This is a genomic window from Chitinophaga sp. CC14, from assembly GCF_048957795.1.
Classification (GTDB): Bacteria; Bacteroidota; Bacteroidia; order Chitinophagales; family Chitinophagaceae; genus Chitinophaga; species Chitinophaga ginsengisegetis.
The window spans coordinates 2419711-2535053 of record NZ_JARBFY010000005.1 but is presented as its reverse complement, the minus strand read 5'-3'; the positions used below and the strand labels follow the sequence as shown (position 1 = coordinate 2535053).

Annotated in this window: 105 protein-coding genes and 2 tRNA genes (2 of these 107 only partly in view); 53 read left to right on the top strand and 54 right to left on the bottom strand. The window is 44.9% G+C overall.

Features of this window, described 5'->3' with window-relative positions; genetic code table 11:
- The 4 genes from PV783_RS29905 to PV783_RS29890 form a co-directional block, all read left to right on the top strand.
- Positions 1–340 carry the 3' portion of a glycosyl hydrolase family 95 catalytic domain-containing protein gene (locus PV783_RS29905; RefSeq protein ID WP_420990594.1) on the top strand. It extends 2183 nt beyond the left edge of the window, so the window shows 340 of its 2523 coding nt (coding positions 2184–2523); the start codon falls outside the window, past its left edge; it ends in the stop codon at positions 338–340.
- Between the two features lie 69 nt (positions 341–409).
- Positions 410–2209 (top strand): alpha-galactosidase, encoded by a 1800-nt coding sequence (locus tag PV783_RS29900; RefSeq protein ID WP_420990593.1) that lies wholly within the window; start codon positions 410–412, stop codon positions 2207–2209.
- A gap of 4 nt (positions 2210–2213) precedes the next feature.
- On the top strand, positions 2214–3371 hold the full coding sequence (locus PV783_RS29895; protein WP_420990592.1) for an alginate lyase family protein: 1158 nt from the start codon (positions 2214–2216) through the stop codon (positions 3369–3371).
- Between the two features lie 101 nt (positions 3372–3472).
- On the top strand, positions 3473–3709 hold the full coding sequence (locus PV783_RS29890; RefSeq protein ID WP_079470877.1) for a hypothetical protein: 237 nt from the start codon (positions 3473–3475) through the stop codon (positions 3707–3709).
- Here PV783_RS29890 and PV783_RS29885 read toward each other — a convergent pair whose 3' ends face one another.
- Complete coding sequence (locus PV783_RS29885) at positions 3710–5008, bottom strand: RNA polymerase sigma factor (RefSeq protein ID WP_079470876.1); 1299 nt, start codon at positions 5006–5008, stop codon at positions 3710–3712.
- Between the two features lie 94 nt (positions 5009–5102).
- Here PV783_RS29885 and PV783_RS29880 point away from each other — a divergent pair, with 94 nt between their 5' ends.
- On the top strand, positions 5103–5243 hold the full coding sequence (locus tag PV783_RS29880) for a hypothetical protein (protein WP_420990591.1): 141 nt from the start codon (positions 5103–5105) through the stop codon (positions 5241–5243).
- A 120-nt stretch (positions 5244–5363) separates the two neighbouring features.
- Here PV783_RS29880 and PV783_RS29875 read toward each other — a convergent pair whose 3' ends face one another.
- The 4 genes from PV783_RS29875 to PV783_RS29860 all read right to left on the bottom strand — a co-directional run bounded on the left by PV783_RS29875 (position 5364) and on the right by PV783_RS29860 (position 9242).
- The gene (locus PV783_RS29875; RefSeq protein ID WP_159454348.1) at positions 5364–5834 is read right to left on the bottom strand and encodes a MarR family winged helix-turn-helix transcriptional regulator; all 471 of its coding nucleotides are present in this window, start codon (positions 5832–5834) and stop codon (positions 5364–5366) included.
- A 308-nt stretch (positions 5835–6142) separates the two neighbouring features.
- Positions 6143–7318 carry a mannonate dehydratase gene (gene uxuA, locus PV783_RS29870; protein WP_111577931.1) on the bottom strand — a complete coding sequence of 392 codons (1176 nt, stop codon included), beginning with the start codon at positions 7316–7318 and terminating at the stop codon, positions 6143–6145.
- An 84-nt stretch (positions 7319–7402) separates the two neighbouring features.
- The gene (locus tag PV783_RS29865; RefSeq protein WP_420990590.1) at positions 7403–8788 is read right to left on the bottom strand and encodes a glycerate kinase type-2 family protein; all 1386 of its coding nucleotides are present in this window, start codon (positions 8786–8788) and stop codon (positions 7403–7405) included.
- 10 nt (positions 8789–8798) lie between these two features.
- The gene (locus tag PV783_RS29860; RefSeq protein ID WP_079470872.1) at positions 8799–9242 is read right to left on the bottom strand and encodes a hypothetical protein; all 444 of its coding nucleotides are present in this window, start codon (positions 9240–9242) and stop codon (positions 8799–8801) included.
- 189 nt (positions 9243–9431) lie between these two features.
- Here PV783_RS29860 and PV783_RS29855 point away from each other — a divergent pair, with 189 nt between their 5' ends.
- The gene (locus PV783_RS29855) at positions 9432–12479 is read left to right on the top strand and encodes an amidohydrolase family protein (RefSeq protein WP_420990589.1); all 3048 of its coding nucleotides are present in this window, start codon (positions 9432–9434) and stop codon (positions 12477–12479) included.
- Positions 12480–12520: 41 nt separating this feature from the next.
- Positions 12521–13807 (top strand): amidohydrolase family protein, encoded by a 1287-nt coding sequence (locus tag PV783_RS29850; RefSeq protein ID WP_111577929.1) that lies wholly within the window; start codon positions 12521–12523, stop codon positions 13805–13807.
- Between the two features lie 66 nt (positions 13808–13873).
- Here the strand turns inward: PV783_RS29850 and tyrS are convergent, their stop codons facing one another.
- Positions 13874–15157, bottom strand: coding sequence for a tyrosine--tRNA ligase (tyrS, locus tag PV783_RS29845; RefSeq protein WP_079470870.1), 1284 nt, complete (start codon positions 15155–15157; stop codon positions 13874–13876).
- 178 nt (positions 15158–15335) lie between these two features.
- Between tyrS and PV783_RS29840 the strand changes: the two genes are divergently transcribed.
- Positions 15336–16031, top strand: coding sequence for a hypothetical protein (locus PV783_RS29840; protein WP_420990588.1), 696 nt, complete (start codon positions 15336–15338; stop codon positions 16029–16031).
- 577 nt (positions 16032–16608) lie between these two features.
- Here the strand turns inward: PV783_RS29840 and rfbD are convergent.
- The 6 genes from rfbD to PV783_RS29810 are packed head-to-tail and all read right to left on the bottom strand — an operon-like array spanning position 16609 to position 22580.
- Positions 16609–17475 carry a dTDP-4-dehydrorhamnose reductase gene (rfbD, locus tag PV783_RS29835; RefSeq protein WP_079470868.1) on the bottom strand — a complete coding sequence of 289 codons (867 nt, stop codon included), beginning with the start codon at positions 17473–17475 and terminating at the stop codon, positions 16609–16611.
- A 9-nt stretch (positions 17476–17484) separates the two neighbouring features.
- Positions 17485–18045, bottom strand: coding sequence for a dTDP-4-dehydrorhamnose 3,5-epimerase (gene rfbC / locus PV783_RS29830; RefSeq protein ID WP_079471007.1), 561 nt, complete (start codon positions 18043–18045; stop codon positions 17485–17487).
- Positions 18046–18097: 52 nt separating this feature from the next.
- On the bottom strand, positions 18098–19153 hold the full coding sequence (rfbB, locus tag PV783_RS29825; protein ID WP_079470867.1) for a dTDP-glucose 4,6-dehydratase: 1056 nt from the start codon (positions 19151–19153) through the stop codon (positions 18098–18100).
- Between the two features lie 14 nt (positions 19154–19167).
- Entirely contained in the window at positions 19168–20112 is a 945-nt protein-coding gene (locus tag PV783_RS29820; RefSeq protein WP_079470866.1) for a UDP-glucuronic acid decarboxylase family protein, read from the bottom strand.
- A gap of 17 nt (positions 20113–20129) precedes the next feature.
- Complete coding sequence (locus tag PV783_RS29815) at positions 20130–21443, bottom strand: UDP-glucose dehydrogenase family protein (protein ID WP_420990587.1); 1314 nt, start codon at positions 21441–21443, stop codon at positions 20130–20132.
- Positions 21444–21452: 9 nt separating this feature from the next.
- On the bottom strand, positions 21453–22580 hold the full coding sequence (locus tag PV783_RS29810) for a DegT/DnrJ/EryC1/StrS family aminotransferase (RefSeq protein WP_420990586.1): 1128 nt from the start codon (positions 22578–22580) through the stop codon (positions 21453–21455).
- 109 nt (positions 22581–22689) lie between these two features.
- On the opposite strand from PV783_RS29810, the gene PV783_RS29805 reads away from it, so the two are divergent.
- Positions 22690–23952: a 3-deoxy-D-manno-octulosonic acid transferase gene (locus PV783_RS29805; protein ID WP_420990585.1), complete on the top strand. Its 1263-nt coding sequence runs from the start codon at positions 22690–22692 to the stop codon at positions 23950–23952.
- Here PV783_RS29805 and PV783_RS29800 read toward each other — a convergent pair.
- Positions 23922–24902, bottom strand: a complete 981-nt coding sequence (locus tag PV783_RS29800; RefSeq protein WP_420990584.1) for a hypothetical protein — start codon at positions 24900–24902, stop codon at positions 23922–23924. The genes PV783_RS29805 and PV783_RS29800 overlap by 31 nt on opposite strands.
- A gap of 90 nt (positions 24903–24992) precedes the next feature.
- Here PV783_RS29800 and PV783_RS29795 point away from each other — a divergent pair, with 90 nt between their 5' ends.
- Complete coding sequence (locus tag PV783_RS29795; RefSeq protein ID WP_079470861.1) at positions 24993–25562, top strand: thymidine kinase; 570 nt, start codon at positions 24993–24995, stop codon at positions 25560–25562.
- 42 nt (positions 25563–25604) lie between these two features.
- On the opposite strand, the gene PV783_RS29790 is transcribed toward PV783_RS29795, so the two are convergent.
- Positions 25605–26087 carry a GtrA family protein gene (locus PV783_RS29790; protein ID WP_079470860.1) on the bottom strand — a complete coding sequence of 161 codons (483 nt, stop codon included), beginning with the start codon at positions 26085–26087 and terminating at the stop codon, positions 25605–25607.
- A gap of 77 nt (positions 26088–26164) precedes the next feature.
- Positions 26165–27655 carry an acetyl-CoA carboxylase biotin carboxylase subunit gene (gene accC, locus PV783_RS29785; RefSeq protein ID WP_420990583.1) on the bottom strand — a complete coding sequence of 497 codons (1491 nt, stop codon included), beginning with the start codon at positions 27653–27655 and terminating at the stop codon, positions 26165–26167.
- A gap of 125 nt (positions 27656–27780) precedes the next feature.
- Between accC and PV783_RS29780 the strand changes: the two genes are divergently transcribed.
- From PV783_RS29780 to PV783_RS29765, 4 genes are all read left to right on the top strand, one after another.
- Positions 27781–28449 carry a heme exporter protein CcmB gene (locus PV783_RS29780; RefSeq protein WP_079470858.1) on the top strand — a complete coding sequence of 223 codons (669 nt, stop codon included), beginning with the start codon at positions 27781–27783 and terminating at the stop codon, positions 28447–28449.
- Between the two features lie 145 nt (positions 28450–28594).
- Positions 28595–29257: a cytochrome c biogenesis protein CcsA gene (gene ccsA / locus PV783_RS29775; RefSeq protein ID WP_079470857.1), complete on the top strand. Its 663-nt coding sequence runs from the start codon at positions 28595–28597 to the stop codon at positions 29255–29257.
- Positions 29254–29490, top strand: coding sequence for a CcmD family protein (locus tag PV783_RS29770; RefSeq protein WP_079470856.1), 237 nt, complete (start codon positions 29254–29256; stop codon positions 29488–29490). Before ccsA ends, PV783_RS29770 begins: the two co-directional genes overlap by 4 nt.
- 47 nt (positions 29491–29537) lie before the next feature.
- Positions 29538–30956 (top strand): Glu/Leu/Phe/Val family dehydrogenase, encoded by a 1419-nt coding sequence (locus tag PV783_RS29765; RefSeq protein WP_079470855.1) that lies wholly within the window; start codon positions 29538–29540, stop codon positions 30954–30956.
- 55 nt (positions 30957–31011) lie between these two features.
- On the opposite strand, the gene PV783_RS29760 is transcribed toward PV783_RS29765, so the two are convergent.
- Complete coding sequence (locus tag PV783_RS29760) at positions 31012–31455, bottom strand: type I restriction enzyme HsdR N-terminal domain-containing protein (RefSeq protein ID WP_420990582.1); 444 nt, start codon at positions 31453–31455, stop codon at positions 31012–31014.
- Positions 31456–31549: 94 nt separating this feature from the next.
- On the opposite strand from PV783_RS29760, the gene PV783_RS29755 reads away from it, so the two are divergent.
- The 4 genes from PV783_RS29755 (at position 31550) to PV783_RS29740 (ending at position 35982) form a co-directional block, all read left to right on the top strand.
- Positions 31550–32320, top strand: coding sequence for an AMP nucleosidase (locus PV783_RS29755; protein ID WP_079470853.1), 771 nt, complete (start codon positions 31550–31552; stop codon positions 32318–32320).
- A 20-nt stretch (positions 32321–32340) separates the two neighbouring features.
- Positions 32341–34089, top strand: coding sequence for an ABC transporter ATP-binding protein (locus tag PV783_RS29750; protein ID WP_420990581.1), 1749 nt, complete (start codon positions 32341–32343; stop codon positions 34087–34089).
- Between the two features lie 98 nt (positions 34090–34187).
- Entirely contained in the window at positions 34188–35237 is a 1050-nt protein-coding gene (gene queA / locus PV783_RS29745) for a tRNA preQ1(34) S-adenosylmethionine ribosyltransferase-isomerase QueA (protein WP_079470851.1), read from the top strand.
- A 67-nt stretch (positions 35238–35304) separates the two neighbouring features.
- Entirely contained in the window at positions 35305–35982 is a 678-nt protein-coding gene (locus tag PV783_RS29740) for a 2-C-methyl-D-erythritol 4-phosphate cytidylyltransferase (protein WP_079470850.1), read from the top strand.
- Between the two features lie 99 nt (positions 35983–36081).
- Here the strand turns inward: PV783_RS29740 and PV783_RS29735 are convergent, their stop codons facing one another.
- Together PV783_RS29735 and radC are read right to left on the bottom strand one after the other, a co-directional pair.
- Positions 36082–37068 (bottom strand): Gfo/Idh/MocA family protein, encoded by a 987-nt coding sequence (locus tag PV783_RS29735; RefSeq protein ID WP_079471006.1) that lies wholly within the window; start codon positions 37066–37068, stop codon positions 36082–36084.
- Positions 37069–37114: 46 nt separating this feature from the next.
- Positions 37115–37822 carry a RadC family protein gene (gene radC / locus PV783_RS29730; RefSeq protein ID WP_079470849.1) on the bottom strand — a complete coding sequence of 236 codons (708 nt, stop codon included), beginning with the start codon at positions 37820–37822 and terminating at the stop codon, positions 37115–37117.
- 278 nt (positions 37823–38100) lie between these two features.
- Here radC and PV783_RS29725 point away from each other — a divergent pair, with 278 nt between their 5' ends.
- The 4 genes from PV783_RS29725 (at position 38101) to PV783_RS29710 (ending at position 41034) form a co-directional block, all read left to right on the top strand.
- Positions 38101–39069, top strand: a complete 969-nt coding sequence (locus tag PV783_RS29725) for a ribose-phosphate pyrophosphokinase (RefSeq protein WP_079470848.1) — start codon at positions 38101–38103, stop codon at positions 39067–39069.
- 40 nt (positions 39070–39109) lie between these two features.
- Complete coding sequence (locus tag PV783_RS29720; RefSeq protein ID WP_079470847.1) at positions 39110–39700, top strand: 50S ribosomal protein L25; 591 nt, start codon at positions 39110–39112, stop codon at positions 39698–39700.
- Positions 39701–39787: 87 nt separating this feature from the next.
- On the top strand, positions 39788–40369 hold the full coding sequence (pth, locus tag PV783_RS29715; RefSeq protein ID WP_079470846.1) for an aminoacyl-tRNA hydrolase: 582 nt from the start codon (positions 39788–39790) through the stop codon (positions 40367–40369).
- A gap of 53 nt (positions 40370–40422) precedes the next feature.
- A complete protein-coding gene (locus tag PV783_RS29710; RefSeq protein ID WP_079470845.1) occupies positions 40423–41034 on the top strand; it encodes a fumarylacetoacetate hydrolase family protein in 612 nt (203 codons plus the stop codon).
- Between the two features lie 50 nt (positions 41035–41084).
- On the opposite strand, the gene PV783_RS29705 is transcribed toward PV783_RS29710, so the two are convergent.
- Complete coding sequence (locus PV783_RS29705) at positions 41085–41519, bottom strand: MarR family winged helix-turn-helix transcriptional regulator (protein WP_079470844.1); 435 nt, start codon at positions 41517–41519, stop codon at positions 41085–41087.
- A gap of 79 nt (positions 41520–41598) precedes the next feature.
- Here PV783_RS29705 and PV783_RS29700 point away from each other — a divergent pair, with 79 nt between their 5' ends.
- Positions 41599–43728: an alpha-ketoacid dehydrogenase subunit alpha/beta gene (locus PV783_RS29700; RefSeq protein ID WP_420990580.1), complete on the top strand. Its 2130-nt coding sequence runs from the start codon at positions 41599–41601 to the stop codon at positions 43726–43728.
- A 108-nt stretch (positions 43729–43836) separates the two neighbouring features.
- Here PV783_RS29700 and PV783_RS29695 read toward each other — a convergent pair whose 3' ends face one another.
- From PV783_RS29695 to PV783_RS29655, 9 genes are all read right to left on the bottom strand, one after another.
- A complete protein-coding gene (locus PV783_RS29695; protein ID WP_079470843.1) occupies positions 43837–45468 on the bottom strand; it encodes a RagB/SusD family nutrient uptake outer membrane protein in 1632 nt (543 codons plus the stop codon).
- Positions 45469–45488: 20 nt separating this feature from the next.
- Positions 45489–48464 carry a SusC/RagA family TonB-linked outer membrane protein gene (locus tag PV783_RS29690; protein ID WP_420990579.1) on the bottom strand — a complete coding sequence of 992 codons (2976 nt, stop codon included), beginning with the start codon at positions 48462–48464 and terminating at the stop codon, positions 45489–45491.
- 560 nt (positions 48465–49024) lie between these two features.
- Entirely contained in the window at positions 49025–49891 is an 867-nt protein-coding gene (locus PV783_RS29685) for a hypothetical protein (RefSeq protein ID WP_420990578.1), read from the bottom strand.
- 272 nt (positions 49892–50163) lie between these two features.
- Positions 50164–50586: an inner membrane protein YiaA gene (gene yiaA / locus PV783_RS29680; RefSeq protein WP_079470840.1), complete on the bottom strand. Its 423-nt coding sequence runs from the start codon at positions 50584–50586 to the stop codon at positions 50164–50166.
- Between the two features lie 151 nt (positions 50587–50737).
- Positions 50738–50809, bottom strand: a tRNA-Met gene (locus PV783_RS29675).
- A gap of 261 nt (positions 50810–51070) precedes the next feature.
- Positions 51071–52720: a family 2A encapsulin nanocompartment cargo protein cysteine desulfurase gene (locus PV783_RS29670; protein WP_420990577.1), complete on the bottom strand. Its 1650-nt coding sequence runs from the start codon at positions 52718–52720 to the stop codon at positions 51071–51073.
- A complete protein-coding gene (locus PV783_RS29665) occupies positions 52707–53630 on the bottom strand; it encodes a family 2A encapsulin nanocompartment shell protein (RefSeq protein WP_420990576.1) in 924 nt (307 codons plus the stop codon). The genes PV783_RS29670 and PV783_RS29665 overlap by 14 nt, the downstream gene beginning before the upstream one ends.
- Positions 53631–53872: 242 nt before the next feature.
- Positions 53873–54667 (bottom strand): SDR family NAD(P)-dependent oxidoreductase, encoded by a 795-nt coding sequence (locus PV783_RS29660; protein ID WP_420990575.1) that lies wholly within the window; start codon positions 54665–54667, stop codon positions 53873–53875.
- A 253-nt stretch (positions 54668–54920) separates the two neighbouring features.
- Complete coding sequence (locus tag PV783_RS29655) at positions 54921–55691, bottom strand: NIPSNAP family protein (protein ID WP_420990574.1); 771 nt, start codon at positions 55689–55691, stop codon at positions 54921–54923.
- A gap of 96 nt (positions 55692–55787) precedes the next feature.
- Between PV783_RS29655 and PV783_RS29650 the strand changes: the two genes are divergently transcribed.
- From PV783_RS29650 to PV783_RS29635, 4 genes are all read left to right on the top strand, one after another.
- Positions 55788–56903 (top strand): suppressor of fused domain protein, encoded by a 1116-nt coding sequence (locus tag PV783_RS29650; protein ID WP_420990573.1) that lies wholly within the window; start codon positions 55788–55790, stop codon positions 56901–56903.
- Positions 56904–57055: 152 nt separating this feature from the next.
- Positions 57056–57931, top strand: coding sequence for a TraB/GumN family protein (locus PV783_RS29645; RefSeq protein ID WP_420990572.1), 876 nt, complete (start codon positions 57056–57058; stop codon positions 57929–57931).
- A gap of 12 nt (positions 57932–57943) precedes the next feature.
- Positions 57944–58447, top strand: coding sequence for an RNA polymerase sigma factor (locus tag PV783_RS29640; RefSeq protein WP_079470833.1), 504 nt, complete (start codon positions 57944–57946; stop codon positions 58445–58447).
- Positions 58437–59063, top strand: a complete 627-nt coding sequence (locus tag PV783_RS29635) for a hypothetical protein (RefSeq protein ID WP_420990571.1) — start codon at positions 58437–58439, stop codon at positions 59061–59063. Before PV783_RS29640 ends, PV783_RS29635 begins: the two co-directional genes overlap by 11 nt.
- 67 nt (positions 59064–59130) lie before the next feature.
- Here PV783_RS29635 and PV783_RS29630 read toward each other — a convergent pair whose 3' ends face one another.
- The gene (locus PV783_RS29630; protein WP_420990570.1) at positions 59131–60027 is read right to left on the bottom strand and encodes a glycerophosphodiester phosphodiesterase family protein; all 897 of its coding nucleotides are present in this window, start codon (positions 60025–60027) and stop codon (positions 59131–59133) included.
- A gap of 41 nt (positions 60028–60068) precedes the next feature.
- Entirely contained in the window at positions 60069–62024 is a 1956-nt protein-coding gene (locus PV783_RS29625) for a glycoside hydrolase family 97 protein (RefSeq protein ID WP_420990569.1), read from the bottom strand.
- Between the two features lie 647 nt (positions 62025–62671).
- Here PV783_RS29625 and PV783_RS29620 point away from each other — a divergent pair.
- The 13 genes from PV783_RS29620 (at position 62672) to PV783_RS29560 (ending at position 77954) form a co-directional block, all read left to right on the top strand.
- Positions 62672–64450 carry a type VI secretion system Vgr family protein gene (locus PV783_RS29620; RefSeq protein WP_420990568.1) on the top strand — a complete coding sequence of 593 codons (1779 nt, stop codon included), beginning with the start codon at positions 62672–62674 and terminating at the stop codon, positions 64448–64450.
- An 18-nt stretch (positions 64451–64468) separates the two neighbouring features.
- Entirely contained in the window at positions 64469–65968 is a 1500-nt protein-coding gene (locus PV783_RS29615; protein WP_420990567.1) for a zinc-dependent metalloprotease, read from the top strand.
- Between the two features lies 1 nt (position 65969).
- Entirely contained in the window at positions 65970–66455 is a 486-nt protein-coding gene (locus tag PV783_RS29610) for a hypothetical protein (RefSeq protein WP_420990566.1), read from the top strand.
- A gap of 10 nt (positions 66456–66465) precedes the next feature.
- The gene (locus PV783_RS29605; RefSeq protein WP_420990565.1) at positions 66466–67413 is read left to right on the top strand and encodes a hypothetical protein; all 948 of its coding nucleotides are present in this window, start codon (positions 66466–66468) and stop codon (positions 67411–67413) included.
- A 6-nt stretch (positions 67414–67419) separates the two neighbouring features.
- Positions 67420–67902: a DUF4280 domain-containing protein gene (locus PV783_RS29600; RefSeq protein ID WP_336389134.1), complete on the top strand. Its 483-nt coding sequence runs from the start codon at positions 67420–67422 to the stop codon at positions 67900–67902.
- An 11-nt stretch (positions 67903–67913) separates the two neighbouring features.
- Entirely contained in the window at positions 67914–70883 is a 2970-nt protein-coding gene (locus PV783_RS29595) for a hypothetical protein (protein ID WP_363440824.1), read from the top strand.
- Positions 70880–71833: a hypothetical protein gene (locus PV783_RS29590; RefSeq protein WP_420990564.1), complete on the top strand. Its 954-nt coding sequence runs from the start codon at positions 70880–70882 to the stop codon at positions 71831–71833. The genes PV783_RS29595 and PV783_RS29590 overlap by 4 nt, the downstream gene beginning before the upstream one ends.
- Before the next feature lie 153 nt (positions 71834–71986).
- Complete coding sequence (locus PV783_RS29585) at positions 71987–72454, top strand: hypothetical protein (RefSeq protein ID WP_420990563.1); 468 nt, start codon at positions 71987–71989, stop codon at positions 72452–72454.
- Between the two features lie 10 nt (positions 72455–72464).
- Positions 72465–72815, top strand: a complete 351-nt coding sequence (locus tag PV783_RS29580) for a DHCW motif cupin fold protein (protein ID WP_420990562.1) — start codon at positions 72465–72467, stop codon at positions 72813–72815.
- A 377-nt stretch (positions 72816–73192) separates the two neighbouring features.
- Positions 73193–73753 (top strand): sigma-70 family RNA polymerase sigma factor, encoded by a 561-nt coding sequence (locus PV783_RS29575; RefSeq protein ID WP_159454347.1) that lies wholly within the window; start codon positions 73193–73195, stop codon positions 73751–73753.
- A 304-nt stretch (positions 73754–74057) separates the two neighbouring features.
- Positions 74058–76412 (top strand): TonB-dependent receptor, encoded by a 2355-nt coding sequence (locus PV783_RS29570; protein WP_079470819.1) that lies wholly within the window; start codon positions 74058–74060, stop codon positions 76410–76412.
- A gap of 228 nt (positions 76413–76640) precedes the next feature.
- Positions 76641–76799, top strand: coding sequence for a hypothetical protein (locus tag PV783_RS29565; protein ID WP_168771335.1), 159 nt, complete (start codon positions 76641–76643; stop codon positions 76797–76799).
- A gap of 33 nt (positions 76800–76832) precedes the next feature.
- Positions 76833–77954 carry a DUF692 family multinuclear iron-containing protein gene (locus PV783_RS29560; protein WP_420990561.1) on the top strand — a complete coding sequence of 374 codons (1122 nt, stop codon included), beginning with the start codon at positions 76833–76835 and terminating at the stop codon, positions 77952–77954.
- Between the two features lie 72 nt (positions 77955–78026).
- On the opposite strand, the gene PV783_RS29555 is transcribed toward PV783_RS29560, so the two are convergent.
- The 5 genes from PV783_RS29555 to PV783_RS29535 form a co-directional block, all read right to left on the bottom strand.
- Positions 78027–79343: a sensor histidine kinase gene (locus PV783_RS29555; RefSeq protein WP_420990560.1), complete on the bottom strand. Its 1317-nt coding sequence runs from the start codon at positions 79341–79343 to the stop codon at positions 78027–78029.
- Between the two features lie 2 nt (positions 79344–79345).
- Positions 79346–80017 carry a response regulator transcription factor gene (locus PV783_RS29550; RefSeq protein ID WP_111577897.1) on the bottom strand — a complete coding sequence of 224 codons (672 nt, stop codon included), beginning with the start codon at positions 80015–80017 and terminating at the stop codon, positions 79346–79348.
- A gap of 4 nt (positions 80018–80021) precedes the next feature.
- Complete coding sequence (locus tag PV783_RS29545) at positions 80022–80882, bottom strand: hypothetical protein (RefSeq protein WP_420990559.1); 861 nt, start codon at positions 80880–80882, stop codon at positions 80022–80024.
- Positions 80883–80901: 19 nt separating this feature from the next.
- Positions 80902–81189: a hypothetical protein gene (locus tag PV783_RS29540; protein ID WP_111577895.1), complete on the bottom strand. Its 288-nt coding sequence runs from the start codon at positions 81187–81189 to the stop codon at positions 80902–80904.
- A 62-nt stretch (positions 81190–81251) separates the two neighbouring features.
- Complete coding sequence (locus PV783_RS29535; protein WP_420990558.1) at positions 81252–81701, bottom strand: hypothetical protein; 450 nt, start codon at positions 81699–81701, stop codon at positions 81252–81254.
- A 202-nt stretch (positions 81702–81903) separates the two neighbouring features.
- Between PV783_RS29535 and PV783_RS29530 the strand changes: the two genes are divergently transcribed.
- Both PV783_RS29530 and PV783_RS29525 read left to right on the top strand, forming a co-directional pair.
- Complete coding sequence (locus PV783_RS29530) at positions 81904–82668, top strand: SDR family NAD(P)-dependent oxidoreductase (protein ID WP_336389128.1); 765 nt, start codon at positions 81904–81906, stop codon at positions 82666–82668.
- A 64-nt stretch (positions 82669–82732) separates the two neighbouring features.
- Complete coding sequence (locus PV783_RS29525) at positions 82733–83641, top strand: helix-turn-helix domain-containing protein (RefSeq protein ID WP_420990557.1); 909 nt, start codon at positions 82733–82735, stop codon at positions 83639–83641.
- A gap of 11 nt (positions 83642–83652) precedes the next feature.
- On the opposite strand, the gene PV783_RS29520 is transcribed toward PV783_RS29525, so the two are convergent.
- Positions 83653–84360, bottom strand: coding sequence for a hypothetical protein (locus PV783_RS29520; RefSeq protein WP_420990556.1), 708 nt, complete (start codon positions 84358–84360; stop codon positions 83653–83655).
- 435 nt (positions 84361–84795) lie between these two features.
- On the opposite strand from PV783_RS29520, the gene PV783_RS29515 reads away from it, so the two are divergent.
- Positions 84796–85377 (top strand): hypothetical protein, encoded by a 582-nt coding sequence (locus PV783_RS29515; RefSeq protein WP_420990555.1) that lies wholly within the window; start codon positions 84796–84798, stop codon positions 85375–85377.
- Positions 85378–85474: 97 nt separating this feature from the next.
- On the opposite strand, the gene PV783_RS29510 is transcribed toward PV783_RS29515, so the two are convergent.
- The gene (locus PV783_RS29510) at positions 85475–86596 is read right to left on the bottom strand and encodes a glycoside hydrolase family 43 protein (RefSeq protein WP_420990554.1); all 1122 of its coding nucleotides are present in this window, start codon (positions 86594–86596) and stop codon (positions 85475–85477) included.
- Positions 86597–86961: 365 nt separating this feature from the next.
- On the opposite strand from PV783_RS29510, the gene PV783_RS29505 reads away from it, so the two are divergent.
- From PV783_RS29505 to PV783_RS29475, 7 genes are all read left to right on the top strand, one after another.
- Entirely contained in the window at positions 86962–87561 is a 600-nt protein-coding gene (locus PV783_RS29505) for an RNA polymerase sigma factor (RefSeq protein WP_079470807.1), read from the top strand.
- 89 nt (positions 87562–87650) lie between these two features.
- Positions 87651–88856, top strand: a complete 1206-nt coding sequence (locus PV783_RS29500) for a FecR family protein (protein ID WP_420990553.1) — start codon at positions 87651–87653, stop codon at positions 88854–88856.
- A 263-nt stretch (positions 88857–89119) separates the two neighbouring features.
- Positions 89120–92677, top strand: a complete 3558-nt coding sequence (locus tag PV783_RS29495; RefSeq protein WP_420990552.1) for a SusC/RagA family TonB-linked outer membrane protein — start codon at positions 89120–89122, stop codon at positions 92675–92677.
- Between the two features lie 15 nt (positions 92678–92692).
- Positions 92693–94150, top strand: coding sequence for a RagB/SusD family nutrient uptake outer membrane protein (locus PV783_RS29490; protein ID WP_420990551.1), 1458 nt, complete (start codon positions 92693–92695; stop codon positions 94148–94150).
- Between the two features lie 108 nt (positions 94151–94258).
- On the top strand, positions 94259–95545 hold the full coding sequence (locus PV783_RS29485; protein ID WP_420990550.1) for a TlpA family protein disulfide reductase: 1287 nt from the start codon (positions 94259–94261) through the stop codon (positions 95543–95545).
- 72 nt (positions 95546–95617) lie between these two features.
- Positions 95618–96535: a TlpA family protein disulfide reductase gene (locus PV783_RS29480; RefSeq protein WP_420990549.1), complete on the top strand. Its 918-nt coding sequence runs from the start codon at positions 95618–95620 to the stop codon at positions 96533–96535.
- 93 nt (positions 96536–96628) lie between these two features.
- Entirely contained in the window at positions 96629–97777 is a 1149-nt protein-coding gene (locus PV783_RS29475; RefSeq protein WP_420990548.1) for a redoxin domain-containing protein, read from the top strand.
- A 368-nt stretch (positions 97778–98145) separates the two neighbouring features.
- Here the strand turns inward: PV783_RS29475 and PV783_RS29470 are convergent, their stop codons facing one another.
- The 4 genes from PV783_RS29470 to PV783_RS29455 all read right to left on the bottom strand — a co-directional run bounded on the left by PV783_RS29470 (position 98146) and on the right by PV783_RS29455 (position 100663).
- On the bottom strand, positions 98146–98424 hold the full coding sequence (locus PV783_RS29470) for a hypothetical protein (RefSeq protein WP_420990547.1): 279 nt from the start codon (positions 98422–98424) through the stop codon (positions 98146–98148).
- A gap of 40 nt (positions 98425–98464) precedes the next feature.
- Positions 98465–98989, bottom strand: a complete 525-nt coding sequence (locus tag PV783_RS29465) for a hypothetical protein (RefSeq protein WP_420990546.1) — start codon at positions 98987–98989, stop codon at positions 98465–98467.
- A 189-nt stretch (positions 98990–99178) separates the two neighbouring features.
- Complete coding sequence (locus tag PV783_RS29460; protein WP_420990545.1) at positions 99179–100162, bottom strand: DUF3871 family protein; 984 nt, start codon at positions 100160–100162, stop codon at positions 99179–99181.
- 105 nt (positions 100163–100267) lie between these two features.
- The gene (locus PV783_RS29455) at positions 100268–100663 is read right to left on the bottom strand and encodes a hypothetical protein (RefSeq protein WP_420990544.1); all 396 of its coding nucleotides are present in this window, start codon (positions 100661–100663) and stop codon (positions 100268–100270) included.
- A gap of 183 nt (positions 100664–100846) precedes the next feature.
- Here PV783_RS29455 and PV783_RS29450 point away from each other — a divergent pair, with 183 nt between their 5' ends.
- Positions 100847–101326 (top strand): hypothetical protein, encoded by a 480-nt coding sequence (locus PV783_RS29450; protein WP_420990543.1) that lies wholly within the window; start codon positions 100847–100849, stop codon positions 101324–101326.
- 311 nt (positions 101327–101637) lie between these two features.
- Positions 101638–102057 carry a hypothetical protein gene (locus PV783_RS29445; RefSeq protein ID WP_420990542.1) on the top strand — a complete coding sequence of 140 codons (420 nt, stop codon included), beginning with the start codon at positions 101638–101640 and terminating at the stop codon, positions 102055–102057.
- Positions 102058–102180: 123 nt separating this feature from the next.
- Here the strand turns inward: PV783_RS29445 and PV783_RS29440 are convergent, their stop codons facing one another.
- From PV783_RS29440 to PV783_RS29395, 10 genes are all read right to left on the bottom strand, one after another.
- Positions 102181–102579, bottom strand: coding sequence for a protein-export chaperone SecB (locus PV783_RS29440; RefSeq protein WP_420990541.1), 399 nt, complete (start codon positions 102577–102579; stop codon positions 102181–102183).
- 9 nt (positions 102580–102588) lie between these two features.
- Entirely contained in the window at positions 102589–103161 is a 573-nt protein-coding gene (locus PV783_RS29435) for a hypothetical protein (RefSeq protein WP_420990540.1), read from the bottom strand.
- Between the two features lie 4 nt (positions 103162–103165).
- Positions 103166–103570 (bottom strand): hypothetical protein, encoded by a 405-nt coding sequence (locus tag PV783_RS29430; RefSeq protein WP_420990539.1) that lies wholly within the window; start codon positions 103568–103570, stop codon positions 103166–103168.
- A 500-nt stretch (positions 103571–104070) separates the two neighbouring features.
- Positions 104071–104865, bottom strand: coding sequence for a hypothetical protein (locus tag PV783_RS29425; RefSeq protein WP_420990538.1), 795 nt, complete (start codon positions 104863–104865; stop codon positions 104071–104073).
- A 184-nt stretch (positions 104866–105049) separates the two neighbouring features.
- Positions 105050–106090, bottom strand: coding sequence for an AAA family ATPase (locus PV783_RS29420; RefSeq protein ID WP_420990537.1), 1041 nt, complete (start codon positions 106088–106090; stop codon positions 105050–105052).
- 66 nt (positions 106091–106156) lie between these two features.
- On the bottom strand, positions 106157–106669 hold the full coding sequence (locus tag PV783_RS29415) for a hypothetical protein (RefSeq protein WP_420990536.1): 513 nt from the start codon (positions 106667–106669) through the stop codon (positions 106157–106159).
- A gap of 193 nt (positions 106670–106862) precedes the next feature.
- A complete protein-coding gene (locus PV783_RS29410) occupies positions 106863–107615 on the bottom strand; it encodes a hypothetical protein (protein WP_420990535.1) in 753 nt (250 codons plus the stop codon).
- A 213-nt stretch (positions 107616–107828) separates the two neighbouring features.
- On the bottom strand, positions 107829–109067 hold the full coding sequence (locus tag PV783_RS29405; protein WP_420990534.1) for a site-specific integrase: 1239 nt from the start codon (positions 109065–109067) through the stop codon (positions 107829–107831).
- A gap of 242 nt (positions 109068–109309) precedes the next feature.
- Positions 109310–109383 (bottom strand) — tRNA-Met (locus tag PV783_RS29400).
- A 124-nt stretch (positions 109384–109507) separates the two neighbouring features.
- Positions 109508–112042, bottom strand: coding sequence for a mechanosensitive ion channel family protein (locus tag PV783_RS29395; RefSeq protein ID WP_420990533.1), 2535 nt, complete (start codon positions 112040–112042; stop codon positions 109508–109510).
- 180 nt (positions 112043–112222) lie between these two features.
- On the opposite strand from PV783_RS29395, the gene PV783_RS29390 reads away from it, so the two are divergent.
- Complete coding sequence (locus tag PV783_RS29390) at positions 112223–113791, top strand: glycerol-3-phosphate dehydrogenase/oxidase (RefSeq protein ID WP_420990532.1); 1569 nt, start codon at positions 112223–112225, stop codon at positions 113789–113791.
- 45 nt (positions 113792–113836) lie between these two features.
- Here the strand turns inward: PV783_RS29390 and PV783_RS29385 are convergent, their stop codons facing one another.
- The 3 genes in view from PV783_RS29385 to rdgB are tightly spaced (at most 20 nt apart) and all read right to left on the bottom strand, a layout consistent with a single transcriptional unit that may run on beyond the window.
- On the bottom strand, positions 113837–114427 hold the full coding sequence (locus tag PV783_RS29385; RefSeq protein ID WP_420990531.1) for a nitroreductase family protein: 591 nt from the start codon (positions 114425–114427) through the stop codon (positions 113837–113839).
- A 12-nt stretch (positions 114428–114439) separates the two neighbouring features.
- Positions 114440–114880 carry an acyl-CoA thioesterase gene (locus tag PV783_RS29380; RefSeq protein ID WP_420990530.1) on the bottom strand — a complete coding sequence of 147 codons (441 nt, stop codon included), beginning with the start codon at positions 114878–114880 and terminating at the stop codon, positions 114440–114442.
- Positions 114881–114900: 20 nt separating this feature from the next.
- On the bottom strand, positions 114901–115343 hold the 3' portion of the coding sequence (gene rdgB, locus PV783_RS29375; protein WP_420990529.1) for an RdgB/HAM1 family non-canonical purine NTP pyrophosphatase. 142 nt of this gene lie beyond the right edge of the window; 443 of the gene's 585 nt are visible here — the last part of the coding sequence; its start codon lies beyond the right edge, outside the window; it ends in the stop codon at positions 114901–114903.

The following is a 115343-nucleotide window of genomic DNA, read 5'->3' as shown; positions in this document are numbered from 1 at the left end:
GCCCGCATTGCCGGATGCCTGGCCTTCCGGCAGTGTGAAGGGATTAAAAGCAAGAGGTGGTTTTGAAGTAGATATGGAATGGAAGAACGGGCAGCTCACGCATGCCGTGATCCGTTCTGCACTTGGAGGCAATTGCCGTATTCGTACGCGCGTGGCCGTTAATATAAACGGGAAAGCCGCAAAAGCAGCGGTTGGTAATAACGCAAATCCGTTTTACCAGTTACAGATCCCCGGAAATACCATTGTAAAAGATCCAACGAAATTACCGGTGTTGCAGTTGGAAAAAGTTTTTGAGTATGATTTTTCAACTGCACCTGGTAAAACTTATGATATCTTATAACAAGTAGGGAGTTGATGAAATTATTTAAACTCACCATGTATTGAACCCGCAACCAAAATAATATCCACGATGAAAAAAATGAGTTGGCTTTTAACTACCGGTTTATTATGGCATGCCTTCACCACGTTGGCCGGAACGCCTGCACAGTTTGTACAGGCGCTGAAAAGCAGTGCCGCTGTGGTGTATACCTCCAATGGCAGCATAGCGCCGGATGATATTAAAGTAATCCGCAACTGGAAAAATGACCGCTGCGAAATACGTATAGTCAATACCGGTAGTACCACGGTACGATTGAAAGAAGTAGTAACTGGCGTAGCAGGTAAGATATTGTTACCCACCACACCCTTTTATGCAGAAGGTTTCCAGATGCTGACACAAACAGCCGGAACCCTTTCCCATCCTGAAACATTGGGTAACTATACGGATGCCGGGCACTATAAAATTCCGCAGCCGGATGGATACCTGGCAGTATACAACCTGCTGCGTTTATATCCTGCAAATGAAGAACAGGTATTATTAGGCTACACTTCCAGCAGGCGTTTTGTGGGTAAGTTTTATATTTCTGCAGATACCATCAAAACGGTAACTGATCTGGAGAACCTGGAACTCGCTCCCGGAGCCGATTTTAAGCTGGAAGAATTAATGGTGATCACTGGTAAGGATGGCAACGCATTGCTGGATCGCTTCGCCGCCAGGATCCAGGAACAACATCCGCGACTTGAATTTAAGCAGCCACCTACCGGCTGGTGCTCCTGGTATTGTTTTGGTCCGAAGGTAACGGCACAGAATATTTATGATAATCTTGATTATATAAAAAGTAATATCCCGGCGCTAAAGTATATACAGGTAGATGATGGCTATCAACCGCATATGGGCGATTGGCTGGAATCAGGCAATTCTTTTGGCGGCAATGTACAGCAGGTGCTGAAAACCATCCGGGAAAAGGGTTTTGAGCCAGCTATTTGGGTGGCGCCGTTTATTTGCGACAGCAATTCCACTATTTATAAAAATCATAAGGACTGGCTGGTGAAAGATGCTTCCGGCGCGCCTTTGCGCAGCGACCTGGTTACATTTGGCGGGTGGCGGCTAAAGCCCTGGTATGTGCTGGATGGTACGCATCCCGCCGTGCAGCAACACCTGGAGCAACTATTCCGTACTATGCGCAACGACTGGGGCGTTACTTATTTTAAACTCGATGCTAATTTCTGGGGCGCTATTCACGGCGGCAATTTTTATGACGCCAGAGCTACGAGGGTAGAAGCATACCGGCGGGGTATGGAAGCCATTCTAAAAGGCAGCAGGGATGCTTTTATACTTGGTTGTAATCATCCGCTGTGGCCATCATTAGGACTGGTGCATGGCAGCCGCAGCTCTATGGACATCAAGCGCAGCTGGCCGGTATTTGAGCGTTCGGGCCGTGAAAACCTTTACCGCGCCTGGCAAAACGGCCGCTTATGGTGGAATGATCCGGATTGTTTGGTACTCACCGGCAACATGCCCGGTAACGAATTTAATTTTCACGCAGCCCTGTTATATGCTACCGGCGGTATGTTATTAAGTGGAGATGACCTTACTAAGATATCACGGGAACGGCTCAACGTTTTGAAGAAGGCTTTGCCTCCCACCGCAAAGGCAGCTGCTTTTGAAGGTGCTGATTTTGAAATAGGAAGGGTTACTACAGACGCGGGTAAACAGGTAATTCTTCTCAACTGGCAATCATCTTCCAAAAAAATAACCGTAAAACTTGATCGGTCATACAAGGTATCAGACTATTGGACAGGCGCAGATCTTGGCACACACAACGGTTCCTTTGTGATGGAGTTGGCAGGACATGATGGCCGGGTATTATTGTTAACACCAAAAAAATAATTCTATGCGTACGTTCCTGGCAGCCTTATTCATTGGTATCTCCTGTATTCTACAGGCGCAATCGCCCTATCAGCAAACGGTGCTCAAAGATACCCGGCCGGCAGTGATTAAACGGGCCGCATGGGCAACGCAACAGGCGCCTCAAACGATTACTGCCTTCCAATGTGATCGCAGCGCCGGCGGCATACACGATTTCTATTCGGAAGGGGATTACTGGTGGCCCGATCCGGCAAACCCCAACGGGCCTTACATTCAGCGCGATGGCCAAACCAATCCTGAAAATTTTGTGGCGCACCGGCAAGCCATGATCCGCTTCAGCCGGGTGATGGGCGCACTGGCAGCAGGATATATTGCTACCAGGGATAACACCTACCTGCAGCGGGCGTTGCAGCATGCAAAGGCATGGTTTGAAACACCTGCTACGCGCATGAATCCTTCGTTGCTGTATGCACAGGCTATCAAAGGAAAAGTAACCGGCCGGGGTATCGGTATTATTGATACCATTCACCTGATGGAAGTGGTACAGGCATTGAGTATTATGGAGAAAGCCGGCGCCATTCCGCCGGAAGATCTTGCAGCTTTTAAAAGCTGGTTCAGTGAGTACGTGCAATGGCTGACCACACATCCTTACGGGAAAGATGAAATGAATGCCGCCAATAATCATGGTACCTGTTGGGTGATGCAGGTAGCGGCTTTTGCACGTTTTGTGAATAATAAGGAACTACTGGCGTTTTGCAGCAACCGTTATAAAACCGTACTGCTCCCCCGCCAGATGGCCGCTGACGGCAGCTTTCCGCTGGAGTTGAAACGGACTAAACCTTACGGCTACTCGTTGTTTAACCTCGATGCCATGAGTACCATCTGCCAGTTGCTGAGCACGCCGGATAATGATTTGTGGCGGTTTACAGCAGACAGTAGTAAAAGTATCGCCAAAGGGATTGCCTATCTCTATCCATATGTAAACAATAAAAACAGCTGGCCTTTTGCGCATGATGTGATGTATTGGAACAGCTGGCCGGTGGCGCAACCCTTCCTTATTTTCGGTGCGGCTGCTTTTCAGCGCCCGGAATATTACCGCTTATGGCTGTTGCTCAATAAGGATCCGGAGGAAGAAGAGGTGCTGAGAAACCTCCCGGTGAGGAATCCTCTGATCTGGTTATGAATGCTTTAAAATTTACAATTATTTAAGATTCAGATGTTTTATTTTCTTAATATAAATCCTTAACTTTAGGAGACTATACACTATGTTTAAACTTTAGAGAAATGAGTTGGATGGACGACTTGTATGTTATTTACCAGAAACTGGATGCCACCGGTTGTGAAGAGGTAAAACATGACATTTTAAAAGCCCAGATTGATGGCTGTAACCGCGGAGAAATCTATTTCCTGGTATTACAACAACTGGTACAGATCAAAACAGGGAAGGCGCCTGTTTATGAGTTAATTAAGGGAGAAGTAGAAAATATTATCCACTACAGTAAAGGACAATACCTGAGTTAATTATTTTAATTCTTCTATCAGTTTCTGCACTTTGAGATAATTAGGCGCGCCGGATGGAATTTTTAATAACCATTCGAGGCATTCCTGCTTACGTCCTTCTCTCAGGTAGCTCAACGCCATATAAAACGCTGCTTCATACCGGAGTTCGCTGCTGTTGTTAAAAACAGTCAGCAGATCCTGTCGCGCGCTCTCCATCTGGTTTTGGTCGATCAGCGCCACGCCGCGGTAGTAACGGGCGTATAAGTTGCCGGGGTTGGCCGTCAGCGCTTTATTCAGCAATAAAACTGCTTCGTTGAAGTGTCCGTGATTGAACTGTACAATGGCTTCTTCCGGAAGCCGCAGGCTGTCTATATCCGGGATCTGCATTTCTGTGGAGGCGAACTGCCGGTAGATATTCTTTCTCCAGGGACTTACATACAGCAATATGGCCATTCCTGCCGCTATCAGCGCAGTAAGGATCACATAGTTACGGATGGGAATGGGCGAGTTATCTTTTAACGTGTACCAGGCATTGCGATGGGTAAACAGCAAATGTTGCAACTCATCCCGGTTGGTATCGTTACAGATCTTCTGAGCCAGTAGTTGGCGGACTGCATCAAAGCGTTTTACCTGTTGCGTAAGGAGAGCGTCGCCCTGGAGTCTTTCAGAGAATGCCTTGCGTTCTGTTTCGCTCATTTGTCCGCTGAGGAAACGGTCTGTTTCCAGCAGGTCTTTTTCAGAAAGGCTATTGGCTTTTAGTTTTATATCGATGTCCCTGAACAGGCTGCGGAAACAATCGGCTCTTCTGCCGGGTAGTTCGTTAACGGGGATATTGGTTTCTGCGGCAATGTCTTCCTGCAGGCAGCCATCTGTGAGCGACCAGCGGAGCAGCTCTTTACATTCGTCGGAGAGGGTCAGGTAGTAGTGATAGGCGAGTCTCCTTTTTTCCCCTTCTTTCAGCACATCTTCCACATCCTGGATATCGTCTCTGCTCATGGTGGAGAGTTCTTCTGCCTCCAGGCCGGGAATACGCTGTCCTCTTCTTTCCAGTTGCTGTTCCCAGATACGCTTGCATAACAGTTGAAGAAAGGGCTCAAAGTCGGTGACTTTCAGCGGGTGACGGCGGGCGAAGTAATAAATGTCCATCAGGGCTTCTTCGAAAATATGGGCCGCATCTTTTACGTGACCGCTTTTTTGCAGAATGAACCGCTTTTCTTTGGAAGCAAACCGCTGATAAATATTTTCAATTACTGCTGGTGTATGGTGAAGCAATCCCTCAATATATTCCTGGTCGTTATTTATTAATTGTTCAGGTGACATACATATCGTTTTTGCCGGTTCCTCTGTACTAAAAATATTAAACCTTGCCGAAGTGACCTAATTATTTATTCTGGTCTGTACAAATGCGATGCCTGTGCGGTGGAAGGCATTCCCCTCCGGTATCCTGTTGCTGCACCCGGGCTGTACCGTGGCGTTTCGTTCACGCTATGCTGCCTTTGGAAGAAATCATGGTGGTGAACAGCCGGGCGCCACCTTCTGCAGCCAGCCTGCATAAATGCAGCCTGATTGTTGACTTTGAAAATAAGTTTGCAGAAGAAACGCCGGAATTACTGCAAAAGATGCTAAAGGTACCTTTGGTGAAAGAGGTATTACATAACGTTGAACTAAAGAATGGTCAGCTCAGGTTTAAGCCTGCTGTTAATTGTTTAAGGATCGTTTTCAGCTGTGTAAATGCTTCTTCTCCTATGATACCGGCGTACAGGTCCTGTACTTCATCTACCGCTTCATAGGCGTTGATCATAAACTCTTTCCCTTTCTCTGTCAGGAAAATAATGCTGGCGCGGTTGTCGGTATCGTGTTTGCGGGTGCCGATATAGTTGTCTGCTTCCAGGTTCTTTACCACCTTGCTCATGGCTTGTTTGCTGATACGCGCTTTCCTGGCGAGGTCGTTGTTAATGGTGCCCTGCGCATCGATGTGTACCAGGAGTACCATATCTCCCAGTTTAAAATTTTTGTATCCGCGCTCCAGTAGTTTTTGTGTAATACGCAGGTCTATATCTTTTTTGAACAAATTGATCAGGCGGGCGAGGCTATCCGGTCTTTTGGCCAGGCATGCCTCATATCTCGCATCTATAGTTGCGCTCATCATATTGTAGGTTTGGTAAAAGTGTACAGTTGATAAAATCTTGTCCTGATGCAATGCTACAAAAAAGCAGTGATTTTTTGCGCGCTGCTTTTTAAAATTTGTGCCTGCACGGTACTAAAAACAGGAAGACCCGCCGGTAAGGCGGGTCTTTAATATATTTTCAGGGTAGTGTTATTTGTACACGTAATCAGCCATTACGGTATATGTTCAAATACGCTTTCTGCCCTGGTGTAGCATCTCAGTCCGACGATGGTATTGCTTATCCCCACCTTTACTCTTTGTGCAGACCTGATACTGGTAGACGTCAGTCAATCAGAGCCTAAAGCCCCCGCGATACCCATTTCCAGTCCACGCAGTTCTGCCAGTCCGCGTAAACGGCCGATAGCGCTGTATCCCGGGTTGGTTTTCTTATGCAGGTCATCCAGCATCTGGTGGCCATGATCCGGGCGCATAGGAATGGAAACATTGCGGCGTTTCATGGTGAGCAGGATGTTTTTCACCACGGCAAACATATCTACGTCGCCTTCCAGGTGGTTGGCTTCGTGGAAGTTGCCCAGCGCATCCCGTTGTGTGCTGCGCAGGTGGATGAAGTGGATATGATCGCCCAGGCGCTCTATCATGCCGGGAAGGTCATTGTCGGCCCGTACGCCATAAGAGCCGGTGCAAAAGCACAAGCCATTGGAGGTATATGGTGCAGCAATGAGGAGTTCGCGGGCGTCCTGTTCGGTGCTTACCACACGTGGCAGTCCGAAAATAGGGAATGGAGGATCATCCGGATGGATGGCCAGTTTAACGCCGGCTTCTTCTGCAACGGGCGCTATTTGCTGAAGGAAATAGAACAGGTGCAGTTTCAGCTGGGTGGCATCAATGCCTTTATATTTATCCAATGCGGTCTGGAACTGTTGCAACGTAAAGCTTTCTTCAGATCCGGGTAATCCGGCAATGATATTTTTTTGTAAGAGTTCTTTGTCGGCCGCAGTCATGCTGTCGAAATGTTCCTTCGCGCGGGCCATTTCTTCTTCACTGTAATCTTTCTCTGCATCTGGTCTTTGCAACATAAACAGGTCGAATGCCATGAACGCTGCTTTTTCAAAGCGCAGCGCTTTGGAGCCATCTTCCACGGTATAGGACAGGTCGGTGCGGGTCCAGTCGAGTACCGGCATAAAGTTGTACGTAACCGTACGTATACCGCATGCTGCCAGGTTCCGCAAGGTTTGCTGGTAGTTGTGGATATAATCCCTGAAACGGCCGCTTTGCGTTTTAATATCTTCATGTACCGGCACGCTCTCCACAACAGACCAGGTAAGTCCTGCTGCTTCTATGATGGCTTTCCGCTTTTGTATCTCCTCCTTCGTCCATACCACTCCATTAGGCACATGGTGCAATGCGGTTACAATTCCGGTAGCTCCTGCCTGTTTAATATCAGACAAGCTAACCGGATCATTGGGCCCGTACCACCGCCATGTCTGTTCCATTCTCAGCATAATGCAAATACGTTTAGTAAATCCAGAATTTCTAGTTCCAAACCCCAAAAATATAATCTATCCACACATATACAAACTTTGATTTCAAATTTTAAGGCCGTCTGCAGTGATCAGGGTGATCATGAGGTCCATCACATTTGTTTGGGTTGGCCCCGTAATCATTAACCCGCCTGCTTTTGAGAAGAAATGCCAGGCATCGTTCTGTTGTAAAAAACTATTTGGATCGAGCTGCATTTTTGCAGCATTTTTCATCGTTGATGCATCTACGATAGCTCCTGCAGCATTGGTAGGACCGTCGCTGCCATCGGTACCACCGCTCAGGAAAGTAAGCGCAGGATGATGGGCAAGGGCGATGCCTGCTGCCAGCGCCAATTGCTGATTCCGGCCACCACGGCCATTCCCGGTTACTTCCACCGTAGTTTCTCCACCTGCCAGCAAACAAGCCGGCAAAGGACCGTTATACCGGAGCGCTGTTTGTACCAGGTCATCAGCTACGGCATGTACTTCTCCCGTAATAGTATCAGACAACAATACCGGGTGATACCCCAGCTGCCGGGCTTTTGCAGCCGCGGCTTCCAATGCCACGCGGTTGGTACCGGTAAGATAGTTGTGGGTATGCTGCAGGGAAGGATCACCAGGTTTAGGCGTTTCAGGTACCCTGCCTGCAACACCGTTTTCAATATGTTGGAGGAGGGAAGCGGGTATTTTTTCCGGGAGATGATATTTGCGGAGTACATTCATAGTATCCGCAAAGGTAGACGGGTCGGCCACTGTGGGTCCTGATCCTATCACGCTGAGGTCATCGCCCACTACATCGCTGAGTACAAGGGTACATAACGTAGCCGGATATATGCTTTTTGCCAGCTGCCCGCCTTTGATACCGGAAAGATGTTTTCGTACCGTATTCATTTCCCGGATATCGGCGCCGCTTTTCAGTAAGGCATCAAACAGCTGTTGTACTTCGGGTAAACTGCTGTGTGCCGGTACATCCGCCAGCAGTGCGGAGGCGCCGCCGGAAAGTAAAAAGATCACGAGGTCGTGCGGCTGCACTTTAGCGGCCATGTCCAGCAGTTTAACGGAAGCGGCTACACTCTGTTCGTCGGGTACGGGGTGACCGGCTTCCACCAGTGCTACCTGCTGTAACGGTAACGCATGTCCGTACTTTGTAACTACCATTCCCTGCACCGGGAAATGCGCTATCAGTATGTTTTCCAGCTCCTGTGCCATTGCGGCGGCAGCTTTGCCCGCCCCCAGTATCCAAACAGCCGCCTGCTCCGGGATGGCGTAGCTATCTTCCGAAATATTTATAACACGGGTAGCAGGTATTACCTGCACATTTTTCCTGATCAACTGCTGCGGATGCACTGCTGCTACGCCCTGCAGGAAAATATCTTTTATGTCGGCAGTGGTATTGTTCATTTTTCCAGGCATAAAAAAAGCAGTGAGACAACTCACTGCCAATATCTTCAAGTTAAGAAATTTATTGCGGTTGGGTGGAGTCTTTAGCTTCCTTCTTTTGCCGCTTTTTTTCCATTTTTTGTTCGAGGTGTTCCTTTTTTGTCATTTCCCAGTCGTTCCACTTCTTATACTGTGCAGGCGTAAACACGGTTTTAAAGCGCTGGCTGCGTTCTGTATCCAGGGCTTTAAACTGTGTCATGCGCTCCTTTTTGGAGAGGGAAGGATTGTTTTTCACGGCATCCATCCTGCGCACAATATCCTGGTTGATCACCAGGATCTTTTTTTCCTGGTCTTTGCTCAGATTTACCTTGTGGGAAATCTTATCCGTTATTTTATCAGCTCTTCCTTCCGCAGTCCAGCGGCCTTTTGTATTGGTAGTATCTTTTACCTGGGCACTGGTAGTAAAGGTAGTTGCTGCAAAGAAAACGGTCAGCAGCATCCATGTATAAACAGAAATAAACTTCATAGTCAGCAAGTATTATACGAATTTAAACAAACTTAAGCTGTAAACCCTTTTCAAATTATCCCTTTTTCGTGTGAATCCAAAATACACTTACCACTCATAAAAAATATGCCGTTTTATTTAGTCCCGCCTTAATGATTTATTACATTTAGCCGATCAACTGAATCTGAACCGAAAAAATAAAAGATTTACATGAAAAGAGCTTTTGAGAAACCCGGGACAGCCCTGCTGTTGCGGTGTATTACCTATGCTATGAAGCGGCACCGCGGTAAACTGTTGTTACTGGCCCTGCTGGCAACCGGCCAGGCAGCCAGCGCACAGGAAACCTATCCGCTCAACGGGATTGCCGATCCCCGCGAAGGGTGCTTTGCTTTTACACATGCAACCATTGTAAAAGACCCGCAAACCACCCTGAACAATGCCACACTGGTGATCCGCGACGGGAAAATAGTGTCTGCCGGTACATCGGCCGCCATTCCGAAAGACGCCGTGATAGTGGATTGTAAAGGCAAATACATCTATCCTTCTTTTGTGGATATCTTCAGCAACTATGGCTTGTCGGAGCCGAAACGGGGTGCTTCCGCATGGAATGCACCACCCCAGTTCCTGTCTAACACTAAAGGCGCCTATGGCTGGAACCAGGCCATCAGAAGCGAAGTGAATGCCGTGGATCTTTTTTCGGCAGATGATGGAAAGGCTGCGCCCCTGCGTGAAGCGGGATTTGGCACCGTGCTTACCCAACAGCCCGATGGCATCGCCCGCGGTACCGCTGCACTGGTAACCCTGGCCACCGCAAAAGAAAACAAAGTCATTATCCGGGAGAAAGCCGCTGCGGCCTATTCTTTTGATAAAGGCACCTCCACGCAAAACTACCCTAACTCGCTGATGGGCTGCATCGCCCTGCTGCGACAAACTTTCCTGGATGCGCAGTGGTACAAAACCCAGCCCGCAAAGGAAGGCGTGAACCTCAGCCTGGAAGCATGGAATGCCAGCCAGCAGCTGCCTCAGCTGTTTGAAGTTACCGATAAATGGGATGCGCTCCGCGCAGATAAAATAGGAGACGAATTTGGTGTGCAATATATCATCCGGGCCAGTGGCAATGAATACCAGCGCATCAGCGAAATGGCTGCCACAAAAGCCACTTTCGCGTTGCCGCTTAACTTCCCCGGCGCTATTGATATGGAAGATCCCGCAGACGCCCGCTACGTTTCACTGGCAGAGATGAAACACTGGGAAATGGCGCCTACGGAGCCCGCCGCATTTGAAAAAGCAGGTATTCCCTTCTGTTTAACCGCTGCTGATCTGAAAGATGTAAAACAATTCCTGGCCAATGTGCGGAAAGCCATCAGCTATGGCCTCAGCGAACAGAAAGCACTGGAAGCATTAACAAAAACTCCGGCCACACTCATCAAGGCTTATGATAAAGTAGGTAGCCTGGAACCGGGTAAACTGGCCAATTTCCTCATTACTTCCGGTCCCGTTTTCAGCGAAAAAACTATCCTGTACCAGAACTGGGTACAAGGAAACCGCTACACCATTAAGGCCGACGGCTGGAATGATATCCGCGGTATCTATACCGTAAATCTCACTCCCGGCGGCAGCTACTCCGTAGAAGTGAGAGGCACCGCCGCTGCTCCTTTGCTGTCTGTTTTACAGAAAGATACCCTTCCGGGCCGCATCGATGTAAACGGAAAACTGGTATCGCTGTCGCTCGCGCTGGCAAAGAACAGCAAAAGCAATGTTCGTCTCAGCGGTATCATCGGCGATAACAGCTGGAACGGTACCGGCGCCGATACCAGCGGCAACCTCGTAAAATGGACCGCCGTATTTGTAAAGGCAGTCCCCGAGAAAGCTGATTCTGTAAAGAAAGAAACACCATTGGCCATAGGCCCGCTATATTATCCGTTTAATGGCTACGGCTGGGAAAAACTCCCCTCACAGCAGGACCTGCTTATCAAAAATACCACCGTGTGGACCGGCGAAAAAGAAGGGAAACTGGAAAATACAGACGTTTTAATCCGCAATGGTAAAATTGCACAGGTAGGTAAGAGCCTCGCTGCCGGCAACGCCCGCGTGATCGACGGTACCGGCAAACACCTGAGCGCCGGCATTATCGACGAACACTCGCACATTGCACTGAGCAGGGGAGTGAACGAATCATCGCAGTCGGTTACTTCCGAAGTAAGGATCGCAGATGTACTCAATCCCGACGATGTCAATATTTACCGCCAGCTGAGCGGTGGCGTAACAGCGTCTCATTTATTGCATGGCAGCGCCAACGCCATCGGCGGGCAGTCGCAGCTGATCAAACTCCGCTGGGGACAAAATGCAGAAGACCTGAAAGTGACCAACTGGGACCCTTTCATCAAATTTGCATTGGGTGAAAACGTAAAACAATCCAACTGGGGTGATCGTAATACCGTGCGTTTTCCGCAAACAAGAATGGGCGTGGAACAAATCTATACAGATGCGTTTACCCGTGCGCTTGACTATGAAAAGCAGGGCCCCGGCAAGCGCCGCGACCTGGAACTGGACGCCCTCGTGGAAATATTACACCAGAAACGTTTTATTACCTGCCACTCTTATGTGCAGAGTGAAATCAATATGCTCATGCATGTAGCAGACAGCTTTCACTTCAAAGTAAATACGTTCACACACATCCTTGAAGGATACAAAGTAGCCGATAAAATGAAAGCGCATGGCGCAGGCGCCGGTACCTTTGCCGACTGGTGGGCCTATAAAATGGAAGTACAGGACGCTATTCCTTACAACGCCGCCATCATGCAGGGAGCAGGTGTGCTCACCGCCATCAACTCCGATGATGCGGAAATGGCCCGCCGCCTGAACCAGGAAGCCGCCAAGAGCATCAAATACGGCGGCATGACCGAAGAGGAAGCCATTAAGCTGGTCACCATCAACCCCGCTAAGCTGCTGCATGTAGACAACCGCATGGGAAGCATCAAAGTGGGTAAAGATGCGGATGTGGTACTGTGGAGCGATAACCCGCTGAGTATTTACGCCAAAGCAGAAAAGACTATTGTGGATGGTATCGTGGAATTTGACCGCGACAACGATCTGCAACTGCGCAAGCGTATTGCAACGGAGCGTAATCGTCTTACCCAGCTATTACTGGCAGAAAAGAAAAAAGGCACGCCTACCCGCAAAGCATCGCTGACGCCGGAAGAAATTTATCATTGTGAAGATCTGCAGGGCGGACATCAGCAAGCTATTGGTTATTGATCTGTTAGAAATTTTTTAAGCACCGCTAAATGCTACAAGCGATGAAAAGACAATTAATTTTATTAAGCCTTACCCTGGGAATGTATACCGCCCGGGCACAGGAAACGATATCTCCGGCAGGTCCGCAAAACAAACCCGTATACCTTACCAATGCCACTATTCATGTAGGCAACGGGCAGGTAATTGAAAACGGCACCATTGCATTCAGCAATGGGAAAATTACTGCAGTAGGCAGTAACATCGCCGCTGCCGGTGGCGACGCCACGGTACTGGATATGAAAGGCCAGCACATATATCCCGGTATTATTGCGCCCGAATCCAACCTGGGCCTGGTGGAGTTTGAGAGCGTGCGCGCTACCATCGATGCGCGCGAGGTGGGAGAAATAAATCCTTCCGTACGTTCCATCATTGCGTATAATGCCGATTCCAAAGTAATCAACACCCTGCGTTCCAACGGAATCCTGCTGGCACAGGTAACACCGGAAGGTGGTATTATCAGCGGCGCTTCTTCTGTAGTACAGCTGGATGCCTGGAACTGGGAAGATGCTGCCTATAAAACAGATAATGCGCTGCACTTTTTTATGCCGCCACTGGCCCCGCTGGGTGGTGGTCGTGGCGCCGTTCCCAACGACCGGCTGAAAGCGGCACTCGAACAAATAGAAACGGTGAGAACATTTTTCCGCGAGGCGAAGGCTTATCAGCAGGAAGGCAAACATACTGCTACCAACCTGAAGTTTGAATCGATGCGGAAGCTGTTTAACAGGGAGCAGAAACTGTTTATCCACTGCGACCTGGTAAAAGAAATGCTCGTAGCGATAGACTTTGCCAAAGAGTTTCAGCTTGATGTAGTGATTGTTGGCGGAGCTGATTCCTGGCTTATTGCAGACATCCTGAAGCAAAATAATATCCCGGTAGTACTGGCACAGCCACATGCTTTGCCGGTAATGCAGGACGATGATGTGGATCAGCCTTATAAAACTGCCGCGCAGCTGCAGAAAGCCGGTGTGCTGTTTTGCCTGAGCAACGAAGGCTTCTGGCAGCAACGTAACCTGGGCTTTGAAGCAGGTACTGCCAGCGCTTATGGTTTAACAAAAGAAGAGGCCCTGTCGGCGGTTACGCTTAACGCTGCTAAAATCCTGGGGATCGATAAAACTACCGGCTCACTGGAAACCGGCAAGGACGCGAATATTGCCGTGAGTACCGGTGATATCCTGGATATGAAGTCGAGCGTAATTACGCGGGCATTTATCCAGGGCAGGGAAATAAACCTGGATAATAAGCAGAAGCAATTGTATGAGAAGTATGAGAAGAAGTATGGATTGAAATAGCAGGAATGGCTTATAAAAAAGAAGGGCTGGTATCAATACCAGCCCTTCTTTTTTATAAGCCTAATTTTATACTGCTTTTACGAGATAATAGTTCTTCTTTCCTTTCTGAAAGAGAATATACTTATCACGCAGTAAAGCATTGGTATTGATTACGGTTTCTATACCTTCTATTTTATTTTTATTCATACTCACGCCGCCGCCCTGCACCGTTTTGCGGGCTTCTCCCTTACTGGGGAAAATACCGGTTTCCGCCAGCAGGCTTACTACATCTTTCCCGGTTTCGAGGTCGGCTTTAGCTACCTCAAATTGTGGTACACCGTCCATTACATCGAGGAGTTGCTCTTCTGTGAGAGACACCAGCAGTTCAGCAGTATCGTTGCTGAAAAGCAGGGAAGAAGCTTTTACTGCAAATTCATAGCTTTCTTCTCCGTGTATAAAAATAGTGACTTCTTTTGCAAGCCTTTGTTGTAACTGGCGTAAGTGTGGCGCCTCGCGGTGTTTGGCAATCAGTTCATCTACTTCCGGTTGTTCCATGAAAGTAAATATCTTAATATAGCTTTCTGCATCTACGTCTGTAGTATTCAGCCAGAACTGGTAGAACATATAAGGAGAAGTCCGCCTGGAATCCAGCCATACCGTTCCCTGTTCTGTTTTACCGAATTTAGTGCCATCTGCTTTTTTTATGAGCGGGCAGGTAAATGCGAATGCCTCTCCACCGGCTTTACGGCGGATCAGTTCTGTACCGGTAACAATATTACCCCACTGATCTGAGCCACCCATCTGCAGTTTACAGTTTTTAACAGTATACAAATGATAGAAATCGTAACCCTGTATCAGTTGGTAGGTAAATTCAGTGAATGACATCCCGTTGTCGCCTTCGATCCTTTTCTTAACGGAATCTTTGGCCATCATATAGTTAACGGTGATGTGTTTACCGGTATCACGAATAAAATCGAGGAAGGAAATATGTTGGAACCAGTCGAAGTTATTCACCATCTCAGCTGCGTTTGGCTTGGCAGGATCAAAATCTAGGAAGCGTTCCAGCTGGGCTCTGATACCGGCTACATTCTTCTGCAGGGTATCCAGGTCCAGCATTTTCCGTTCTTCCGCTTTAAAGGAGGGGTCGCCTACCATGCCGGTAGCGCCGCCCACCAACGCCAGGGGCTTATGTCCTGCCTTTTGCAGGTGCACCAGTAACAGGATGGGTACCAGGCTACCGATGTGTAACGACTCTGCGGTGGGATCAAAACCAATATAAGCAGTGGTCATTTCCTTTTTCAGTTGCTCTTCCGTGCCAGGCATCATATCCTGTAGCATACCCCGCCAGCGCAGTTCTTCTATCAGATTCATGATTTTAATAACAATTTTTGCAAACCTACATAAAATTCGCAGGATTCGCCCATTTTAAGGATTCCGGCTGGTATTACAAATATCTATGTAAATTTATAAAGAAGACCGGCCGTTTGCACCTGCTGCCGGTTAGAGATACAGATGTGATCATATTCTTTCTTACCCCAAACAAAATATTATGAAAAAAGCACTCGTTTTTTTAGTGGCACTATGTTTTGCGATACCGGTACTGGCGCAGGATTGCAAAGGGTACTATTACCTGCTTAACAACGCGGAAATTGAAATGACCATCCTGGATGCGAAAGGCGTGGCCAGCGGGAAAACCATTTACAAGGTCACAAATGTGCGTAAAGATGGGGCTGGCACCGTGTCTGACTTCACCAATACTTTTTACGATAAAAGCAATAAGCAGGTAACCTCTGGCACCGGGCAATTTAAATGCACTGGAAACGGCGTGGCCATAGACATGAAGATGAGCGTTCCCTCGATGCCTCAGATGAAAGACATGAAAATGGAAGGCAAAACCAACGCCTCTTTTCTTGATTATCCCTCCGGAATGCACGCCGGACAAGAACTACCAGGTGGTACCTTTGAAATGAACGGTAATGTGAAAGGAATGGAGATGGGGATCAGTTATGTGATCAGCAATAGAAAAGTGCTCGGAAAGGAAAAGGTAACCACACCCGCAGGCAGCTGGGATTGCTTCAAAATTGCCTATGATATTAATTTCGAGATGAAAATGATGGGGCAGGGGATTCCGATGAAACTCAGTGCCATAGAATGGTTTGCCCCTGATTTCGGACCGGTGAAAACCTCCTCCAGTAAAGATGGAAAAAACATGGGAGGAACAATGATCACTGCGCTGAAGAAATAAAAAGAACCCCTGGTTACTTTTTGTGATTTTCGCGGAGGTTGTCTTTCTCAGGATTCCCCTGATTTTACTGATTAACTTTTGTGATTATGGAGGGATTTGAGAAGATTAGTGCATTGGTGAGATTTTAATCCGGGTATTGATATTTTCTCTGGAGAATTGGTTTATTTTCGTTTTTTGTATGATTTCCGGAAAATTCAGTGAAGTTAAAAGGCTTTTATCATCGCTATCCCTAAAATAATTAAAAAAGGTGAGCGGCATTTAACGGCAATGATTTATTGAATACCGCTCACTTATTTTTGCCAGGATGTCAGTTTTATATGGCAGTGCCCGCATAAACCCCCTGTATCTTTTCGCCTGTAATGCTCTGTAGTAAAGGGTTCCATGATCAAGTCCACGTCCCCTCCACGTCCCCTCCGGGGAATCTCCATGTATTAAGTATCTGCTAAGTATCTGCAAAGCATCTGCTAAGTATAAATGAAGCATCCCCCAGTCAATCTTCAAATATCCACTCCAATCTCCCAAATCACAAAAAGCTAATCCGTAAAATCAGGGTAATCCTGAGAAAGACAACCTCCGCTTAGATGTTCTTGAGGCATTTGGCCAGACTGTCTCTCCAGTAGGGGATAGTAATGCCAAAAGTGCTTTTGATTTTTTCCTTGTTTAATACGCTGTATGCCGGGCGTTTAGCGGCCGTTTTATACTTATCGGAAGTAACGGGGTATATAGCAGTAGTGGCGTTGGTCATTTCTTTAATGGTCACTGCAAAGTCGAACCAGCTGGTCACACCCTCGTTGCTGTAATGATATACGCCACCGATGGCTGCATCCGGATTGGCTGATTTATACTGCAATACATCCAGGATCGTTTTTGCCAGGTCGCCTGCATAAGTAGGAGTGCCGGTTTGATCAAAAACAACATTCAGTTCCTGTTTTTCCTGCATCAGCTGCTGCATTCTTTTAACAAAGTTAACTGCGAATTCGGAGTAGAGCCAGGAGGTGCGGAGTATAATAGTGTCCGGGTTATAACCGGCAGCAGCGGCTTCACCACGCACTTTGGAAGCGCCGTAGATGCTTTCCGGATCAGTTTCGTCGGTTTCTTTATAAGGTACATTTTGTTTTCCGCTGAATACGTAATCCGTGGAAATATGCAGCAGCTGGGCATTATGCTGGGCGCATATTTCCGCCAGGCTTAATACTGCCTGGAAATTCAGCAGGAACGCTTTGTCTTCATCTTCTTCTGCTTTATCTACTGCAGTATAGGCGGCACAGTTGATACAGGCATCGATCTGCTGAGCGGAAAAATAAGCTGCCAGGGCATCCGCGTCAGTGATATCCAGGTCCTGGTAATCGGTATATAACAGGTTGAATTGCGGATAATCGCCTGCCACTTTTTGCAGGGCTTGTCCTAATTGGCCGTTTCCGCCGGTAACAAGAATATTCTTCATAGCAAATGATCAGCTGTTAAAAATAAAATTATGTTGAATCTCTGCAAGTGTGGGCAGGATCAGGTCTTTGTCTGAAACTACCGCATCATCGAGGTTGATGCCCCAGTCGATGCCCAGGGCGGGATCGTTATAGATAATCCCCCCTTCGCTGCCTTTATGGTAGAAGTTATCACATTTGTACATTACTTCTGCTGTTTCACTGATCACTGCATAGCCATGCGCAAATCCTTTAGGCACCAGTAGCTGCAATTTATTGCTGGCGCTTAACTCAATTGCAAAAGATTTCCCGTAAGTAGGAGATCCTTTGCGGATGTCTACTACGGCATCAATAATGCTTCCTTCCAGTACCCTTACCAGTTTCGTTTGGGCATAAGGCTCCAGTTGGTAATGCAGTCCGCGTAGCACACCATAGGTGGAACGTGCCTGGTTGTCCTGTACAAATTTGTACTCAATACCTTCCGCGCTGAAGGTGCTGGCGTTATAGCTTTCGAAAAAATAACCACGATGATCGCCAAAAACTTTTGGCTCGTAAATTAACAGATCGGGTATTCCGGTTTGTTGAAAAGGCATGTGCGATAACTATAAGCTGTGAGCGGTCGGCTTAAAAGCCAACCGTTCATCGCTATCTTTTTTGATATTGTTCGTTATAATATTGTTGATAGTTTCCACTGGTAACGTTGTTGAGCCAGGTTTCATTTGCCAGGTACCAGTCAACCGTTTTTTCCAGCCCTTCTTCAAACTGGAGAGAGGGTTCCCAACCCAGTTCTTTATTGAGCTTGGTAGCATCAATAGCGTAGCGGAGATCGTGTCCGGCCCTGTCTTTTACAAAAGTGATCAGCTGGGCAGAAGTACCTTCGGGACGGCCCAGTTTCTTATCCATGATTTTACACAGTAACTGAATCAGGTCAATATTTTTCCACTCATTGAATCCGCCTACATTGTAGGTTTCACCTACTTTTCCATGATGGAAAATGGTGTCAATTGCGCGTGCGTGGTCGTTTACATATAACCAGTCGCGTATATTTTCACCTTTTCCGTAAACAGGTACCGGCTTACTATTTTTGATATTGTGAATAGCCAGTGGTATCAGCTTTTCAGGGAAATGATGAGAGCCGTAGTTATTGGAACAATTGGATATAACAGCAGGTAAGTGATAGGTATGATAATAAGCCATTACAAAATGATCCGAACTGGCTTTTGAAGCGGAGTAGGGCGAACGTGGATCATAGGCGGTGGTTTCAAGGAAAAATCCTTCATCTCCCAGTGATCCGTACACTTCATCGGTAGATACATGATAGAAAAGCTTCCCGTTCATGTCATCTTTCCAGTGTTTCCGTGCATTGTTCAGCAATACTGCCGTACCTAATACATTTGTTTTGATAAATGCCAGCGGGTCCATAATGGAGCGGTCTACATGGCTTTCTGCAGCCAGGTGAATAACGCCGTCGAACTGATATTTAGCAAAAAGCGCATCAACAAAGGATTCTTCCGTGATATCACCTTTCTCAAAAATGTAATTCGGTTTATCTTTTACATCTGTCAGATTTTCCAGGTTACCGGCATACGTCAGGGCATCGAGATTTACAATCTGGTAATCGGGATACTTATTGACAAATAACCGTACCACATGTGAACCAATAAAGCCGGCGCCGCCTGTAATTAATAGTTTTCGCTTCATTCCTGAGAAAAGTTTTATTTTAATAAGGCTTCTTTAAAATATTCATAAGTGATCTTTAACCCTTCCTGTCTGCCTACTTTCGGCTCCCAACCCAACAGGGTCCGGGCTTTGGTAATATCAGGCTGACGTTGTTTCGGATCATCTTTTGGTAACGGATGATAAACAATTTTTTGTTTTGAACCCGTTAACGCGATAATTTCTTCCGCAAACTGGTTCAGTGTGATTTCCTGCGGATTACCGATGTTAACAGGCAGATGGTAATCGCTTAACAATAAACGATAGATGCCTTCTACCAGGTCATCTACATAACAAAATGAGCGGGTCTGGCTGCCATCACCAAATACCGTGAGGTCCTGGCCATTCAGCGCCTGGCTCATGAATGCGGGCAGTGCACGGCCGTCATTGAGTCGCATACGTGGACCGTAAGTATTGAAGATGCGGATGATACGTGTTTCTACGCCGTGGAAATTATGATAAGCCATCGTAATAGATTCGAGGAACCTTTTGGCTTCGTCATATACTCCCCTGGGGCCTACTGGATTTACATTTCCCCAGTATTCTTCCGGTTGCGGATGCACGTTTGGATCGCCATACACTTCAGATGTGGAAGCCACGAGGATACGCGCCTTTTTTTCTTTTGCCAGTCCCAGCAGGTTATGCGTTCCCAGTGATCCTACTTTCAGTGTCTGGATAGGCATCTTCAGGTAATCGATCGGACTGGCCGGAGAGGCAAAGTTCAATATGTAGTCCAGCTTTCCCGGAATATGTACAAACTTGGTAACATCGTGGTGATAGTATTCAAATTCCGGCAAAGGAAAAAGATGTTCGATATTTTTGATATTGCCGGTAAGGAGGTTGTCCATGCCAATCACATGAAAGCCTTCTTTTATAAAGCGATCGCAAAGGTGGGAGCCAAGAAATCCGGCGGCACCGGCAATAAGTATTTTTTTCTTTTCCATGTTGTTGTTATAAATAGTTACAATATTGCTGGTATACGCCCTACACTTTCATAATGATAGCCAAGTTCTTTCATGCGGGACACTTCAAAAAGATTTCTGCCGTCAAAAATAGCCTGATTTTTAAGACTGGCTGAAATTTTATGAAAGTCAGGAGTCCTGAATACGCTCCATTCAGTAGCAATGATCAGGGCATCAGCGTTTTCCAGGCAGGTATATTGATGCTCGGCGTAAATAATTTTATCTCCCACTACCTGCTTTACATTTGCCATAGCTTCCGGATCAAAAACGCTTACAGTAGCGCCTTCGGCCAGCAGTGCTTCAATGATGTATAATGCCGGCGCTTCCCGGATATCATCTGTATTAGGTTTGAAGGCAAGGCCCCACAGTGCAAAGTGTTTGCCCTTCAGATCGTTTTTAAAGAAACTTTTTATTTTCGGGAGAAGGAACAGTTTCTGATTCTCATTTACATCCATTACGGCATTCAGTATCTTAAATTCATACTGTGCATCCTGGGATGATTTTACCAATGCCTGTACGTCTTTCGGGAAACAGCTGCCGCCGTAACCGATGCCGGGGAAAAGAAAACGCTTGCCGATACGGTCATCGCTACCAATACCCCTGCGTACCATATCCACATCTGCACCGAGCTTTTCACACAGCACCGCAATTTCATTCATGAAGGAAATTTTTGTGGCCAGGAAAGAATTGGCAGCGTACTTGGTAAGCTCCGCTGATTTTTCATCCATGAACAGGATAGGATTTCCTTGTCTTACAAAAGGAGCATATAGTTCTCCCATTACTTTGCGCGCTCTTTCAGACATGGTACCAATTACAACTCTGTCTGGTTTCATGAAGTCATCTACAGCCACGCCTTCACGCAAAAATTCAGGGTTGGAAACCACATCAAACGGGGTTTTGCAATTTTGCGCGATGGCGGCGGTTACTTTTTCCGCAGTACCCACCGGTACGGTGCTTTTGTCTACAATTACCTTGTAGTCTGTCATAATTTTACCCAGGTGGGCTGCTACGTTCAGCACAAAGGAAAGGTCTGCAGCTCCGTCTGCTCCCGGCGGAGTAGGCAATGCCAGGAAGATTACTTCGGCATCTTTAATACCTTCTTCCAGGCTGGTTGTAAAGAACAAACGTTCCTCTTTGAGATTGCGTTCAAATAGTTTTTCCAGCCCAGGCTCATAAATAGTAATCTGACCTGAAGAAAGCTTTTTTACTTTGTTGGCGTCAATGTCTACACAAGTGACGTCATTTCCTGTTTCGGCAAAACATGTCCCGGTTACAAGACCTACATAACCAGTTCCTACTACTGTAATTTTCATGCGGGGTAATTATTTTAAAAATGATTTAACTGACTGGATAATATGCTCCAGCTGATCGGGATCCATTTCAGTGTGTATTGGCAAGGAAATCACCTTTGTGGTGAGACTATCGGTTACGGGGAGATTAAAGGCTGCGCCACCGAAATGCTCGAACATTTTCTGGCGGTGGGCAGGAACAGGATAATAGATCATGGCAGGTACTTCTTTTTCTGCCAGGTATTTCTGCAGCTCGTTTCTATCAGCGCTGTTTAATTGCAGCGTATACTGATGAAATACATGATAGCTGTAAGGAGCGCGATAAGGTGTTGTTATCTGTGGCATATCTGCAAATGCAGCATCATAAGCATCTGCCACCGCACGGCGTGCCGTAATATATTCATCCAGTAATGGAAGTTTAATGCGTAATACAGCTGCCTGTACGGAATCAAGACGGGAGTTGCAACCTACCACATCATGATAATAACGTGCCGACTGCCCATGATTGGCTACCATGCGGATTTTTGCCGCCAGCTCGTCGTCGTTGGTGAAAATTGCGCCGCCATCTCCATAGCAACCCAGGTTTTTGGATGGGAAGAAAGAGGTACAGCCAATATGACCAATAGCGCCGGCCTTTTTCTTTGTGCCGTCACTAAAAGTATAATCAGCGCCAATAGCCTGGGCATTATCTTCAATTACATACAGCTTATGTTTTGCGGCTAATGCCATCAATGGTTCCATATCCGTTACATGACCGTACAAATGCACTGGCACTATGGCTTTGGTTTTAGGAGTAATTGCTTTTTCTATGGCAGCTACATCCACGCAGTATGTCCGGGGATCTACATCCACAAAAACGGGTTTCAGTTGCAGCAAGGCAATTACTTCTGCGGTCGCTATAAAGGTAAATGAGGGGGTTATTACTTCATCGCCTGGTTCCAGTCCGAGCGCCATCATGGCAATTTGAAGCGCATCCGTACCATTTGCACAGGGAATCACATGCTTTACGTTCAGGTACGACTGCAATTCACTGCTAAACTTCTGAACCGCGCCACCATTAATAAAAGCGGAACTATCCAGCACTTCGCCGATGGCTGCATCTACCTGTGATTTAATCTTCGTATACTGGCGTTTCAAGTCTACCATCTGAATAGGAACCATATGATCGTATATTTTTATTTTGTTTAAAGTGTGCAAATTTACAAATTTTGGGATTGGCTGGGGATTATCTTTGCATTCAACTGAAAATTAAGTAAAAGTACGCAGGCGAATGATAGCAACAGGAATTTATAATGCAGGGCTTCAGTTATATAAAGCGGGAGTGTACCTGGCCGCACTGGCAGGTAAAACCAAAGCCAGGCGCTGGCTGGAAGGCCGGCAGCATTGGCAGTCGCGTATGCGGAAGAACGGAATCGGCTCGCAGCCGGTAGTATGGATCCATGCTGCCTCCCTGGGCGAATTTGAGCAGGGAAGGCCGGTCCTGGAAGCTATCCGTGCTGCCTGGCCCTCGTATAAAATTTTGTTAACTTTTTTTTCGCCTTCGGGGTACGAGGTCCGGAAAGACTATAAAGGCGCCGATTATGTTTGTTACCTGCCCCTGGATACCCGCGGCAACGCCCGGGATTTCCTGGATATTGTACAGCCCGCCCTGGCTATCTTCATAAAATACGAATTCTGGTATCACTACCTGACTACCCTGCACCAACGGAATATTCCTACACTGCTGGTATCAGGCATCTTCCGCCCCGACCAGGTGTTCTTTAAGGGCTATGGCGGTATGTTCCGTGGTCTCCTGCAGCAGTTGACACATATATTTGTACAAAATGAAGCGTCGCTCCAATTACTTCGCGGCATCGGGCTGCAAAATAGCAGTATCAGCGGTGATACGCGGTTCGACCGGGTAGCCGCATTGCTCAATGAACACCGGGAATTGCCTGAAATTTCCATTTTTTCCGGCGAAAAGCGATTGGTCGTTGCCGGTAGTACCTGGCCAGCCGATGAAAAGATATTGAGCGACTGGTGGAAAGAAAAGGAAGAAACAGACATAAAGCTGATCCTCGCACCACATGAAATTGACGACAGCCATATTCAATCGGTGCTGGCATTGTTTCCCGGCGCGCAGCGCTTTTCAGAACTGAAGAACGGGAATAGCAGGCCGGGCGACGTACTGATCATAGATAATATTGGGATGCTCACCACCCTCTACCGCTATGCGGTTATCACCTATGTGGGAGGTGGCTTTGGGAAAGACGGCATACATAACATACTGGAGCCGGCGGCTTACAGCAAACCGGTGATCATAGGGCCGGAGTTTGGAAAATACTTCGAAGCCGTAGAACTGGTGGCAGCGGGTGGTGCGTTGGTGGTTCATAATTACAGAAATCTCCACACCCAGATGGAACGGCTCCTGGCCGACAGGGAGGCTTACGCCAAAACTGCCGCCATCGCCGGAAATTATGTAGCTGCCAATACGGGTGCTACTCAAAAGGTATTAAATTATATTCAGGAGAAACGCTTTCTGAGCAACGAATAGAAGTGCTGCACCAGGTGATGGTCATCTTCCCATCCCTGTATAATTTTTATTTCACGCTGGATCCAGTAATCTGCTTCCTGGAGGTTACCACATTCATTGATGGTTTTAATGGAACGTTCGTACAGGTCCCGGTCGCCCCGGAACAGCTCCTGTATAAACTGGTATTTTTCGTTGATGCCAATGGCCTGCCGCAGGTCATTAATGGGCATCTCCCCGAGTTTCTGCGCTACTTCTACCTGTTGTTGCCGCAAACGGTCGTTCAGTGAAGTGCCGTTGCTGCCAACAAGTTCATTGAGATCTTTTCTAAGCTCGCCGTTGTTGGTAACGGGCGCTGTATTTTTTACCGGTGGTATATCATCAAACAGGGTGGCTGCCTGTCCGGGTTTGGGTTTTTCCACAGGAGGCTGGTTAACCGCCAGTGTAGGGATAGGTTGCGCTGTAACAACCGGTTCCGGTTTGGGAGGTACCAGGTCGGCCGCCGGAGGTACTGCTGCCATAGGCGTTTCCAACGGTGTTGTTGGTGTTTCTACAGGTTTGGGCGCTTCAGCCGGTTTAGCAGCCGGAAGTTCCTCCGCTCTGGACGCCCGGCCATTAATATCTTCCGTAAGGATTACCGTGTTACGGGTAGGCGTATCGTTTAGCCTGGCTGCGCGGGTATTGATATCTTCAGGTTCCGCGGCGGCAACTGGTGCTTCCGCCGGTTTATTTGAAGGTAATGTTGTAGTTTGCGGCGCAGTTGCTGCCGGTGCAGGTACGGTTACCGGTTGTTGTGCCGGCATGATCACCGCAATATTTCCCTGCGTGGATTGCACCTGTTGCTGATGTAGCTTGTTACGTGCATGCAGCACCTCTGCCTGGAGCAATTGCGCGTAATACGAAATTGCAGAAAGCTCAGCCCCGGAATTTTTTAATTCCTGTAGTTTTTCAATTAATGCATTAATTTTTTCCATGCCTTAATTGTTAACGGGTTAGTGATAGAAATTATTTTATTTTCATAAAATTAGAATATTTTAATTAATTAGTAATCAAATTAGTATAATATGTTTATTGAACCTTCTCTTGCAGGAGGGCGGAGGGGCTGGATTGAAGTAATTTGCGGCTCTATGTTTTCGGGAAAAACCGAGGAACTGATCCGCCGGCTCAAACGGGTACGTATCGCCAATTTAAAAGTGGAAATATTCAAGCCTGCGGTAGATACCCGGTATGATGAAGGCAATATTACTTCCCACGATGAAAATAAGATCATTTCCACGCCGATAGAAAATTCCCAGCAAATACTGCTGCTGGCCCAGGAAGTAGATGTGGTGGGTATTGATGAGGCCCAGTTTTTTGATGATGAGTTGCCAAATGTATGTGATCAGCTGGCGCTTCGCGGGGTACGTGTTATCATTGCCGGGCTGGATATGGATTTTACAGGGAAACCGTTTGGGCAAATGCCCTTCCTGCTGGCAAAGGCAGATTATATTACGAAGTTACACGCCATCTGTGTAAAGTGCGGTCATATTGCCAATTACTCTTACCGTAAATCGGCGTCGAAAGAAACGTTGTTGCTGGGGGAGAAAGATCTGTATGAGCCGAGATGCAGGCACTGTTATTACGAGAACGTATAATTATAATAAAGAAAAAGGAAGGTCAGCGACCTTCCTTTTTCTTTATGCCTGTTGTTTTACTTTAAAGGTAAATTTCTTCTGGGTAAGATAGCTGAAAGTTACCACCAGCGCGGTAGTACATATCTTACCTACGGTGGCATAAAAGTGTAGCTGATCTACAAATATCTTCATTAATAAATAGTTCAGTACAATACAGATCCCTACCAGCATGAAGTAACGGAACAATTGCACGCGTCCGCGTAAATTGGATTCGGAGAACACTACATATTTGCTGAGCAGGAAACCGGTGGGAAAGGTAACGGCCATTGACATGAAGAGGGCGGCGATATGCGCGCTCATACTAACCGGTCCGAGATGCACCATCTGCTGGTGCAATACAAAATTATAACACACATAATACAGGCATATATCCAATACAGTATTGCCCCCGCCACATGCGAGGTAGCGAAAGGTTTGCCAGGGCATCACCTTCGAAAAGGGCTGGTAAAAGAACTGAAGGATCTGTAATATGATGTTACGTAACATAATTAAAATTGGCGCAAAGTTATGCGTTTTCGGGTTTTTTCGGAAACACTTTAACGAAAGTTAACAACTGTTTTGGCTTATCTTAACATATTCCTTTTTTTCCAGGCAGATTCACGTGGATTGCTGCTGACAGCCGCTTCCTGTAAATTTATGTTGTTTTGCTGCCATACGTACGCAGCCAGGATAGCCGCCAGTTTATTGACATCTGTTTCGTTTGTAAGCAGCGACTGTGGCGTAAAGTATTTATTGATAAAATTGGTATCGAAATTACCTTCAATGAACGCCGGCTGCTGCAATGCCCATTTACCGAAAGGCAGCGTAGTTTTAATCCCTTTTACCTGGTATTCCTCAATAGCGCGGATCAGGCGAAGCCGGGCTTCTTCCCGGTTGCTGCCCCAGGCGATGAGCTTGGCAATCATAGGATCGTAGTAAATGGGAATATCCATTCCCTGCTCGTACCCGTCATCCACTCTTACGCCGTAACCCTGCGGACGGATATAGGTTTCCAGTTTACCGGTATCCGGCAGAAAGTTATTGGCCGGATCTTCCGCGCAGATGCGCAGTTCGATGGCATGACCGTTTATTTTCAGGCTTTCCTGGGTAAAAGACAGTTTTTCTCCCCGGGCTATTTTAATCTGCTCTTTTACGAGGTCGAGGCCGGTGATCAGCTCTGTAACCGGATGCTCTACCTGCAGGCGGGTATTCATTTCCAGGAAGTAGAAGTTCAGTTGTTCATCTACCAGGAACTCCACGGTGCCGGCGCCATAATAGTTACAGGCTTTGGCTACATCTACGGCACACTGTCCCATAGCGGCGCGGATAGCCGGTGTAAGACAGGACGACGGCGCCTCTTCAATCAGCTTCTGATGGCGTCTTTGAATAGAACACTCCCTTTCAAACAAATATACACAGTTACCGTGGCGGTCGCCCAGTACCTGTATTTCTATATGGCGGGGCGAACCCACATACTTCTCTATAAATACAGCATCGTCGCCAAAAGCGCTAAGGGCTTCACTTTTAGCCATTCTGATCTGCTCATCCAGTTCTTCAGGTGTATTTACCACCCTCATCCCTTTACCGCCACCTCCGGCGGATGCTTTGATCAGGATAGGGAACCCTGTTTTCTTTACTACCTCCCTTGCCTCTTCCACACTGCGTAAAGGCGTTTCTGTGCCGGGCACCATGGGTACGCCAAATTTCTGTGCGGCCTGTTTGGCAGCCAGCTTGCTACCCATTACCTCAATGGAAGCCGCAGACGGCCCAATGAAGGTAATGCCGGCATCAGTTACCTGTTGCGCAAAGCGGGCGTTTTCACTCAAAAATCCATACCCCGGGTGAATGCCATCCGCTCCTGTTTCTTTTGCCACGGCAATTATTTTTTCGCCCAGCAGGTAAGATTGATTGGAAGGTGCAGGACCAATGCAAACGGCTTCATCTGCATATTGTACAAAAGGCATGGTACGATCAGCTTCGGAATATACCGCCACTGTTTTTATACCCATTTCCCGCGCAGAACGCATGATACGTAATGCAATCTCTCCCCGATTGGCAACCAGAATTTTCTTCATCAGCAGTTTGCTTTTAACAAGGCCCCTTTGCTATGGGGATGTCATTTTTTAATGAGGGGCTAAATATACTTAAAAATGACTAACGGCTGAAAGCTAATTGTGAATAACTATCTTTGCGCCTGATCATGAAAAAAAGCAATCCTATACATCAGACATTCACCCTCGTAAAAAAGGATCTTACGCTGGAATTACGCCAGCAGTATGCTTTTTATGGGGTACTGCTCTATATCGTGTCTACTGTTTTTGTTATCAACCTGATGATGGGAAGACCGGACGACAAAGTATGGAACGCCCTGTTCTGGGTGATACAGCTGTTTGTAGCGGTGAATGCGGTCGCTAAAAGTTTTATGCAGGAAAGCCGGGGCCGGCTCCTGTACTTCTATTCCCTGGTGAATCCCCGTTGTTTTATTGCGGCCAAACTGATCTATAATGTGATATTGATGACCCTTATGAGCATTATTGCATTGGTTTGCAGTATTGCTTTCCTGGGGAATCCCATCATCAACCCCGTTTATTTTGTGGGCATGGTGCTGTTGGGCGGTACCAGTATCTCCCTGCTGTTTACCATGCTGGCGGCTATTGCCGCCCAGGCCAATCATAATGCCGCCCTGATGGCGGTAATGGGTTTCCCGCTGATCATGCCGGTGCTGATGCTGCTGGCCAACATCTCTTTATCTGCCTTTGTAACGGTATATCAGCCGGAGCTGCCTAAAATGTTCCTCTTACTCGGGGGAATGGATATACTGGTTATTGCCCTGACAATGATCCTTTTCCCTTTTTTGTGGAAAGACTGATATTAGAAATATCAAACAAAAAGCTCACTTCTGTAAAGGATATTTAACGGGGAATTACTGCCGTTGGATAAACTTAAAATCCCCGAAAATCTTTGTGATTAGGTTTAAAACGTGTAGGTTTGCCCCCGAATATAGCTATTAAAAAATGGCCAGACATTGGTGGAAAGCATTAGCGATACTGCTTCTTTTATATGTAATTATCGCCGGGTTCACTGTTAAAATACCTATAATAGGAACCAACGGACAATCATCCCGCGGATTGTTCTTTCACGTACCGATGTGGATATGTATGTATACCATGTACACCATATCTATTGTCAACTCCCTGCTTTATCTGTCGAAATATGATTTAAAGAGAGATGTACTTGCCTCCAGCGCTGCCGGAATAGGTACTTTCTTTGGCGTATTGGGATTTGCAACGGGTACGCTCTGGGCTACCTATACCTGGGGAGGCACGCTGACAGACGATCCCAAACAGATGTGCACGGCCATCGCCATTCTTATCTACATGGCTTACCTGGTGCTGCGCATGTCGATACATGACCTCGACAAACGGGCACGGATATCCGCAGTTTTTAACATTTTTGCCTTTGCATTGCTGATACCATTAACCTACATCATTCCCCGCATGGTGGATTCCCTGCATCCGGGAAGCGCTACCACACCAGGCTTTGCATCAAAAGATACTGATGGCTCCATGAAACTGGTGTTGTACCCGGCCTTTATCGGCTGGACCCTGCTGAGTGTGTGGATATTCACACTGGTAGTACGTTATAGGAAATTACAGCTTAAAAATATTTTTAAATGATCAATAGAGCGTTTTCATTTTGCCTGACCCTGGCCTTGCTATTCATTTCGGTACTGGCAAATGCACAACAGCAGAATACAGAGAAAGGACCGGTCAACGAATTCTTCCGCAGCAACGATAAAATTTATGTGATCGTTGGTGTTTTAGTGATCATTTTCCTGGGAATCGTGTTATTCCTTATCAATCTGGACAGAAAGATCGGTAAACTGGAAGAAAAAGATAAAAATCAGTAACCCAAAAACGTTTAAAATCTAATCGTTATACCAAAACAATAATTTTTATGTCGCAAGATCAGCATTATAGCTTCTTCCAGAGTGTGGAGAAAAGCTTCGACAAAGCAGCTGCATTCACCAAATGGGACAAAGGTATCCTGGAGCAGATCAAGGCCTGCAACGCCGTTTACCAGATTAAATTCCCGGTGAGAATAGGCGATTCTGTACAGGTAATTGAAGCTTACCGCGTACAACATTCACATCATAAACTTCCCTGTAAAGGTGGTATCCGCTTCAGCGATGAAGTAAACCAGGACGAAGTAATGGCACTGGCATCCCTGATGACCTACAAATGCGCCATTGTAAACGTACCGTTTGGTGGTGCCAAAGGTGGTTTGAAAATTAACCCCCGCAACTATACGCCCTTCCAGCTGGAAGCGATTACCCGTCGCTATACCGCGGAACTGGTAAAGAAAAACTTTATCGGACCCGGTACAGACGTTCCCGCTCCCGATTACGGTACCGGCGAAAGAGAAATGAGCTGGATCCTGGATACTTACATGAGCTTACGCCCGGGTGAAATAGATGGTTATGGTTGTGTTACCGGTAAACCTGTATCACAGGGCGGTGTGCGCGGTCGTACCGAAGCAACCGGTTTGGGAGTATTCTACGGCTTGCGCGAACTGTGTAACATCAAGGAAGATATGGACCGTCTCGGTCTTACTACCGGTATCGAAGGAAAAAGAGTGATTGTGCAGGGTATGGGTAACGTAGGTTATCACGCTGCCAAATACTTCCACGAAGCTGGTGCTAAAGTAATTTGCCTGATCGAGTGGGATGGTGCTATCTATAACGAACAGGGTATGAATCCTGATGAAGTACTGATGCACAAAAAAGCTACCGGTTCTATCGTAAACTTCGCCGGCGCTACCAACCTGAATAAAAATACAGATGGTCTGGAACTGGATTGCGAAATCCTGATCCCTGCTGCCCTGGAAAATGTAATTGATAAACACAACGCTCCCAACGTTAAAGCAAAGATCATCGGTGAAGCTGCCAATGGTCCTTTAACACCGGAAGCCGACGAAATTCTGAATAAGAAAGGCGTGATCGTTGTTCCGGATATGTTCCTGAACGCCGGCGGTGTAACCGTTTCTTATTTCGAATGGTTGAAAAACCTCAGCCACGTGCGTTATGGCCGTTTGGGCAAACGCTTCGATGAGAATATGAACATTCATATCCTGCAAACCATCGAAGAGCTGACCGGCAAAACCGTTTCTGATAAAGAAAGGAAATTCATTGCGCACGGTGCGGATGAAGTGGACCTGGTATATTCCGGCCTGGAAGAAACCATGCACGCTGCACTCCATGAAGTACGCGACGTGATGATGGCTAACCCGCAGATCCATGATATGCGTACAGCCGCTTACGTAGTAGCCATTAATAAAGTAGGTGCTGCTTACGAGCAACTGGGTATTTTCCCTTGATGCACAGCGATAGATAATTTTTGTAGAAGGGCCTCCGTGTATGCGGGGGCTTTTTTTATATAAATACCGGCAGCTGGTTCAGGAACCGCCATTTATTTTCGGCCGTCACATAGTTGCCGCAAAAAGTGTTCACACCGTTGGTGATCACGAGGTAAGTAGCCGGGATCACCATGTTATAGCGGATCACCTGCTGCATGGTATGCTCGGTGAGGGGCACATTCATTTCTTTGCATTCCACCAGCATCCAGGGTTGTGTGGCACGGTTGTAGATCACGATGTCGTACCGCTTTTTCATTTCTCCCAAAAAAATTTCCTTTTCAATACCTATCAGGGAAGCAGGATACTCCAGCACTTTTACCAGGTAGTTCAGAAAGTTTTGTCTTACCCACTCTTCCGGCGTGAGTACCACATATTTTTTACGGAAGCGGTCAAAGATGAGTTCTTTGCTGCCTTCTTTCATAATTTTAAAATCGGGTGGGGGGAAGCTGATAGCGATCAAGATATAACTGATTTTAATACTGCTGCGAAGATAGTTACATTAGGATAATATTGAGGTTAGCGAACAAAACCTTATATTTGCTTGTCAAAAAGCTATGAAGACAAAAGACGAAATTGTAGCTAACTGGCTGCCCCGCTACACGGGTGAGAAACTGGATCAATTTGGCTCCCACATCCTCCTCACCAACTTCAGTAATTACGTAACAATGTTTGCCGAATGGAACAACGTGGAAATCGTTGGTGCAGGCCGGCCTATGCAGTGCGCTACTGCGGGCGACATTACCATTATCAACTTTGGTATGGGAAGTCCGGGCGCTGCTACCGTGATGGACCTGTTGTCTGCCATCTCCCCGAAAGCCGTATTATTTCTCGGTAAATGCGGCGGATTAAAAAAGAAGAATAACATCGGCGACCTCATACTGCCTATCGCCGCTATCCGCGGGGAAGGTACCAGCAATGATTATTTCCCGCCGGAAGTACCCGCACTGCCTGCATTTGCTTTGCAGAAGGCCATTTCCACCACTATCCGTGATTCCGGTTACGATTACTGGACCGGCACCTGCTACACCACCAACAGACGCGTATGGGAGCATGATGCCGCGTTTAAACAATACCTGGAAAAAATACGGGCAATGGCCGTGGATATGGAAACAGCCACTATCTTTTCTGTTGGTTTCTTTAATAAGATCCCTACCGGCGCTTTATTGCTGGTATCTGATCAGCCAATGGTGCCTGAAGGCGTAAAAACGGAAGAAAGCGACAAAAAGGTAACCACTAAATTTGTGGAACGCCATCTTAAAGTGGGTATCGACTCCTTACAGAAGCTGATTGAAAGTCACCAGACCGTGAAGCATCTGCGTTTTTAGAATTGTTGTATCTTCCGGGTATGCTTTCCACGCGGGTAGAGATACAGGACCTGGAGGTAACTTTCAGGTCCGGACAAACAACAACAACAGCTGTTAATCAGATTTCCCTTTCTATAGGCAAGGGCGAAATTGTAGGCGTAGTAGGAGAATCCGGGTCCGGAAAATCCGTTACCGCCCTTTCGCTCATGCGACTCATTGATATGCCTGGCATCATTTCCGGTGGGCAGATCCTTTACCAGGCAGCGGATGAAACAGCAGTTAACCTGCTGCAGTTGCCCGATGCTACCATGCGTAGCTACCGGGGCAACGAAATTGCCATGATTTTTCAGGAACCCATGACGGCGCTGAATCCCCTGCATACCTGCGGAGAGCAGGTGGCGGAGGCTATCCGTTTGCATACCGGTGTAAGCCGCAAAGCAGCACGGAACGAGGTAATCGCGCTTTTCGAAAAGGTAAAACTGCCTGATCCTGCCGGGATCATGGATCGTTATCCCCACGAAATTTCTGGTGGACAGAAACAGCGGGTGATGATAGCAATGGCTATCTCCTGTCATCCCCGCCTGCTGATCGCCGACGAACCCACTACAGCGCTGGATGTTACCGTGCAGAAGGCAATACTGGAGCTACTCCGCGAACTGCAGCAGCAAATGGAGATGAGCGTTATTTTTATTACCCACGACTTAGGCGTGGTAGCGGAAATAGCGGAAAGGGTAGTGGTGATGTATAAAGGGAATATTGTGGAAGAAGGCACGGTAAGAAACGTGTTCCTGCATCCGCAACATCCGTACACAAAGGGATTGCTGGCTTGCCGGCCCCCGTTGGATAAACGTTTGGTAAGATTGCCTGTGATCCGTGATTTTATGGAGACGGACTCACGGGGACAGATACACGAAAAAGCCGGCGCCATCCGGGATGTGATGCAGTCGCTGGTAATCCCGGAGGCAGCCCTCCGTCAGCGCGAGCTACAGCTGGCTGCAGCAGCGCCTTTACTGGAGGTGCATCAGCTGAAAACCTGGTTTCCTGTGAAAAGGAGCATCACCGGCAAAGTACTGCAATGGGCCAAAGCGGTAGATGATGTGAGCTTCCGGGTGATTACCGGTGAAACACTCGGCCTGGTGGGAGAATCGGGTTGTGGTAAAACTACGCTGGGCCGGTCGCTGTTAAGACTTGCAGAGCCAACGGCAGGAAGCATTATTTATAAGGGGCAGGATATACGAAGTTTGTCGGCGGCCGGAATGCGTGCGCTACGGAAAGATATGCAGCTGATTTTCCAGGACCCTTATGCTTCGCTGAATCCGCGGAAAACCATTGGCGCCGCTATCCTGGAGCCGATGAAGGTGCACGGGCTGTATGGCACGGAGCGGCAGCAAAAAGCAAAGGTGCTGGAATTGCTGGAGAAGGTAAACCTGTTGCCCGAACACTTTAACCGTTATCCGCACGAGTTTTCCGGCGGACAGCGCCAGCGGATTGTAATAGCGCGTGCGCTGGCGGTGGAGCCATCTTTTATTATCTGTGATGAGTCGGTGGCGGCGCTGGATGTAAGCGTGCAGGCGCAGGTGCTGAACCTGCTGATCCGTTTAAGGGAAGAACTGGGCTTTACCTGTATTTTTATTTCGCACGATCTTTCCGTGGTGAGGTTTATCAGCGACCGGATGATGGTGATGCAGAAGGGAAAAATTGTAGAACAGGGCGCAGCCGACAGGGTGTATAATCACCCGGAAAATCCGTATACCCAACAGCTGATAGCAGCTATTCCTAAAGGGATATAATATATAATTACCTGATTGTTATGCATTATATATCATTTTTTGATGATGTAGATAATAATCGGTAGCTTTGCACCTCTAAAATTTATTCATACCGTAATATGAAACTATCACAGTTCAAATTCGATCTTCCTTTAAATCTGATCGCCCAGCACCCTACCAAGACAAGAGATGAATCACGTTTAATGGTGGTACATCGCAATACCGGAAAAATTGAGCACAAAGTATTCAAAGACATCCTCGGTTATTTCAACGATAAGGATGTAATGATTGTGAACAATACAAAGGTGTTTCCTGCAAGGTTATATGGCCGTAAAGAAAAAACAGGAGCAAAAATTGAAGTATTCCTGCTGCGTGAGCTGAACAAGCAAAACCGTTTATGGGATGTAATTGTTGACCCGGCACGTAAAATCCGTGTAGGCAACAAATTGTATTTTGGCGACGACGAGACGCTGGTAGCAGAGGTAATTGATAACACTACTTCAAGAGGCCGTACCATCCGTTTCTTATTCGAAGGTAATGACGAAGAGTTCAAACAGGTGCTTGATCAGCTGGGAGAAACGCCGTTGCCTAAGTATATCAAACGTAAACCGGAAGATGAAGACAAAGAGCGTTATCAGACCGTGTATGCCAAATACGAGGGCGCTGTAGCTGCACCTACTGCAGGTTTGCACTTCAGCCGTGAGTTGATCAAACGTTTGGAAATTAAAGGTGTTAAGTTTGCAGAAGTAACGCTGCACACAGGTTTAGGTACTTTCCGCCCTATTGAAGTGGAAGACCTGAGCAAACACAAAATGGATGCGGAGTATTTTCACATTGAAGAACACGCCGTGAAAGTGGTAAACAAAGCAAAAGAAGAGAACCGCAAGATCTGCGCTATTGGTACTACCTCTGTACGTGCCGTAGAATCTTCCGTAACTGCGCAAAACCACCTGAAAGCAGCTGAAGGATGGACTAACACGTTCATTCATCCGCCGTATGATTTTGCTATTCCAAATGCGTTGGTAACAAACTTCCACCTGCCAAAAACCAGCCTGCTCATCATGACCTGCGCTTTTGCAGGATATGATCTGATCATGGAGGCTTATCAGCAGGCGATTAAAGAGAAATACCGTTTCTTCAGCTATGGCGATGCCATGCTGATCGTTTAATTACAAAGCATTTTTCGGGGATTTTCTTATTCAGCCAGCTGGATAAGAAAATCCCCGATCTTTTTATATGGAATATAAAAAAGTTGCTATCATAGTTGCCGGCGGGTCCGGTACCCGGATGCAGAGCGCTGTTCCCAAACAGTTCCTGGAGCTATCCGGTAAGCCTGTATTGTACCACACCATCGCCGCTTTCGCGGCAGCCTTTCCTGACATGGAAATTGTGCTGGTGCTTCCTGAAGCCCATTTTACTTTCGCCAACCACATTCTGCAGGCTTTTGACAAACTGCCGGACATCACCATCATAAAAGGGGGGAATACCCGCTTTCATTCTGTACAGAATGGCTTGCAGCAGGTAAAACACCCGGCTGTAGTATTTGTACACGACGGGGTGCGTCCGCTGGTATCTACTACGTTGATCCGTGCCTGTTATGAAGCCGCCATTATTCACGGGAGTGCTATCCCGGTGATTGATATGAAAGATAGTATCCGGGAGATATCAGGCGGTAACAATGCCGCTGTGGACCGTGATCGTTTCCGGATTATCCAGACGCCGCAAACTTTTCTTTCAGAATTGATCCTGCCTGCCTTTGAACTGCCCTATGATCCGCTGTTTACGGATGAAGCCACTGTTGTGGAACGGCTGGGGCATCCTGTGCATCTGCTGCCGGGAGAAGAATCCAATATTAAAATTACCAAACCACTGGACCTTGTTATTGCGGAGGTGTTGCTGCGGGAGCGGGGATAACCATTTACCGGAGGCCGCTGTCGGTACAGAAAGGATTCGTTTCATAAATGGTTTGTAATATGAAAACGGACCGACAGCGGCTTTCGTTATACGTAATAATTATTTAGCAGAGGCTGTTTCAGACAGACCCTTATTTATTTTTGCCAGGATCTGATGGGCTACATCCATTGCCTGCAGACCATCGATAGCGTTTACGGCTACCGGTTTGTTTTGCAGGATGCTGTCGCGGAACATTTCCAGTTCCATGCGGATTGCATTGGATTGCTTTATTTCCGGGTTATCGATGGCGATGGTTTTTCTGCCGCTGTTGGTTTCAATATCCAGGGTGAATAAGCCTTCGTCTTCCGGTGTTTTGAGTTTAATGATCTCTGTTTTTTTATCGAGGAAATCGATACCGATATAAGCATCTTTCTGGAAGAGGCGCATTTTGCGCATCTTTTTCAGGGAAATCCGGCTGGAAGTAAGATTGGCAACACAGCCATTATGGAATTCGATGCGTACGTTGGCAATATCCGGTGTGTCGCTCATCACAGCTACTCCGCTGGCGGAGATGCGGCTCACGGTAGATTTTACGATGCTCAGCACGATATCGATATCATGGATCATAAGATCGAGGATCACGCTTACGTCTGTACCGCGGGGATTGAATTCTGCCAGGCGGTGTACTTCAATGAACATGGGTTTGAGATCATATCCCCTGAGTGCGAGATAAGCAGGATTGAATCTTTCCACATGGCCTACCTGAAATTTAATATTTGCTTCTTCCACCAGTTTAACCAGTGTTTTGGCTTCATCCATTGTATTGGTCATGGGTTTTTCCACGAATATGTGTTTGCCGTTGCGGATGGCCAGTTCACATAATTTGAAGTGGAGGGTGGTGGGCGCCACAATATCAATGGCGTCTACCGACAGTATCAGTTCTTCCGCGGTGGTATACCGTTGAATATTATATTGCTCGGAGATGCTGGCTGCATTTGCATTGTTTGGATCATAGAAGCCTACCACTTCTACGTCTTTCATAGTGGCCAGTTGAGAGAGGTGTATCTTACCTAAATGTCCTACGCCGAAGAGTCCTATTTTGAGCATATGGAAAATGAATAAATATGTGCGAAAGTAAAACACATTTCGGGATTTATATCATCCCTTCTTCCGCAAGGCTGTAATAGCCGGTTTCGGACACAATGATATGGTCCATCACCTGGATATCGAAGAGCATTCCCATATCTTTTATCCTGGTGGTAATCCGGAGATCGGCCTGGCTGGGGCGGAGGCTGCCGGAGGGATGGTTATGGCAGAGTAATAACTTGGTGGCGCCTGTATCCAGTGCTTCCCGGAAAATAATGCGGGGATCTACCACGGTGCTGGTGATGCCGCCGGTGCTGAGATGGCGGTAATGCAGCACTTTGTTGGCATGGCTGAGAAACAGGACATGGAATGTTTCAAAGGGCTGGTCTGCAAGCATGGGCTTGAAAAACATGGCTGCATCCGATCCGTTGTTGATCACTGTTTTTTTATGAATGGTACCGGCTTGCCGCCTGCGGGCCAGCTCCATAGCGGCCAGTATGGTAACAGCCTTGGCATAACCTACGCCACGGAGTTTTTGCAGCTTTTTTACGTTTATTTTTCCCAGTTCGGAAAGATTATTATTGGCCAGGCGCAGGATTTCTTTTGCCAGTTCGAGGGCAGATTTGCTTTTATGCCCTGTATGCAGCAGGATTGCCAGCAGCTCAGCATCGCTTAAGGCTGTAGCGCCGATATTGATCAGTTTTTCTCTGGGCTTTTCATTATCAGGCCACTTATGAATAGCCAGGTGGGGAGCCGGGTTAACATCAACAAACATGACTTATTGCATTTATTCAAATATACGAACCTATCATGACACCCTTCTTCTTCCTTCACATTTTTCTTTTCCTTTTTCCAGCGGATCATTATAAAATCGTTATATTCGATACCAATCGTTATGGGAATTTTTCGGGACCTATTATCTTTTAAAACGTTATGATAATGTGATAATTATAGTTGCTTTTTAACAGCTATGTAATATGTATTTGAAAAAAAATCAGGCGGGTACTCCCAAAAAATCCTAGTTTTGCAACCTCTTTTCCACTAGTATCTAGTATGCAACCTTCAGTAAAAATTTTCACAGGCAACAGTAATCCGGCATTGGCCGAGAAAATTGCCAAGAAATATGGCAAGGGTCTTAATGGCGGTCTTGGCAAAGTAAAGATTCAGAAATTCAGCGATGGGGAAATCCAGCCTGTATTCCTGGAGAGTATCCGGGGTGATTATGTTTTCCTGATCCAGGGAACCAGCGCACCTTCAGATAACCTGCTGGAGTTGCTGTTGATGATTGATGCCGCCAAGCGTGCTTCCGCCGGCTATATTACCGCCGTAATTCCTTATTTCGGATATGCCCGCCAGGACAGAAAAGACAAGCCCCGTGTGGCTATTGGCTCAAAACTGGTGGCCAATCTGCTGACTTCTGCAGGGGCTAACAGGGTGATAACCATGGACTTGCATGCACCGCAAATCCAGGGATTCTTTGATATCCCGGTAGACCACCTGGATAGTTCAGCTATTTTTATTCCGTATATAGAGAATTTAAAGCTGGAAAATCTTACCTTTGCGTCCCCTGACGTAGGTAGTACCAATAGGGTACGTGAAGTAGCGTCCTACTTTAATGCTGAGATGGTTATTTGCGACAAACATCGTAAACGTGCCAATGAAATAGCATCCATGGTAGTGATAGGAGATGTGACCAACAGGGATATCGTGCTCATTGATGATATCTGCGATACCGCAGGAACACTTTCCAAAGCCGCTAACCTGTTAATGGAGAAAGGCGCCAGAAGTGTACGTGCATTTTGTACCCATCCCGTTTTCAGCGGAAATGCGTACGAAAATATCGAGAAATCAGTACTGCAGGAGATAGTGGTATGCGATACCATTCCTATCAAACCACAGGGAGCCGGTTCCAAGATCAAGGTGATATCAGTTGCAGAGCTTTTTGCGGTAGCCATCCGTAACATGCACGAAAACAAATCTATCACCAGCCTGTTTATTCACAGCCACCGCCGGGGAGATTGATAACAACGTATTTTAATCATCAATATAAATTGTCTAAACAATGAACACAATAACCATCGAAGGACAACTCAGGAGCGAATTCGGCAAAAAAGCCACCCGCCAGATCCGTTCTGAGGAACAAGTGCCTTGCGTTATTTACGGGGGTGCAGAAACTGTTAATTTTTCAGCTCCTGCCAAAGCATTCAAAACACTGGTTTACACTGCAGCTTTCCAGATTGCAGAAATTAAACTGGGTGCTAAAACTTACAGATGCGTATTGAAAGATATGCAGTTTGATGTAGTTACTGATGCACTTGCTCACATCGATTTCATGGAACTGGTAGAAGACAAACAGGTTGCTGTTACCATTCCAATTAAACTGGTTGGTTCTTCTGTTGGTGTTAAAGCCGGTGGTAAACTGGTTAGCAAACTGAAAGCGCTGAAAGTGAAAGCTTTACCTAAGCACCTGGTAGAAAATATCGAAGTTAACATCGATAACCTGGAACTGAACGCAAACATCCGTGTAGAAGACGTGAAAATTGAAGGTGTTGAAATCACCAACTCTCCGCGTATTCCTATCGCTTCTGTGGTAATGACCCGTCAGCTGCGTCAGGAAGAAGCAACTGCTGAAAAAGATGCTAAAAAGAAATAATCTTTTAGATATATTTTTCCAAAAAGCCTCTCTACTTTTAGAGGGGCTTTTTAATTTTGGAAATCTCCAGGTACGAAAACGACCCGTATGAAATACTTAATAGCTGGATTAGGCAATATCGGCGAGGAATACCGGCATACCCGTCATAATATAGGGTTTGATGTGGTAGATGATTTTGTTGCCAGGCATAAAGCCACTTTCAGGAACGACCGCCTCGCTGATGTGGCGGAATGTAAATGGAAAGGGAAAACATTTATTGTTATTAAGCCTACTACTTACATGAACCTGAGCGGTAAGGCTATCAAATACTGGCTGGATAAGGAAAAGATTCCCGTGGAAAACCTGCTTGTGATCCTCGACGACCTGGCCCTTCCGCTGGATGTGCTCCGCTTACGCCCCGGAGGCAGTGATGCAGGGCATAACGGGCTGAAAAGTATCCAGGAATCACTGGGTACCAATCAGTATCCGCGCTTGCGCTTCGGGGTAGGCAATAATTATCCCAAAGGCCGACAGGTGGAGTTTGTACTCAGTAAATGGAAAAATACAGAAGAACGGACCGTAGAGGAGAAAATATGGAAATGTTCGGATATCATTGAAAGTTTTGCCAGTATAGGTATTGCCCGTACTATGAACGACAGTAATAAACTGACCTTCCCGTCTGTGAAATAAATTTGTTCATCTGATTCCTATCTGCTTTTTTTATACCTTAAAACAAACGCATTATGAAAATTATTTGCGTAGGCAGGAATTATGCCGACCATGCCAAAGAGCTGAAGAATGAGGTGCCTACAGAACCGGTGTTATTTATGAAACCAAAGAATGCGTTGCTGCAGAATGGCCACCCGTTCTATTACCCGGAATTTACCACCAACCTGCACTACGAATGCGAGCTGGTACTCAGAGTAAGCAAAAACGGTAAACATATCCAGGAAAAATTTGCAGATAAATACTACGATCATATCTCCGTAGGGATCGATTTTACTGCCCGGGATCTGCAGGATAAGCAAAAGGCGAAAGGGTTACCCTGGGAAATAGCCAAAGCTTTCGATAACTCCGCAGTAGTGGGTAATTTTATACCTATTACCCCTGAAATGGATAAAAAAGATATCAATTTCTGCCTGTATAAAAACAAGGCGCTGGCGCAATCGGGTAATACACAGGATCTTTTGTTTTCCTTTGATTTCCTGGTGGCTTATATTTCCCGCTTCTTTACCCTGAACATCGGGGATCTCATTTTTACCGGTACCCCGGCCGGCGTAGGACCTACAGAAATAGGAGACGACTTCGAGGCATTTATTGAAAATGACAGCCTGTTGGAGTTTTCTGTTAAATAAGAAGAAATTACAGAACGGTGGTTTTGCCGGGATAAGACAAAACCACCGTTTTATGGAATATTTGCATAAATCGTGTCCAGGATCCGCGTTAATTCGGCATAATCCGTTTCTGTCAACGTTTTCCAGCCAATTTTACGCATATCATATACCAGCGACTTCACATCTTTATATTTTTCCACACCTTCAGGGGTCAGCTGTAAATACACCTTCCTCCGGTCGTACACATCGGCCTCCCTTTTTACCAGCCCCTTTTTTACCAACAGTTCAATAATGCGGGAAATGGTGGTAATATCCTTCGAGGTATTACGGGCCAGTTCGTTATGGGTGGTTTTTTTGTGTTTGTACAGGTTCTCAATCAGAAGCCACTGGTCCACTGTAATGTCCTTCTGTTGGGCATCGAACGTTTTTTGCCAATAGTTGCGCAATTTTTTGAGCGTAGCATCCAACTTAAAAAAAGAGGGATTACTGACGAAAGTATCAGCCATATTAATTAATTTGCATTAGCAACTGTTGCTATGGCAACTATTGTTTTTAAATTACCATCATCACCAAAACAGTCTTATTGTGTTTAAAGATAGCACAAGCGTTTCAACTTTAAAAACGCCTGCCTCCAATACGGGTGGTAACGCCGGCGAACTGGCTGAATTATTAACAGCCTGGCGATTGATGTGTGAAGCCGGCAGTATGGCCGCCACCTATGAGGCTAACAGACCAATCTGTAAATATGTTCACTCTACTTCCCGTGGACATGAAGCCATACAAATAGCCACCGGACTGCAATTGCGGCCGTGGGACTTTGTAAGTCCCTATTACCGTGATGAGAGCATGCTGCTCGCCATCGGCTTTACGCCTTATGAATTAATGCTTCAACTGCTGGCGAAAGCTGCCGACCCTTTTTCTGCCGGAAGATCTTATTACAGTCACCCTAACAGCAATACGGCCGATAAGCCGCAGATTCCCCACCAGAGCAGTGCCACCGGTATGCAGGTAATCCCCACCACGGGCGTGGCGCAGGGACTGCAATACCTGGAACAAATCCATTCTCCCCTGCTCAAAACCGGCCCGGATGGAGAACTGCCGGTAGTGATCTGTTCCCTCGGAGATGGCAGCGTTACAGAAGGAGAGGTGAGCGAGGCCCTGCAATTTGCCGTGCTGAAACAGTTGCCGGTAATTTACCTGGTGCAGGATAATGACTGGGGCATTTCAGCCACGGCAGCAGAAGTAAGAACAATGGATGCGTATGAATATGCCGCCGGTTTCAAAGGACTGGAACGCATGCGGGTAGACGGCAGCGACTTTACCGCCAGCTACGCTGCTATGGAAACCGCTATCAGCTATGTAAGGCATGAACGCCGGCCCATACTTGTACAGGCTAATGTACCCCTGCTGGGACATCATACCTCCGGTGTGCGGAAAGAATGGTACCGCTCTGCGGAAGACCTGGAAAAGCACGCTGCCAATGATCCTGTTCCAAAAATGAGAGCGTTGTTATTGAAACACGGCGTAACTCCGGAACGACTCGATGAAATTGAAAAGACCGCTGCCAGCGATATACAGGCAGCTTTTGATAAAGCGGTACAGTCACCGGAACCATCACCGGAAACTGTGCAGGAACACGTATTTGCGCCTGCCGCAGTAACAGCAGAAAGCGGCACCCGCACACCAGCCGGGAAGGCCAAAGTAGTAATGGTAGATGCCGCCCTCCACGCCGTGGAAGAAATTATGCAGCAGTATCCCGAAGCTATTTTATTCGGACAGGATGTGGGCGTAAGACTGGGAGGCGTTTTCCGCGAAGCGGCCACCCTGGGCGAAAAATTCGGACTACACCGCGTATATAACACCGCGATACAGGAAGCGTATATTATAGGCGCCACAGCAGGGCTATCTGCCGTAGGCGTAAAACCCATTGTGGAAGTACAGTTTGCCGATTATATCTACCCGGGATTCAACCAGCTGGTAACAGAAATATCAAAATCATGTTACCTGAGCAATGGCAAGTTCCCCGTACAAACGCTCATCCGCGTGCCTGTGGGCGCCTATGGTGGCGGCGGGCCTTATCATTCCGGCAGCGTGGAATCCACGCTGTTAAGCATTAAAGGGATCAAAGTAGTGTACCCCTCCAATGCCGCCGATATGAAAGGACTGATGAAAGCCGCTTTCCTGGACCCTAACCCGGTTGTAATGCTGGAGCATAAAGGATTGTACTGGAGCAAAGTGCCCGGCACGCTGGACGCCATGACCATTGAGCCCGCAGCGGATTATGTGCTACCGCTGGGAAAAGGAAATATCATACAACGCGCACATCCAAAAGATACTGCCCAGGGAAATGCGCTTTGCCTTATTACTTACGGAATGGGTGTATACTGGGCCAAAGCGGCTGCCAAAGCTCATCCGGGGCAGGTAACCATTGTGGATCTGCGTACCCTTTTCCCAATGGATGAAGAACTGGTATTTGACATGGTGAAGCAACACGGGAAATGCCTGATCCTGACAGAAGAACAACTCAATAACTCTTTTGCACAGGCACTGGCCGGACGCATTCAGCAAACCTGTTTCCGGTTCCTCGATGCACCGGTATTTACCGTGGGTGCGCTGGACCTGCCGGCCGTACCGCTTAATACCGGCCTGGAAGCAGCGATGTTGCCAACGCCTGCAAAAGTAGCTGCAGCTATCAGCGAATTACTGGCTTACTGACTATCATTCTACAAAATTGAAAACGGCCATCTCAGTTAAGAGACGGCCGTTTTAGGTTTTCCGCATCCGGGTTAAAGCCGTTTACTACTTCGCACCCAAATCAGTTTATCAGTAACCAGGATTTTGAACCAGGTTAGGATTAATACTTGTTTGTTTGAAAGGAATCGGGAACAGCTTGTACTTATCAGCAGATGGCTGATGATCCCACCAGGTGCTTGTGGTAAATTTGCCAAAGCGGATCAGATCCGAACGGCGTTTGCCCTCAAAGATGAACTCACGGCCTCTTTCAGCGAGGAGTTCATTCATGGTGAGGCTGGTGGTTGTATAAGCTTCAGCAGCCCAGTCTGCCGCCTTAAATGCGCGTTTCTTACAGGTGTTGATAAGATCAACAGCATCCTGTGTAGCGATGCCGTTATTTTTTCTCATCAATGCTTCTGCTTTGTTGAAATAAATTTCTGTCAAACGGTATAACACAAAGTCGTTGCCCCAGTAATTAGGATCGGCCTGTGTGCCGGGTACATATTTTGCAAAACGTGCCCCGCTGTTCTCTTCACCTTCCGTCATACTACCGGCGCCGCTTTCACCTTCAGAATTCCTGCGGATCTCTTTCACAAATACAAGTGGTTTGCCGTTGTATTCTTCTGTGCCGAGTACCAAACTATCTCCAACGCTGGTGCGTAGCGCCGGATCTTTTTTCTGTGGTCCGATCAGCATCCAGTTTTGTTTGCGGAGGTCATTGTCTTTATACGCATCATAAGCAGTAGGAATAACAACGATACTGTTGTTTCCATCTACATCAGCGTTGTAGATCTGGCGTTGACGATAGTGCCAGAAATCACCTTGCCATCCAAAGCGGGAGTTACCGGCTCTCAGGTCATAGGCGAGCTGGAACAGGTCTTCCGGAGAAGTGTTATTATTGTTGGCAAAGGCGCGGAAAATATCCGGTTCCAGTGCAGGCACTGCGCCGCTCAGGGAACCGCCGTTACCGGCAATGATCTTATTGCAATAGTTGATACAGTCATCCCAGCGTGGGGTGCCAGTCCATTCCTGTGCGTTGAGATACAGTTCTACCAGCATAGCGTAGCCAGCTGCTTTAGTAGCGCGGCCCACCATATCAGCAGATAATGGTTTCAGCAGTTCCACATTTTCTTTGAGTTCTTTTTCAACGAACTCAAATACTTCCTTGCGGCTTTTGGTAGCCGGGGACGCCGGCGCACCTACTTCCGTTACGATGGGAATGTTACCATACAGGTCCATCAGTTTCAGGTAATGCCAGGCACGCACCACCTTTGTTTCTGCAAGAAATGAGGCTTTGTCTTCATTGGTCATACCAATTTTGGTGAAGTCCATAGCCGCCAGATCTTTCAGCGTATTGTTACAGAAGCCCATTCCCCAGTACATCAGTCGCCACGGGTTCCAGGCATTGTCTTCATTAGCAATCCAGGTGTGGTTATGCAGGCGGATCCAGTTACCGCCATCGTAGCCGTGCTTGCCTTTCTGTGGCCATGCCAGCTGATCGGCGGAGAGTTCCTGCAGGCGCCAGTAGCCGGTTTGACCGGTAGGTGCCGCCCATGCACCGGCATGGGTAAATGGCCGCAGTACGGCAGACAGGACTTCTTCTTTATTATGATAAAAATTATCAGAAATAATTTCGCTGTATGGTTTTTCATCGAGCTTGGTGCAGGCGCTCAATCCGAGAGCCAGCAGGGCTGCGCTGATATATGCTTTACTTTTTTTCATACGTTACAATTTTGCTGCTTTTAAAATCCAAGGTTCAATCCGATAGTATAGGAGCGGGTGCGTGGGTAAAATCCTCTTCCATCTATACCGGAATCCAGCGCGGTATCCTGCAGTTCAGGATCAAGGCCGCTGTATTTGGTGATGGTGGCGATGTTACGGCCGCTGGCATATACACGCAGGCTGCGGATATATTTGGTTTTCAGTTGGAAATTATAACCGAGGGTGATGTTATCCAGTTTCACGAAATCACCTTTTTCCAGGTAGTAATCAGAGAACTGCGGATCGTCGTTCAGCTTATCATTTTTACCGATAGCAGATGATAACATGTTATTCGGTTTCCATTTTTTGTTACCGAAATACATATCCTGCAGGTTGAGGATATCGAAACCGAATTTGCCGCGGAAGAAGATACTCAGGTCAAAGTTTTTATAACGGAAAGTATTGTTCCAGGAAGCCATGTACTTGGGAATACCATTTCCGATCACTGTTTTATCGTCCGGATTGATTTCAGAGGTAGTGGCTTTGCTGCCATCTTTTTTATAGAACAGCCATTTGCCATCGTCGGTAAGACCGGCATAGCGGTAACCATAGAAGGTACCCAGCGGACCACCTTCTACTACGCGGATGGCCTGGCCAAGATTACCCGGAGAAGGAAGATCTCCATAAAACTGTTCCGTGGCTTTATAAATATCGTTGGAGAATGACACCATTTTATTCCGCTGGGAATTGAAGGCGACGTCACTGTGCCAGGAGAAATCTTTGGTTTTTACAGGTACGGTGTTGATCACTACTTCCACCCCGTTGTTGGAGATTTCGCCTACGTTGGTAAAGATATTATCCAGGATGTTGGAAGGCAGCTGTGCGGTGTAATTGAACAACAGGTCTTTTGTTCTGCGGCTGTATACATCAACGGAACCGCCGATCCTGTTTTGCAGCAGGGAGAAGTCAACACCTACGTTGAATTCTTTCTTCTTTTCCCATCTCAAATCCGGATTCGGATTTTTGTTAGGTCCGTAAGTCTGGATCCATTTACCATACTGGAGATAAGCGCCACCTGTTCCTAATGTAATCAGCGACTGGTAGTTAGGAATGCCCTGGTTACCGGTAACGCCATAGCCGGCGCGGAGTTTCAGGTTATTGATTGCGGTGATGTCCTGCATGAAGGCTTCTTTTGAAATTACCCATCCTGCAGATACAGCGGGGAAGTTACCCCATTTGTAGTTGGCACCGAAGCGGGAAGAACCTTCATGACGCAGGATAGCCTGCAGCATGTATTTCTGTTTGTAGTTATAATTCAACCTGCCGAAAAATGCAATGAGGGTGTTGTCTACCTTGTTGCTGCTTTGTGAAGGGCGGGGCAGTTTTGGATCATTTAATGCGTTGCCGGCAGAAATGTTCCAGTCTTCAAACGCATCGGTGAGGAAGCCGTTGTTATCCATTGCATACTTTTCCAGGGTGCTGTACTGATAGCTGTAGCCACCGAGTACATTGAAAGTATGGTCTGAATTGACTGTTCTTGTATAGTCGACGGTAGCTTCAAAAGTCTTATCCATAGCGGCGTAATTGGCTTTATACGCATAACCGCCACCCTGGAAGTCCTGGATGGAAGAGCGGGAAGCCTTGCTTTTATACTGGCGGTCGGTATATTCATCGCGGACAATAGCACCGAAGGCCGAGAATTTCAAATCACGTATAGGCTCCAGCGTTATACGTGCATCTCCTGAATAGGTTTTCTGATCCCTTTCATATAATTCCTGTTGTAAGCGGGCCAGTGGATTATAGTTATTGAAACCGTTTGTTTCAACATATTTACCATCGGGTCCAAAGATAGGAGCTGTAGGATTCCGTTGTACTGCCTGCTCGAAATCGGCGCCTGCGCTACCGGCTTTGTCATCGCCGCCACCGCTGTTTCCACCGTTTAAGTTGGCTTTGTTGAAATTACCTGCCAGGTTGAACTGCATGGTGAGCATACCCTGTAAACCGGTCTGGTTTACATTCACTCTTCCTCCATATTGTTTACGGCCGTTTTCAATGGCAATACCGTTGGCATCGTTGTAATAGAGGGATGCACGGTAGTTGCTGTTCGCAGTACCGCCAGAGGCCGCGAAGTTGTGGTAATGACTAAGATTGTTTTTGTCGAGCAGGAGATCGTACATGTCTACATCAGCCCCCTGGTTGTTAGTGGCGCCGGCTACTTTTACATATTCTGCTGCGCTCAGTATGCTGGGTCTTTTGGCTACTGCTTCGCGTTGCAGGTAGGTAGAGTAGGTGTATTGCGGATCGCCTGCTTTACCTTTTTTGGTGGTGATGAGGATCACCCCGTTGTTACCACGGGTACCATAAATAGCCGCTGCGGAACCGTCTTTCAATACATCGAAAGTGGCGATATCGTCCTGTTGCAGGAGGTCGAGGTTACCTCCGGGAATACCATCCACAACGATCAGCGGGTTCATATCGCCGGATATGGAACTGATTCCCCTGATTTGTATAGAGGCGCCGCTGTTAGGGTTATTACCCTGGGTTCTGGTAACAGATAAGCCGGCTACTTTACCCTGGATCAGATCCATAGGAGAGCGGGAGCCGCCCTGGTTAAAGTTCTCCGCTTTTACGGTAGCTACTGAAGTGGTTACCTCATTTCTTTTTTGTGTACCGTAGCCCACTACCACAACGTCTTGCAGCGATTTTACAGAGGCTGCCAGTTTTATGTTCATGGCGGTAGCTGATGCTGGTACTTCCTGTGGCAGGTAGCCAACAAAAGTAAATATCAGCACGGCGTTTTCCGGCGCCTGCAGGGTAAAGGTTCCATCGGCCTTGGTGATAGTTCCGGTGCTGGTTCCTTTTATCTGAACAGATACGCCGGGAACAGCGGTGTTGTCATTGGCATCCGTTACTTTTCCGGATACGGTTTTGCCCTGTGAAAAGGCAAACAGCGAGAAGAGCATCAGTACCATACTGGCAAAGCAGGTCCGTGCCCAAAACGTGGATCGTTTGTGCATATACGTTAATTGAAGTTGGTTAATAAAGAAAAGCCGGACTGGCTTATTGAAAAAACGATTTAGCAATAAGCCTACGGGCTATTTTTTAAAATTTTTCAGATACTGGTTTAATCATTTAAATAGTGAAAAAAATCTCCTGAATGAAGATGCTGCCTGGTTTCCGGTCAGGCAGGCAATGGTTCCCATTATATTCGCATAAGCAAAATGTACGATTCCTTACAGTACTGTTTTAGTCAGTAGTATATCGATTTAGCAAACAATAAAAAATAACAAGTTAGTTTAGCTTTTTACCTGGAATATATTTTTAATTACAATACTTTTTTCTTCATACACGGGTAGGTAATACATGGATTTCCCGGTGTTCATCATGGTTCCCATTAAAAAATCGATTTAGCAATAGGTTCCAAAAAAAAGATTCGTGGGAATCTTTATTGAATAACAAGTCAAAATAACGCAGCACTTTTTCTCTTGCCCGGAATAAAAGTAATATTTATTTGTATTAAATGAAATCATTTTTAACATTTTTTTTAAGATCCGGATAAACAGGGGGATACGCCAGATTAATCACCGCTATACATATCCCTGATTTCTTTCAGGATGTCATAAACGGCCTGCTGATTACCTTCATTATAACGTCTGGCCCAGAAAGAAACCAGCCAAACGTTCATCCGGCGGGCATTCAGGTCATTGTTGTTGAGAGATGGATCTATGCGGTCCATGTTATTCAGCACCTGTCTTACATCATCAATGAAATCTTCGGATGCAGTGTAATCAGTAGTGACAGCCATCTTTGTGTAGAGTTTTCCCAGCTGTACAGTTACATCTTTCCGTGCCTGCAAGGCACTATAAGTGAGCAATAATTTTTCCACATAATAACGTGCAAAAGAACGTTGGTAAGTATTATACGGCAGCATTTCATGCAACAGGTTTTTATACCCGGCGAAGGACTCACGCAGGCGGGCTTCATCGCGGCCAGCCCAGGCAAATTGCCGGATGGCGGACTCCAGCCCGTGATTTTTCGTATAGGCGGGCGTGTCGTACGGATCTTCTGCTTCTCCTTCATAGTATAGGGGGTGTACATACGAATGCCACATCAGTGCGAGGTCCGAAGTTTGCCTTTTTTTCACTGCGGTACTGTCCAGTTCAAGCTGTTCATGCAGCAGATAGGCGGCTGCTTCCCGGAGTTGCGAAGCGCTGAGCGGAAACTCCTCTGCTGTTTTTATTTCATAGGTAACGCTGTCTGTCGCCAGAGCGGCGGTAGACGGCTCAGTCGCTGCAGTTGTTTCCGCTCCGTCAAAAGGTGAATATTCCGGACGATCGCTTTTACGCACGGTTTGCACGGCAATAAAGATAACCACCAATGCAGTAATCCCTGCAGTGCTGGCGATAATGATACTGAACAGCCGGTTATTGATCTTGTTTCCCATATGGATAAAAAGGTTAACTATCAACAAATATATTATAATATGGTACAAAAAAAAGTGATTAGCAGGAATACTGTTAATCACTCTGGAGATGTATTAGAAGGGTGTTGGAGGATAGATATAATATTTGATACCCGCTTAAAGGGTGGTAATACAAATGTACCGGCACAGCAATTGCCAGGGAAGACGATTCAGGAAAAGTATTTATAGATTCCGGAAAAACGGGGAAGGGGAATAACAGGGAGACTGCTTAAGTCTCCCTGTAAAAGAAAGTATTAAATATCGCCGGAAGCAGGGGCATTGGTTGCTTTCGCAGCCTGGCTGTCGCGGGTATTTTTTTGCACGGTAATAGCGCCGAAAACGCTTAACAGAAATGCAAAAGCGTAAAAGCCTTTTTCACTCGGAGCAAGGGTGGCATTCCACAATCCGATGGTGAGCAACAGGATGGTGAGCAACATGGATACCCAGCTGAGACCATAGTAAATGTCGGTTACAGGAACGCCTTCGATCCTGTCCCGCACACACTTCTGGACAGATACCGCGGAGAACAGTCCGTACATTAATACTGTGAAATAATATCCTTTTTCATTCAGTTGCATAGTGGATGCATTCCAAAGGCCGATGATGAAGCCGAGGATACCTGCAAATACTGCTACCCAGGAGGCCGCAATAAATGCCATTGAAGGTTTTTGTTTCATTGATTAAATAAAATTTATTTAGGGATTGGGTTGATGGCTAACAAAAACTGCTTTCAGATATTGATGGCCTGCTGTAATAATACTATTTATTTTTGATCTGAAGCAGGATAAAAAAAGTCCTGCACTTTCCGTACAGGACTTTTACTTTTTGTAGCGAGGAGCGGATTCGAACCACTGACCTTCGGGTTATGAGCCCGACGAGCTACCTCTGCTCTACCTCGCATTGTGGAGTGCAAATGTAGGTAAATAATTTAAACCACAAAATTTAAATGCTCTTTTTTATGAGCACAGCCGCATGTTTCAGGGGAATTGGATTTTTTAAGGGAAAACGTATACTGGTGTAATGTAGTGCTGTAGCGTGTTTGATGGGGTTGGTCTGTTGCAATTTTTCTTTTCAGGAAGATGGAAAAATATTTTTTAAAGAAGAGATGACCAATAGTTTTGATACGAATAAACTGCCGGCCATCTCTTCTCTCTAAAAAAATTATATCCTGCTTCTGCGTAATCTCAATAGTGTATTTACGAGAATATCTATATCGGCGCAGCTGTTGTAAAATGCCAGTGAGGGCCTCACTGTGCTTTCCACGCCAAACCTGCGAAGGATAGGCTGCGCGCAATGATGACCGGATCTTACGGCAATTCCTTCCTGGTTCAGCGCTGCACCAACCTGTTCGGTTGTGAAATCTTTAAATACAAAAGACAACACGCTTGTTTTATCAGGAGCTGTGCCTATCAGGCGCAAACCAGGTACGTCTTTCAATAACTGTGTAGCATATACGAGCAGGTAGTGTTCATACTGGTGTATAACATCAATGCCTATATGATTTACATAATCGATGGCAGCGCCTAATCCTACGGCGTCGGCTATATTACCGGTGCCGGCTTCAAAGCGCCCGGGGGCTGCGTGGTACTGGGTATGCTCAAAGGTTACGTCTTTGATCATATTACCACCGCCCTGCCAGGGTTGTGTTTCATTCAGCAATGCCTCTTTGCCATACAACACCCCGATACCGGTGGGGCCAAAAACTTTATGCCCGGAAAATACGTACCAGTCGCAGTTAAGCCGCTGCACATCTGCACGCATATGCGATACAGCCTGGGCGCCGTCTACCAGCACTTTGGCTCCGGCCTGGTGGGCGAGTTCCACTATTTGTTGCGCCGGCGTAACGGTGCCGAGTGCATTAGATACCTGTGTAAAAGACACCAGCTTTGTTTTAGCACCGAGCAGTTTCTGGTATTCAGAAAGTATGATCTGGCCATCATCATCAACAGGAATTACTTTTATCAGCAATCCCTTTTTGGCGGCCAGCTGTTGCCACGGTACAATATTAGCATGATGCTCCAGGTGGCTCAGAATAATTTCATCGCCGGCCTGCAGGAATTGTTCGCCCCAGCTTTTAGCTACCAGGTTAATCGCTTCTGTAGCGCCGCGAACAAATACAATTTCATTTACAGATGCGGCATTGAGGAAAGCCCTTACTTTTTCGCGGGCGCCTTCATACGCATCCGTGGCGCGTGCTGCCAGTTCATGAGCGGCGCGGTGGATATTTGAATTTTCGTGTTCATAAAAATAGCTGATGCGGTCAATTACGCTCCGCGGCTTCTGCGTGGTGGCGGCATTATCCAGCCATATGAGCCGGTGGCCGTTCACCTGTTCCTGCAATACCGGGAAATCGGCCCTCACCCGGTTAATATCCAGCGGGGGCTGGGTGGCGCCGGTGATACCTGCTGCTTTTTCCGGTAGGAAATAGTAGGAGGTACTTGCGGAAGGCAGCTGCGATGTATAGGTTGATGATGGTATACTTTTCAGCGCCCGTTGCAGTTCCTGTTCAAAAGAAGGATCATAGGCCGTTGTTGGATGCGTGAGCGCAGCCGGTGAAATACCGCTGCCTGCTACGGAAGCAGGAATGCCGCCGTTACCGGAAAAGTGAGGATCCGGTAAACTGGTAGGCGCCTGCGTAACATCGGTTACGCTTCCCTGTTGCAGCAGCGGGTCCTGGATGGGGGCAGCTGATGTGTAACCTGTGTAGGGCACATCATTACCGGATTGCAGGGAGGAAAACAACTGGTTGGCCAGTTTTTCCAATGCGGCAATATCCGGTAATCCATCGGGTTGGAAATTATTTGTATTCATGGTACTTACCTATTTCTACATCATCCAATACGGCAATGGCGTCATCTACCAATACCGCCAGTGAGCAGTAAAGGGATACGAGATAGGAAGCAATGGCCTGATGGTTAATACCCATAAAGCGCACAGATAATCCGGGCGATTGCTCTCCCGGTAAGTTAGGCTGGTACAAGCCCACTACTCCCTGCCTGCTTTCGCCGGTGCGTAAAAGAATGATTTTTGATTTGCCGTTTTCGATAGGCACTTTATCGGATGGTACCAGCGGAATGCCGCGCCAGGTAATGAATTGGGAGCCAAAGAGGGAAACGGTGGGGGGAGGTACACCCCGCCTGGTGCATTCGCGGCCAAAGGCGGCAATGGTAAGTGGATGCAGTAAAAAGAAACCGGGTTCTTTCCATACTTTGGTGATGAGCTCATCCAGGTCGTCCGGAGTAGGCGCACCGGTACGTGTTTTGATACGCTGGGAAGCTACTACGCTGTTTAGCAACCCATATTCCTTATTATTAATTAGTTCGCTTTCCTGCCGTTCCTTAATAGTTTCAATGATCAGCCGCAACTGTTCACTGATCTGGTTATAAGGCTTGCTGTAGAGGTCTGATACGCGGGTGTGTACATCCAGTACGGTATTCACTGCACTGAGGTTGTACTCACGGGGATTATCGATGTAATCCACAAAAGTTTGAGGTAGTTCGCGTTCATCTCTTCCGGAACAATCTACGGTTACATTGCTCTCGTCTTTTACTTTGTTAAGCCTGTACACGCCCGATTCTACCGGGATCCAGCTCATTAATCGCGTGAGCCAGCGGGGGGTAATGGTAGACATCTGCGGCACCGTACGGGTGGCAATGGCGAGTTGTCTTGCGGCGACGTCGCCGAGTGCAGTCTGGACTTTCTGTTGAGTTTCATCAGCCATGAGGGGATCAGTTTTTGAATTTTAAAAAAATGTAGTCTGTTGTCAGATTGAAAATGTGTGGTGGCTCATTTTCAACCTGCTGGTGGGTGTAAGTAATAGGAGTTAAATTAAGTCTTTTTGTTTAATTATCGACGTACATTTTTAATCTGCGGGCATCCGGCAGGCAGGCGCCTGAAATTCCTCCCTGATACACCATCACAGTGGAGGTGCTTTCCGGGAACCGGGTATATTCAATGGTACGTTTAGAAAATAGTTCTCAACAAACCGCCATCAGCGCGGAGCGCTGCACCATTTGTTGCCGCAGAGAGCGGACTGGATATATAAGTAACGAGATTGGCGATTTCTGATACTTTCGCAAACCGTTGAATGAGAGAACTTGGGCGCATGTTTTTGAAGAAGTCTTCTTCTGCTTTTTCTGGGGAGACCATATCCGATTCAGCTAACTTTTTAATAAAATCATCCACACCTTCAGATTTGGTAGGGCCGGGCATTACGGTGTTAACGGTTACGCCGGTGCCTTTGGTAAGCTCCGCCAAACCGCGGCTCACCGCCAGCTGCGCTGTTTTGGTAGTACCATAGTGGATCATTTCTTCCGGGATCATCACCGCCGATTCGCTGGCGATAAAAATAATCCGGCCCCAGTTTTTTGCCAACATCTTCGGGAAAAAGTAACGGGAAAGACGTACGCCGCTCATTACATTTACTTCAAAGAAATGGAACCACTCGGCATCCGTGATTTCTTCAAACGGTTTGGGTTCAAATATCCCGGCATTGTTCACCAGGATATCTACTTCCTGCACTTTTTCCAGCAGCTGGTTCACTTCCTCTACTTTGGAGAAATCGGCTGCCACGCCGGTTACCTGTGCATCCGGCACCTGCTGTTTCAGTTTTGCAATGGCTTCGTCTATCCGGGCGGCGGTTCTTCCGTTGATGATCACCACGGCGCCTTCCTTTAGCAGTTGTAACGCAATGGCCAGGCCGATACCCTGGGTGGAGCCGCTGATCAGCGCCGTTTTGCCCTTTAATTGTAAGTCCATAGTATAATGATGTTTAATCGTTTACCGCAAGTAAAAAAATAATATACTTTATTGATAAGTATAAAGTTCTTTATACTTTTATGACATGATCAGTTTTGAATGGTATCGTACATTTAAAGCGATCTGACAGTCAGGTACATTAACAGGCGCCGCATAGGAATTGTTGATTTCACAGGGGTAAACTGTTTTATACGCAGATCAGAAACCGGTATGATAAACGGAGCGGCGGGTAAAGCCCCGCCACTCTGTAGTATTACAAGTCTGAATAGTCTGTTGGTCTGAGGAACAGGATCTCTGATTTAGATACATTGTGACTGTATTCTTCCATCGCCGACAGCGCTTTCCATTTCGGATCTGCACTAAATGCTTTCCAGTGTTCATCACGATCTTCCTTATTGTTGAAAGTGGTCATGTACATCAGGTTGGGCATGCGTGGTCCTGAAATAACGGAAGCATAAAATACCGCATTAAAGTTGAGGTTCCGGAAGATACCGATTTCATCGCCGGTATTGAACATCTTCACTTTGTTAACATGGTATTTCTCGGAGGGACTTTCATAACTGCGCAGCTCATACACCCGCTCATTTTTGGGCGCTTTCAGAGCCGGCGCTTCCAGTACGGGCATTCCGGGAAACGCCTGTAGCAGGATAGATTCTATCCTGGTGTAAGGAATATTATTCCAGGCCGCATCCGTATAGTCTTTCCCGTTAGCCTGAAAAGATTTATCGGCCTGCAGGGTTTTATCCAGGTTGACGAACTGTTCGAGCGACTGGAACGGGATCAGTACATAGATCCGGATCTCAGCAGTGTCGGCGGTAACCGGTTTGAAAACGCCGGCCTGTTTGATGCCTGCATGGTGTAAAGCCGGGAGGAATGTTTTCTCCAGGTAATTATCTACCAGTGTTTCCTGTGCTTTCGTTTTCAGGTGGTAGATTTTGATCTGGTAAAATTGCCGTTCTTTGGCGGTGAGTGTAGCTGAACCAAACATCATAAGTGCCATTAGCAAAGTGGAATATATCTTCATAGAAATTAATTGTATACCTGACAAAATACAGCAATTGAGGCAGGAATTATAGTGTTGCCCGAAAGCCTTATTTTGCGGATCTTAAAAAGAATAATTATGTCTGAGCCGGTAATGTTGATAGACCAGCCTAATAACAGAGGAACTTTATACGCCGTAGTGGAGCAGGATGATAGAGTGGCTTATTTTTACCTGTATCCTTCGGAATTACTGACCACAAAGTATTCCCCGCGGCCGTGCTGGTTACGGAACCTGCAGCCGGCGCCGGCAAAAAAGGATGTTGCGGCCATGAAAGAAGGGATGGCGCCCATGCTCGAAGCAGCCTATTGCAATCACCCACAGGGACTCGAACCGCTGGAAAAAGAGCGGTTGACAATTGTATGGACGGAAGAGGGAGATGGAGCAGCGGTATTGTATGATAATGAAATACTGGGGGTAATACCCGGCTGGAGCCTGTACAATGATGAACATGCAGTGGCCTATGCAGCAGATTGTACCGGCGCCGGCGAAAATGACCGGCTGATGCCGCTGGGCAAGCGTGGCACCAACGCCATGTACGAACGCATAGATCAGGCCATTGCCTTCTGGAAAGACTGGGAAGGGGAAGCCAGCCAGGCATGGAGCATTTTGCAGGACCAGTATTTAAAAGCATACGAAGCGGAGTTTGGCCCTATTCAGCAATACTATGCCATCGACGGTGGGCAATGGCCCCCGATGGCACTGGGTAAATTTGAGAAAGACGACGTAGTATACCTGCTCACCCTGGGAATCAGCATCCGCCCGATGCCGTGGGTAGAACTCCTGTACAGCGACCGCGCCCCCGGATTCCGCCGTATGGAACTGGCGATGGCAGTGAGCAAAAAAGATTTTACAGATAAAGAGATCATGGCAATGGCCGGCCTGATGTCCGGTATGGCCGACCGGCCCTGGAAACAGATCACCTGGCTGGGAGAAGGTCATACGGTAAGCTCGGAAGAGCTTCCGGCCCCCTTTGAAAGCGTAGTGGTGTCCTCGGCCTTATATAATGGCCCGGTTATCGGGCTGCCGGAGGTATATGGCGATAAGGTGAACTTATACTGGTTAGCCCCCATTACCAAACTGGAAAGGGAATATGCCCATTCTCGGCCCAACGCAGGCTATGATCTCCTGGAAAAAATGATTCATCATAACCTGAATCACATAGTTACCCGCCGGTCTGAACTGCCCTCTGATTAATGAGGATACCTCTTTTATATGAAAGGTCTGCCGCAAAGCAGACCTTTCTCTTTACTAGCAGCGGGTTTAAGAGATTTCTTAAAAAAAGTTGAAATAATCTGTAACGAAGTGATTCCATCGCCTACTAATTCTGAAAAGAAAATCAAAAGCACATGAAAAAGATCTTCAGAAATATAACAGCAGCTACACTGGTAATCACAGGCTTATTTGCAGGTAAAACATCCGCACAGCAACCTACCACCCAGGATAAATCATTATTATGGGAAATCAGTGGTAACGGATTAGCGAAGCCCTCTTATTTGTATGGTACCATCCACATGATTTGTGAGAATGATTTTAAAGTAACAGAAAAAACAAAGCAGGCGTTAAGTAAATCGGCACAACTGGTTATTGAAGCCAATATCCTCGACCCTAATATCAATACCATTATGGCTAAAGCAATGGCGTCTGATGTGCCGTTGAGCAAAAAATTATCTCCTGCTGATTACCATGATGTAGATTCTATTCTGAAAAAGAAATGTGGTGTGCCTTTGGCGCCGTTTGAAAACTACCAGCTCGCAGCTACCATCTCGTTGCTGGCTATGAAATCATTTCCCTGCCAGGAACTAAAATCTTATGAAACTACTTTTATACAAACAATGCAGGCAGATAAGAAACATATCGGCTACCTGGAAGGGCTGGAAGAACAGGTGGGATACCTGCTGAAATCATACACCGACAAACAAATTGTTGAACAGGTAAAGGCTTTCGACAGTACCAGCATGAACATAAACCAACTGGTGGCAGCCTATAAAGCCGAAGATCTGGCCGGTATGTACAACCTCATGACTACCCCCGACCAAATGGATGAAAATACCATTCACTGGATGCTGGAAGTACGCAACAAAAACTGGATAGATAAAATGCCCGTAATGATGCAGCAGGAAAGCACTTTCTTTGCTGTTGGCGGCGCACACATTGCAGGCCCTGTTGGATTGATTAAATTATTAAGAGAGAAAGGATATACTGTTACACCTATTCTGAACTAAAGCTATCACCGATTGGAAAACAAGGAAAAAGAGTTTCTTGAACTGGTTGAAGCACACAAAGGAATTATCCATAAGATTTCCAGGATGTATATGGATGCTGAAGATGATCAGCAGGATCTGACACAGGAAATTATCTACCAGCTATGGAAATCTTACGACTCCTTTCAGCATCAGAGCCGCTTCTCTACCTGGATGTACAGGGTTGCACTGAATACCGCACTGGTATTCTTCAAAAAAGAGAAAAGAAAAATGGCGGTTACAGACACCATGCCGGAACACATCGCAATGGAAGAAAATGTAACAGCCACCAAAGAACTGCAACTGGCGCACTTTTACAGGGCGGTACAAAAACTGGAAAGACTGGAAAAGGCATTGGTTTTTCTTCACCTGGAAAATTATTCCCATAAAGAAATCGGGGAAAACCTGGGTATCTCTGAAGGGAATGCAAGAATTAAACTCAGCAGGGCAAAAGACAAATTAAAAGAACTGATTAAAAAACAAGGTTATGAATTTTGATGATATAAAATCCGCCTGGAATAACGATAATGAAGGCAGTAACATAGTTGTTCCTTCCAGCGTTGACCAGTTAAAAACTTTGCAGCTGCCGGTGGAAAAACTCCGTAAGGCAATGCAGATGGAATTTTTTGTACAACTTTTCAGCCTGATACTGATTGCATTCATGCCTAAAATTTTTTCACTCAACCCGGTGATGGTGATACCTTTCTATGCCGTGTACCTGGTGATAATAGCCATCTCTGTTCAATATTATTACAAGTTCAGAACTTTTTATAAGAGTCTTGGTACAAATATCCTCAGCTCAAAAGATAATCTATATGCCCTGTATTACGAGGCTAAGCTGAATATTGAAATGTATAAAGCATACACCTATACGCTGCTTCCTTTTGCATTGATTATTGGCGTGATGTACACAGTAGGTCATAAAAGCGGTGAAATTGCCCGCTTGCTGGCAAAGGCTGCTGATCATCAGGGAATCGCGCTGGGATTGGCTGCATCCTTTGTATTGCTGGTGTTAGCGATCACCGCCTTAACAGAAGAATGGATTAGCCAGGTTTATGGGAAATACCTGAAGCAGATAGGACAGGTACTGGAACAGTTTAAGGAAAATGCGTAGGTAAGATTTAAAATAAGAGGGGGGCTGATAATCATTTATCAGTCCCCTTCTTATTTTGAATTGAGTATTATTTTTGGTAGCTGCCCACCAGTTTTACCAGTTTATCAGGGGCATTTGAAATAATACCATCTACTCCCCAGGAGATGAGTTTTTTGAAATCGCCTTCGTCATCTACGGTCCACGGAATCACGGCAACTTTTTTATCGTGAGCTTCTTTTACCAGTGCCGGCGTTACCAGCAGATGATATGGGCTATAGATGGTGGGCGTGAATCCCAGTTTCTCAAGATTGACGTTGAAGCTGTCTTTATTGCCTATCAGCAAAGCCGTTTTCTGAGCGGGATAGGTTTTGTGTAATTCCTGGAGCGTCCGGATGTCGAACGACTGGATAGTAACCCGCTCCATTATTTTTTTCCTGTTGATGACTTCCATTACCCGGGCTACAAATTCCGCTGGGCCCGGATTGTAGATGCCGTCACCATCGGGAGCGCTTTTTGTTTCCATGTTGTAAAACACCGGTTTGAGGTGATGTGTTTTTACATAGGCTTCCACGCTGTCTACCAGGTCTGTTAACAGTGGCCGGTGAACCATCATTTTTTCCTGTTGAGGAAAACGGGGATGTGGTTTTGTGCCAGCATCATATTTGCGGATACTGTCGTAAGACATTTTGTATAATGCCAGGCCTTTTTCCTCGGCTTTGGAGATGTCTGAGCCATCAGGCTTACGCATAAATTCTGCCGACATATACGCATCATGCGATACTACCACCTGTTGATCTGCTGTAATGATACAGTCGAGTTCCAGTGTTCTGGCGCCTAACTTCACAGCATTGATCATGGCGGGTATGGTGTTCTCCGGCATCAGGGCCATTCCCCCGCGATGTGCCTGTACATCTATTGGTTGTTGTGCTATTGCGCTGCCGGTAAACAGGCTACCCAGGACAGCTAAAAATAAAGTACGGTTCATAATTGCAAAGAGAATATAAATGGTTTATCCGCAATGTTATTTTATTGTTGCTTCACGATCCTTGCGGCCCATCCGCCGCCAATGTTCATCACTACGGGTATTTTCGAGTTTTTATCTACCGTTATCTGTTCCATTTTATAGTCCTGTGCATTCCTGTCGGCGTTGATCCCGTCTTTCCAGACATGCATGGTATAGGTACCTTCCGGCAGGAAAGAGCAATCCAGTGTTAAGGTACGTGGAGTGAAATTAGTCATGCCACCTACAAACCAATCGCCGGTTGCGGCTTTGCGTGCAGTGAGAATATAGTTGCCAACGCTTGCCTGCAGGGCAATGGTGGTGTCCCATACGCTGGGAACTGCCTGCAGGAATTGCATGCATTCCGGTTCTTTGTAGTAGTGGGTGGGATTATCTGCCAGCATTTGAAGGGGGCTTTCATAAACCACGTACATTGCCAGCTGGTGGCAACGGGTGCCAATGCTCATCGGGTTGCTGAAATGAGGTGTCCAATCATTTTTTTGTGCATTCAGCATAGCGCCGGGAGTATAGTCTGCCGGACCTGCTGCCATGCGGATAAAGGGAAAGGTAACGTTGTGGTCCGGTCCAATGGATTTGCTTTGATCACCTTTGCTTTGTTCCATTCCGTATACGCCTTCAAAGGAAATTACGTTGGGGTATGTACGTTGGAGTCCCGCCGGTTTGTGGGCGCCGTGAAAGTCGACCAGCATTTTATGTGCAGCGGCAGCTTTGGCTACCCTTTCGTAATAATTTACCATCTGTTGGTCGTCGCGCTGCATGAAGTCAACTTTAATCCCTTTGATATTCCATTTGGCAAAAAGTTCCATTGCGGCATCCAGCTGCTGATCCAGTGCCAGCCAGGTTGTCCACAGGATGATGCCAACATTTTTGGAAGCTGCGTAGCGCGATAATTCTTCCATATTTATGTCCGGTACTGTTTTCAGGAGATTACGGGTGTCGCTCCAGCCTTCGTCCAGCACTACATATTCCAGTTTGTATTTAGCGGCAAAGTCGATATAATATTTGTAAGTGTCGGTGTTCACACCCGCCCGGAAATCCACCTGGTAAATATTATTATCGTTCCACCAGTCCCAGATGGCCTTGCCCGGCTTCACCCAGCTATAGTCGCCGGTGGAGGGCTCTGCCAGCTGATAGGGGAGTTCATTAACCAGCAGGTCTTTATCTTCCGGCGCTATCATCACAATGCGCCAGGGTAGTTGGGAGGGGCCTTCTTTTTTGGCGATAAAGTTCTCCCGGGTTTCTACTTCTTCATCCCGGTCCGAGGTTACTTTTTTCTTTATGGGGTAGTGAGGAAATACGGCTTCCAGTGTGTTGCCGCCATTTCCCTGTAACCACATACCGGCGTGGTTAAGGAGTGCGGTTTCCGTGATCAGTATTTTGGTGCCGTTTACGCTGAACAGTGCGGGCAGGCTGGCGAGGCTTTTGGGGCCACTGATATTATCTATAGTGAGCTTTTGATAAAGACGTTCGTTATGGGAGAAGAACCCGCTTTCCACCGGGTACCAGGCGCTGTCTTTTGCCTGGAGGGCAAAGCCGGCCTGCTCGTTCACCACCTGCCAGGCGCCTTTGTTGTTGATGAGCCAGCGCCATGCAATACCGTTATTGTACGCGCGCCATTGCAGGGAAGTACGGTTTTTAAAATTGATCTGCAACTGATCGTAATGATCTTCAATGAAGGTACTTTTCTGTTTTACTACCGGGCGAAGCGTTTGTGTTACGGACGATGTTTTAGTACCGGCAACTTTCCAGTTGCCACCAGGACTAACAGATGTAGCCACACCGATAGTGGCCGGTTGCAGCAGTACTTTGCCATCGTAGGACAGGGAATACTGTATACTATCCCTTACGGATATACGTATAGTTGTTTTGCCATCGGGCGAGTGTAGCGTATATTCCTGTGCCACCGCTGCTATGCTCCCGGTGGTGGCTATCCATGCAAGTATCCATCCTTTCAGATTCATTATTTCCGTTTTAAGTTGTATAAAATATTGTTCCCCGATCCGGAGAAGAGGGGTTAATTTAATCGTTATTTTATAAACTTTACATGATAAATTACTGCCGGTAATTTCTTTCCGGAAGATGCTGTTGTTACTGGTGTTTTACCGGGTACGGACTGCGTTACAAAAGTTGCGCTCAAACGCCGCTACATCAAATCCCGGTTGTTCATGCCGGTATTTTATAAGTCTTGTTTTTTGCTAGATAAGTTTATCCTTCACCGTTAGTCTGTTGTTCCTGCACTACAAACTGAAATCATTTTTGCAGCGATATAATGACAGTTATGAGTAATACGAAAAGTGCCACAGTACGGCTTTATATAACATGTCTTAAAGATTGTAAACATTAGGGATCCTTCTCATATTATTGAATGGCAGAGCTCTTTTGTTGCATCCTTTTAGTGTGGTTATTTTTTTGTTTTTGAGTGATTGAAATTGTGACACTTGTTGTATATTAGTTGCTGATTATAAACCATGTCAATCTACTGTTGCATGTTTTAACCCGTTAATAGCAACAGCAGGTATTAATTCCAATTTTTTTGAAGTAATGACCCGATATCATTTCTGTGATGATAAAAGGTACTAACCATATTTAAAACCGTAAAAGCTGCGAAATGTCATTGTATACGCACACCTCATTTACTATTGGTGATCATCAGTTTACTTCTTTTCATTCCCTTGCCCTGCATCAGGCTATCCGCGGCCATCATAGCTTTGAAATCATGATCGGGTACGACTGGCTTACCAAACTTGGAAAAGGATTGTTCAATGCCGGCAAGGAATTCCTGGGAAAAGAAATTTCTATCTCCATAAAACCCGTTGAATCAAATGCCGTATACAAACCTTTGAATTTTAATGGTATCGTTAGCGGTATCAGCATGGGAAAGGAAACAGATGGCACGCATGGATTTTGCGTGATCAAAGGGCATAGCGTTACCATCCTGCTGGAAGACGATGAGCACATCGCGTGTTATGAGCAGAAAACATTGTCGGCAATTGTGAATGAAGCCCTGAAGGGATGCGGGCCTTATGCCAAATCACCCGCGGTAGATCCGGCACACACCGATGCACTGAAGTATATTGTACAGTATAAAGAAACCACTTATCAGTTCATAGACAGGCTTGCCGCCCGTTTCGGGGAATGGTTTTTTTATGATGGAGAGAAAGTAGTATTTGGAAATTACCGGCCGCAGAAAACAACGCTTACACACCAGGTAGACCTGATCGGGTTTAACCTCGATCTTACGGTGAAGTCCAACAACAGCCGCTTCTATGGCTATGACTACCGCCAGAACCAGGCGGTAAGCAATGATACCTTATCCGTGCCTGCGGGTAACACCGACGTATATACGAGCCACCTGAAAGAAGTAAGTGAAAGGCTGTATAAAAAAACATCGCAGTATAAACTGAACCAGTCGTTTGGCACTGCTGCGAAATCGCAACTGGATAAATATACGCAGGTACAGAAGAAAGGAAGGCTTTCCCAGATGGCCATACTGAAAGGTACCAGCCAGCAGAGTGCATTGCGCATTGGAGATATTATCACCGTTAATGAATCGGTACTTTCCAATGAGCACCATGGCGAATTTGTAGTAACCCAACTCGCGCATTACTGCACAGAAAACGGGTTGTATAAAAATACATTTGAAGCCATCCCCGCAGCTGCGGCCATGCCGGAGGTAGACCTGTACCGCACACCGGTATGTGAAGCGCAAAGCGCCGTGGTAACGGATAATAATGATCCCAAAGGACTAGGCCGCGTGCGTGTGAAATTTCAGTGGCAGCAACAGGGAGCTACTCCCTGGCTACGATTGGTATCCCCGCATGGAGGTACTGAGAAAGGGTTTTATTTTATACCTGAAAACGGGGAGGAAGTATGGGTAGATTTTGAAGGCGGTAATCCTGAAGTACCCATAGTACTTGGCACCGTGTATAACGGAAACGCCAAAACGGGCTTCGGCGATGCACAGAATAACCTGAAGGTCATTAAAACCCGCAGTGGTCACCTCATCCGCCTGGATGATACCGATGGCGCAGAAAGCATCACCATCACGGATAAATCAGGCAACATCGTTACGATGGATACCAATGCACAAAGCATTAACATCGCCGCGATGGAAAACATCACCATCAATGCTAAAAACATCAGCTTTACGGCAAAAGAAAACATACAGGTGAGCGCAGGTAAAAACCTGTCGCAAACCGCGGTGAAAGACTTTAGCCTGCTTGCCGCCAATATCAAAGAGGTGGCGGATGATACGCTGCAGCGCACCGCTAAGAATATTGAAAAAACTGCCGAGAAAGTGAGCATGAACAGTACCAAAGAGAATATTGAAATGCACAGCGCCAAACAGATCGTGAATAAAAGCGGCGACAAGGCAAAAATGTTTTAACCCCACAACCAGGCACAGATGGGAAATATGATCTCAATAGCAAAAACAATTGTTGAAAGCTCCGAGCTGTCAACTACCTATGCCACTAATGGTGATATCAGTTTAAATGCCGCCAGCCAGGTAAAACTGCGCAGCACGGAGAAAATTATTTATGATCAGTATAAGGCGCCGGCAATAAAAGAAAAGGAACTGAAGAAATTCCTGGTGCACTTCAGGCGGCCGGCAGACTATAAAGGAGAATATGGGTTCGACTGGCTCCGGGATGAATACATCTATGCTATTAATTACATTGAACGAGATAATAATAACCAGCCCTGTAACAGCACAATGCCGTTGGTGAGCGATGTAGCCGCTGCTAAAAAAGAATACCTGAAAGATGTAAAAAGCCCGGTGAAGCCATACGGCGTGGATTATTACCCCGCCTGGCTGTCACTTTTTCCTTACACCAGCTCACAACAGTTTAAATATGGTTCTTCCATGAACAAAGACGGCGCCCGGCTGGATCTTGAACTGGAGGAAATAGAAGAAGTGATCAGCGATGGTACTGAAATTATCTTCGAATCAAAAAATCCTAACCTGAAAATAACCCCGCAGAAAGTAAACATTGCCGCATTAATGGGAAGCGGCCAGCAAACACGTTTCCGGCCAGGCGGAGTGAAGGTTAAGTACTATACGCTGAAAGGTGCTGTAACTGTGGTGAATGCCAATGCCCCGCTACAACAGCATGAGGAAATAAAAGTGTTTGCAAAGCTGGGCAATAAAAAAGAGGAAGTGGGAAAGCTGATGGTATATAATAATCACGTCATCCCCAAAATGGAACTGATACTGGTAAAGGTAGGCACGCAGGCGAACAGTCTTCCTGCTATTGATCAGCAACTGGTAAAGGACATAGAATACCAGTTTAAAAGAGGTTCCTATAACCAGGCGCTCATCCGGGCGGAGATTAAAACGGATACCATTTTTGAAACGGGTGTACTTCCTTTAACAGACCACGACGTTACCAGCTACTGGAATAATGTGTTAGGCGGAGCTGCATCTTTCAATGAGCAACAGTTCCTGGAGGAGGTGATCAAACTGTATGAAAAATATGGGCAACATAAACCCAATGGTGGCCGTATTAACGCGGATGCCAACAAACGTACCTATATATTCCTCACCGATTTGCCCGCCGGTTTTAACGGCATCGCTGCTGCCGCTAATGGTGATGTGATAAAGGAATTTGTATGGGGAAATGCGTTCGTTGTATTCCTCAAAGGACTGAATCAACGGCGTACCCTGTTGCATGAAGCCGGGCATTCCCTGGGGCTGCAGCATACTTTCAGCGCCGGGCAGCCTACCGCCGGATTAAAGCCGCCGCCCTATACTTTTTACCAGGGCCACACCGATAACATCATGGATTACACCTGGCAAACAAACGGTAACCTGAACCCGTATAATGCCAAAGATAATATGCGATCCTTTTTTAAGTTCCAGTGGGACATAATGAGACAGGACCGGAGTTTAATTTTAAATTATTAGTATGCGCGGTAGTTTGCTTGCCCTTTTATTGATGCTAACGGTAATGGATATACTACCGGCACAAACAAAGCCCACAACCAGTTCCGTGGCCTGGGTACACTTCGGTATTTTCTCAACCGGTATCCGGGTGAAGTACCGCGTTACGCCCAATGTACTGGAGCGCTACTGGCTGGATACCACCGGTGTGAAAATAGATTCCTCCGTACAAACATTATCCGCCGGCCAATGGCAGCGGAGTCGCTTTGTACTGGATTCTATCCCTTCGCTGTTGTTAACCGCCGGCACTACTACCTATAGCTGGGGCTGCCTGTATTGCGGAGAGCAGCCGGTGATAATAGTGGAAGTAGGATTTACAGATAAAAGACCTCCTATGTCGTACCAGATAGATGCCGACACCAGCCGGATTCCGGCTGCTATCAAGAGTTACGTGGGAAACGTAAAAAAAGAGGTGTCTCAACTGATTACCGAAGGGAATAAAAAAAAGTAGCTATACCGATATGAGTAACCGTTCATTCCGGTTTAACCCGGTACATCTCAGCAGGACTTATGGCGTAACCTATATTATTCAATCAGCCGGTACCGAACAGGCAATCAGTTATGAAATAACAGTAAGCTGTTCTAAAAGATTACCCGGTAATATGTTCCTGTTTGAAATCAATAAGGGACAGGTATACATTAATGACCAGGCGCCTGAAAAGATGATTGATAAGCTCGCGGAGCAATGTGGAAAAGTATTGTATCCATTACAGGTAAAGGTGAATGAAGCCGGACAATTTACCGGCATCGCCAACCAGTTAGAGATTGCTGCTGCCTGGGCGGCGGCTAAACCCACTATTCAGCAATATTATACCGGCGATATTACAGACGAAATAATAGCGTATATGGATCTGGCGGTAAGTAGTGAACCACATATTTATCAGTCGCTGTGCCGCGATTGGTTTATGGCTCTTTATTTTGCCGATCTGTATCAGCCAGGCAGCGATATCATGAAACGCGAGCTCACTGCGGCATTGCCCGTAATGCCTTATACAACACCGGTGTTGTTTAACGTTACCCAGCAACCCATTCAGCACAATACCGCCAGCGGTAGCCTGGTGCTTCAGCAGAAGGGCAACTGCAGCGATCCGCGTAGCGTGGAAGACATCTCAGCAGAAAAGGAAATCCCTTTGTCGCGGCAGTTACACGGTATTCACACCCTCATAAAAGGACAGGTGGATATCTCCTATAAATTATATCATACCGATTATTCTATCAACGCCATAACAGGAGAATGCAGTTTGCAGCTTGCGCCTGGCCAGGATAAAAAAGTAACATTCACCATCTATCATTTACGGGAGAAAGATAAAACGCAGGCGCCGGCAATGTCGGTGTTGCTGCCGGAAAAGGAGCCGTCCGGGAAAAAGAAAAGTCTCTTTTCCTACTTTTTCAACCGTGGAGAAAATTAAAAAGATATGAGCGAAAAACATCTGGTTTGTCAGGGTGCCGTTTGCAAGTGCCAGTTTGGTACAGCTCCTGATAAGCTGAAAGTGAAGAGTCAGCAGGTGCATTATATCAACGACAAAGACGGTGCAGAGAAACCGTTGGGGAATACCAAAGATATTGGTCAGCCTTTTGAAGCCAATACCTTTGGCAGTTGCAGTAAAAAGAATAATAACCCCTGTACTCCGTCGGTGACTGCCTGGAGCGGGTTTTATGATAAAGTAGTATTGCCGGGAGATGCTTATATTTTGCTGGAAGACAGTAAAGCTACCTGTGCTACCGGCGGAAAAGATTGTATCTCTATCACCTTTCACGGGCAAACTGCCGACATGACAAAAAAAGATGCCGAGAAAGCCGATAAAGAAGTGCAAACGCACCTGAATCCAATGATGGATGTACAGAAAGTAGAAGAAGATTTATTTCTGATCCGGTTTCCACAGGGACAACCGTTTTAAAAATAGTTGCCATGTCTGATAATAAAAAGCTGGTAGTCACGATCCCGGCAGCAAAAGGATCGGTAGATGTAAAAACTTCCACCGCGGTATTAAATGAAGCGGGAACCGTGCGGGCAGAAATGAAACGCATTACCACGATGGTGGAGAAATTGCCGGCGCCTACGAAGCTCACCGTTCCCATGAAACTGCCGGAAGGCGATAAAACACCGTACCGCTGGATCTGGTCGATGTTGCGGACGCTTACATTTAAGAAAACGGATGTAAACGAAGCGCTGAACGGCCCCGTGGTGCATCCCAACTTCCCGAAGATAGTAGAAGGCGGCGGACTCGGCTGGCTGGAGCCTTTCCTCGATGGACATGAGCCTACCAATTCAGCGGCGCATGGTTACTTTATTGCTGCGCGCGGAAAGCCGGCGATCCTGTCGGCCGAGTGGCGGGAGTTTGCAGCCAATAATGACGGCAAAATTATTACCGGAGGCAGTAAAAAATTCAGGGAAAGCGTACAACTGCATATTTACACCCGTGCCATGTACGGCCAGGAATTACGGATCTTCCTGATGGACAATGACACCGCCACTGCCGATGATGATCTGCCGCCATGGGAGCGGGTTGCGGGAGAAGCCCAGAAGGAAAAAGGAAAAGAAACCCCCGATGATGCCATCAAATATTTCACGCGGCAGGTGAAAATAATGCCCATCCTGCCAGACGAAACCACCCGCGGAGAAGCTTTGCAGGTAAGTGATTACGTGGTAAAGGATAAATCAGGGAAAGATATGAAGGTGGCCGCCGGCTCCATCACCTACCAGAACTTTGTACAGAAAATAGTGGTAGACGTTTTCCTGGATGACCTCTGGAAGCCAGGTGCAGGCGAAGTCCTGGAAATATATCCTATCGTAAAAACACGCGATGGCAAGATCACTAAAACGTTGTCGAAGTGCTTTCTCAACGTAAAGGAAGATCCCCAGGTGAAGGAATCTCCCCTGATGTATGGTGGTAATAAACCCGTGCTGGCCGGTGATATTCCTACCAACACACGCAAGTTCCAGCCCTGTAAGTATGGCATGATCACCGTGGAAGATAAGGACGGGGTACAAACCATCTTTGATGAAAATGTACTGGACTTTAAAGCCCCGGAAAATCTTACTTATAACATAGTAGCAGGAAGTGAAACCGCAAAGAAAACCATCAAGCTCAGTGTACAAAGCCTGGTGACCCATGAAGATGAATGTACCGCGTCACCAAAGCATAAAGATCATGTAATAGACCTGAGCAGCTTTGGCGCCAAAGGATATAAGAAAGAAGATGTGAAGGCCGGCGTAAAACGGGAAAAGGAGAAAGAGAGCGCAGCCAAAGGGAAGTTTGAAATAAAAGCCAATAACTATAAATTTAAAAGAGATACCAATGCTTCTTTTTCCGGCGTAATAAAAGTATCGGATGAAGAACTTGAATTTGATGCACAGTATAAGTATAATTTCTTTGACGAAAACAATCATGTGCTTTTCGAGCGGATCCTGGGCTACCTTTGGATTCCCGCCGCACAGGCCGATCATTTCCCGGTAACCATTCAAACCTGCCGCTGGAAACATGTCATCGACTTTGCCGTGTACCCCGATATAAAATGGACCGCCGCCCTGGCGTTCAACATGGACAAAGCCGACTTTGACGCGCTGAAAACCAAATTCGCGGAAGCCAATAACGGTAAGGGAATAAAGAACGCGCTGCAACGGTTTACCATGAACCGGCTGGAAGGCGTGGAGAAGATCGGCGAAGCTGCAAAAGGCCGCTGGAGCAAACCCACGCCTACGCTGGATCGTCACAATGAGGAGTTGGGCACCGAACTCGGTGAAATGTTCGCGCTGCCAAAAGATAAAAAGGCGGCGCCAAAACCTGTAAAATCGAAAGGTAACTTTGCAGAGCTGATTGAACTGCTGAAGGAATTCGATTTTTCCATCAAGGTGGAATGGAATAATGATACCGAGAGCGTGGATCCCATCGAGGATATGATCGCCAAGTACTACAACATATTAAAAGCCGGATGGAACCTGGTAAAAGAGTTCAGGAACATTATTCATGGCAACCATACCACCAAAGCAGATACCTCCGGTGATGATGGAAAGGATCCCGACGAGTTTATCAATAAAAACAAAGGAAATCCCGATAAAAATATCCAGGGGCTTATCCAGCGGATGCAGCGGAAGCCGTTTGATTATGAACTGCAGTTTCCAAAGCTGGGTCTGGCCGCTTCGTGGTACTACGAAACCATGCCACCCCAGAAAGGCGACAGCAAGTTATGGGGCGCCGGCAAAACCGTGCTGGTAAAGCTGGACGCCAAACCGCTGGTAGGCATCGATCTGAAGTGGGACTTCCTGGAACTGCTTTGCCGCCGGCATCCCATTGCCTACGCCATCTTAAAGGCCGTGGATGCGCTGTTGTACATCTGCGCGGACGACGACAGTAAAGTGGACATCAGTGTAACCTTATCCGGTAAAATAGACCTGGAGGCCACCTTTAAACACAACACGGTAGGAGGGAATGTATTCACCCGGACCGCCGGCGCTTCAGAAAAGAAAGAGGACCTGATAAAGGGCGGCGCTGCGGTATCGGTGAAGCTGGAATGTAAGCTGTACCTCAGTAAAACAGCCACCGCATTTAAGGTAAAAGTAGTGGTAGCATTGGGGATAGGGCTCGAAGGAAGCTCTGGTTTGGGATTGCAGGCAAAGATTGGTTCTGACGACGCCGGGTTGTTTGTGGGATTTGACCTGATTTTTGAAGGCATAAAAATTGAAGGGTATGTAGAGGCTAAGGTGAATGTAGGGGAGAAAACAAAGGAAGTAAAAAAGAAGAAAGGAGAACCGGAGAAGCCGGCCGAATATAATAAACTGGTGGAAGCCAATCCCAAAGCGTCTTTTGAAATCGGTATCGATGAGAAAAAGATCTCTTTGAAAAAAATATACTTAACAAAAAAAGAATCGGACGGATGAGTAAACCAGCAGTTATCATCTCATTAATTTTAATGATCGGCCTGCATAGCTGCGGGCAGGGAACAAATGCAAAAAAAGAAAGCATGAATCAGGGCATTAAGGAAAAATATCTGAACAGTTATAAACTGGTAAAGAAATATGACTATAATCCACGTTTTATCCTGGATTTTAACAGCTACAATTGTACTTATGAAATACTGGTTAATGATATGCCCGCCTATACGGACTTTGGCAGCGGGAACCAGGGTGGCGCAGTATGGCCCGTATCTCCCAATATCCTGAAAAGCGGTAAGCAAACCATTACTATCAGGGTATTTCCAAAAGTAAACGACGATGACAAGATGGATCCGTTTTTACTGGCGAAAAACTGTGGCCTGGAAGTAAAGGTGCTGTATGGCGATGAAGAAAAAGAAAAGCCGAAAGAATACAAACAACTCTTTTATTATAAAATGCCTGAAATAAAGCTGGATAACGTGCCGTATCTCGAATTTAAAGGCACCTTTGAGGCATCCACACCTTACCAGCTGAAAGGATGGAGCCAGAGCCAGGATCTGCGGAAAGAAGATAAAGCGCAGCTTACCAAAGAAGTGCTGGCCTTCTACAACCAGTACCGCAAGCTGATGGCAGACGGCAATATGAACGCCATAGCGGAGCAGATCTACAACCGGGAACTGGAAACAGAACAGGCTTATTTTCAGAACAAACCCGCCGATGCAGCAGAAACCTGGAGCCGGTTTGACCAGATCAAGGCTTATCACCTGGAAATGCTGCCACTGGAGCATTATGAACTGCGTTTTTTTGGTGATGGCCGGGTAGTGGGATTAATCCGGACAGATGATGAACTGAGGGGTGAATCAGCCCTGGCAGGCATTACAGACAATAAGTATAAGATCTATAACCTGTTGCTGCATAAACCGGCAGGCAGCGATCAGCTGCAGGTAATCCGGTAATACAACCGATTTATGAAAGAAAGGGAACAACATATCCGTATGTTGTTCCCTTTTATTTTGCCGTATATTTTAAAATCAGCATCTTTTTATTAACCTTGTGTTCCGGCCGGAACGGGCCGTTATAAAAACTTTTCACTCAAACATCTAAACGTTATGAACCTACGAATCCTCGCCGCTATTGGTATTATTGGATGGACTGTTGTTTCCTGCGCGGAAACCAAAAAGCCTGAACCCGCTGCTGCACTGTCTTTAACAGGTACCTGGAAATTAACTTACAGTAAGATGATCGAGAACGGAGATACCACTGATACTTACCCGGTAAAAGGGCAGGAGATGATCAAAATATTTAATGGTAGCCATTTTGCGTTTTTTAAGCATGATGTTTCAAAGGGAAGCGACAGCAGCACCGCCGTGTTTGGCTCCGGCGCCGGCACTTATGTATTAACAGGTGATAAATACGAAGAACATCTGCAGTATTGCAATGCCCGCAGCTGGGAAGATATGCATTTCACTTTTACACTCAGTTTACAGCATGATACGCTGATCCAGCGGGGCATTGAAAAGATTGACAGTTTGAATGTAAATCACGAAATTATAGAGGCGTATATCCGTGTACGTTAAATCATCTATCATGAATAACAATATTCCCTTTCAGACTATTGACTGGGCGGTAATTCCGAAGACCGTGCATCCGGGAGAAAGTGGCACGGCGTGGTGGCAAACCATACAGTTTCCCGGGCTCCGGATAAGGATCGTGGAGTATTCCCCCGGTTACCTGGCTGATCACTGGTGTAAGAAAGGGCATATTGTACATTGCCTGCGGGGCGCCTTTGTAAGCGTGTTGCAGAGCGGTGAAAACTTTGAATTATCTGAAGGCATGAGTTATGTGGTAACAGATGATCTGAGTACGCACCGTTCTGTTTCTGCCACCGGCGTAAAACTCCTGATCATAGACGGCGACTTTCTGAAGTCATCCGTATAATTTCCCCTCTTGTTTTTCTTCTTCTTTCCGGCCGGCATTACCTGGTGATCCGTCCTCTTTTTGTGTGCTGTTTTCAGGTCTGTTAATCCCAACCGCCGGCATTTATATTACATTTTTAATTAATGATTTTATTTCCCCCGCTAATCAGCCGTGGTATTGGATCTTACCACTTCTAAAACATTCGTGCTTAACAATGGATTAACCACTCACGATGCTTTATAACGTTACTTTTATTCCAGATTTAGAAAAACGGAATGCAAAATAAACCACTTTCAGTCACTGTGTTAAACCATTAGAGAACTTGCTTTTTCTAACACTGTATTGTCAATAGAAGTCGAAATTTTTTTCCTAAACCAGTCTCTCAAAAGGAAATGAGAATGCAACATAACAACCAAGATGCCGTCCTGCTGGAACTGCTTAAAGATGGTAGTGTCGAAGCATTTACAAGTGTGTACAAAAAATATAGCCGCATCCTCCTGTTGCTGGCTGTAGACATGCTAAAGGACGAAGACAAAGCCCAGGATGTTCTTCAGGAATTTTTTCTGGATTTCTGGCAGAAGAAATTATTCCTGAAAATTGATGCTAACTACCAAAACCGGGACAGTAGCTGCATTATGAAGAGTTACCTCTATGCGAGTGTACGTAACCGCTGCCTCAACAAAATCACACGTGAAAGGAAATTTTCCTGTGTTATTCCGGATGAGGCTTTTGTACCAAGCGATCCGCTGGAAAGTAAAGAAATTTATTTCCAGGTGAATATCGCGCTGAATAAGAAAGTACCGCCTAAATCATCTACGGCCTTCCGCTTAAGGCATTATGATCAGAAAAGCCATAAAGAAATAGCGGAAGAAATGAACACCAGCATTCAAACGGTAAAAAACCAGATTGGTACTGCCGTGAAGATTTTACGCGGTTATTTTGCGCCTGCCCACCTGTAATCCGGGAAACCTTACTTTAAACAATTTGATGCTTGTTGCCTACCGCCCTTCCATGGGTAATGGCCGGAGTTGGCTTTATATGGTCATCCTGGTGGACCTTTTGGGGTTCACCAGGGGAGCTATCGTTTTGAGGGGGTGAAAAGGGTGGTATCCTTTGTGGTGGCTTGTTTTGCGCAAATATGGGCCCAAATGCTGCCTTTATGGATAATTAATTATTTCCCGATTGCGTAAATAGTTTTCCCGATACAGTAGATAATTTGGTGCTTTCTCAATGCACCTTTGCATTGCAAACGATAAGACCAACATGACGAGGGCATACCTGTTTCTAACATTTTTTCTACTTCCATTTACCTTGATATATGCCGGCGTGCCGGACGAAGGAGCCAACAATACCATTCAGGGCATTATTACCACATCAGACGGACACCCGGCTACTAATGTAACCGTTATCCTGAAAGGTATTGCAAAAGGAATGATCACCAACCAGAGCGGCGAATTTCTCTTTAAAAATATTCCGGACGGCAACTATCAGCTGGAAGTATCTATGGTGGGATTTGAAACCATCAGGAGAGCCGTATCTGTAGTAAACGGCAAAAGTGTATTGCTGCAGATAGAACTGAAAACATCTTCCCAAAACCTCGAAGAAGTAGTGGTAGCCACCGGGGGAAACCGCTTTGCCAAAAAAGAAAGTGAAGATGTATCCAAACTGCCGCTAAGAAATCTCGAAAATCCGCAGGTATACAGCGTGGTAGGAAAGGAGCTGATGAAAGAGCAACTGGTAACAGATTATAACAGCGCCTTCAAAAATATTCCGGGCGCAGGTATCCCCATTGTATACAACCAGGGGAGAAGCTCCGCTACTTCAAGAGGCTTCACCACCGCCAACCTGGTACGCAACGGCGTTGGCAGTTTTGTATATACCAATGTAGACCCGGCTAACCTGGAACGCATAGAAGTGATCAAAGGCCCCTCTGCTACACTGTTTGGCAGTACCCTTTCTTCTTTTGGCGGGTTGTTTAACCGGGTTACCAAAAAGCCATTCGACAGCTTTAAAGGAGAAGTATCCTACTCCGGTGGCAGCTGGGACCTGAACCGTCTCACACTGGATATCAATACCCCGGTAAACGAACAGAAAACAGCCCTGTTCCGCTTCAACGGTGCTATTCACAGCGAACGTAGCTTCCAGGATGCCGGCTTCAGCAAAAATTATCTGATGGCGCCCAGCTTCTCCTATAAGGTAAACGACCGCCTCACCATTTTACTGGATGTGGAAATGAGCGGCTACAAGGCTACTTCCCCAATGAGGGTAGCCCCTTATACCAAAGGAAAGGCGCATAGCGTAGAAGAACTGGGCATGCCCTATAAGCTCTCCTATGCCAACAATACCATGAGCTATAACAGCCAGCAGCTGAACGTTTTTGGACAGATAAAATATAAATTGTCAGATAAGTGGACGTCGCAAACGGTGTTTTCCCGCACCCGCTCCAGCTCCGACGGATTCACTACCCAGCTGAATATATTAAGCGACAGCACCCTGCGACAGGCAGTGACCTCGCAAACCTACCCTTACTACGGTACCGATATCCAGCAAAACTTTATCGGCGATTTCCGTATCGGTAAAATGCGTAACCGGTTAGTGGTAGGCGTGGATTTTTATAGCCTGCGCGCCTCCCGGAATGATACCATCGTGAATATGCCGGCCATTAACTACAGAACGCCGGGCGATGCCTACTACAATTTCAACAAGGATAATGTAACCCCGTTGTTCGCAAAACTGAAATTCCTGGCCTTCGACAGTAACCGCGAAAATACTTACAGCGCTTATTTCTCAGACGTTATCAATATCACTGAACAGTTGCTGGTGATGGCAAGCCTGAGACTGGATAATTACCACAATCTCGGTGCTTATTATCCCAGTAAAGATCTCACCGTAGGTAATTACACGCAAACAGCGTTATCACCCAAATTCGGGATCGTATACCAGGTAATTAAGGACCGCTTTTCCCTGTTCGCCAACTACATGAATGGCTTCCAGAATCAATCGGGAACCGACTATAACGGCAACACTTTTAAACCGCAACAGGCCAACCAGATAGAGGGAGGTATTAAAGCGGATCTTTTTAATGAGAAATTAAACGCCACGCTTAGCTACTACGATATTTCTGTTACCAACTCCGTATACGATGATCCCGCTCACAGCGGATTTTCCCTCCAGGATGGAACCCAGCTCAGCAAAGGCTTTGAAGCCGAAGTAATTGCCAACCCGGTTCCGGGATTAAACATCATTGCCGGCTATGCGTATAACGAAAGTAAAATGGATAAGGCGGATGCCAAATTCCAGGGATTGCGCCCATCTTCAGCCGGCCCAGCTACCACGGCTAACCTGTGGGTGAGCTACCGCCTGGTACGCGGCACTGCCAAAGGATTGGGCTTTGCTTTTGGCGGCAACTATGGCAGCCAGTCGTTTCAAACCAACACCAACACTTTCGCATTTACCATACCTTCCTATACTGTGCTGGATGCGTCCCTGTTTTACGACAAACCCGTTTACCGGATAGGCGTGAAAGTGGATAATATTACCAACGAAAAGTACTGGTCGAACCGGTTGGCAGCACAAAACCCAACAAGGGTAACGGCTAACCTTACCATTAAGTTTTAAGCAACAACTGCAGGAGAAGTGATGGCTCCTGCAGTTGCCATCTTTCTATAAACTATATAAGTTTAGATGATCAAATCCGGAATGGAAACCCACCGGTATCATGATAATTACAGCCCGCTCCCCAATGTTAAGAATATATTTCCTGTAACTTTTCCATATTCCTCCCGTTTAACAGGTAACCTTGTTTTGAAAAACACTGTAGAATTTCATCCCTTAAATAAATATCAAATGAAACTGCCAAAATCATTGCTCGGCGCCATCCTGATCGGCATCACCGTTCAAACAACCACTTCCTGTAACAAGGATAAATCAGTTAAGCCAAAAGAAAAGAAAGAAGAAGTGAAAAAGCCATATGAAAATGGTTGTCCTGCCTGCGGAATGGGCTGATTCTCCCGTTTTTATTAAACTTAATTCCAAAAGGTGCCGGAAATTTTATCAGCAGCAGCCTGCAACCTGGATGCCAGCATACTGGCAGCATGTCTTCCGCTAATGGAAGAATCCCGGCTTGAAGCCATTGAATGGTCGTTTGATGCACTGTTTAAAGTACAGCAGATCCCATCCTGGTTTCTTGAATTGCTGACAGCCTACAGCAATGAACAGCGTCTCATTGGTCATGGCGTATTCTTTTCCCTCTTTTCCGGCAAGTGGCGCCAGGAGCAGGCCGACTGGCTGAAACAATTGAAAAAGGTCAGGGAGGAATTCCGGTTTGATCATGTGACAGAACATTTTGGCTTCATGACAGGCAGAGACTTTCATCACGGCGCTCCGCTGAATATTCCCTATACGAAAACCACACTCGACATTGGGAGAGACAGATTGAAGCGAATCTATGAAGCATGTGAATGCCCGGTAGGACTGGAGAACCTGGCCTTTTCCTATTCCCTTGACGAAGTAAAACGTCACGGCGCCTTTTTGGAACAACTCCTGGAACCTGTAAATGGTTTTATCATCCTTGATCTGCACAACCTCTATTGCCAGATCCACAATTTTAATATTCCGTTCGAAGAAATAATTAGACACTACCCGTTAGATAAAGTAAGGGAAATACATATTTCAGGTGGCAGCTGGGAAAATGCGCCCAATAGCCCGTTGAAGAAGATCCGGAGAGATACACATGACGATGCCGTTCCGGCAGAAGTTTTTCACTTACTGGAAAAGACCATAGCCCGTTGTCCCCATCTTAAATATGTTGTGCTCGAACAACTTGGAAATGCCCTTACCACGGAAGAAAGCCGGACTATTTTTTACAATGATTTTGGGAAGATGGAAAATATTGTGAAGAAGAAAAACACACCCGGTATATCATCTTACCAATCCTTTTTACCATCATCCCCGGTAATAACAGGTAAGATTATTGAAGATGAAATTTTATATCATCAGCAGTTGGAACTGTCTGCTATACTGGAATCGGCCACTTCCTGCGAGGAGGCCATCCAATCGCTCACCCGCTCTTCCCTTGCACATACTGCCTGGCAAATTGAAAACTGGGAACCTTATATGATTGATACCGCTATACAGATTGCACAGAAGTGGAAGAAATAGCCCGTTTGTGGGCCCGTTCACAATTGAACAGCAAAAAGGAATTGTAACTACCGGGATCTTACGAAAAAATTCTTAAACGAGCGGGAAGCTAACAGTAAAAGTACTCCCTCTATTAACTACCGAAGAAACCGTAATGCTTATTCCGTGATAGCGGGCAATAGTGCTGGCAATTGAAAGTCCCAGTCCATAGCCTTCCAGCTCCGTTCTGGCCACTTTTTTAAAGCGGTTAAAGATGGTGCTGATTTCCTGTTCGCCGATGCCAATGCCGGTATCGCTGATAATAAGCTGGTACATTTCACCGGGAAGCAGCTGGTCGCTCACCGTTATTTGCCCCTGGGGTATATTATATTTTATGGCATTATTGAGCAGGTTGTACACCAGCTGGAATATCAGGTCATGGTTGAGATGATGAAGCATCATTTCACGGGAAACATTCATGTTAAACTGCAGCTGTTTGTCTTCCAAACGGTGTTCCAGTTCTTCCATTACTTCTGTCAGCAGCAGGTGTGGAGATACGTTATCTGTTTTCGGAAACTGGTCGTTTTCAATACGTGAAATGAGTAGTAATGAATGGACAATTTTCTTCAGCCGGTTCAATGTCTTCATCATGCCTATGATTTTCCTTTGCAGTTCTTCATCCGGTGAATCTTCCGCTATCAGGTTTTCCATTTTATTCTGAAGAATGGTGATAGGCGTCATCAGCTCGTGAGACGCATTGGAGGTGAACTCGCGTTCTTTCTCAAAGGCTTCGTTGATTTTACTCATTAGCTCAATGAGGGAGTCGTCCAGGTACCGGAAGTCGGTGGTAGATGTTTTGATGGCAGGAACATGATCTTTAAAAGGAAACTTCCGGTTAACCAGCCTGGTACTGATAATAACGCCGAGCGGACGTAACAAAAGCCGGGTGAATATAAGATCCGCCAGGGTAGTGAGCACTATCAGGCCAAACAATACATACAGGGCTACTTTTTGCAAAGGGCGGTTATACTGGCTGATGGTGGCCGTTTTCTTTCCCACTTCCAGCATATACCGGTTGTGTTGATAAGTGAAAATATGGCTTAACACGCGGTAAGTGAGTGTATCGCCTTCCACTACACGTTGCAGGGTAGCGATGGTGTCGGGCAGGTTGGAGTTACCCGCGGGTTCCATCGAAATATATTCTTCCTTCAGCATGGTGTAGCTGCCATAGTTTTCTTCGCCCTGGAGGTAAGCATCGATACCGTTTTTCCATATTACGCTCAGCACCTTTTTCTTTTGCTCCTTCAGGTAGTTGTCGTTGTACCTGAAAGCAATATCCTCTACCAGGAAAGGCAGCAGCAGTACGAACAGGATGGCGATCGCCATTTTCGACAAGGTGATGAAAAGAGTAAGTTTGGTAAACAGTTTCACGCTCAGAGCTTTATTTTATAACCCACATGCCGGAGGGTTTGCAGCCATTCCACAGAGGCAAAGGCCGATAATTTTTTCCGGATATTTTTAATATGTACATCAATATAATTGGAATCGTAATCATCATCCGAAAAATTCCCCCATATATGTTCACTCAGCTGCATCCTGGTGAGCGGCCTGTTCTTATGCAGCAGCATGTAGCTGAGCAGGTCAAATTCCCTTCTCGACAAAGAGATTTCCTGGTTTTCAAAAAACACGCTTCTCTGATGCAGGTCTATGTCAAAATCCCCCAATGCTATCTTACTGTCTGTTAGTCCAAATTTTCTCCGGGAAATTGCCTGCATTCTGGCCTGCAATTCCGGCAGGGAAAAGGGTTTGGGGAGATAGTCATCAGCCCCCATCTGTAGACCCCTGATGCGGTCTTCCAGCTGTCCGCGTGCGGTGAGAATAATGTAAGAAGCTTCCGGGCAGTTTTTCCTTGCCTCCTGCAATAGTAGGAGGCCGTCTTTATCCGGCAGACCCAGGTCCAATAGAATAAAATCATATTGATTTTCGTCCATTTTTTCCAGTCCCTGCCTGGCTGTATAAGCCAGGTCGCAGCAATATGCTTTTTCAAGATAGGCAAGCATTTCCGCAGCCATCGCCTTTTCATCTTCTATGATCAGTACTTTCATCCTGTTAAAACTGGTAATAGAAACTGCAGTTAAAAAATGAGTTGGCATCTCCGGCGCCGCTCAGCGCTTTATCGCTTAATACAGACAACTGGTAAGCCAGTTCTATCATGTAGTGCGCCCTGTTATAAGCCAGCGGCACTTTAAAACTGTAAGACAGCAGATCGAACTGTGTGGCTTCTTTTGTAACTGTTTCCGATGTGCCAGGAATACCTGATAAAATAGGTAATGGCAGGCCCAGTAGCTTTTTCTCCTGTACGTAAGTCTGGTAAAAATGCTGGGTGCCGCCTACTGCTTCTACTGAAGGCGTTAAAGTGATCAGGTCTTTTCCTTTGAAAATGCTGCCCAGTTGAATTGCTTTTTCGGTGCTCAGCGTTACAAATACATCCTGTTGTTTTCCAAAGGCATAATCTACGTTTACGCCGGTGGTCATCCAGTAGTGGTACTTCAGGCTGGCGGCGGCATTATCTGTGTTGGCAGCCTGCAGGAAGGGGGAGTTGGAAGGAAAAAAAGTATGGCTGTAGCTAAGGTCCGCGGCCAGTTTTTTCCCTATTTTGAATGCAATGCCTGCTCCGGCGCTGGTGGCCGAAACGGCTGCTCCCGAATCGTTTAGTAAGCGGTATCCCACTCCCGAAAAATAGATCCCCGAACGGAACTGTAATGTGGCGCTGGCTGCCAGGTAAGGCATAGGCGCTGCGGCAGTCTGACCATAGTAATTGGCATTATTGGAATATAATGCGCCCAGTGTCAGTGTAACTTTTTTGTTGTCGGTTTGTGTGCTGTCTGCCTGTGTGCGGGCCGTATCTGTTTGCGCCTGCGCACTGCTATAGCATAGCCAGAAAACTGGCAAAATCAATGCATATCTCATGTCATCATCTTTAACCCGGTCATAATATTTTTCCCGGAACGATCTTAGGCTTAATGATCCTGATGGGCTTTATGGGCAATGGAGAAGGAACAGCCATCGGTTTGATCAGGCGCCTCGATTTTGGTACTTCCTTTATCTCTGGTAAACGCTCCTGCAATGTTGCCACAGGTTTTTCAACCGGTTTGCCGGGTGCAGTCTGTACAGGCTGCAATGTATCGGCAACAGGCGTGTATCCGTAACAGGTGCGCGGTTTTAACAGCAACAGTGCCGGAACAATAACGAGCGTAGATAAAAGGAATTTGATCATTGCTATAAAAATAACAGATTTTTGCCGCTATTCTCCGGCAAAAATCTGTTTTTCTGTTGAAATTACAGGATACCAGATAGCACTCCCCCCGCAATATGTGTATTAATACGGATTGGTGCGGCCTGTATTTTCATGGCCTGATTCAAAGTAGCGTTAATTTGCGTGGCTGCTTTGACGTTGCTGGTAGCCGTGTTTTTCAGCTCACTTCCCGTGGTGGCAGCGGTTTGTAACGTACTGATTACCGTATTTTGGGCGCTTGCACTGGTACTGGCGGCGGTGGCCGCAACCGTGTTTAATTGGCTGCCGGCCGTTTGGGTGGCTTGTTCTGCGCCGTTGGATTGTACATGAACGGTAGCCGTGTTACTGGTACTTACACCGGTGTTTCCCGTAGCTGCATTGGCATTGGTTTGACTGCCCGCGCTTACTTTTCCTTCGGTTTTTACAGATGTTTGCTGGGCAAAGGCGGCGCCTGAGAATAAAAGTGCGATAGCCATTAATCCTTTTGCTTTCATGATCCTGGTTTTTAGGTTGTTCAATATTGTATGTCGGAACAAAACTAATACCGCAAGATGAAGCGAAAATGAAGAACACATGAATAGGATGAGTTTGACTAAAAAAGAGCATATTATTTGAATTTCGCAAATAACGGATTGATATCTCCAAACAACGGACCTTACATCCAGACTAACTTTGCTTCATCAAAAATTGTAAAAGATGGAGAACAAAAATAAAATAGCCCTGGTAACCGGTGGCAGCCGCGGTTTGGGCAGGGATATGGCACTCAGGCTTGCTGAAAAAGGGATTCATGTAATACTTACCTATCATAGCCGGGAAAAAGAGGCGCTTGAGGTGGTAGCGCAGATTGAACAGGCCGGCCAAAAAGCTGCTGCCCTGCAATTAGATGCAGGTAATGTTAAAAGTTTTGATGCTTTTTTTAATCAGCTGAAAGAAGTGTTGAAAAACACGTTCAACACCAACCGCTTCGACTTCCTGATCAACAACGCAGGCATCGGACGCAATGCGCCAATCGGAGAAGTGAGTGAGGAAATGTTTGATGAACTTATGAATGTACATTTCAAAGGAGTTTACTTTTTAACGCAAAAGTCACTGGATTTGCTGAATGACGGAGGCGGTATCATCAATGTATCTTCCGGTCTTGCCCGCATGAGCATCCCCCGGTATTCGGCCTATGGTGCTATGAAGGGCGCAGTGGAGGTATTTACCAGGTACCTGGCCGCAGAGTTGGGTCCGAGAGGGATAAAAGCCAATGCCATCGCTCCTGGAGCCATTGCCACGGACTTCTCCGGCGGACACGTCAGGGACAATGAGCAGGTGAATAAACAAATAAGTGGTATGACGGCACTGGGACGAGCAGGTTTACCGGAAGATATAGGCGGCGTTGTTGCCTTCTTATGTACGGAAGATGCCAGGTGGATTACCGCTCAACGTATTGAGATATCGGGAGGAATGAATCTTTAATATCATAAATAAAAGCAGGCCTATCAGCCTGCTTTTTCGTTAAATTTGAGTCTTATAAAACGATATGGTCAACAAACAAACCATAGAAGATTTTTATCAGAAAGCTACCGCAACACTGCCGGAAGGCATCACCCGGGAGATCGGCCATTTCAATATTTTTGAAACGGAGAAATTGTTTGATAAAAAGAACGGCACGCGCTTTATGCCCTACAGCAGGCGTGCGTATTACAAAATCAGTTTGATAAAAGGACATAACCGGGCTGAATATGCTGATAAAGTAATTGAGATTAAAGAAAGCGCCCTGCTTTTTGCCACCCCTAAAATTCCTTATCACTGGCTGCCACAGGATGATAACCAGTCGGGCATGTTTTGTATTTTTACAGAAGATTTCCTGTCTAAAAACAAAGTCGGAATTACATTGGATGACTTACCCATATTCCAACCAGGAGTATTACCCATATTCCAGCTTTCAAAAGAGGAAACAAATGAATTGGAATACATTTTCCGCAAGATGTACAAAGAAATGGGAACGGATTATATTTATAAGTACGACCTGCTCCGCAATCTTGTACTGGAAGTAATCCACTACGGACAAAAGTTGCAGCCGCTATCGGCGCTTAATGCCACTAAAAATGCAGCAGACAGGATATCTTCTTTATTTATAGAATTGCTGGAAAGGCAATTCCCTATTGAGTCTACGCAACAAAGACTGGGACTCCGCACTGCTAAAGACTATGCAGACAGGTTAGCAGTACATGTTAATCATCTCAATAAAGTATTAAAGGAAATTACTGGTCGCACTACCACCGACATTATCAGTAAAAGGATCATACAGGAAGCAAAGATTTTACTAAAGCAAACAGATTGGAATATTTCTGAAATATCCTACACATTAGGCTTTGATGACCTGGCACATTTCTCCAATTTTTTTAAGAAGCAGACTTCTTTGGCGCCGATGGCGTTTCGTGAATAAAACTACGTATATCAGGAAACATCTACTGAATGCTTTCGCCTTAAAGCGTTCAGCTCTTCTTTTGAAAGAGATAATGTCTCCAGCTGCGATCTGCACGCCGCTGCACGATCCGGCTCATTCAGTGATTCCGCCAGTTCAATGCGGATCATCAGTGCTTCCGCAATATCAGTATTTGACTCATTACCAGGCCGGGCTAAGGCAACATCCAATGTTTTCGCAGCAGCCATATCATCATTTTTGTAATCCCGGAACCGGGCGGCAACCGCTATAGATTTTTGCAATGGACTTTGGTTTTTGTTATCCGCATGCTGCCACACTTCTTCATCCTTCTCCCCAAAACTAACAAAGATGATGGAGTTACCGGAAACATCAGTTAACGTAAACCGCGTTGCATCCGGTTTCATTCTCGAAATTCTCGGAATGCCGGTATTAGGCACTCTTCCCAGTGATGCTTTTAGTTTTCCGGTAAACTCTAAGTATACAGTCCTGGCATCGGTTACCGTTACAAGACATCCACTGTAAGCGGATCCCGTGCCTTTAACACGGGCGAAATGTAATTCATATCCACCCCGTTCAAGGATGCCATATTGGTAAGGGCGGGTTAGTTTATAGGTAATGCGGTAGCCCAGTATTTCCCAAAATGCCAGGGTTTCTTCAATGGAAGTGCAGGGGAGTATAGGCGTTGTGATCCACTCTTTTTTAGTTTGTTGATTGTCCATAAGGGCTGTTATTTTTTCCGGTAAATCTAAATGCTTTCTTAAAGCATCTTTCTTTATATACTTTTTTGTATATAACCAGCCCGTCTTTTTTGTTACCGGATTCTGCACAAAAACGGTAAATTGTATTACGAAAGGAAACGTATTATCAGAGACATGAGTAAAGGGAAAAATAAAGAGTTTGTTAACCCAACCGGCGCAGGCCCGGTCAGCAGTATAGTTCTTGCAATTGTGAGAATAGTATTGGGCATTAATTTACTGTATACAGATCCTTTGTCATCCAGGTTCAGATATCTCCTTATCATTCTATTCCTTATTTCAGTTGCAAGACACCTGCTTTATTACTTCAGTAAACCGAAGCCGGATAATATATATAATTTCCTGCTCGACCTGGTTACGCCATGCCTCTATGGATTCATATTGTTTCATGTTTTATCCGTGTATCAGTCAGAATTTTTGTCGCTTTCTGTCAGTATTTTTCTACCTGCTATCATTTATTGTTTTTTATTTGGAGGAGCTCCCGTTCCGGTAATGAGTAAAGGAATTTTTTGGGGTGGGTTGCTTTCTTATGTATTGACTTTCCTTCTCGTGATAAATTATGCGTTCGACACTTCCAATCCTTCAGTTGAGAAATATTTTTTAGCAAACAAGTACTATACAACCGCACCATACGATCATGGAACGGCCGGAGGGAATGTTTATTATTTTGATCTTATCCACGCAGACAGCATTTCCAACCCCGCCCAATGGGTAGAAGTAAACCAGAAAACTTACGGTCAATACCGGAGTAGCCAGAAGTATAAAAGAATGAAAATTGAGGATGCAGAATTTATGATATTGGATAAGAAGGAAACGCCTTTCGCTAAACGACAGTATTATTTTTTATTGCAGGAAGTCAATGGTCCTTTTGAAGCTAAACATATGGAGGAGCCGGAATACGCAAGGTTTGAAGAAGGAGATACTTTTCACATTGAAAAGCATAAAGGGCTTTTGGGGGTGAGATGGGTGACTTATTGGTGAGGGCTTTTCCAGTATAACTTTCAGTTAGATTAAAAGCCGCAGGCACTTTAAAGTATCTGCGGCTTTTAATGTGTAGGGAGTGGAGGAAAGAACCATGCTACTTAACTCCACTTGGATACGCCTGTGGAGCTGTTGTTGGACCTTGCACCACTAATTTCCCATTTGATAATATATTCATCCGGTCTATGAAAACAACGCGCTTATCACCTGTTTCTGATGTGCGGCCGTGGTATACACAGAACATTTCTTTACCATCTGGTGAATACGTGATGCTATTATGACCAGTGCCTGTTACTACGCCGCCCTGCTCAGCGTTCTGTTGCAGCACGGGGTTGTTGGCTGCTTTTTTAAAAGGCCCCAATGGACTTTTAGAGGTAGCATACCCCACTGCATAATTTTTGCCGCCAAAGTAATTAGCAGAATACATCATGTAATAGGTATTTCCTTTTTTGAAGATGGAAGAGCCTTCTGTCCAGCGGCGATTCACTTCTTTCGATGTAACCGAGCGGCTTTCCCATTCAGCCTGTTTATCTTTCATGCTAACCGGCGGGCGCAATAGCAGTACTGGTTCACCGATTACGCCACTGAGATCTGGTTTTAATTCTACTCCATACACCCAGCTTTCTTCGATCTCATTGAACCAGCCTTTGTTTTTTGCCCAGGTAGCTATTTGACTCTGTACCGGATGTTTGTAGCAACAACGGGAATAATAGAGGTATACTTTCCCATTTGTTTCGAATAGCACATTTGCATCGATGATAGGGTAACCTGGGTCAAAAATGGGTTTGTTGTTTACATCGATAAATGGCCCGGTTGGTTTATCGGCTACTGCAACGCCAATCCGAAAGTTTTCAAGTTCCCTGGTTGGATTGTCCTTCCATTGAGCACTGTAAAACATGTAATATTTACCATTTATAGCATATACTTCCGGCGCCCAATAAGCACCCTCCCAGGCGGCTTTGGGATCGCTCCAGCCATTTTTGTTATCATGAAAATATACCTGGCCTTCGTTTTTCCAATTAACCAGGTCGGTAGAAGAGTAGGCCGCGAAGCCATTCCTGGCGCCACCGGTTCCATACATATAATATTTGTCGCCTTTCACATGTAATACATAAGGATCACCCAAATCAACAGCCAGGGGATTGTTATACGTCAATTGCTGTGCGTTTAGGGATATAGCCGCTACTATTAGAAAGGAGATCAGCATGATTTTTTTCATGCTTCAAGATATTAATTTTCTGTGATTGGACATAGGTAGTTTTGTTGATGTATTATGGAAGCTTTTTTCGTAGCGAGATCGGGAGTTTGTTAGAACACCTTTATGATCTTGTCGTGCTTTACGAAGAAAGAAACAAACATATAAAAATAGATTAATTCGTTGCATTGTTGCCCGTTGATACCATCTTGGATCCGGCAACCCAATTGGTAGCTGAATGAGAAGAGGCCCGGAAAGTCACTATCTTGTTTTAAGATCACGGATCTGATCTGCCGAAGAAAGATATTATGTTATGAGCCAAAGGCTAATACGAACTGTGTGAAATTTTTAATAACATTGTGGCTAATTCGGATCAATCAATTTATTAATTGTCAGGCATTAAACATAACAGTGACCGTCAACTGCTGCTGCAGATCTCTGAAGGGGATGAGCAGGCGTTTGCTATGCTTGTGAAAGCGTATTCCGGCCTTCTTTTTACATACCTGGTCAAAATTACCAAAGATCAGGATATAGCTTCCGACGTGGTACAGGAAATTTTCACCCAGCTATGGCTAACAAGGGAATCTCTGGGAGAAGTGGAAAGCTTTCGTTCCTGGTTATTCGTAATCTCGAGGCATCATGCAGTCAGGATGCTGAAGAACATCGACAGAGAGTACAAAAAACGGGAGGAGTGGCATCAGATTACACAAACTGCGGCCGACGGCCTGGAGGCACAGGACGAGGCCTCTTTAAAGGAAGCGTACGATATATTGGTGAAAAATGCGGTAGATCGGCTACCGCCGCAGCAAAAGAAGGTTTGGATGCTTGCCCGGTTAGAAGGGAAAAAATATGCCGAAATAGCTGAGGAAATGCAGATTAGCCGGGAAACTGTAAAAAAATACCTCCAGATTGCCTCTTCATCTATCGTTGACTACATCAGGAATAATGGCCTGCCAATCATAATTTCCTTCCTGATTATAAAATTGTAATTTTTTTTTCATTGGAATACCCCCTTTTTTATAAAAGCTTTCTCCTAAGATAAAGATGGATCATATCCGTTGAAATAAATTGATTGACTGTGAATAGCAGACTACAGCATCTATTGGAACGATGGTCAGATGACCGGTTTACCGAAGCAGAAAGACGGGAGCTTATTGATATGTTGCAATCGGCTTCTACTGAACAGGAAATTATTCCTGTACTGGAAGACATGTGGGAAAAAATACAGGATGAAGGTCTCTTTAGTGAAGCTCAGCAGCAAACGATGATCAAAAATATCCTGGATCGTTATCCCGGCAGGGAGTTCCCTGTTGATAAGGAAACAGGGAAGGGTATGCATGTTGCTCACAGGAATTCGTTCATACGGAAATGGAGTTGGGCTGTAGCATCTTCTGTGGCATTGATAATTGGTGTTGGTACTTACTATTTATATCACAAAAAACAAGCGGAAACGCCAACTGGTGTTGTGCAGTCGATAACAAATGGACAACAGGGGGAAAGCAGCGTTTTACTTACCTTATCAGACGGATCACAGGTACTTTTGGATACTGTTAAAAATGGCCGGATAACATTACAGGGAGGAACAGTTGCCAAAGTTACCAATGGGGTATTTGAGTACGAAAGAACAGGTTCAGAAGTTCAGCATAATACAGTATCTACCCCGAAGGGAAAGCAGTTTCAGCTTAGGTTATCAGATGGAACCAGCGTGTGGTTGAACGCGGAAAGTTCCATTAAATACCCGGTAGTATTTACGGGCAAGGAAAGACTTATTAGTGTTACAGGAGAAGTGTACATGGAAGTAGCTCAAAACCCTTCCATTCCTTTCAGGGTAGCGGTTAGCGGCGGGACTTCTGTTGAAGTACTCGGAACAAGTTTTAACGTGAATGCATATAAAAATGAGCAATCTGTTCGAACCACGCTGCTGGATGGAGCGATACGGGTTGCAATGAAAGGGGCAGCCTACAAGCTGCTTAAGCCCGGACAACAGGCGCTCACAACCACCGTAAACAGGCCTGTCCAGGTTTTTGACGATGTAAATGCAGTGTCGGTTGTTGCCTGGAAAAATGGTGTCTTTGACTTTGATGATGTTCCGCTGGAGGAGGCTATGCGGCAACTTGCAAGGTGGTATGATATTGAAGTAATTTATCAGCAAACAATTCCGAAGATACAGCTGGGTGGTACTATTAAGAGAAGCCTTCCCTTTACCGATGTTCTGTATTTTCTGAGCAATGTGGGACTTCACTACAAACTGGAAGGAAACAGGACATTAATTATACTTCCCTGATGGCTGTTGACTAACCATTCAGCAAGTGTCATTGATAACAAAATAATGCGCTGAGCAGGCTGCTTACTAAAAAAATAAAGATGCCGGGAATCTCTCCGGTAATGACTTGGTATGCCAATAAAGCATCTTGTTCAGGATCAATAGAAACCAACCAAAATTATTCAGAAAGTATGCGTTTTTATGCTTTAAACCAGCCGTGGAGGCTAGGATTAGCCTGGCGTGGCTTCTCCTGCCGTCTGGTATCAACCAAAATACAGTTCGCGATGAAACTAACATTTGTGTTATTAACTGTCGTCTTAGTTCAGGCACAGGCCATAGGATTGGCGCAATCTATCACTACCAAACTACACAAAGAGCCTTTGCGTAATGTGTTTAAAATTATTGAGAAACAGACGGGAGTAACTGTTCTCTATAATGATGAACATATTAAGAATGCACATCCTGTGACTATTGAGGCACAGCAGATGCCATTGAATGATTTCCTTACCGCCATTTTGAAGCCGGAGAAACTTGCTTTCGAGATAAGGCAGGGCAATGTGGTAGTGATGCGCAGAGATAGTGGCGCATCAGGGAAAAATGGAAGTTTATCTGCTGCTGCGGAGCCTAAAACAAAAGTCACGGGATCAATCACCGACTCTGATAAAAATCCTCTGCCCGGGGCTACTATCCGTATTAAAGGTAGCCAGGTAGTAGCTGTGAGCGATGAAAGGGGGATGTTTCATATAGAAGCGGAAAAAGGCGCAGTGCTGATAATAAGCTTCATAGGATTCAATGAAAAAGAGGTGAAGGTGAACGATTCAGAAATGATTTCGGTTATTCTGGTGCCTTCGGAACAAAAGCTGGGATCTATTGAAATTGTTTCTACGGGTTATCAGAATATTACCAGGGAACGAAATACGGGGGCAGTAGCAAAAGTGGACATGGGCACTGTTGCCAGCAGATCCAGCAGCACCAATATTCTCCAAAGACTGGATGGGCTTGTACCCGGCCTGGTGGTAAACAATGCACCGGGTGGAGAGCCGTTACTGGTTCGGGGTTTGACTTCCCTAAACTCTACCAGGTCGCCATTGATCGTGGTAGACGGCGTGGAATTACCAGGTGATAATACCAATGATGCATCCCGTAATAATATTATGAGCACCTCTAACCCCATCGCCAACATCAATCCGCAGGATATTGAGGATATAACTGTTCTGAAAGATGCCTCCGCAGCTTCTATCTGGGGCGCAAAAGCGGCGAACGGGGTAATTGTTATTACTACCAAAAAGGGTAAAACAGGACAAAAATTACGGGTCGATTACGACGGTTATTATAATTTCCAGGGTAAACCGGATCTGTCCTATATCCCGAAAATGAACAGCAGGGATTTTATTGCTACCGCAAAAGAACTCTTTCCTCAATTTGCGCCTTATTATAGCTGGAATACAGCACAGGTCTTTGCTCCGGTTCCACCGCACCTGCAAATTCAATATGATGAGTATCGGGGGCTAATCACCGGTGCGCAGGCAAATAAGGCGCTGGATAGTTTGGCTGCCATCGATAACAGGAGTGAAATTTCCAGTATTTTTTACAGAAATGCCGCCTCAACTAATCATACAGTCTCGCTTTCAGGGGGCGGCGACATTTACAGTTTTTATGGATCGCTGAGCTATACCGGTATTCAAAGCAGCACGCCAGGTGAACGGAACAATTCGTATAAGTTGAATGTCAGACAGGATTTCAATTTCAATAAAAAATTGCAGTTATCGGTAATCACTGATCTTACCAATACAGTAGCAAGTACTTCAAATCTGGGTATAGGAGTGCTGGCCCCGGATGTTTCCATCGTACCTTATCAGCGGTTCCGCGATAATGCAGGAAATCCGCTGGCAGTGAATTTCCTGGGAAATTACACCGATTCTCTCAGGCTTGATTATGCTGCCAGGAGCCGGGTTAACCTGGATTACGTTCCGCTTGATGAGTTTAACAGGGGATATTCGAAAAGTAGCAGTATATCCGGAAGAGTGGTGGGAAGCGCAAAATTACAATTGCTGAAAGGACTTCGCATTGAGGGTACTTATGGCTACCAGACATTTGCAAGAAACAACCGGACAGTTCAGTACCAGGAAAGTTACGCGGTAAGGGACCAGCTGGTAGGTTTTACACAGGCGCCAACTGCAAACAGCATGCCCAGGTATTGGTTGCCAAAGGATGGAGGGATGCTCAATGTAAATAATGCGTCTCAGAAAAACTGGACGGTAAGAAATCAGCTGATATTTGATCGGAACTGGGATCCGCACCAGCTGACTGTTATGGCAGGACAGGAAGCTACAAGTTCCACACCATTGACGTCATCCGCTACCTACTATGGCTGGGATGATCAGTTGCAGGTTTCCCGTCCGGTAAATATTGATACACTCATGAAAGGGATTACAGGAACGGTATCCGGCCAGCTGGGACGAGTGTTGCCATCAAACAATGTGGGTGGAGGAGAAGGGGCTATTGCAAGAACCACCTCTTACTATTCCACATTGGGATACATGTATCAATGGAAGTATGCGCTGAATGCGAGCTGGAGGATTGATGAGAGCAATTTATTTGGGCTTGCCAAATCTGCTCAAAACAGGCCCGTTTATAGCATAGGCGGTAAATGGTTGCTGAACAGGGAAGACTTCATGAAATCATTTACATGGCTGGACCGGCTCCACCTGAGATTCACCTATGGCATAACAGGTAATGCACCCAAGCCTGCCCAGGCAGCATCATTCGATATCCTGCAGTCCTCATCGAACGTAAACTATGTAACAGGAGTTGGTTTGGTTATCGGAACTCCCGGCAACGACAAGCTTACCTGGGAGGGAACCACTGTCTATAACGCAGGACTGGATTTTACAGTGCTGGGTGGCAGATTGGGCGGTTCTATAGACGGATATATAAAAAAGACCAGTAACCTGATCGGCTCATTGATGACGGCGCCGTTGACCGGATATGCAACTGTTATCGGTAATTACGGAGACCTTGAAAATAAAGGATTTGAGTTTAGTTTGACTTCACTTAATGTCATTTCCCGGGATTTTAACTGGAATACTGTCTTAAACCTAGCGTACAACAAAAATAAGATAACAAGGATGGCAACGGCAACCGCCATCACAACCGGTACTGGAATGATCGGAACATCCTTTGCGGAAGGCAAACCCGCATATGCTGTATTCGAATTCATCAACGGCGGGCTTAACGCCGTGGGAGATCCACAGATCATCCAGGCCGACGGAAAAATACTGTCTGATAAAAATGGCTCCAAGCCTGAAGACGTTCATTTGGCGGGAACTTCTCAACCTATCGCAACAGGTGGATTATTCAATACATTTTATTACAGGCGGTTTCAACTGGGAATTAATATCAGCTTTAACTTAGGACATGTATTGTTCCGGGATTTTAATAATTTTTGGCAGGAGCCCCTTTATCAGAACACGCTTCAACCCGAATTTGCTAATCGCTGGAAGACGCCGGGAGATGAAAATAAAACCAATATCCCCAGGTATGCCTATAACACTACCATCGACAACGGCAGAAATATCTATTACTACACCTACTCCAACCTGAATTCATTTGATGCGTCTTATGCAAAGATCAGGGAGATCACGCTTTCCTATGATGTAGGTAAAACATTGGTTCGGAGACTACATGCTGAAGGATTGACTTTTAGGGCACAGGTATCTAATCTCATGCTCTGGAAGAAGAACAACCTCGGGATCGATCCGGAGTTTCAATCGCCTGCAGGTGTCAGAAATATCCGTATAGGGCAAGGTACATTCACAGTTGGCGCACACATTACTCTTTAATTAAACCTGCTTAAGATGATGAAATCCATTCATAGGGTATTATTACCCATTCTGTTTATATCGTTGATGTTTCAGACTTCATGCTCCAAAGACTTTTTGGAAATTGAGCCTAAAGGTTCCCGTGTGGCAAAAACGACGCTGGACTACGAGCAATTAATGAATGCAGTGAGCCTGCAGGTTTCCTATCCTCCCTCTTTGTATATGGGTGATGAAATGGCAGCCCAGGCAACCTATATGGATGCGGCCCAGATCAGAACACAAAGGCTGTTCAGGTTTGAAGCAAGGATATACGATGAAGATCAGCTTCCCAATGAAACATGGCCACTAACCAACATTTATACCTTTAATAAGGTCATAAACGAAGTAATGCAATCAGAGGGAGGAACCGATCAGCAAAAACGAGCCATCCTCGCGGAGGCCAAAGTCGGACGGGCGCTTTGCCATCTTTATTTTTTGAATGATTTTTCGTTGCCCTATAATGCTGCTACTGCTGCTACGGATTTGGGAGTGCCGCTGCTTACAAAGGCAGATGTAACGCAAACAACATTTGTACGGGCCTCTGTACAGGAATGTTATGATTTTATCATAAAGGATTTAACAGACGCCTTGCCAGACCTTGGTCCATTAACACACAGGCGCAAATTTTCCAGGCTGGCGGCAGAATTTATATTGGGCCGTGTTTATCTGTATATGGCAAAGTTCAATGAGGCCAGCACACATGTGGATGCTGCATTCGCGGAGCTTGGCAAAGCTGCAGTGCCTCTCGCGTTATACGATTATAACATAGTGCTTGATCCTGATAGCGATAATTCATGGTTTCCTGACTTCGGTTTCGGACTTTCAAATTACCCGTTGGCTGCCAACAATGTGCAGGTGATATACAATCTCAGTATGGTTAATTTTCAGCTGCAACAAGCCAATACCTATGTGTTTTCCCCGGAAACGGCTGCCTTATATGATCCGGCAGATAAACGCCTGGAACTGTTCTCAGGAATTGAAATGTTCAATCCCGACAAAACCTTTCCGGGAGGAATGAGGCGCTACTCCGCATCACTTTTTTCCGGGTTGGAAATCGGCCCCTCATTGCCTGACCTCTACCTGATGCGCTCAGAGCTCAAAGCAAGGGCAGGTGACCTTGCAGGGGCAAAGAGCGATCTCGAAATGCTGCGGTCCAAAAGAATGCCCGCCAATATCGCAACTGTACCTGCAAATATAGCTGAAAGCAAAGAGGCATTGGTTCGCTATATCCTTGATGAACGTATTCGTGAATTCGCCACCTCCGGCATGCGCTGGTGGGATATGCGCCGGCTTTCAGTTGACCCGGTGTATAGCAATACGGTTAAGTACACACATAAACTCTATGATGACGCCGGCAACGTAGTGGCAACCTACACGCTCAGCCCCGCGAGATTTGCCCTGAAGTTCGGTGAAAGGATGCTGGCCGCGAACAAGGGATTAGTGGAAAATGAATAGAACTGGTAAGTTAATGGCAGCATGCAGTTGTACCACATTTACCTGGCAGGAAATTTCAATCCTAATAATTCAAATTTTTTAATACCGTTTAATCTGAATCTGATGAAAATGAAAATGTTAATCTTGCTGTTGCTGATTTCGGGGTCCGTCTTCGCGCAGCAATCGCCATCCGCGAAGTATAACTTTAAGGATTTTACTTCATTAGTAAACGTGGAAGACCAGGAGAAGCAATACAATGAAATGTTGAAAGCAAATCCAATAGACCCTGCCAAACCATCCATGTATGAGGAATACCGCGCGCAGCTGGCTATGGGATGGCTTACCAAAGGAAACTTTGAACGTTATTGGTATTATAAAAACACCGGGCCGAAATTCAACGTACTTCAATTCCTGTATCTGACTTATGCACTGGACAACCTCTTTGATGCAAATGCCAATCCGGGCGAAGTGGAAAAGGTGTCAGCCGGGATATTGGAAGATCTGGGCACAGGAGCGCTGAAAGATGGAATTGGCAGAACTCAGACCGTTTTGGAGATAAATGCTGCAACTAATGCCCAACTGGGAAATACAGATACGGCATTACAGTTATTGGCGAAATCTTCGGAAGTAAAAGACGGTATGCGCGAAATGCGCTATTTCAAAGATGCAAAATCCAATTACCTGAACCGGTATGGAGTAGTGATGTTTGCTGCCGGTAAGTATCAGGCGGCATTCGATACCTTAAGTAAAGCATTCAGGGAGGCGGAGTCAAACCCGGTTATGGTTAATACATTCAGGTTGGTATATAAAAAGGTAAAGGGTACCGAAAATGGATTTGAGGCATATCTTAAATCCCTGAAGGATGAAGCATACCATCACTGTTATAAGGAAGTGGAAAAGTTGTACATAGCATCACCGAAAACAACGCTCGACGGTGCAGTACCAAGCGCGGGAGGGGATGGTAAAATGTTTACGCTTTTTCACGCTACGAAACCTGTAAAAGAAGTATCGCTGCCGGACCTGGAAGGAAATATCGTTCATCTCAGGGATTATAAGAACAAGGTGCTGGCCCTGGATTTCTGGTCCACAGGGTGTACTCCGTGTGTAGCTGCTTTCAGCGGATTTGAGCGCGTGGTGGCAGACTATAAAAAAGATGTATTTCAAATGTTTGTGGTAAGCCTGTTTGAAGACAGGGCTACCGTGAAATCTTTCGTGAAGAAAAAAGGGATTACCCTCGATGTTTTACAGGATGAAGAAAACAAGTTCTTTGATGTCCAGGGAACACCCACTAAAATCATATTTGACCCATTGGGTAATATAAGATTCTTTAGTTCTGGTTACGCTGGTTCCACAGACAGGGAGTATTATAAATTGAAGTCTATGGTAGAGATCACAAAATCCAGGTATAAAGGTTAATGCAATTTGCGCCTGTCAGATGATAATAATTGAATTTAAACGAATATGGCTTTTGCCCTGCAAAAAGTATTTATGAAAAGAGTGATTTTTTTGATATTGACCAGTCTGGCAGCTTTGTCCGGCATTGCGCAGGATAACCACCCCGTTTCATGGAAATTCAGCAGTGACTCAATAGCGCCACTCACTTTTAAGATTGCCTTCGTGGCGTCTATCAACGAACCGTTTCATATTTATCCACAGTCTTATGATGGTGGAATGGGAATGCCTACTACTATTACATGGGGAGAAAATTCGAATGTTCAGTTGATAGGAGAGATGGAGGAAAAAGGGGCAGCATCTTCTGCCGGGGAAACTGTGGCTTATTACGCGAAGGGTGTTACGTTTTCACAAACTATCAAACTCAGGGCAGATGAGAAGACAGTATTGCATTTCCGGATCAGGTACATGGCATGCAATAATCAAATGTGTCTTCCTCCTTCATCAAAGGAGTATACGCTGATTGTAAATGATGCTAACGGTATTACTGTTGCTGCTGAAAATGAAAAAAATGTACAGGTGCCGGGTATGCAGGAAGCAGTACAGTATGAGGACTTTGCGCTGCCGGATGTAAAAGGAAAAAAAATCTCCACCAAAACAATCATCTCCGGGAACAAATATACATTTATTGATTTCTGGGCCAGTTGGTGTTCGCCATGCAGAATGCAGGCAAAAGCGCTTGTTCCGCTTTATGCCAGGTACAGGACCAAAGGGCTGGGTGTAATTGGCGTTTCTCTCGATACGGATGCTGCTGCCTGGAAAAAGGCAATAGAGAAGGATGGTTATACCTGGACAAACCTGGCAGACCTGAAAGGATTTGATTCTCCTGTTACTAAAAAATATCAGATTAAAGCTATTCCCAGGAATTTTCTGATCGATAACAAAGGTGTAATTGTTGCCAGGGATCTCCATGGGAAAGAGTTGGAAGCAAAGCTGATGGAACTGTTTAACTAAATGAAAGGCGTTCCCCCTTATGGCAACGTAGTAATTACCGGTGGCAATTCATACCGGAATTCGATTTCTGAATCCAAATTAATCCTATTTAAATTGAGAAAGTTAATTATAGCCGGTTTGTCAATAATACCGTTGACAGCTTTCGCCCAGAGTAATAATAAATTTACTATCAATGGCAAATATGGTACAGGCAACGCTCCTAAAAAGGCATACCTGGAGTATACGATGAAAGGTAAGTCCATCATTGATTCCGTGGGGTTAAAGGATGGCGTTTTCAAATTTGCCGGTGCGGTGTCGACTTCACCCGTATCCGCTACATTAACCTTTGATACGAAAGGTGTTGGGAGAACTAACAGCCTTGAACAGATAACCGTTTATCTTGAACCGGGTAACATCCATATTAAAACGAATGGAGCTACAGTAGAAGGAGTGCAGGTAACCGGAACGCCTAGGAATAATGATTATAATGATCTTAATAACCTGGTTGATGCCGGCTTTTCACAAATGACCGATGAAGACAGGCAATTCATGGAAGGGAAGTTGTCGCCACAGGCCACGCCGGATTACGAGGCCAAAGTTGAAGGCTTTCGAAAGCGGTTTAGTGACATGACCAAAGATGCCTATATTAAGTTCATCAGGTCCCATCCTGCATCAATGCTTAGCTTGGAATTGTTTCCCAAAATCGCTTACGAGCAACGCTATGACGTAGTGAAGCCCTTGTTCGACGGTTTATCCTTCAAAATTAAAAATAGTAAGGAAGGTAAAAAAGTGGCCGCTAACCTGGATAAAATGAGAGTAACTGCAATAGGGCAACCGGCGCCGGACTTTGAAATACCCGATGCAGAAGGGAAGCTGGTTAAACTTTCGTCATTTCGTGGTAAGTATGTATTGGTCGACTTTTGGGCTTCCTGGTGCGGGCCATGCAGGGCAGAGAACCCAAACCTGGTTAAAGTCTACAATAAATTCAAGGACCAGAACTTCACAATTGTTGGTATTTCTCTCGATAAGTCTGACAGCAAAGCGTTGTGGTTGGCGGCAGTTAAAAAAGACGGACTTCTGTGGCTTCAGCTTTCTGATCTGAAATTTTGGGATAGTACGGCTGCGAAATCATATGGTGTCCAGGCAATTCCTCAGAATTTTTTGATCGATCCTGATGGAATTATAGTTGGAAAAACATTGTCAGGAAAAGCGTTGGATGAAACATTAAGCGAAATATTTTATCCTACGCACAAGGCTAACTGACGCCGGGGTGTAGTGTATTGCTGAGTAAGCTGCTTCGCCTTAGATTATCAGATGCCGCATACGATGTCCGGCTTCAGTAATGGCCGTAATAAATACTATTATTAAGGATAAGGATAAGGCGCTGACAAAGGTGAATAAAAAGATCAATGATCTGGAGGAAAAGTTAATCAACGGTGTTGTAGAGAACTCCACTTGAGTATAAAAGAAAAAAGGCTGCTCTTTGTTGAGCAGCCTTCAAGCAATTTGGGAAAATCTTCCTTTCGTAGCGAGATCGGGAGTTGAAAATTTTTAGTATTCATATTGATTATTAATTAGTTATACTCTTTCTTTTTAAGCTGTTGACCTAAATCTTGACCCTTTACCATGATTTATGGTTCTTTCTGGTCCAGTTTTGCCATAAAATCTGAAATTTCCTGAACTGCTATTTTAGCTTGTTTTATTATAGCAACTTTTTCAGCTTTACTCAAAGCAACTAGGATTTTACCTTTGTTATTAGGATCAGGTTTATCCCTACCCCTCATTTTTCTATAAAATGTAGGTGTACTCCAATCACAATTTTCAGATACCAATTCCCTGAATGTAACAGGGAGTTTAGAAAAAGTGGTGTGAATGTCAAGAAGCAAGTTTATTGCAGAGATATTATTCATTTATTTAATTTTTAGTTGAAGAATTTTTGAATTGAAATCTTTAAAGTATATCTGCAATGTCTATTTCCTCTACAAGATCAAGCAATACCTGCTCTTTAGTGAAATAGTCATCTAAGATGGAAGAAACACCCCACCAGCTACAGCCAAAGGCTCTAAATACTACTTCTCCCATAGTGATTAATTCACTACTTAGCCAGTGAGGAACAAGCAACCATTGATAAATACTTCTTTTCCTCCCCTTCATTTCATTTACTTTTCTCAGGTCGGAAGTGAGTTGTTCCAGGTCTTTAGCCAATTGTTTGTGATCCAGAATAGTATCCTGCTCCCTTGAAATTTTCAACTTGTCAATTTCCTTCAGAATTTCTTCTTTTTTTATCCAGATCATATCTTCTGTACCCCAAAAAGAGCCAGCAGATAAAAAGCCAGTGTATTCAAGCTGGTTGTATACATAACAGGACTGGTCATGTACTTTTTTATCCAGCAAGACAGCAATTAAATGTGTTTGATCTATCAGGATTGATTTACTTAAAAATTCCTGATATTTTTGAATTGGTTTTGTTTCCATATTTTAAGTTTAATGAACTGATTTGATGAAAATGCTTACCTTATTACCCTTTGTGGTACTGTGGGTAAGATCAATTTGTGAAATAAAAAAAGGCCAACCCAAATAGGTCAGCCTTATTGTGATACTTGTAACTAAAAAGCCAGATATGAAAATATCTAGCTGTCATTTTTGCCCTTTGTTCCTCGAAAGTTAGTTTAAGAACCAGCTATGGCGTTGATTATCCAATGCTGATTTAATTTGTTCTGTGAATTGAAAAGCATTTACTGATCTGTCTAAAAAAGTGTCGATGTAACTGCTTTTATTCGCACCAGTGAAAAGGTTGTACAGCCTCCATAAATTAATGCTTCCATCATCCAGTCTACAGAAGGATTCATCTTTATAATAATCTCTGCATACAGTGCTAATCATGGTATCACCAAAAAGAAGTGAAGGAATTTCAGCTTTAACTTGTGCTGGTAAAAAGGTATACAGCTTACATCTCCCAATTAGTTGAACAAATTGCCTTTCAGTCAAATTGTAATTAGAAAATGTCCTCATTTGTGCTAAATGATTAGCTGCATTGTATTGTTGGAACAGACAGTATATAGCATTTTGCAATTCCTGAATATTTTTTACTTTGAGGTCTGCTTTAATTCCATCTGTCCAGATACACATATTACAGCATACTTTATTCTGGAAGCCAATGAAAACCTTGAAATGCTGATCTACCCCACTTTTACTGTTCAAATTATCCAAGTTGTATCCCTTCACACCACCAATGGTGAGATTTAACCTGTTACCTCCTATATCTGCTGAAATAGTAGGGATTTCTATAACAAAAGCCATCCTTTCATAGTAGATGGTCTTTTCATGCTCCAAGAGGTCTTTTGCTGCCTTATCTTTTGCATTTGGTATTCTGCCTTTAATAGGATGGCTTAATCTTACATTGGGGCTTAAAATGGCTTCTCCTTTGAAAATATCAGCTACAGCATAACTAGCAGCATCAATAAAATCACAATGGGAGATTAGAGGCTCATTATCGCGCGAAAATGCTGGGATATTATGATTTCTTCTTATTTCAGATAATAGAAATTCTTCTGTATTTGCCTGTATGAAAGGCTTTGATGTAGACACTTCTTCAAAATCAATGTATGATCTGCTGGATGGTAGTGTGATAAATGCAGTTTGTTCCATAATGATTAATTAAAACTTTTGCTGAAAACAAAAAGGCAATCCCTTTGTAGGACTGCCTTTCATTTGAATGAATGAGGTGATTAATGGAAATTAGTGGGTGTGAAACTACTGTTCATATTCATATCTGTGGCTCATTGTAACTACTTCACCAGTAGATGGAATGGTATATTCCCAAGCAGCACACTCTTTCTTTACAATAGAGCCAAGTATTTCCTTACCAACTATAAGTTTGGCAGTAGTTTCATCAATTCTGGTAGGGATTTTACATTTTTTTACATCTGCATAGAATTTTCCTGATTTCTCAGAAAGTAGGATTTCAATTTCTCCAATTAATTCAAGACAGACATAAATTTTGCCATCAGCAGATTGATTTAAAAAATAACTTTTTACTGTTACCATTGGGAATAGATTTAATGAATTAAGAATTTGATTTAAAGGAACGCAGGGAGTATCCCTGATCGTATCATTTGGTAGGTGGCGAAGCAGAGGGGTACTGGTCATGTTTATGCCTTTATGCCATCTATTTTAGTAGCAATGAAAATTTGGGGAGTTTGGAAATTTTAGAAAATATGGGGAATATGGGCAGATAGCTATTTATATCAACACCAAGTATTGATTAAATTATTGTGTGATTTTTCTGATTTGAATGCTTTGTTATATATTAGTATTCAAATACTTATACTAATGAATAAAATATCAATCATTTTGATTTTAGTATTATCATTATGCTCCTGTAAAAAGAATAATGATTCCCCCTCCAAATCAAAAAACACTTTTACCTACACCACCAACGGGAATACCTATACTGTAAATGAGGGAAAAAGAATTACTATGCAGGAATCCACCTTTATTGATTCGTATATAGATAAAAGGTCAAATTCCACTCACTTTATTCTTGATGTGGAGGGTGAAAATGTACCTGTTGAAATGCTGCTGGATGTATCTGGCCCCTTATCAGGTATTGGAACTTATACTACTATCTACAATGGCTGGCTGAAAGAGAAATATTCTGGTGGTATGGGATATGAAATTAAAGAAGCCAGTGTAAACATTACAGAGGCTTCTTCTGTTAAGATTATTGGTACATATCAATTATCACTTAAAAACACTTCTGGAAATAAAGCTGTTACTGGAACTTTTACCATCAATGAACCTGCACAATAACTAAAACTAACAAATCATCCAATGTCCACCATAAAACAATTAATATCAAAGTATAAATTAGTTTCTGTCCTTTATATAATTTGGCTATTTATCAACATTGCTCTATTACTTATGGCCTCACCATACTATGACCCAAAGGATTACTTTGTTCCCTTTCAATCCAGATATAAATCTGAAATATCTTGGAGAGATTATGATATAAGTGAATTTTTTGTATATACTATTGCTCCTGTAGTAGTTTTTGTTATCTACTTGTTGTTTAAAACTGAAAAGGTAAATTCGAGTTCAGAAAATAAAATGTAATTAATATAATGATTGCAGATAAATTATTCAAATCCTTAGCTCATAGCTGTGAGGGGTACGAAAAATTTCTAAATGGCAATACCATTGAGCCAGGATATAAGCCAGATTATGTTCTTAGGAAAGGGACTGATTTTATCATTCTTGAAAGTGAAAATTCATCAAGTAGAAAAACTTTTGTAGGTGGCCTAATTAAAGCTGCTCATTTTCTACAAGGAGAAAGAACTGGAATTCTAGTATTCATAATTGTTCCCAAAGTGAATGCTAAAGCCTCTACAATAGCTAGTCATTTGGGAACATACTTTTCATGGGTTAAAGAGAAAACCAATTTAAGAAGTGTTCTTGTTATTGAGGCTGGACATTATTATAATGAGAGTATAGTTTTAAAAATAGGGGATGATGAATTTAATAGGTGTGCAATTAAGGCGTAACTCGCTGCAAATAGGTATTTGCAACTTCTACCCCTTACCCAAATATCAGATATGTTTTAAGAGAGGCAAAAGTTTTGGAATTTATTTTTATTCCTATTAGGGTTTGGCAGACAAAAAATCAGTTTAAATCTTAAAGTTCACAGAAGGTAAAATAACAGTTCCAATACCAGCCTTTAGGGTTATTGAAGATACATGCTCTCTTATAAAGGGATATATAATTGCAGGGCCATTAATATTCTTAAATGTCTCTTCTGATAGTGTTGCCTCTCCTGTTTTTTCGAACAGTCCTACCATTTTAACTTTTATTTGAAAAGCAATCTCATCATTCCGAACAGCCTTGAAGTCTAATATAAGTCCAACATTAAATTTACATGTGTCTTCATCTTCAACCACTTCCTTTTCAATTGCTATTTGGTTATCAAAACCTCCATTTTCAAAAGAAATATGAGGTTGACGAGTGAATATAGATTCAATAAGTAATATATTGTCAATTTTGTAACCTGAACCTTTTTGTTGTTCCATATACGAGGATTATGCTGCCATTGCGAAATTACTATCTCCACTTGCTTCTTCACTATACTTCTTCGACTCTTGTTCATTAAATACACTAATAAACTGGTAGTCTAAATCTAAATTTGAGTTAATGAAACTGGTCTTAACTGAAGTATCAATTGAATTTATAAAGGCAGAGAAATCAGGTAGTGTGATTAGTTCAACACTGCTTGGGAAATAAATATCTGTCGCATTATGCTTATCAAGATAATGAGAAATTTTTTCTGAAAATTGGAAGTCTAGTAATTCAACAACAGATTCATTCTTTTGGTTCCATTCAGATATTGGTTTGGTTACCCTTAAAGAAGAATCTGAAGATATAAATGAAATATCCTCATCTTCAAATAATGTTTTAAAATTTGAAGAAATTGGTATCCAAGCCTTATCTAACTCTTCATTATGGTAATACTCATACTCAGGGGTTAATTCTACAATATGAGTACTAATAGACTCATTGTATTCATATTTGATACTGATACCTTTAAAGGAAGATGCTAAAAGCTGCAAGTTCTCTTTAATAAACTCAAGGGGAGTAATATTTATTTTTGACATAACTTTAAATTTTATTAACAAGTGAGTTTATGGCATTTGCCTTATTCAACGCATCCTGAACTTCTCCTTGTAATATAAATTCATCAGAATAATCAGCCTTTTCTCTTAGAAGCTTTAATTCTGGAAAATTTTTTTGAAACCACTTATAATCTGAATATTTTTGCGCGCTCATTAATTCGTTTTCAATTAATTTTTTCGCATGCCTGTGAGAACTTCCATTGTATTTTGCATCAACATTAAATTGTTCTTTATCAATCTTCTTCTTTACAAACAGGACATGAAACATGTTTTGTACGCACGAATAAAAGGAACAATGAACACTACTGCAATAAATATGCTCTTTAATTAAAAGCTCAGCTGAAAGAAGACTTTGTTTTGATTTTTCCTGAAAACTAGGTGCGCTACTCATGGTAACTTCTAAAATGCTTATTTACAATAGATTAATGTGGAAATAGGGCTTTATTAAAACAAACATAAACAAACTTTAATTAAAAAGGCAAAAAACCTTTACCTTTTTTTAAAGAATGTGTAAAATACAACTTTATTGTATTCTTTTAATTCCTAACGTAATAATGCCAGTAATCCTATTCTATGAATAACTTTGAATTAGCAAACGCAATAGTGAAGCTCTAAGGTTAATATACCCTTGACATCGAGTCCTTTAGTACTTTCTATGAAATTTTCAAGTTGATTTATTCTTTGTAGGATACCACTACAACTTTTGTTGCTTTCCAATTCACTTATATGTCAAAACAGCATAAGTTGTAAAATAATATATAGTTCATCTTCGCAACTTCTGTTGCTAGGGAAGAGTAGTCAGCCAGTCAATCCCCTATATATTTTATGACTGACTAAGAATAATTATCCAAAAGGTCATTTATAACAGGAGGTATTCCTAACGCTTTATTTTTATAGATTATCTTTCCCACAAAATGTACAGGATTTGAATCCCAAATTATCTAGTAACTCACCTTTGAAAGCTAATTCAGGGTTATATTTTGTTTTGTAATATTCTCTTAGAAGATTTTTTAGTGGCCTCTTAAATTCTAAATCATAAGCCTTCAATAGAGCTTTAACTGCTTCGTCACTGTATCCTGTATCATTATCTGGAATTGCTTCTTGCTTATAAGCTAGGAATGTTAATTTTGAATATTTCCTTAGAATTCTTGTATTTGTTTCATCAGCATAATAAACCCTTCCTGCACCCTTAATAATATTATCAATTTCTGTTTCAAGCTGTTCTATGCTGTAATTTTGTATTTCCAGCATACCTGAATTCCCCTGATCAATTGAATTAGGTGGGATTCTAACGTAGAAGTAAAGTTCAAGTAATTCTAAAAATCTCTTTAGGTCTGTATCAAAAATGTGCTTATTTTCTTTAAACCATGTTCTAAACCTCATTACTTCATTTTCTCCCTTATCTCGAATCTCAGAAGGAATTTCAAAGTTCTTAAAATTTGCGTGCAGCTTAGGGCATTCTTTTGATTTATGATATGCAGGAGGTATTCCTTCATACACGTACTTAAATGTATCTTTTGTAACTATCGCCTGATAATATAGACCAACAAAGTTATCTGGGTCCATCAGAATCTCTTGGATTACTAATAAAACTTTTTGTTCATATCTGTTGAAGAAATAGATAAGGCGCTTATAAATATCTCCAGCTATATTGGGGAGCTTGGATATTTCAAATTTTTTGAGCATTCGCTGAAAGTTTGCTCTTGTGATAAACACGAGGCTAGGATCAGGATTAATCATTAACACAGGGATTAAAGTGTTAATTTACATATAAATTGCTGATTTTAAACTTCATTATCTAATAATTGGTGAATGGAGCTGGCCTGTAATTTCTTACTATTGGCCAGCCCATATGAATTCAGTCAGGCGTTTATTTACTAGGAGTTTGACTGTCTGACTGGTCTTTGAACCAAGTCTTTAATGTAGTCAGCCCAGGTGCATTTTCAAAATTTTCTGTGATTTTTTTATGTGCTTTCTCAAATGAAAGTCCATCAGATTTGAGTTGTAAAAGTTTTTTTATAATTGCCTTTTTATCAAATTTCACCTTTAGTCCCTCAAAACCATAACCAACAGAAAAATTCACTGTTTCGTCTTTCCTCTGAAACAACATAGTATCTTCTTGCAATTCTAACACAAAAGATTTGCCTTTAAAACTGTCTTTAGAATAATTCCCTTTTGTGATTGTCAATAGCCTCCTGCTGCCTATGTCCCTTCTGAGTTCAACTACAGCCCTCATTTTAGCCTCAATGCCCTGCGAGCCTAGCAGATTATTTTTGGAAGGTGAATTATCTTCTGTTCTTTTACCCTGATGGTGAACAAAAATAAAGGCACAACCATATTTTCTTGACAATTCATTATAGGCTTCAAAACTGCCTCTCACTTTATTAGATTGGTTTAAATCCCCTGAAAACAAGTCTGTCCATGTATCTAATACTACCAAATCTACTTTTTTTGATTTGAGTATATCTCCCAATCTTTTAATGTGTGATTCTGTGCTAAATACAAAGTAAATGTTATCTAGTATTTCTTCTGGGCGATCCTTTGAATACTGCTTTTTAATTAACGCTGATATGGCAGCAAAATCATCCTCTGTTGATATGTATATAACTTTTTTGTGTCTAGTATTTAGTTTAAATCCAAGATGATTTTCACTCCCTAAAGCTATTTCTAGTGATAGTTGCCTTAGAAAAGTACTTTTGTTACAATCACTGCTTCCAGTTAAGCAAGATAATCCTGTTTGTGGGATAAGTCCATCTAATAAAAAAGGAACCTCATGAATATTCATTTTGAATAACTCTCGTGCTGTATAAGCATCCTTATAAGCAGTCTCTTTTACCTGATGTATAATTTTAGATGTTATACCTACATTTTTTTCATTTTTTGTGCTATTGCTAATATTTGTTTCTGTCATAATAGTTTTATAATATTTTAATGGTTAAAGAAGGGCAAGGATTACCTTATCCTTTTTATATTTCAATTATATTACCCCTCTTTTAGCACTATTTCTAATTGCTATATAAGTAATTGGGTCATTCCAGTTTTCCTTTAATCTGAATGCTAGGTATTCATCTTGTTTTGCTCTTTCCAATAATGGCCTTGCTTCTTCATAATAGGGTACTGAAATCCTTCTCAATGTTTCAAACAAGGAGTTCCAATCCTCTATTTGAATCGTAACTTTTTCGCTTCCTGAGGCAGCAAAATTACCTAACTTGCCATTTATGAGTTCTTGTACGAAATAAAGTATCCCTTCTTTCAATATATGTCCTAATCTTACATTTCCAGCAATCATTAGATTCCCATTCTCCAATTCCTCATTGCACCAATCAAAGTCTCGAAGAATTCTGAAATTCCTAACAGTAATTAAATAGTTAGCATCATCTGTTTTTTGTATTTCTTGTTGCCAGTTCACCCACCCAATTTTTGTTATCCCTCTAAAGATTTTATTTGTTTTATCACAACTAAATGTGAGATTTTTATTATTTGTAGCCATAAGAGTTTTTATTAATGAAAAAATTAATGCTCATTTATACTATTATCTCTTCATGGTGGTGGCCTTATTTTCCTTCGTATCATATCTTGTTGTTTTGTTCGATACAAAGGTGTCAAATAGGGGAAAGTCCTTTAGTCCTGAACAAGTACTGTCAGGACTAATAAATTAGTAAAACGCAGTGTGGTAAAGGGGGCTATTTTTTGTCTTTCAGCTTCGAGGTATCAATTCTATCACCTTTTAAGGCTCTTTTGTCCTCTTTACTGGGGGTTAAAAGGGTATCTATGGATGATGGACTGAGAGGCTGACCATCCTTTTCAATAAAATTATTCAGCAGAAAATTTTTAACCTGGTCTTTGGTGGCTTTTATCAATGGCTCACCACCATTTTCTACATTAGAGTATAGGTCGTAAAATAAACTGATTAATACTTTGGATTTTCCCATCCATTGTAGTTTATTGGAGATTTGGTGGGAGGAAGAAAGGTGAATCTGTTTCTGGGAAATAGTATCATCATCTACTGCATACCTATCAATTATTTCAGCCTTAAGTCTCTTTAGCAAGTCTGCTATAAAAGGATGTTTGCTAACTTCCTCTATCTGTTCAGCATAAAGAATTAAGGAGTTGAAGGTTTTATAAATTGTTTTTAAAAATAAAATCTGCCTTTTTTCATCTTCAAAATCTAAAAGCCTATTGTCTATTTGATCAAGTGAGTTAATCATTTCGATAGTAGCTTTATCCTGTAGATAGTCTGCAAATGTAATAGTCTTTATTTCGATAGGAGAATCCTCTAATTGAGCATCTGTACTCGCACATTCTATTAGATCATTCTGCATGTCCATCTTGACTATTTTTCCAAAATCCTGACTAAAGAAAAATTTGGTTCGTTCTTTAACGATGTAACCTTTGGTTATTAGATCTTTGAAATATTGCAAAGGGTGTTGTTCCATAAAATAGGTGCAGGATTATGTTTTACCTGCACCTAATATAATAAATGTTTAATTTGTAACTACACTTTACCAATTAATCCTATAATTATCAAGACAATAAGCCCTATTACAATCTGCTCCAAAGGATGGTGTTCTGATCCAGTTAGTAGGCAACCAATTAATGCTCCTAATCCCCAACATATAAGCAGTAGGAAAGGAATGCTAAGGATAATACTAAACATCTCCATTTGCCACCTTTTTAAGATTGTTACCAGATAGCTTTTCTTTTAGCTGCTGCATATCATTGCTAACCTTAGTATCTACCACCTTCGCATAAATCTGTGTGGTCTTGATATTCTTATGCCCTAACATTCTGGATACAGTCACAATATCAACTCCATTAGTTAATGTAATACTGGTAGCAAAAGTATGTCTGGCTAAGTGCATAGAAACCCTTTTGGTAATTTCTGCCTTTGTAGCAATCTCCTTTAGATAGACATTCATTTTCTGGTTGGATTTAACAGGTAGAACTTTACCATCATAAGCAGTCATGATCTGGCTTTTATATTTTTCCAGTATCTCCTGTGCCTGTGGTAATACAGGTATGGCTGATCTGCTTTCTGTTTTAGTCCTGTTAAGTATTATCCAGTAGTTATTATCAATCCCTTTGGAAATATGGTTGAAATTGAGTTTTTCCACATCTGCATAAGATAGACCAGTGTAGCAGCAAAAAAGAAATACATCTCTCACCTCATCCAATCGTTTATTATTGGATAAATCCATTGATGCCAGTTTTGCCACTTCATCAGATGTTAAATACCCTCTTAAAACCTCTTTCAGCTTGCAGCTATAATTGATAAATGGATCATTGGATAGCCAGCCATGCAACATACTGACCTTGATAATCCTTTTAAGCTGCTGCACATGCTTGACAACTGCATTCTGCTTTAATTTGTCTTTGGTTTTAAGGTAGAAATCAAAATCAGTGATGAATTTGTAATTTAATTCTGCCAGAAACACATCTTTCCTGTGGTAAGCAGCTTCAATAAAAGCAACTACTTTCCTTTCGCAGGTAATGTATTTTTTCAGGGTATTTGCTGCAAATTCAATTCCTATCTTAGCTTTCATCTGCTCATTGTGATAATGAAATACTTCCAGCAGGGTTTTTCTCTGTTCATCAATGCCCAAAAGTTTGTTCTTGATTATTTCTGCTGTGATAGGGCAATTGGTCTTGAACAATTCATCATAGGTTGCCAGTGCTTTTGTTTTAAAGGAATTGATGATGCTATTTACCTGCTTGACTAAATCAGAATCCCCTTTTACTTTCTGGCGTTTATTATCCCAGTGTTTGAGAAGTACATACTGGCCTAAACCTACCTCTGCTCTTTTGCCCTCATATGTTATTCTCATATAGAGGGGGGCTTCACCAGCTTTATTTATTCTGTATTTGGCCAGCCAAAATAAAATAATCATGGCTGTGCATTAAAGAAGTGAGAAAAAGCAGGTAGGTTCAACTCCTGTAAAATGAAAGCAACTAAAGTAGAACGGGAGAGGGTTTTAAAGCAAGCAGGTTCATAGACCTCAAAAGTGCTTGCTAACCTAATTGTAGACCTCCTGTATAATGCCAGATAAGGCATATTAGGAAAGTATAAAATGAAAAAATCCCATAGAACTTGTATTCTATGGGATTTATCTTGTCTTATTTCAGACCTTCGTAGCGAGATCGGGAGTTGAACCCGAGACCTTTGGGTTATGAATCCAACGCTCTAACCACCTGAGCTACCTCGCCTTATTCTCCTTCCGGATCGCTGTAACTACTATCAGTAGCGCCTGCTGCTCCAAAACGGGAGTGCAAAGATAACGGCTTAAAAATGAAAATTCAAAATGAATCCAACGTTTTTTTATAATTTTTTTTAAAGCGTGCCGCCCGGAGCCGGCTTATCCCATTTTTTTAATAACGATTCATCTACAGACCGGATATGCAAATCCCGCTGTGGATAAGGGATTTCAATACCTGCCTGATTAAGGGCCGTGTAAATGAACGACATCACCTCGTTTTGAAGCCTGCCTGCATTATCCAGGTCGCCTACCCAGAAGTACACCTTGAAATTCACGGCGTTATCTCCAAAGTCGGTCAGCTGTATAAACGGGGCCGGAATAGTAAGCACATCTTTACGATCGGTAAAGGCAGATTGAATAATCTCCGTAACCTGGTCAATATTGCTACCATAGCCAACACCAAGAGCAAAGGTGATTCGTTTATTCCGGTTGGCCCTGGTCCAGTTGATCAGTTGTTGCGATATCAGGTCGCCATTGGGAACAATCACTTCGGAGCCATCGTAGGCACTGATCTTACTGGAACGGATGCCTATTTCTTTTACAACGCCGGAGCGGGGTCCGAGTTCTATCACATCTCCAACTTCTATCGGCTTTTCAAAAGCCAGGATGATACCGGATACGAGGTTATTTACCACGTTTTGTAAACCGAAGCCGATACCTACACCGAGGGCGCCTATGATGATGGTGATTTTATCCATCGGGATGCCGGATGCGGCAAATGCCAGTAATACGCCGCCGGCCAGTACGGCCAGCCGCAATAACAGCAGGGCGGAACCGAACTTTGTTTTTTTATTGGGATTGGCACTTTGACCAGTGTTCCCAAACATATAGGCAATCAGTTGTGAGGCCACTGTGGCCACCCATATCACCAGTATAAAAATGATGATGCTGCTGAAGGTGAAATCTGAATTACCAAGCTTATGCCGGGAAGAAAGGAAATCGACAATAACATCGTAAATGGTATCATACAAATAAACGCAGCGGGATATGATCGCCAGCCATCCTACAAAAGCCAGGATGGTGAGAAATGTTTTCAGCTTTTTCTGCACTTCCTGGTAATCCATAAAAGAGATGAATGTGCTGGAATCTTTATTGGCTTCTACCTGCAGGTAAACGGATTCCATCAGTATCTTCACGAGGATAAACAGGCTCAGGGCCATCACGGCACTTACAACGGCGGTAGATCCCATGATTTTGGCAGTGCCTACCCTGGCTAAAATAACCATGATCAGGGAAAACGCGCTGGTGAGCATGAATAGCATCAGCACCGGCCGGGTAAATTTCGGTTGTGCAAAGGTGGTGAGGGAAGATTCTTTCAACAGGCGGTTCCCCAGCAGGAGCGAAAGAATGGCGCCGATTAATAATCCCCATTGTTCTGCATAAGTAATTTCTATCAGCAGGTTATTCAAACTGTAAACAAACAGTAAGCCGATCAGTAACAGCCAGCTTTTGAATAATGTTTTAGGGAGATGTGTGCGGAAGATAATGGTCAGCGCAATCACATCTAAACCCCAGGTGATTTCTGTAAAGAGAATTGGGTAACGTACAGATAATACGGACGATAGCGAAGCAATCAGCACAACGGTGCAGGCCACGGGGTAACGGTAGAGGTACCGGGCGTGCTGCAGGATTGTTTCCCCTTCCTGTTCGTTATGGTTATGCCGGATGCGCCTGATATTGTTGTATACCCACCAGGAAAACAATACGGCGAGCAACAGCCACACAAAAAATATCGGCCACTGTATGGAAAAGAAGATGGCTAACACCTTGGTGCTTTTATGCAGCGAATTTTTCAGCACCGGGAAAAACTCAAGAGGGTTGATGCTGTCGCGGTGAGGCTTCCACAGGTAACGGTAGTCGCGCACAAACATATTGGAAGCAAACTGCTTCAGGCGGTAGTCCATGTCCTCGTAAAGATTGGACACTTCAATATACCGGTTGGCCACCCTGTTTTGCAGCAGCCCTATCTTAATAAGACTGGCCTTATTCGCGCTGTCTACCGAGCGGAATTTAAGAATGAGGTTGGTTACCTGGCCTATATAAAAGCCGTACAGTTCATCTTCGGAAGGAATGTTGCGCATGGCGGTATCGCCCCGGATCGTGTGGATGGTGTCATTAATGTTTATCAGTTTGTCATAGTAGGAAAAGAGGGCGGTTTGCCAGGAGGTGAGTTTGCGCTGCAACTGCTCCAGCATTACTTTGTTGGTATATATATCGTTGATGTTGGGGGTGCGGCCCAGGCTGGCAATATTGTATTTTATCAGCGCGAGGGAAGTATCTGTTAGTGGCAGTCCGTCGCTGATACGGGAGGTGTCAAATCCGCGGCGGAGGGAACTCATAAGGTCGTTCAGCGTCAGTGTGTAGCTTTCAATACGGTTGATCAGGATGGATACAGACGTGTCCGATTTTTTTACCCGGCTGGTATCTTTTGACAGGGCCTGGATATTCTTGCTGATGGTGGCGCTGTCAACAGCTACCATGTGAATGGTATCGGATTTCGGTTTTCGTTTGCTGCCCTGTGCCGTGGCATTGTAACTGCCGGTAATAACAACCGTGAGTATCAGCAGCTGCAGAAAATATCTGTAATAGAGTTGAATCCTGGTAAACATACGAAGCTATAAAGTTGAATGATCTCTATGGAGGAACATTTTTAATGCCTAAATGTTCCTGAATTTAAAACTTTTAACTCTCCCGGCCGTTAAGTTTTCTGGAATCGGCTGCTTTGATTTGTCCGGTATCCGATTCCTCAGTATTTTGTATGTGATTGGCAGACCAATGAAAACTAGCTTATGAACAGAGAAATGCTTGTTGCCTCATTAAGAAAGGATCTCGAACCCTGGGACATAATAGTGATTGGTGGTGGGGCTACCGGCCTCGGCGCCGCACTGGAAGCGGTAACACGGGGGTACAGAACCTTGTTGCTGGAGCAGGTGGATTTTGCAAAATCCACTTCCAGTAAAAGCACGAAGCTGGTACACGGAGGCGTACGTTATCTCGCACAGGGCGATGTATCGCTGGTAAGGGAAGCCAGTGTGGAACGCGGATTGCTGGCTGCCAATGCCCCGCACCTGGTACGTAACCTGGCTTTTGTTATTCCTACTTTTAATTTCTGGGAGAATCTGAAATATACGATTGGCCTCAAAATGTACGACTGGCTGGCAGGCCGGCTCAGTTTGGGGAAGTCGACGCATATTTCCAGGTCAGCTACCCTGGCGCGGCTGTCTACGCTGAAGCAGGATCACCTCGCCGGCGGCGTGCTGTATCACGACGGACAATTTGACGATTCTCGCCTGGCCATCAACCTGGCGCAGTCCATTTCAGATAACGGCGGCACGGTGCTGAATTATATGAAGGTTACCGGTTTACGAAAAGATGGCTTTGGAAATATCAGCGGACTAACGGTAAAGGATACCCTGGACGGCGGAGACGAAATATATCTCAACACCCGCGCGGTGATCAACGCTACCGGTGTGTTTGCAGATGATGTACTGGAAATGGATAACCCGGCAGCTCCAAAATCTATTGCGGCCAGTCAGGGTGTACACCTGGTGCTCGACAGCGATTTCCTGCCCGGCCATAACGCCCTGATGATCCCGTCTACCAGCGATGGAAGGGTACTGTTTATCGTTCCCTGGCATAATAAAGTGGTGATGGGTACTACGGATACCCCTGTTAAGCATATCAGCCTGGAGCCCCGCGCACTGGAAGAGGAAATTGCTTTCATTCTCCGTACGGCCGGTCAGTATTTATCAAGGGCGCCGCAACGTTCTGATGTACGCAGTGTGTGGGCTGGTCTTCGCCCGCTCGCCGCCGCTAAGGCGGAAGAGCATAAAACGAAAGAAATCTCCCGCAGCCATAAAATAATTGTGTCCAAATCAAATCTTATTACCATTATCGGTGGTAAATGGACTACCTACCGCAGGATGGCGGAAGATGTAATACATAGGCTGGAAGTGGTGTTGAAGTGGAAGGAAACGTCTTCTGCTACCACTCACTTGAAAATTCATGGCGCCACCGATAAGGTGAACTGGGAAGATCCGTGGTATTTCTATGGCAGCGATGTATTGCACCTGCACCAGATGGTGGCACGTCAGCCGGATTTGCAGGAGGAGCTGAGCCGGGAATATCATATCATTAAAGCACAGGTGGTATGGGCTGTGAAAGAGGAGATGGCCCGTAATATTGAAGATTTTCTTGCCCGCCGTACGCGCTTGTTGTTCCTCGATGCAAAGGAAGCACTGCGTATAGCCCCTGCCGTAGCCCGGATTATGGCGGAAGAATTACATAAAGATGAACATTGGGTAGCTACGCAGATCAGCAGCTTTGCAGCCGAAGCGAATGGGTATCTGTTAAAATAATTTATAAGAAGATGGGGACCTGTTGATCCCCATCTTCTTATAAAATTACATCCATTTGAACTTCTCATTAAATGGTTTCATTCTTCTTCCCGGTTGCGCAGGCTCGTCTGTATAACCCATATAAAAGAAGCCCAGTACCAGGTCTTCTTCTCCCAAACCAAAATATTCCTGCATGGCAGGGTGGTAGGTCATTCCGCCGGAACCCCAGTAGGCGGCAATACCCAGGGCGGTAGCGCCCAGCCAGATATTTTCCACTGCGCATGATACCGCGGCAATTTCCTCCAGCGCCGGGATCTTCGGATTGTTCCCGCGTTTCATGCAAATCGCCAGTACATGCGATGCCAGGTTGCCCTGCGTTTTCAGTTTATCGTAGTTGCCCGGAATATATTTGTCGGCGGGGGTATGCTGCTTGTACATATCCGCATGATCTGCACAAAATTGTTGCACTTTATCACCGCTGTACACCACAAAGTACCAGGGTTCTGTATACCCATGTGTGGGGGCCCAGTCGGCGAGTTGCAACAGTTGCTGTACCGTTTCATCTGCAATCTTCCGGCCGTTCATGCTGGTGGGTTTCACCGTACGGCGTGCTGTAATCACCTGTTCCACTGCAGTGGGTGTTGCTGTCATATCCATAATCTGTTGGTTTTATTTTCCTGTTTCCAGGCGTGCCTTCATATCGGCCGGCAGTTTTGCTATTTTATGTGCCTTATAATCAAAGCATATCATACCGGTTTTAGCTTCGGCGATAGTAATCGTTTGTCCGTTACGGTTAGTGGTGATGAGATAAAACAATTCAAACCCCAGGGCATTAAATTCGCCCGCCGCAACGGCTACATCAAATATATCTCCATAAAATCCTTCCCCTTTGTAAGCAATGGCCACATCGGCCATAATGAAACCTGCGCCGGCTTCATGATCCAGCTCTTTATAGCCCAGGTTGCCGAGGAACTGCATCCTGGCTTCATGTATAATAGACAGGATGGCATCGTTGCCTACGTGGTTGCCATAATTAATATCCCGGATCCGCACAGGAATTTGTACGCTGAAAGGAAATGTTGCAGGTAAATCTATCTTGACTCTTGCCATACTTATTTTTTAGGGAGATGCTAAACGTTTGCTGTTTGTTTCAGGAAAGCCACAAATTTCTCAAAGGCCCGGGCCCGGTGACTGTACCTGTTTTTTTCAGTGAGATCCATTTCTGCAAAGGCGCGCGTTTCGCCTTCCGGAATAAAGATCGGATCGTAGCCAAATCCCTTTTCTCCTTTAACAGATGTTGTAATATGGCCTTTACTCACTCCTTCAAACTGGTGTTCCTTCCCATCCAGTATCAGGGAAATAACGGTGCGGAACTGCGCACTGCGGTTGTTCTGGCCTTCCAGCTCCTGTAATACTTTGGCGATGTTGTCGGCAGCTTCTTTCTGCTCCCCGGCGTAGCGGGCAGATAAAACACCCGGTGCGCCGTTGAGGGCTGCTATTTCCAGGCCGGTATCTTCGGCAAAACAGTTTTCCCCGGTCATCCGGTGAATGGTGGCCGACTTTTCGGTGGCAT

Coding starts and splice junctions, on each gene's coding strand:
- PV783_RS29900 (WP_420990593.1), top strand. CDS start 410: ATGAAAAAAATGAGTTGGCTTTTAACTACCGGTTTATTATGGCATGCC.
- PV783_RS29895 (WP_420990592.1), top strand. CDS start 2,214: ATGCGTACGTTCCTGGCAGCCTTATTCATTGGTATCTCCTGTATTCTA.
- PV783_RS29890 (WP_079470877.1), top strand. CDS start 3,473: ATGAGTTGGATGGACGACTTGTATGTTATTTACCAGAAACTGGATGCC.
- PV783_RS29885 (WP_079470876.1), bottom strand. CDS start 5,008: ATGTCACCTGAACAATTAATAAATAACGACCAGGAATATATTGAGGGA.
- PV783_RS29875 (WP_159454348.1), bottom strand. CDS start 5,834: ATGAGCGCAACTATAGATGCGAGATATGAGGCATGCCTGGCCAAAAGA.
- uxuA (WP_111577931.1), bottom strand. CDS start 7,318: ATGCTGAGAATGGAACAGACATGGCGGTGGTACGGGCCCAATGATCCG.
- PV783_RS29860 (WP_079470872.1), bottom strand. CDS start 9,242: ATGAAGTTTATTTCTGTTTATACATGGATGCTGCTGACCGTTTTCTTT.
- PV783_RS29855 (WP_420990589.1), top strand. CDS start 9,432: ATGAAAAGAGCTTTTGAGAAACCCGGGACAGCCCTGCTGTTGCGGTGT.
- PV783_RS29850 (WP_111577929.1), top strand. CDS start 12,521: ATGAAAAGACAATTAATTTTATTAAGCCTTACCCTGGGAATGTATACC.
- tyrS (WP_079470870.1), bottom strand. CDS start 15,157: ATGAATCTGATAGAAGAACTGCGCTGGCGGGGTATGCTACAGGATATG.
- PV783_RS29840 (WP_420990588.1), top strand. CDS start 15,336: ATGAAAAAAGCACTCGTTTTTTTAGTGGCACTATGTTTTGCGATACCG.
- rfbD (WP_079470868.1), bottom strand. CDS start 17,475: ATGAAGAATATTCTTGTTACCGGCGGAAACGGCCAATTAGGACAAGCC.
- rfbC (WP_079471007.1), bottom strand. CDS start 18,045: ATGCCTTTTCAACAAACCGGAATACCCGATCTGTTAATTTACGAGCCA.
- rfbB (WP_079470867.1), bottom strand. CDS start 19,153: ATGAAGCGAAAACTATTAATTACAGGCGGCGCCGGCTTTATTGGTTCA.
- PV783_RS29820 (WP_079470866.1), bottom strand. CDS start 20,112: ATGGAAAAGAAAAAAATACTTATTGCCGGTGCCGCCGGATTTCTTGGC.
- PV783_RS29815 (WP_420990587.1), bottom strand. CDS start 21,443: ATGAAAATTACAGTAGTAGGAACTGGTTATGTAGGTCTTGTAACCGGG.
- PV783_RS29810 (WP_420990586.1), bottom strand. CDS start 22,580: ATGGTTCCTATTCAGATGGTAGACTTGAAACGCCAGTATACGAAGATT.
- PV783_RS29805 (WP_420990585.1), top strand. CDS start 22,690: ATGATAGCAACAGGAATTTATAATGCAGGGCTTCAGTTATATAAAGCG.
- PV783_RS29800 (WP_420990584.1), bottom strand. CDS start 24,902: ATGGAAAAAATTAATGCATTAATTGAAAAACTACAGGAATTAAAAAAT.
- PV783_RS29795 (WP_079470861.1), top strand. CDS start 24,993: ATGTTTATTGAACCTTCTCTTGCAGGAGGGCGGAGGGGCTGGATTGAA.
- PV783_RS29790 (WP_079470860.1), bottom strand. CDS start 26,087: ATGTTACGTAACATCATATTACAGATCCTTCAGTTCTTTTACCAGCCC.
- accC (WP_420990583.1), bottom strand. CDS start 27,655: ATGAAGAAAATTCTGGTTGCCAATCGGGGAGAGATTGCATTACGTATC.
- PV783_RS29780 (WP_079470858.1), top strand. CDS start 27,781: ATGAAAAAAAGCAATCCTATACATCAGACATTCACCCTCGTAAAAAAG.
- ccsA (WP_079470857.1), top strand. CDS start 28,595: ATGGCCAGACATTGGTGGAAAGCATTAGCGATACTGCTTCTTTTATAT.
- PV783_RS29770 (WP_079470856.1), top strand. CDS start 29,254: ATGATCAATAGAGCGTTTTCATTTTGCCTGACCCTGGCCTTGCTATTC.
- PV783_RS29765 (WP_079470855.1), top strand. CDS start 29,538: ATGTCGCAAGATCAGCATTATAGCTTCTTCCAGAGTGTGGAGAAAAGC.
- PV783_RS29755 (WP_079470853.1), top strand. CDS start 31,550: ATGAAGACAAAAGACGAAATTGTAGCTAACTGGCTGCCCCGCTACACG.
- PV783_RS29750 (WP_420990581.1), top strand. CDS start 32,341: ATGCTTTCCACGCGGGTAGAGATACAGGACCTGGAGGTAACTTTCAGG.
- queA (WP_079470851.1), top strand. CDS start 34,188: ATGAAACTATCACAGTTCAAATTCGATCTTCCTTTAAATCTGATCGCC.
- PV783_RS29740 (WP_079470850.1), top strand. CDS start 35,305: ATGGAATATAAAAAAGTTGCTATCATAGTTGCCGGCGGGTCCGGTACC.
- PV783_RS29735 (WP_079471006.1), bottom strand. CDS start 37,068: ATGCTCAAAATAGGACTCTTCGGCGTAGGACATTTAGGTAAGATACAC.
- radC (WP_079470849.1), bottom strand. CDS start 37,822: ATGTTTGTTGATGTTAACCCGGCTCCCCACCTGGCTATTCATAAGTGG.
- PV783_RS29725 (WP_079470848.1), top strand. CDS start 38,101: ATGCAACCTTCAGTAAAAATTTTCACAGGCAACAGTAATCCGGCATTG.
- PV783_RS29720 (WP_079470847.1), top strand. CDS start 39,110: ATGAACACAATAACCATCGAAGGACAACTCAGGAGCGAATTCGGCAAA.
- pth (WP_079470846.1), top strand. CDS start 39,788: ATGAAATACTTAATAGCTGGATTAGGCAATATCGGCGAGGAATACCGG.
- PV783_RS29710 (WP_079470845.1), top strand. CDS start 40,423: ATGAAAATTATTTGCGTAGGCAGGAATTATGCCGACCATGCCAAAGAG.
- PV783_RS29705 (WP_079470844.1), bottom strand. CDS start 41,519: ATGGCTGATACTTTCGTCAGTAATCCCTCTTTTTTTAAGTTGGATGCT.
- PV783_RS29695 (WP_079470843.1), bottom strand. CDS start 45,468: ATGAAAAAAAGTAAAGCATATATCAGCGCAGCCCTGCTGGCTCTCGGA.
- PV783_RS29690 (WP_420990579.1), bottom strand. CDS start 48,464: ATGCACAAACGATCCACGTTTTGGGCACGGACCTGCTTTGCCAGTATG.
- PV783_RS29685 (WP_420990578.1), bottom strand. CDS start 49,891: ATGGGAAACAAGATCAATAACCGGCTGTTCAGTATCATTATCGCCAGC.
- yiaA (WP_079470840.1), bottom strand. CDS start 50,586: ATGAAACAAAAACCTTCAATGGCATTTATTGCGGCCTCCTGGGTAGCA.
- PV783_RS29670 (WP_420990577.1), bottom strand. CDS start 52,720: ATGAATACAAATAATTTCCAACCCGATGGATTACCGGATATTGCCGCA.
- PV783_RS29665 (WP_420990576.1), bottom strand. CDS start 53,630: ATGGCTGATGAAACTCAACAGAAAGTCCAGACTGCACTCGGCGACGTC.
- PV783_RS29660 (WP_420990575.1), bottom strand. CDS start 54,667: ATGGACTTACAATTAAAGGGCAAAACGGCGCTGATCAGCGGCTCCACC.
- PV783_RS29655 (WP_420990574.1), bottom strand. CDS start 55,691: ATGAAGATATATTCCACTTTGCTAATGGCACTTATGATGTTTGGTTCA.
- PV783_RS29650 (WP_420990573.1), top strand. CDS start 55,788: ATGTCTGAGCCGGTAATGTTGATAGACCAGCCTAATAACAGAGGAACT.
- PV783_RS29645 (WP_420990572.1), top strand. CDS start 57,056: ATGAAAAAGATCTTCAGAAATATAACAGCAGCTACACTGGTAATCACA.
- PV783_RS29635 (WP_420990571.1), top strand. CDS start 58,437: ATGAATTTTGATGATATAAAATCCGCCTGGAATAACGATAATGAAGGC.
- PV783_RS29630 (WP_420990570.1), bottom strand. CDS start 60,027: ATGAACCGTACTTTATTTTTAGCTGTCCTGGGTAGCCTGTTTACCGGC.
- PV783_RS29625 (WP_420990569.1), bottom strand. CDS start 62,024: ATGAATCTGAAAGGATGGATACTTGCATGGATAGCCACCACCGGGAGC.
- PV783_RS29620 (WP_420990568.1), top strand. CDS start 62,672: ATGTCATTGTATACGCACACCTCATTTACTATTGGTGATCATCAGTTT.
- PV783_RS29615 (WP_420990567.1), top strand. CDS start 64,469: ATGGGAAATATGATCTCAATAGCAAAAACAATTGTTGAAAGCTCCGAG.
- PV783_RS29610 (WP_420990566.1), top strand. CDS start 65,970: ATGCGCGGTAGTTTGCTTGCCCTTTTATTGATGCTAACGGTAATGGAT.
- PV783_RS29605 (WP_420990565.1), top strand. CDS start 66,466: ATGAGTAACCGTTCATTCCGGTTTAACCCGGTACATCTCAGCAGGACT.
- PV783_RS29600 (WP_336389134.1), top strand. CDS start 67,420: ATGAGCGAAAAACATCTGGTTTGTCAGGGTGCCGTTTGCAAGTGCCAG.
- PV783_RS29595 (WP_363440824.1), top strand. CDS start 67,914: ATGTCTGATAATAAAAAGCTGGTAGTCACGATCCCGGCAGCAAAAGGA.
- PV783_RS29590 (WP_420990564.1), top strand. CDS start 70,880: ATGAGTAAACCAGCAGTTATCATCTCATTAATTTTAATGATCGGCCTG.
- PV783_RS29585 (WP_420990563.1), top strand. CDS start 71,987: ATGAACCTACGAATCCTCGCCGCTATTGGTATTATTGGATGGACTGTT.
- PV783_RS29580 (WP_420990562.1), top strand. CDS start 72,465: ATGAATAACAATATTCCCTTTCAGACTATTGACTGGGCGGTAATTCCG.
- PV783_RS29575 (WP_159454347.1), top strand. CDS start 73,193: ATGCAACATAACAACCAAGATGCCGTCCTGCTGGAACTGCTTAAAGAT.
- PV783_RS29570 (WP_079470819.1), top strand. CDS start 74,058: ATGACGAGGGCATACCTGTTTCTAACATTTTTTCTACTTCCATTTACC.
- PV783_RS29565 (WP_168771335.1), top strand. CDS start 76,641: ATGAAACTGCCAAAATCATTGCTCGGCGCCATCCTGATCGGCATCACC.
- PV783_RS29550 (WP_111577897.1), bottom strand. CDS start 80,017: ATGAAAGTACTGATCATAGAAGATGAAAAGGCGATGGCTGCGGAAATG.
- PV783_RS29545 (WP_420990559.1), bottom strand. CDS start 80,882: ATGAGATATGCATTGATTTTGCCAGTTTTCTGGCTATGCTATAGCAGT.
- PV783_RS29540 (WP_111577895.1), bottom strand. CDS start 81,189: ATGATCAAATTCCTTTTATCTACGCTCGTTATTGTTCCGGCACTGTTG.
- PV783_RS29535 (WP_420990558.1), bottom strand. CDS start 81,701: ATGAAAGCAAAAGGATTAATGGCTATCGCACTTTTATTCTCAGGCGCC.
- PV783_RS29530 (WP_336389128.1), top strand. CDS start 81,904: ATGGAGAACAAAAATAAAATAGCCCTGGTAACCGGTGGCAGCCGCGGT.
- PV783_RS29525 (WP_420990557.1), top strand. CDS start 82,733: ATGGTCAACAAACAAACCATAGAAGATTTTTATCAGAAAGCTACCGCA.
- PV783_RS29520 (WP_420990556.1), bottom strand. CDS start 84,360: ATGGACAATCAACAAACTAAAAAAGAGTGGATCACAACGCCTATACTC.
- PV783_RS29510 (WP_420990554.1), bottom strand. CDS start 86,596: ATGAAAAAAATCATGCTGATCTCCTTTCTAATAGTAGCGGCTATATCC.
- PV783_RS29495 (WP_420990552.1), top strand. CDS start 89,120: ATGAAACTAACATTTGTGTTATTAACTGTCGTCTTAGTTCAGGCACAG.
- PV783_RS29490 (WP_420990551.1), top strand. CDS start 92,693: ATGATGAAATCCATTCATAGGGTATTATTACCCATTCTGTTTATATCG.
- PV783_RS29485 (WP_420990550.1), top strand. CDS start 94,259: ATGAAAATGTTAATCTTGCTGTTGCTGATTTCGGGGTCCGTCTTCGCG.
- PV783_RS29480 (WP_420990549.1), top strand. CDS start 95,618: ATGAAAAGAGTGATTTTTTTGATATTGACCAGTCTGGCAGCTTTGTCC.
- PV783_RS29470 (WP_420990547.1), bottom strand. CDS start 98,424: ATGAATAATATCTCTGCAATAAACTTGCTTCTTGACATTCACACCACT.
- PV783_RS29465 (WP_420990546.1), bottom strand. CDS start 98,989: ATGGAAACAAAACCAATTCAAAAATATCAGGAATTTTTAAGTAAATCA.
- PV783_RS29460 (WP_420990545.1), bottom strand. CDS start 100,162: ATGGAACAAACTGCATTTATCACACTACCATCCAGCAGATCATACATT.
- PV783_RS29455 (WP_420990544.1), bottom strand. CDS start 100,663: ATGACCAGTACCCCTCTGCTTCGCCACCTACCAAATGATACGATCAGG.
- PV783_RS29450 (WP_420990543.1), top strand. CDS start 100,847: ATGAATAAAATATCAATCATTTTGATTTTAGTATTATCATTATGCTCC.
- PV783_RS29445 (WP_420990542.1), top strand. CDS start 101,638: ATGATTGCAGATAAATTATTCAAATCCTTAGCTCATAGCTGTGAGGGG.
- PV783_RS29440 (WP_420990541.1), bottom strand. CDS start 102,579: ATGGAACAACAAAAAGGTTCAGGTTACAAAATTGACAATATATTACTT.
- PV783_RS29435 (WP_420990540.1), bottom strand. CDS start 103,161: ATGTCAAAAATAAATATTACTCCCCTTGAGTTTATTAAAGAGAACTTG.
- PV783_RS29430 (WP_420990539.1), bottom strand. CDS start 103,570: ATGAGTAGCGCACCTAGTTTTCAGGAAAAATCAAAACAAAGTCTTCTT.
- PV783_RS29425 (WP_420990538.1), bottom strand. CDS start 104,865: ATGCTCAAAAAATTTGAAATATCCAAGCTCCCCAATATAGCTGGAGAT.
- PV783_RS29420 (WP_420990537.1), bottom strand. CDS start 106,090: ATGACAGAAACAAATATTAGCAATAGCACAAAAAATGAAAAAAATGTA.
- PV783_RS29415 (WP_420990536.1), bottom strand. CDS start 106,669: ATGGCTACAAATAATAAAAATCTCACATTTAGTTGTGATAAAACAAAT.
- PV783_RS29410 (WP_420990535.1), bottom strand. CDS start 107,615: ATGGAACAACACCCTTTGCAATATTTCAAAGATCTAATAACCAAAGGT.
- PV783_RS29405 (WP_420990534.1), bottom strand. CDS start 109,067: ATGATTATTTTATTTTGGCTGGCCAAATACAGAATAAATAAAGCTGGT.
- PV783_RS29395 (WP_420990533.1), bottom strand. CDS start 112,042: ATGTTTACCAGGATTCAACTCTATTACAGATATTTTCTGCAGCTGCTG.
- PV783_RS29390 (WP_420990532.1), top strand. CDS start 112,223: ATGAACAGAGAAATGCTTGTTGCCTCATTAAGAAAGGATCTCGAACCC.
- PV783_RS29385 (WP_420990531.1), bottom strand. CDS start 114,427: ATGGATATGACAGCAACACCCACTGCAGTGGAACAGGTGATTACAGCA.
- PV783_RS29380 (WP_420990530.1), bottom strand. CDS start 114,880: ATGGCAAGAGTCAAGATAGATTTACCTGCAACATTTCCTTTCAGCGTA.